Origin of the sequence: Cypionkella aquatica (assembly GCF_030161095.1) — a bacterium.
GTDB classification, from domain to species: domain Bacteria; phylum Pseudomonadota; class Alphaproteobacteria; order Rhodobacterales; family Rhodobacteraceae; genus Cypionkella; species Cypionkella aquatica.
In genome coordinates this window covers 283615-398957 of sequence record NZ_BSPP01000002.1, presented here as the reverse complement: position 1 = coordinate 398957, position 115343 = coordinate 283615, and the positions used below count along the sequence as shown (strand labels likewise).

Here is a 115343-nt window from a genome sequence, read left to right as displayed (position 1 = left end):
GGCCTCGGGTTCGGAGATTAGATCGCCCAAGGGGATGCTGAAGGGCGGGTTTTCCATCTGCGCCATGTAGTCAGGGGCGTCGTGGGCTTCGGGGGATGGGATGTAGATGGCAAAGAAGCCAGCTTTGAAGCCGCCCTTTTGCATGCGGGGCAGGTCGAGATGGCCTTTGCCTTCACCGGTCAGCCAGATTGCCTCGCGGTTTTCGGGGTGATTGTGCAGGCGCAAGAGCAGGTCGTTGTGGCCGTCAAAGGTGGGGAACATGTTAAGAGCCTATGGTTTGCTGTGCTGGCGGGCGGGGGTTTCACACCCCCGCGCCCCCGTGGGATATTTATGAACAGATGAAACTGGTAGACTTAGCCTTCGAGCATGCGGTCGGCGGAGGCTGCGAACAGGCTGCGGGCGTAGGTTGTGGTCATCTGGGCGGTGGCGAGGGCTTCACGAGAGAGTTCCTCCACCGCTTTGCCGTGCTGCATGACGAGGATGCGGTCGCACATGTGGTCGATCACGGCGAGGTCGTGGGAAACCATCAGGAAAGTGAGGCCGCGTTCCGCGCGCAAGCGCGAGAGCAGGTTGAGGGTTTCTGCTTGCACACTTGCGTCAAGCGCGGAAGTGGGCTCGTCGAGCAGCAGGATTTCGGGTTGCAGCATCAAAGCGCGGGCGATGGCGACGCGTTGGCGTTGGCCACCCGACAGTTGGTGCGGGTAGCGGAAACGGAAGTTGGGGGGCAGGCCCACGTCGGTCAGCGCCTTGGTGATCGCGGCATCGGTGACAGGGAGGCCGTGGATGGCGAGAGGTTCCGACAGCGTGCGGTCCAGCGTGTGGCGGGGGTGCAGGCTGGCGTAGGGGTCCTGGAACACCATTTGGACTTGGCGCGAGAAGGCGCGGTCGTGGGTGATCGGTTTGCCATTGATGCGGATGCTGCCGCCCGAGATTGGGGCCAAGCCGCAGATCGCGCGCAGGATGGTGGATTTGCCCGAGCCGCTTTCGCCAACGAGGCCGAAGGATTCCTGCGCTTTGACGTTAAGCGACACGCCTTCGACGGCGCGGACCTGGCGGCCTTGGGCCGTGAAGGTGACGGAGAGGTTTTCTATCTCGATGAGCATGTTCAAAGCGCCCAACTTGCGTCGCGGTCAAGGCTTGGCAGCGGCGCGCGGGAGCCGCCGATACGGGGCAGGCAATTCAGCAGGCCTTGGGTGTAGGGGTGTTTGGCTTGCATGAGATCCTTGGCCGCAAGTTCTTCGACGACCTTGCCTTTGTACATCACCAAGACCCGGTCGCAGAAGCGGGCGACGAGGCGCAGGTCGTGGGAGATGAAGATCAGGCCCATGCCGCGGGTTTTGACGAGGTTATCGAGGATCGACAGCACTTCGGCTTGCACGGTCACATCCAAGGCGCTGGTGGGTTCATCGGCGATCAAAAGGTCGGGGTTGGGGATCAGCATCATCGCGATCATCACGCGCTGGCCCATGCCGCCGGAAAGTTCGTGCGGGTAGGCTTCCATCACGCGGGCGGGGTCGCGGATTTGCACGGCGTTCAGGGCGTCGATGGCTTTGGCGTAGGCTTCGGGTTTTGAGAGGCGGTCGCGTTGGCGCAGACCTTCGGTCAGTTGCGCTCCGACCTTCATAACCGGGTTCAGCGAGTATTTCGGGTCTTGCATCACCATGGCGATGCGGGGGCCGCGCAGGGCGCGCATCTGGGTTTCCGAGGCGCGCATCAGGTCGATGCCGTCGAAGGTCATCTCATCGGCCTCGATCTTGCCCGGCGGGCGGATCAGGCGGAGCACGGACCGCCCCGTCATGGTTTTGCCAGAGCCGGACTCGCCCACGATGCCAAGGCGTTCGCGGCCAAGGTCGAACGAGACGCCGCGCACGGCTTCGACCCGGCCTGCTTCGGTGTCAAAGGTGACGCGGAGGTTTTTGACGGTCAGGAGGCTCATTTGCTGGCGCTTTTCGGATCGAGAACATCGCGGAGGCCGTCGCCCAGCAGGTTGAAGCCTAGGCTGACGATGAAGATGGCAAGGCCGGGCATGGTGGCGACCCACCATTGTTCAAACAGGAATTTGCGGCCTGCGCTGATCATCAGGCCCCATTCTGGCAAGGGCGGTTGCACGCCAAGGCCAAGGAAGCCGAGGCCAGCGGCGGTCAGGATCACGCCTGCCATATCAAGGGTGACGCGGATGATGACGGAGGGCAGGCACATCGGGATGACATGGCCCCAGATGATGCGGATGGGGCCAGCGCCTTGCAGTTTGACGGCGGCGATATAGTCGGAATTGCGCACGGTCAGGGTTTCGGCGCGGGCAACGCGGGCGTAGGGCGGCCAGCTTGTCAGAGCAATGGCCAGCACCGCGTTTTCCATGCCGGGGCCGAGGACGGCGACCAAGGCGAGCGCGAGGATAAGTTTCGGGAAGGCAAGGAAAATGTCGGTGATCCGCATCAGGATCGTATCTGTCCAGCCGCCGAAATAGCCTGCGACGGTCCCGATGATCAGGCCTACAACGGGGGCGGTCAGGATCACCAGCAGCACGATGTAGAGGGTGATGCGGCTGCCGTAGAGGATGCGCGACAGGATATCGCGGCCGAAATCATCGGTGCCAAGGATGTTGCCGGGGGTGCCGGGGGGCAGCAGGCGACGGCCGAGTTCTTGCGTGATCGGTTCGTGTGGGGCCAGCAGGGGCGCAAAGATAGCGACGAACAGCAGCGCGGCAGTGATCAAAAGGCCGATCATTGCCAAGGGGTTACGGCGCAGGCGCAGCCAGCTGAGATAGCTTTGCCCAAGGCGGGATTGCATCCGCGAGGCGGGGTTGGGGTCGCGCAGCCATGTGGTGAGTGTGCTCATACCCGTGCCCTCGGATCGACGAGGCGGTAAAGCAGGTCGGACAACATGTTCAGGCCAATATAAGCGATGCCGACAACGACAGTGCCACCCAGAACGGCGGGCATATCTGCGACCATCAGGGCATCGGTGATGTAACTGCCAAGTCCCGGCCATGCGAAGATCGTTTCGGTCAGCACAGCACCTTCCAAGAGGTAGGCGTAGCTGAGGGCGATCACGGTGATCAGGGGAACCATGACGTTTTTCAGCGCATGAACCCAGATCACCCGGCGCTCTGGCATGCCTTTGACGCGGGCGGTGGTGATGTATTCCTGACCGAGTTCATTCATCATGAAGCTTCGGGTCATGCGAGAGATATAAGCCATAGAGATATAGGCAAGAATTCCGGCGGGCAGGATGATGTGGGAAAACGCATTGGCGAACATATCCCAGCGATTGTTCAGGGCGGTATCCAGCAGGATCATGCCAGTGTATTGGGTCAGCTCAAAATCCAGCGACATCTGATAGCCTGCATCCAAGCGCCCCGGCCCACCGACCCATTCCAACTGGCCGTAAAACAGCAACAGCCCCATCAGACCCAGCCAGAACACTGGCATCGAATAGCCCATCAGGCCGATCAGCCGGGTGGATTGGTCGAAAAAGCTGCCGGGTTTGGTGGCGGCGATCACGCCAGCGGGGACGCCCAGAAGAACACCCAGAATGGTGGCGAGGGTGGCGAGCTCCAAGGTCGCAGGGAAGCGCTGGCTGACTTCTTCCAGCACAGGCTCGCGGGTGCGGATCGAGGTGCCGAGATCGCCTTGCAAGGTGTTGCCGACATAGATGCCGAATTGCTTCCACAAAGGCTCGTTCAGCCCCAGACGCTCGCGCGCTTCGGCCATCTGCGCTTCGGTCGCGCGTTCGCCCAGGATCGACAAAACCGGATCAACCGGAATGACGTTCGAGATGAAGAACGTCACCATGAGCAAGCCAAGGAATGTGACAAACAACGTGACAACCGTGCCGCCGATCTGGCGAAGCAAGGGTATCAGGCGCGACTGCGGTGCTGGGATGCTGGTCATGGGAAACGGGCGGCCCTTTGCAGGGCCGCCCAATGCCTTACTTGGTCACAAGCCAATACGCGACGGCGTCAACAGCGCCCCCGGTATAGAGGCCTTTGACGTTCGCACGCACGCCGGTCTGGCGGGCTTGCTGGAACATCACGATAAACGGTGCCGTTTCGCGGAATTTCTTCTGCAGGGCGGCATACATTTCAACGCGCTTGGCCGGGTCTTGCTCCAGCACAGCGGCTTTCGACTCTGCGGTCATCTCACCCGGATCGTAAGCGTTGCGCCAAGCCAGATAGCCCGTGTTGTTGGCGGCATCCGAGTTGTCGGGGTTTTCCGCGAAGGTCGACGAGTTGGTGTTCGGATCGGGATAATCCGGGCCCCAGGTTTGCAGGGTGCCGTCATGTTGGCGGGCGCGGTATTCTTTCAGCTGCTCGGCCCCTTCGCCGACGCTGAGTTCAACCTTGATACCGGCTTGGCCAAAGGTGTTCTGGATCGACTGCGCCACATCCATCCGGTCGGCAGCGTTGCGCACCGACAGCTTGATGCTTGGGTCTTTGATGCCGGATTCGGCGATCAGCGCCTTGGCTTTCTCGATGTCCAAAGAATAGGGGTTGTCATCCAAAGCGCCCAGATAGCCCGAGGGCAGGAAGTTCTGGTGAACAACGGCAGCGCCTTTCATGAAGGTGTCGGCCATGCCGTTGTAATCCACCGCCCAGCGCATCGCGTCGAGGAATTTGGCGTTCTTGTAGTTTTCGTTCTTCTGGTTGAACGACAGATAATAGATCTGACCGCCCACGTCTTCTTGCACAACCACGTCGGCATTGCCCGCCATGCCCGCGACATCAATCGGGGTCAGGGTGCGGGCCACGTCAATATCGCCTTTTTCCAGCTGCAAACGCTCGGTCGCGGCTTCGGGCACATGAGTCATGAAGACTTTGGCCATTTTCGCATCGCCGCGCCAATAACCGGGGCGCATTTCCAGCACATAGCCTTCATTGGGCTTGAAGTTCTTCAGCGTGTAAGCGCCCGACCCTGCCGAATGGGTCTTCAGATATTCATTGCCAAGATCCGACACACCATCGACCATGGCCTCATTCGCCTTGACCACTTCGGCATCGACGATCGAGGCCACACCTGCGGTCAGGCAGTTGTAGAGGAAGGTCGGCGCATAGGGTTTGTCGACCTTGATGGTCAGCGTATCGCCTGCACCCGTGATCATGCTGTCCACGGTTTCAGCCGTCCAGCCGAACTGGTTCAGGATGAAGGCAGGGGTTTTGTTCAACTTGACCGCACGCTGCAGCGAATAGGCGGCGGCCTCTGCCGTTACCGGATTGCCAGAGCTGAAGGTCACGCCGGCTTTCATCTTGAACGTATAGGTCAAACCGTCTTCAGCCACCGACCAGCTTTCGGCCAGACCCGGTTCGATTTCCAACGTGGCCGGGTTGATCTCGACCAGACCGTCATAGGTGTTGTTGACCACATCAAGGCCCGAGAATTCGTAGGCTTCGTGCGGGTCCAGCGACACGATGTCGTCGATGGCCCCCGCCAGCACCAAAGTATCGGCTGGGGTTTCGGCCATCAGTGCCGCGGGGGCGGTGCCCAACATCAAAGCAGCAATCGCAACAGCGCCCACGCGGCGCAGCGTCGGTTCAAGTAGCATGACAAACTCCCTGTTTTATCATCGTTTTTTCATTGCCGTGCCTGAGTCTCTTGCAGCCTCAGGGTAATTCCTGACCGATTGGGCAACTTCTATGCGGGCTTGTCAACAGCGCCATGCGCCGCGAAACTGCAGCCAACTGGCAGTTTGACGGGGGAGCGGGCGGAATGGCAGAGTTTTCGATCTTTGACGGGCATAATGATCTGCTCTCGTGTTTGTGGACAGAAAAATCCTATCATGGCGAGGCGTTCTTTAGAGGACGCGATGGCGATCTTGATCTGGAAAAATGCCGCAAAGGCGGCTTTGCGGGCGGTTTTTTTGCGGTTTGGGTGGGGGGTGTGCCGGGAACCGGGCCTGATCCGATGGCGACCTACCGGGAATTTTCGGCGATTGATCCGGTGCGCGCCATGCAGCAGACGCTGGAGCAGATCGCAATTCTGCTGCGGATGCAGGCCGCCCGCCCCGACGCAATTCGTCTGTGCCGCTCGACAGCCGAGATCGCGGCGGCGCGTGCGGCGGGTGCGATTGCCGCCATCCTGCATATCGAAGGCACCGAGGGCATTGCCGAAAATCTGGACGCCTTGCACGTTTTTCATGCAGCGGGCCTGCGCAGCCTTGGTCCGGTCTGGAGCCGCCCGAACATTTTCGGCCATGGCGTGCCGTTCAACTTCCCCGCCAGCCCCGACACCGGGGCGGGGCTGACCGAAGCCGGGATGCGGTTGGTCTGGGAATGTGATGCTTTGGGCGTGCTGGTCGATCTCAGCCATCTGAACGAGGCCGGGTTCTGGGATGTGGCGCGGATTTCAACCAAGCCGCTGGTCGCCACCCATTCCAACGCGCATGCCGTGACGGCCTCGACCCGCAACCTGACCGACCGCCAACTGGATGCGATCCGCGCCAGCGGTGGCTTGGTCGGGCTGAACTTCGGCTGCAGCTTCTTGCGCAGCGATGGGGTGAAAAATCCCGCAACCGGCCCCGAGGTCATGCTGCGCCACCTCGATCACCTGCTCGCGCATCTGGGCGAGGATGGCGTGGCACTGGGATCGGATTTCGACGGCACAATGATCCCCGATTTCATCACCGATGCCAGCGGCCTGCCCCATCTGACGGACGCGCTGAAAAGCCATTACGGCGCGGCGCTGACCGAAAAGCTGTGCTGGAACAACTGGCAAACCTTGCTGGCGCGCGTGATCGGCTGAGCCCGCTTTGGTCATCCTCTGTGCAAAAGTAGGGCGGGGGTGAGGCGGGAGGAAGCCCCCTGCCCGCCCCTTCAAACCGGCCCGCTCAAAGTCGGGTGATGTCCTCGGTCATTTCCCAGATCAACCGTCCGATCTGGGGGAAGGCTTGCGGATGGCTCTGCGCCATGCCTTGGCCTTCGGTGGTCAGCACCATGATCAGCGGTTTGCGCTGCGGGGCGGCAATGCGGATCATGTCATGCTTGAACCAGCTGGTTTTCGCATCGCCGGTCCACAGATTATGCCCGGCTTTCGACCAGATCTGCACGCCAGTGGGCAAATCGCCGCCAAGGTATTCGGACAGCTGATAGGCTGGGTTTGCTGCATCTTCGCTGTCGGGATCGCGCTGCAAAATCGCCTGCGCGCGCGCCTTCGACGGTTGTGACAGCGGCAGATCGCCCTCGAACAACTCCCACAACAGGCGCGCAGCAGCCACTGGCGTCAGGCGGTTCAGATAGCTGCCGTCCACCCCTGCAAATTGTGCCTCGCGCCCATACCTCGTGTCATCCATCAGCTTTTGCGCGATGTGGCAGCCTTGCCATTCATCCCAACCCAAGGCCCAGAAAAAACGGTTCAACCGCTCGCGCTTGTTCACCCAATCCAGATATTCCGCGCCATGCAGCAGGGTGTCGCCAGTAGTGCCGGTGATCAGATCAATCGCGTAATTGGTCGCTCCATTGGAGGACCAGCGGATCATATCGCGCAGGGCGCGGTCCATCTCGCCATGCGGGGCGATGCGGGCATCTTCAAGCAGCGCCAAAGCGTGGACAAGGTGGAAGGTCTTGACCAGCGAACAGGGATAAACCGCGGTCGCGCCGCGATGCGCAAAGCCTTCGGCCCCCGCGGCACCCCGCGTCAACAGCACCAGACCAAAGCGATCCGCCGCCAGCCCCTGTCCGCCATGCAGCTCTACCAAGGCCGAGGTGATGCGCGCGCCCAAAGCCGCCCATTCCGGGGTTTCGACAAAGACCATAGCTGCTCCTGTTTTTTGGCCAGCTTATGCGGCGGCGCGCGGAAAGAAAGCCTGCGATCACGCGATGTGGTGGCTTGATCTTGCGGGATGTGATCGGTTAGCCACAGCGGATGCACCGCTTTGCCCGCCAATTTGCCCTGAATGTGATGGCCCTGCTGTTGGCAGTGGCCCTGACCACTTTGGGCTTTGGTCACCGGATGGTGCTGCAAGATCCGGTGGATCTAAGCGCCTATGCGATGCCGGATGGCACTTTGCCTGAACTTTGCCATGACAGCGGCATGGGCGATCACAGCAGCAAGGATCAGGCGCCTTGCCCGCTGTGCCGGATCATCGCGGCGTTTGAAATCCCGGCCAGCACCGGTGTGCCAGCCGTGCACCTGGTGGCCGTGGCGCAGGTTTGGCCGCAACTGGCTGTGGCCGATGCCTCGGCCTATCCGCCAGCCACGCCACCGGCGCGCGGGCCGCCTGTCACCCAGATCTAAGCATCCCTCGGGCATTAGCCCGCCCTTTGGCTTTATCTGGAATGAAATCCCATGTCTGAGACATCAACTGCGCCTGCGGGCGTTGATAAACTTTACTTTGCGGTCTGGCGTTGGCACTTTTACGCGGGGCTTTATGTGATCCCGTTTCTGTTGATGCTGGCGATCACCGGGATTGTGATGGTGTGGTTCACCAGCATTTCACCCGAAAGCGGCGAGCGTCTGGTGCTGACCCCGCAAGCCCAAACCCAGACCATCAGCGCCCAAGAAGCCGCCGCCCTTGCCACCCACCCAAAGGGCAAGATCGGCCAATATATTGCGCCCCGCAGCCCTGTAAACCCCGCGCTGTTCCGGGTGGATCTGGCAGACAGCCGGCGCGTGATCGCCGTTGATCCCTACACGGGCGCAGTGCTGCGCGACACGCAGGACGGCGCGTCTTGGTACACGTTGGCCAATGACATTCATGGCACATTGCTGATCGGCACATTGGGCGATCGGTTGATCGAGATTGCAGCCTCGCTTGGGCTTTTGCTTGTGGTGACAGGGGTTTATCTGGTGTGGCCGCGCAATGGGGCGGGCTTGCGCAGCCTGCTTGTACCGAATCTGCGCGCGCGTGGGCGGGCGTGGTGGAAGTCTTTGCACGGCGTGCTGGGGTTCTGGATCTCGCTGGGGCTGGTGTTCTTTCTGATCTCGGGCCTGTCTTGGGCGGGGATCTGGGGCGAAAAATATGTGCAGGCCTGGGCCACTTTTCCGGCCGAAAAATGGGACAATGTGCCCTTGTCGGATGCCCGCCACAAAGACATGAACATGACCGCAGATGACACTGTGCCATGGGGGCTTGAGCAAACGCCGATGCCGATGTCAGGCTCGGATGCGGGTGTCACCGGCCTGCCGATGGGAGTGCCAGTGGTGCTTGAGAACGTGGTGGCACTGGGGCGGGCAATTGGCTTTCAGGGCCGTTTTCAGGTGGCGGTTCCCGCCGATGATGCCGGGGTCTGGACGCTAAGCCAAGACAGCAACAGCTATGACGGCCCCGACCCCACCGCGGATCGCACCGTGCATATCGACCAATTCACCGGCAAGATTTTGGCCGATGTGGGTTTTGCCGATTACGGGCTGGCGGCAAAGTCGATGGCGGTCGGCATTGCGCTGCACGAAGGCCAGTTGGGGCTGTGGAATGTGGTTCTGAACATCGGCTTTTGCCTGATCGTGGTGTTTGTCTGCGTAAGTGGTGTGGCGATGTGGTGGAAACGCCGGCCATCGGGCGCGCGACGTCTGGGCGCGCCGCCGATGCCAGCGGGGGTGCCGTTGCGCGGTGTGGCGCTGATTGCCTTGGTTTTGGGCGTGGCGTTTCCGATGCTGGGCGCGGTGCTTGTCGCCGTATTGGCGCTGGATTTCCTGCTGCTGCAGAACCTGCCTGCGATGAAGCGGACATTCAGCTGACTGAAATCGGGCGCGCGGCGGGTTTGCCGCCGCGCGCCTCTATGCAAAGCTTTCGGCTTCATGGCAGGATGGCCCCAAGAGGAGGCTTCATGTCGAAAATCATCATCTCTTGTGCAGTCACCGGGTCGATCCACACGCCGTCAATGTCAGAGTTTTTGCCGGTGACAGGGGCGCAGATCGCAAGCTCGGCCATTGAGGCGGCACAGGCGGGGGCAGCGATTTTGCATCTGCACGCGCGGGTGCCGGAAAATGGTCGCCCGTCGAGTGATCCGGCGCATTGGGCGGGGTTTTTGGGTCAGATCAAGGCAGGTTGCGACGGCGTGGTGAACATGACCACCGGTGGATCGGCGGTGATGACATTGGCGCAGCGGCTGGCAGCCCCGTTGCAGTTTCAGCCCGAGATGTGCAGCCTGAACATGGGCACGATGAATTTCGCTTTGTATCCGATGGCAGCCCGGATCAGCGCATGGAAACATGACTGGGAGCAGCCGTTCCTCGAAGGCTCGGACGATCTGGTCTTCAAGAACACTCCGCGCGATATTGGCTTTGTTTTGCATGAGATGGGCGGCTTGCGTGGCGCGCGGTTCGAGTTTGAATGTTATGACATGAGCCATTTGTATATGCTGAAGCATTTCGTGGACCGCGGTGCGGTGCAGGGGCCGTTGTTCATCCAGTTTGTGTTTGGCGTGCTGGGCGGCATGGCGGCGGACCCGGATATGCTGGTGCTGATGAAGCGCACAGCGGATCGGTTGTTTGGGGACAGCTATCAGTTTTCGGTGCTTGCGGCCGGGCGGATGCAGTTGCCGATGGCGACGATGGCGGCCACGATGGGCGGCCATGTGCGGGTCGGGCTGGAGGATAATCTTTACGCGGCCAAAGGCGTGTTGGCGCGATCAAACGCCGAGCAAGTCAGCCGCATCCGCAGCATTGTCGAGGGCTTGGGGCGCGAGATTGCCAGCCCCGCTGAAGCCCGCGCGATGCTCGGGCTGAAAGGTGTGACGCAGGTGGCATTTTGATCGGTTATCGCTTGGCCGTCGCGGCGGATGCGGCGCTGATCCATGCGCTGTTGTCCGAGATGGCAGAGGCCGAGGGCAGCACGATAGGCGGCGGGGTGGCGGCGCTGCTGCAGCACGGCTTTGGGCCAAAGCCGCAGTTTCGGGTGGTGCTGGCACAAGAGCATGGTGTGGCGCTGGGATTTTGCCTGTTTCTGCCGGAATACTCCAGCTGGCGCGGCGCTATGGGGCTGTTTGTGCAGGATATTTATCTAAGTCACGCTGCGCGCGGCAAAGGGTTAGGGCGCGGCTTGTTGGCGGCAGCTTTGGCCGAGGCGCAGGATTGGCAGCCCCAGTTCATGGCGCTGATGGTCAAGCGCAGCAACCTGCTTGCGATCGGATTTTACCAAACTTTGGGCTTCGCGTTGCGCGATGCCTCTGACCCGTTCATTCTTGAAGGAGAGGGCCTGCGCGCCCTGATGCAGCCATGATCACGGTATTTGACGACGCCCAGCGGGCGCATGATCCGCAGTTCTTTTTGTCGTCAGGCGCGCGCAAGCCCTGCCCCGAGCAGCCCGCGCGGATTGATGCCTTGTTGGGGGCGGTGCGGCGGATGGGCGGCCCGGTGGTGCAGGCACCGGATGCCGGGCTTGCGCCGATTCTGGCGGTGCATCCGGCGCGCTATGTGACGTTTCTGTCGGGCATATATGAGAGATGGATGCGGATTGACGGTGCTTCGGCAGAGGTGATCCCGAATGTGCATCCGGCCAGTCGGTTGGACGGCTATCCGTTGTCGGCCGTGGGTCAAGCCGGGTTTCACATGACGGATACCTCTTGCCCGATTTCAGCGCAGACTTGGGGCGCGGCCTATGCCTCGGCGCAAACCGCGCTGCATGCGGCTGATCTGGTGTTGGGTGGCGAGAATGCGGCTTACGCATTGTGTCGCCCGCCCGGGCATCATGCTTTTGCCGAAAGCGCCGGCGGCTTTTGTTATCTGAACAATTCGGGCATTGCCGCGCAAAGGCTGACCGATGCCGGGCGCCGGGTCGCTATTCTGGACGTGGATCTGCACCACGGCAACGGCACTCAAGGCATGTTCTACGCGCGCGGCGATGTGCTGACGGTATCGCTGCACGCACATCCCGAGCGGTTTTATCCGTTCTTCTGGGGGTATGAGGGCGAATTTGGCGAAGGCGCGGGGTTGGGCGCGAACCTGAACTTGCCGCTGCCGCGCGGTACCGGCGATGCGGGATTTTTGGATGCCTTGGCCCAAGGCATTGAAAAGGTTCAGGCTTGGGGTGCCGACACTTTGGTGCTGGCGCTTGGGCTGGATGCGTTTGAGGGCGACCCATTTGCGGGATTGAGCGTGACCACACCCGGCTTTGCCGCAATCGGGCGCGCGGTGGCGGCGATGGGGCTGCCCGTGGTGATCGTGCAAGAGGGCGGGTATCTGTGCGATCAGTTGGGCGATAATCTGGAGGCGGTTTTGCGGGCTTGGTAAGGCGCGCTTTCTGGTCTGCTGGATGCCTTGGGCGGGGATATTTGTGCAGAGAGGACGCCCAAAAACCGCGCTTCAGGCTGCGATTTCAGTGATGCTTTGGCCATCACCCAGCGCATAGAACGCGTCTTGCGGCACGGGCAGCGTGTAGCTTTCAGCCTCGGTCAGCCCGGCCCAATGTGCGCGGATCACGCGGCTGACCACGGCATGGGCGACGATGATCTTGACGGGGGTGGAGTCGGACTGGATCGCAGCCAAGGCCGCTGCCAGACGGGTGGCAAAGGTCTCGAATGTCTCGCCATCGGGCGAATGAAACCACCACGCCTCGGGCGGGACAGAGGCGCGCAGGCCGGGGTGGGCGGTGTCGATTTCAAGATCGGTGCGGCCATCCCATGATCCCATGCCGATCTCTTTCAGCCGTGGATCGAGCGTAATGGCGGGATTGCCAAGTTCGGCGGCGATCAGGCGGGCGGAATGATGGGCGCGGCCCAATGGGCTGGCAAAGATGCGAAAATCGGGCAAATGCAGTCTGGCAAGACGGCGGCCCATCGCTGTGGCCTGCGCTTGACCAAGGGCGGTGAGGTTGCTGTCAACCTGACCCTGACGGCGGCCCATCGCATTGAATTCAGTCTGGCCGTGGCGGCAAAGATAGATCATGCCCATCCCCCCAAAAGGATGTTGCGGGTGACCTGCTCAACGGCACGCTCGCGCGCGATCAGCCCTGCCACCCATTCGCAAGAGGCCGCATTGAACACCGCCCCGCGCCCCCGGCGATATTCGGCCATGCAGCCATTGCCGCGCGATGCCCGCGCGATGGTTTCGGGCGTAACACCGCCATAAAGCCTATGCGCCAGATCTTCGGCATCGCCTGCACCGATGAATTTGTCGCGGTCATGCGGGCCGGTGGAATGGGAAAGCGTGGTGGCGGGCGACAGGCCAACGATGGTCAGCTCGCCTTGCAACCCGGTATTTTCCGCGGCAAAGGGCAGACCATGCTGCATGATGTAGTCGATGCCATCAACCTCATAGGCAAAGATTTTCGCAGCGGCCCCCAGCACATCGCCATAGCCAAGCCCGCTGCCGTTCAGCGCCCAATGCTCGGGCCGGTAGATCGCAAAACCACCCGCACCATGAGCGGCGCAGCGGCTCCACCCGGCATAGACGCCCGCCGATCCAGTCAGCCCCATGGTGGCCGTGGCGGGGCGGTTGATCGCAGGATGGTCCCAATAGCTGGTCAGGCGATTGGTGGCACCCAGAGGGTCGGCGGTCTCTGCCGTGGTTTTGTAGCAGGTCTGTTCGGTCAGATCGTCTGACAGCCGCGTTTGCCAGAAGAAATTCCCCGCGAAGCGCGCAAGTTTGCCGCCCTGATCCAGCCAAGCTTCTAGATGATCGCGCATGGCCCATGTCCAATATTCGTCATGGCCCACGATCAGCACACGGTCATAGCCGTTCAGCGCAGCCGGATCGCGGTGCAGATCATGCTGGGTCGTGTAATCAAGCACGATATTCTGGCTTTCGCACCACAGGGCAAAGGGCCGCTCAAACGCCGCCCAGCCGGAAGAAGCGTATTTCTTCGACACCCCACGCGCGCGGGCATAATCCATGTGCGGATAGCGCGGTTTGGTCAGCAGAGGCGACGCATGTGGGATGCGCGGGGCATCCGCGGGCCAAGCAACAAAGCCATTCGCCCAAGGTCGCTGGGTGCTGACAATGGGTGCAAAATCACCTTGCGCGGGGCCGGTCAAACCTTGGTAATGGTTTGAACCGCCCCAATCGTTGTAGGCGCACCAAGTGCCCGTGGCCAGCAGCATCAGGATTTTTGCCTTTTGCCTCAGGGCCTTGATGACAAACATCCCTTGCGAGGCATGGCCGGGCACCGTCACCGTGACGGTGTAAACCCCGCTGTGCCAATCATCTGGGATGGTCAGGCGCAAAGCCTCGGGCCAGTTGCAGCCATGCTCTGATGCGTCAAACGGGGTTGCAGCAAAGTGGGTGGCAATCTCCGTTTGCAGCACGATCTGCGGGGTTGCCCCGTCGCGGGCGATGGTCAGTGCCGCCGTGGGCGCGTTTGACATCGCGTGCAAAACCAATGTCTCACCGGGGCTATAAGACAGCGCCGCGCTGTAAATCCAGACTTGTGGCCGGCTGGGGTCGGGGCTTGCGGTCTCGTAGTAATGGCCGGTGACCGCATCGCCATCGTCGGTGGGTCCGGCGATGAAAAAGCCGATCAAGACGCGGCCATCCGGGCGGCAATATCCAGCATCCGGTTGGAAAACCCCCATTCATTGTCATACCAGCCGAACACCCGCAGCATGCCGCCGCGCGTGACGCGGGTTTCCGGCAAAGCCATCACAATGCTTTCGGGTCGCGCCCGCAGATCGGTGGATACCAGCGCCTTGGTGGTCGCGCCGATAACGCCGCCAATGCTGCCGAGCACCGTATTCACTTCCGCCACCGTCGGCGCGGTTTCGGTCATCACCGCCAGATCCACCGCCGAGACCGAAGCCGTCGGCACCCGCACCGCCGAGCCTTCGATCCGCCCCGCGATCTGTGGCAAAACCTGATCCAGCAGCCGTTGCGCCGAGGTCGTCGTCGGCACCATCGACAAAGCGGCCGCGCGCGAGCGGGCGAAATCAGCGGCAGGCGCATCCACCGTCGGCTGGCTGCCGGTGTAGCAGTGAATGGTGGTCATCGACCCGGTGACGACGCCCCAATTCTCATGGATCAGTCGCGCCAAAGGTGCCAAAGCATTGGTGGTGCATGACGCGTTCGACACGATCTGCTGATCGGTCAGCTCAGCATCATTCGCCCCCAGCACCACCGTCAGATCAGCGGCCTTTGAGGGGCCCGAGATCAACACTTTGCGCGCGCCACCGCGCAACCCGCGCGTCGCCATCTCGCGCGCCTCTGCCCGCCCGGTACATTCCAGCACCACATCGACACCTTTCAGCGCAAGGCTGGAAATATCCGGCGTGCGGTGCAGCGGAATTGCCTGACCGTCGATCACCAAGGCATTGTCCTGCAGCCGCACCTGCCCCGGCCAAGGCCCGAAAACCGAGTCGAACTCGAACAGATAGGCGCACATCTCGGCGGCGGCGATGTCGTTTATGCCGACAATTTTCGCGCCGGGCAGCGCGCCCTTCAAGGCCGCGCGCAGCACCGAGCGGCCAATGCGACCAAAGCCGTTGATGAATAGGTGCATGTGCCGCCCTCCCCGCCGATTTGCGCCAAGTCAGATCACGGGATTGGGTGCCGATCAATGGGCTGTGCGGGTTTTGATCAAATAAACAGAGGCTATGGCGCGCGTGTGGCAGCCGCGAAGGTCGGGCGGCAGCAAACTGTGGATGCTGTGCAGCATCTGCTGGCAAAGCCACGGGATTTCAGCCAGCTTGGATTGGAAAAGGGGTGTGGATGATGGATTTCAGCGGTTACGATGTGGGCTATGACATTCCGGCCCTGCCGGGGATGGCCGAAGCTGCGGTTCAGACGCCTTGTCTGGTGCTGGATCTGGACGCCTTAGAGCGCAATATCCTCAAGATGGGCGATGCCGCGCGGGCTTTGGGGGTGCGGCACCGCGTGCATGGCAAGATGCACAAATCGGTGGATGTTGCGCTCTTGCAGATGCGGTTGGGCGGTGCATGCGGGGTGTGCTGCCAGAAGGTGTCCGAAGCCGAAGCCTTTGTGCGCGGCGGGATCATGGATGTGCTGGTTTCCAACCAAGTGACCGATCTTGCCAAGATCGACCGCTTGGCGCGGCTGGTGTTGCGGGGGGCGCGGGTGATTGTCTGCGTCGATGATCTCTCGAATGTGGCCAACCTCTCAGCGGCGGCGCTGCGGCACGGCGTGATCGTGGAATGTCTGGTCGAGATGGATGTGGGCGCGGGGCGCTGCGGGGTGCGCGGGGCGGCGGCTGTCGTGGCGCTGGCGCAGGCGATTGATGCTGCAGACGGGCTGCGGTTTGCGGGCGTGCAAGCCTATCAGGGCGCGATGCAGCATCTGACCTTGTTTGCGGATCGCAAGGCTGCCGTCGAAGTTGCGGTGATAGAGGTGCGCGCGGCGGTGGCGGCGCTGGCGGCGGTGGGATTGGCTTGCGATATCATTGGCGGCGCGGGAACGGGCAGCTATCCGCTGGAAGGCGCGTCAGGGATCTACAACGAGCTGCAATGCGGGTCTTATGCGTTCATGGATGCGGATTATGGCCGGGTGTTGGATCAGGACGGGCGGCGGTTTGATGCGGGTGTCTGGGAAAACGCGCTGTTTGTGCTGACCTCGGTGATGAGTCACGTTCGGGCAGATTGGGCAGTTTGCGATGCTGGTTTGAAAGCTTTGGCGGTAGATTCGGGGCTGCCGGTGGTGGCTGGGCGAGGGCAGCTGATCTATAAAGCTGCCTCGGACGAGCATGGTGAGATGAGCGACCCGGACGGCATTTTGCGGATCAATGACAAGCTGCGGCTGGTGCCGGGGCATTGCGACCCGACCTGCAATTTGCACGATTGGTTCGTGGGGGTCAGGGGCGGTGTGGTCGAGGTGGTCTGGCCGATTTCGGCGCGGGGCAAGGGCTATTAAGGCGCGGCGCTTGCCGCTGCCTGCAGGGTGTCCACGCGTGGACAGCTTTTCCCGCTTATCAAAATCAATGACTTAAGGCACCAGTGTTCAGACTTTGTTAACTTTTCGCTTCGCAATTTCTGCCTCGGGCAGTCGCCCCAGCCTAGGGCCGGCCACCGCCAAAATGCAAAACGCCCAAGCCAAAGCTTGGGCGTTCAAAACTCATGCAACCACCCGGAAGGGCAGAGGCAGATTAGTCCAGCGAGCCAGTGTTGGTGCCGTTGGTGCCGTCGTTGCTGTCACCGTTGGAAACCAGCGCAGCGACGACAATCGCGCCACCGATGATTGCCCACAGCGGAGTTGCCGAAGAAGAGGTGTTTTCTTCAACGACGACAGGAGCCGGCTCTACAATCGGGTCAACCATGCCGCCAGCGAAAGCGGTGGTCGAGGACAGGACGAGCGACGAGATGAGAGCGAAGGAAGCGATTTTTTTCATAAGGAATACTCCGGTTGGATACACGATCTGTCTAATCATATAGGTTCAGGGATCAAAAGAAAAGTATAAGGCAAGTGCAATCAGCCATCTTTCCGCTCAACCGCGGCATATCCGACACCTTGCGACATCCATTGGCGCGATTTGCTTATAGAACCAGCAGAATCAAACCAGAACTCGTTCCGAATCGTGCCGATATCTGCCACGCAAAGCTCTGACACATGGTTTGGGTCGGCGGGATCACGCTCAATTTTACAGCTGAACTGATGCCGCAGCGAGGTGTCCGCGCCATCAAGATCATAGTAGCTGCGTGGCTGGGCGATGCCTGCGCGCAACGACGCCGGGGTTGGCGTGGCAGCTGACATCAGATCGCGGCCAAAACCCCGCGTGCCGATCAACATGCCATTGCGCAAAAACACCTGCGAGCCGTCTTTCGAGCCATAGACATTCACGCCATCGCGCTGAGAGATCAGCGACATCGGGAACTTGATGCCGCGCCCGGTCAAGGTGAACCAGATTTGCGGCGCCCCCTCGGCTGGTTTCACCGCGGCCGAACCGGCGCTTATCCCAGCCACACGGCCAACGACTTTGTCCACCAGCGGTGCCGCGCAAGCCGTAAGGCTTAACAGGGCGGTCAGGGTCAGCATACTGCGGTGCAAAGTCATCTCCAGAACCGCCCCCAAGCGGCATCAAGGTCGGTTTCCTGATAGCTGCGCACCGTGTCATACAACCGGTTTTCCACATCCAGTCGCGCACCACCATCGCGCAAAATCGGGCGCAGCGTCAGCTTGGAGACCTTTTGGGTCGGCTGCCCGCTGAGGAACGCCAAGGGCAGCGAGATCCGAATACCCTTGTCAAAAGAGCCTTCGCCGAAATCGTCAAACGGCACATCCGTCAAAGTGGCAAAGGCACCTACTTTGATTCCATTGGCAAATTCACGGTCCAGCGACAGGGTTGCGCCGTAATCACCCGCCAGATAGCGGCCAACATCAAGCTGCGCCTGATAGCCGCCTGCAAAGCTGTAATAGCCCGAGACATGGCCAGTCACGACGCTGTAATCCTGAAAGCCCAACAGCTGATCAAAGTCGCGTTGCTTGACGTAGTTGATTTCAGCCCCAATCGCGTAGGGCTTGTTCGGCTTTTGCCACAGCACTTCACCGGAAACGCCGCCAAACATCCGCTCCAGATAGCCCACGGTGACGCGGGAATAAATCTCGGGCGCGGGCTTTGCGATCCACACCAAGGTCAAACGCTCGATCGCGGGATCGCCTTCGGTGTTGTAGATATCAGCATTGCTGCGGACCGGCGGCAGCTTGGTATTGGACTCGAACGTGCCGCGTTTGATGCCGGAATACAGCTCTTTCGTGATCGAGCCGGTTGCGAACAGACCCGGCGCGAAATCATAGCGCGCAGTGAGTCGCAGACCAAGATCGGCCTGAAATGGCTTGCCCGGATCAAACAGGCTGGTCGAGATATAGGGGCTGAGGCCCCAGTCAAAGCGCGGGTAAAGCCCGGCACCCCGGATCGCGCCCTCTGGCAGACTGGCGGCGGCGGGCAGGATCTGAACCCGCTGATCCATCGCAATATCGGCACCGGGGGCAAATTCCAACGCCTCAAGATCGGCGCGGCGGATGACCACGGTGGACAAAGGCACACCCTGCGCCACTGGCACGATTTCAAACCTATCGACCGAGGCAGGCATCACGGCAGAAAGCGCGCGGGCCGTGCGGCCAATCGCTTGCGGCGCGTTGTCGAGCTTGGTGTTGCGGATGCGCAGATGCACACGCCCGGCATTCACCGCCATGCTTTCGATGATAATGCCGTCGCGGCTCAGGATGGCTTGGGTCTGGTCGCGCATCGCGGTCAGGCTACCACGGTCATTGAACCAAGCATCGCCCCAGCTTTTGGCAGCGCGGCGGTCGGTAACGGGCAGCGGGCCGGGGCCGATGCTGCCGCCACGCGGACTTTTCTTGGGGTTCAGCGCGACTTGCGCCGAAAAACCGATCTTGGAGCCGTAAAGCGAATACAGCCCCAGCCGGATCGTGTTGCGAATGTTATACTCAACGCCGAAGTTCAGCGGGGTTTTGCGATCAAACGTGTCGCGGTCCACGGCCTCTGCGGTGTAGCCATCCGACGAATATTCGGCTTTCACCGACCATTTGTCGTTCACCTGCCACTCGACCCCAGCGAAAGGAGCGACATCGCCGCGGAACCACTGGCCGGTGCGTGGCTTGCCGCCAAGGCCGAAATCAATCTCAGGCCGCGCTCCGAACGGGGCCCCGATCGCGCCATAGCTGCCGTAGCGGCCCCAACCCAGACCCGCAGTCACTTTGACTTTGTCGCCAAAGGTCTTGGTGGCGGCAATATATTCGCCTGCCTGCACCCCGGTGCCGATGATGTCTTGCAAGCCGATGGTGACGGCGGGGATGTAGCGGCTTTCCTGCAAAATCTGGTAGCGCAGATCAAAGCTGCGGTCGAAATAGGTCGAAATGTCATCTTGCGGCGGATCAAACCAATCTTTCACCGACCCGTAGCGAAAGCTGCCGGACAGGCGCGGTGTGATCTGAAAGGTCACCGTGGTGCGGCCAATCGGACCAAACTGCGATTTGACCACCGAAAGCGTGCCGTCGAGTTGCTGATCGCCCGAAGGCATGTCGATCAACCCGGTGACGCCCGAAAAGGCAAGGCTGGGCCGCATCTCGGCCCCAGCGGGTTGCACGGCCAAAGCCAAGGCCACACAGCCACCAAACGCGCGCAAAGCCGCAAATTTCGATCTTAACATGCTGGCATGCCCTACTCTTTGCGCCATAATGCACGACGCCACGCTGTAGTCATAGGCGATATGCTTGGCTTCTGCTACCAAGCCCGCGCGAAAAAGACGCGGCTGTGGTGCAATTGCAGATTTCTTGCCGATGGCATTGGCATTGGTCGGCTGCGATGCGTGAGCCAAGGCCAGCGCGATCCGGGTTTAGCCGCGCACGATGCGCAGACGGCGGGCGTTTGCCACAGCTTCGTCCATCGCGCCGTCGATCTCGGCCTCTGGCTCCCAGAACTGATCGACGATCTCTTGTGGCGGTTGGTAGGCGGTTTGCTGCTCAATCATGATCTTGCGAATCCGCTCGATATCGTTGCGCTCGCAGGCGCGGGCAAGATCGTCGAGAGCAAGCGACAGCTCTTCGAGCGGCTGACGGCTTTCGGTCGCCGACATGATCCGGGGATGGCTGGTGGGTTTCGGCAAATTGCCGACCAGCAATTCTTCATGCAGCTTTTCACCGGGACGCAGCTTGGTGAACACAATGCCAATCTCATCCTGGTTCGGTTTTTCGCTGTCAGGATCGGTGAAGATGATCGGCTTAAGCCCATGCAAACGCGCCATTCTTGCCGCCAGTTCGGTGATCAGCACCGGATCGCCCATATCCAGCACAAACACCTCACCGCCCTGCGCCATGGCACCGGCTTGGATCACCAACTGCGCAGCCTCGGGGATGGTCATGAAGAAACGGGTGATTTCGGGATGGGTTACAGTGATCGGGCCACCAGCCTCGATCTGGCGACGAAACAACGGAATCACCGAACCGGACGAGCCCAACACATTGCCGAAGCGCACCATCGAAATCGTGGTGCCGGGATTGCGTGGCGCATCGGCAAGCGCCTGACACACCAGCTCTGCCAAGCGCTTCGAGGCACCCATGATATTGGTCGGGCGCACCGATTTATCTGATGAAATCAACACGAACGACTTCACGCCAGCCGCAATCGCAGCTTCGGCCAGCGTCGCCGTGCCAAACACGATGTTGCGCACGCCGGCGACGATGTTCTGCTCGACCAGCGGCACATGTTTGTAAGCGGCAGCGTGGAAAACCGTCTCAACCTGAAACTTGCGCAGGGTCCGATCCACCAGCCGCGCCGATTTGATACAGCCCAGCACCGGCGACAGCGCCACATTCGAGCGTATCGAAAGCTTCATCGCGGCAAGCTCTTGCTCGACCGAGTAAAGCGCAAGTTCCGAGATTTCGTAAAGAACCAGCCGCTTGGGTTTCAGACGCAGGATTTGACGGCAAAGCTCTGCCCCGATCGAGCCGCCAGCCCCCGTCACCATTACCACCTTGCCAGTGATATTCGCGCCCATAAGCTCGGGGCGGGGTGGCACAGGATCGCGGCCAAGCAGATCTTCGATGCTGATGTCATTGATCTGATCAATCCGCGCCTTACCAGTCATGATATCGTCAAGACCCGGCACGGTCTGGATCAGAAGCGGCTGATTTTCCAGCGATTTCAGAATTTCATTGCGGCGAGACTTCGTGGCCGAAGGGATCGCCAACAGCACCACATTAACGCCATTGTTGCGGATCAGCGATTCGATCTTTGATGGCGGATAAACCATCAGACCGCCCACATGGGTGCCTTGCGCCTGCACCGAATCGTCGATGAACGCCACCGGCACATAGTCACTGCGCTGATGCAGCACCTGCAGCAACTGCCGCCCCGCCGCGCCTGCACCATAAATCGCCACACGTTCCTTGCGGCGGTTTTGCGCGTAATTCACCAACTCGCGGAAACCAAAGCGCACGCCACCGACACACAGGAAGGTCAGCAACGTATAAATCAGCGGCACGGCGCGCGGCACCGGCAGGTCTGCCATCTGAACCACAAGGATCATCGTGACGCCCGACAGCACCGAGCCGAACATGATGGTGATCAGCGCCCGTCCGGCGATATAGCGCAGCACAGCGCGGTAAAACCCGAGCCGCACAAAGCTGAAGATCGTTACTGGCAAGACTGGGATCAGCACGCTCCATGCCGCTGGCACGGAAACAAAAGCAAAGCTGTCAAGCTTTATCCACATTGCCAAAGCGAACATGATTGGCAGCAGCGTCAGATCGACTGCGACCTGAAGGACCCGCTTCTTGCCACGGCTCATCGAAAGAAGCCGATATATTGCTGGGTTCATTCCAAGATCCTTGGCCCTAAGTGGCACATACTGGATAAGTCATAGGGGACCTGAAAAATTTACCTGTTACAAATCATCCTTGTGACGGGCCATAACATAGTCACGCGCAAAAAAACAGCCTGTCCGATTGGCGAATCTAAGACTGCGCTGATTATTTAGGCGATTCTTTGCCCATCGCGGGCCAATTCCGCGCAAGCCCTGAGTCGCCCACCGCGCGCTGCGCTTGGTTTGCATTAACGGTTTCTCGCTAGCTCTGAGGCCTCATGCCCGGCGGACGCAGTTTCGCCAGCGTGGATTGTTGGCATAACAAGGCGAGGTTGACGCGATGAACAAGGCAATTACCGAAGGATTGGCCCTGATGCCACCGCCGTTTTCGGCGGGTCTGGCACTGTGGTCGCGTGAGGACGGGCTGACAGGTCAAGGGTCTTACGCGGGGCAGGCAAACGCCGCCTATGTGCCCGCAGATCAGGATTTCGCGGGCTGTATGGAGCTGCAAAAGACCAGTGCCATCCAAAAGCTGCGCTGCTTTCAGTCGATCCCCTGTCAGCCGGGGATGTATTTGCGGGTAACGGCCCGCATCAAAGCCATCAGCGGCGCTTTGCCAAGCGTGCGCATTGCGGGCTGGGCAGGGTCAGGCTCGGGGACCAATGTCAGCAGTGCCGATCAGCAGGGGCCGAGTGTGGCGCTGACCAGCTATGGTTCGGTCGTCGTGGTCAGCGCGATCATCGGATCGGGAAATCGGCCCGGGGTGGATATGGTCTGGGGCACTGCCCCTGTCCTTGGCCATTTCGGTCTTGATCTGACTGGGCCAACCGGCGGCGTGGTGCGGATTGATGACATCACCATCGAGGATGTGACGGATGTGTTCCATTCCGACATGTTCGATTGGGTGGATGTGCGCGACTATGGCGCGATTGGCGACGGCGTCACCGATGATCGCGCGGCCTTTGATGCCGCCGATGCGGCGGCGGTGGGCAAGACGGTGGTGGTGTCTCCCGGCGTCTATTACATCGGCGCGCATCTGACCTTTGAAAATCCGGTGAAGTTTGAAGGCACCATCGTGATGCCCGACAACCAGCGGCTGGCCTGCACGCGCAATTACAACCTTGATACCTATGCCGCAGCCTTTGGCAGTGAACTGACCGGGTTCAAGAAAGCCTTGCAGGTGCTGTTCTATTTCACCGACCATGTGACTCTGGATCTGAACGGCCGCCGGGTCGAGATGACAGAGCCGATCAACGTCGCGGCGCTGGCTGGCATCACCAGCTTTACCACCCGGCGCGCGGTGGTGAACGGCAATCTTGTGGCGCTGCCCGGCACGGCGTGGAACACTCAGACCATGACGGCAGTGGCGACTTATGCGGTGGCCAATCCGCTGACGCTGACCGGCGTGGCCAATATCGCCGCAATTCCTGTGGGCGCGCGGATCAGCGGCACCGGCGTCGGGCGCGAGGTTTATGTGCGCGCGAAAAACCTAGGCGCGGGCACGATCACCCTCAGCCAACCCCTGTGGGCCGCCGCTGGTACCCGCACATTCACCTTTGATCGCTACGCCTATATGCTTGATTTCTCGGGCTTTGCCGAATTGACGCGGTTTCAGGTGAAAGGCGTCGAATTCAACTGTGCCGCCATCGCCAGCGGCATCAATCTGGCGCTGACCGGGGCAATTTTTGATGTGACCGAGTGTATGTTCGGGCAGGTCAAGGACCGCGCCATCACCTCAACCGGCGAAGGCTGTCAGGATCTGCACATTGATCGCTGCCAGTTTTTCTCGGCCGATCAGGGTCAGCTGGCGCAAAACCGGGTGTCGGTGGTGTTCAACGCCAATGCCAATGACATCAAGATCCGCAACAACCGCGCCTCGCGGTTCGCGCATTTTGGCGTGGTGGCGGGGTCGGCCTCGATCTTTCTGGGCAACCACTTTTTCGGCGGCGATGATGCGCCCGCCAATGGCGTGCGTCGGGCGGGGGTTGTGCTGACCTTGGCCAATTCCAAGACCTTTTTCACCGGGAACTACGTCGATAACTGCTTTATCGAACTGTCGAATGAACATGATGCCACTCCGACCTTTGGCGATGAATATTCGTTTGGCGGGCTGACCATAACCGGCAATGTGTTCATCTCGCACAACACCAATGCGTGGTTTTCCTGGATCATGGTGACGCCGCGCGGGCCGGGGCATTTCATCTCGGGGCTGACGGTGACCAGCAATGTGTTCTCAACCCGCGGCTTGGATATTGACCGGGCAGAGTCGATCGACACCAGCTATGCGACGCTGGCGATGAACTCGTTCCGCAACATCTGCTTTGATCAGAACACTTACAACGGCGTCGTGCAGCGCGCCGTCAGCCCGATGTTGGTAGAGCATACCCAGAACACCGCATCGGACACTTGGGCGGTCAACAGCAACAACCTGCTGCCGTTTGGCGGGCGCGCGCGCAATGTGACGGCTGTGGTGGCCGAGGGGGCTTTGACCAATGCAGCCGGGGCGGTGCAATTCGTCACGCCCTATGCGCAGGTCGAGCAAGGCGCAGGCGGGCAGTTTGCCAATCTGAAATGGCCCAGCGCGGTGAAAGGCCGGGTGCAGGTGACGCTGCGAGTCGACAACCCGGTCTAAGCACGCGCCACTGCCCCGGCGCAGGCCGGGGCCTCATGGTCAGCACGGGACGGCAGAGGCCCCGGATCAGGTCCGGCGCGGCGGCGCGATTGGGGCAAGGTCGGTGGGCGCAAGCCGGAACGCCTTGCCAAAGCCGCCATTCAGCAGCGCCGATTGCGGCACCAGCCGCACGAAAGCAAAATCCCCCAGATCAACATAAAGGGCTGTCTTCGGATGGCCCTTTAGCCAATGCGCGCGCAAAGCTGGCCGGGCGGGATCATCCGCCCCGACAAAGCGCGCCTCTGCCCGGATCATCAGGCGCGGATGGGTCAGCGGATCCCCCTTTGCACCCGGCTCTCCGACCATCAAAGCGCAGGCCGGATTGGCGCGCAACGCTGCGGTATGCGCGGCCAGCCCCGAGATCAGCGCCACCGGGATACCATCCTCATCCAACCCATAAGCGATGCGGCTGATGCCGGGGGTTTGGGTTTCGGGATCAGTCCAAGCCAGTGCTGCATGGTTGCTTTGCATCAGCGACAGCGCCAAAGCGCGGGCTTCATCATCGGCACTTGCCACGGGATCGGGGCGTTGTTCGGTCATATCGGGCCTTTGCACTGGAAAATGAGGCCGTCGGTGGCGGTAACAGGCTGCCGGGCGATGGCGTGGCTTATCATCCGAATCACCCCTTTGTGAACGGGATAATCCCGTTTGCTTTGCGTTCAGGCAGCGCAGACGACGCGCGCCCCACCCCTGCGCATTGCGGCGCATAATCCATATGTTGTGTGCCACCCCAAGCACAGGCCCAAGCCGGGCATGGTAGGGCACCCAACCATTTCATTGGCAATTTTCCGCCTGTTGACAAAATTCACCGCCTGATCTGTCAATTTATTTACAGGAAAACTGCATAGATAAAAAGAGTTACCATGTATTTTACAACTGCGTTATGATCAGGCTACAAACGGGGGAGCCCTGCCTTTGGCGGCAGGCCGTTGGGACGGGTCGCAAGACCTGACTGGGAACTGGGGAGAACACGATGTCCGATCACGCTGCTGCGCAGAAATATGCGGCTTCATCAGATTTTATTGCCAATGCACATGTGAACCTTGCGCAATATGACGCGATGTATGCTGCCTCGGTCGCGGATCCGGCAGCGTTTTGGGCCAAGGAAGGCCAGCGGATTGATTGGATCAAACCCTATAGCCGCGTCAAAGACACCACGTTCAAACTGGGCGAAGTGTCGATCAAATGGTTTGAAGATGGCACGCTGAACGTCTCGGCCAATTGTATCGACCGCCATATGCTGACCCGCGCCAACCAGACCGCGATCATATGGGAGCCGGACAGCCCCGAAACCCCCGCCCTGCACATCACCTATGCGCAATTGCTGGAAAACACCTGCCGCATGGCCAACGTCCTGAAAGCACAGGGCGTTGCGCGTGGTGATCGTGTGGTGATCTATCTGCCGATGATCCCCGAGGCCGCCTATGCAATGCTGGCCTGCGCGCGGATTGGAGCTATTCATTCGATCGTGTTCGCAGGCTTTTCGCCGGATGCTTTGGCCAACCGCATCAATGATTGCGACGCCAAGCTGGTGATCACCGCCGATTTTGCGCCGCGTGGTGGCAAGAAAACCGGGCTGAAAAGCAACACTGACGCGGCTTTGCTGAATTGCGATGACCGGGTGAAATGCCTTGTGGTCAAACACACCGGCGATCAGACATCTTGGGTCGATGGCCGCGATATTGACGTAAAGGCCGAGATGGCCAGCGCCAAACCCTATTGCGCCTATGTCGAGATGGGGGCGGAAGATCCGCTGTTCATCCTCTATACCTCGGGGTCGACGGGCAAACCCAAGGGCGTGGTGCATACCTCGGGCGGGTATCTGGTCTATGCCGCGATGACGCAGCAGATCACCTTTGATTACCATGACGGCGATGTGTTCTGGTGCACCGCTGACGTGGGTTGGGTGACCGGGCACAGCTATATCATCTACGGCCCGCTCGCGAATGGTGCGACGACTGTGATGTTTGAAGGCGTGCCGACCTATCCCGATGCCGGTCGCTTCTGGCAGGTTTGCGCCAAGCACAAAGTCAGCCAGTTCTACACCGCCCCCACCGCCATTCGCGCGCTGATGGGTCTGGGGCCGGATTGGCCCGCCAAGCACGATCTTTCCAGCCTCAAGCTGCTGGGTTCGGTGGGCGAGCCGATCAATCCCGAAGCCTGGAGCTGGTATAACCAGCACATCGGCCACAACCGCTGCCCGATTGTCGATACATTCTGGCAGACCGAAACCGGCGGCCATCTGATCACGCCTTTGCCGGGGGCGATTGCGCAAAAGCCCGGCTCGGCCACATTGCCGTTCTTTGGCGTGGTGCCGGTGGTGCTGGACCCTGCCACGGCCAAGGTGCAGGACGCCGTGGAAACCGATGGTGTGCTCTGCATCGCTGACAGCTGGCCGGGGCAGATGCGCACGCTTTGGGGCGATCATGCCCGCTTTGAAGAAGCCTATTTCAGCCAATACCCCGGCTATTACTTCACCGGCGACGGCTGCCGCCGCGATGTCGATGGCTACTACTGGATCACCGGGCGGGTGGATGATGTGATCAACGTCTCGGGTCACCGCATGGGCACGGCCGAGGTCGAATCGGCGCTGGTTGCTCACCCCAAAGTCGCCGAATCCGCCGTGGTCGGCTATCCGCATGACATCAAGGGCCAAGGTATCTACGCCTATGTGACGCTGATGCGCGGCGAAGAACCCTCGGATGCTTTGCGCAAAGAACTTGAGGCATGGGTGCGCAATGAAATCGGCCCGATTGCCAAGCCCGATCTGATCCAATGGGCGCCGGGCCTGCCGAAAACCCGGTCCGGCAAGATCATGCGCCGTATCCTGCGCAAGATCGCCGAGAATGATTTCGGCGCCTTGGGCGATACCTCGACCCTCGCCGATCCGTCGGTGGTGGATGAGCTGATCGCCAACCGCATGAACAAGGCGTAAGCGGATGGCCCCGGTTCTGATCCTGCTTGGTCCTCCCGGTGCTGGCAAAGGCACCCAAGCCCGCATGCTGGAACAAGACTTCGGCCTGATCCAGCTGTCCACCGGCGATCTTTTGCGCGCGGCAGTCAAAGCAGGCACGTCGGCAGGGTTGGCGGCCAAAGCGGTGATGGCGGCGGGCGGTTTGGTATCGGATGACATCGTGCTGGCGATCCTGCGCGACCGCATGGCAGCGCCCGATGTGGCAAAGGGCATCATTCTGGATGGCTTCCCGCGCACCGCTGGCCAAGCCGAAGCGCTGGATCATCTGCTGGCAGAAACTGGCCAAAAGATCACCGCTGCGATCAGCCTTGAGGTCGACGATGCCGCAATGGTGGGCCGGGTTGCGGGCCGCCACACCTGCGGCGCTTGTGGTGAAGGCTATCATGACCAATTCAAACGCCCCGCTCAGTCCGGCGTTTGTGACAAATGCGGAGGCACGGCGTTCAACCGCCGCGCCGACGACAATGCCGAAACGGTGCGCGACAGGCTGACGGCCTACCACGCCCAGACGGCTCCGTTGATTGCGTATTACGACAGCAAAGGCGTGCTGGAACGGGTAGATGCGATGGGAAAAATCGCCGAAATCCGCACAGCCCTCGGCCAGATCGTAGCAGCAATCGCGGCATGAAAGACGAGGTCCATCCCCGTTGAGGAGCGGGTATGGGGCATAAACGACAGATCAGCTGACCCAATACCGAACCCTGCCTTGGCAGGGACCGCGACAGGCATGCCGATTTGCAGGGATAGGGAAGCGGCATCGCCGCACAACAAGGGAGGCCACATCATGGCACTAGCACCCGACGCCAGCACCCGCTCGCGTCCAATGACGGCAGAAGAGCGCAAGGTTATCCTTGCCTCATCCGCCGGGACGATCTTTGAATGGTATGACTTCTACCTCTACGGCAGCTTGGCTGCCGTGATCGGCGCGCAGTTCTTCACCCCCTTCCCCGAAGCCACCCGCAACGTGTTCGCGCTGCTGGCCTTTGCGGCAGGCTTCATCGTGCGTCCGTTTGGGGCTTTGGTGTTCGGCTCGCTCGGCGATCTGATCGGGCGGAAATACACCTTCCTGATGACCATTTTGATCATGGGCTTTTCGACCTTCCTTGTTGGTCTTTTGCCAAACTACTATTCTTGGGGCATCGCAGCACCGATCATTCTGGTGGGCCTGCGGATGTTGCAGGGCCTTGCCTTGGGTGGCGAATACGGTGGCGCTGCGGTTTATGTGGCTGAACATGCACCGCAAAACCAACGCGGCTATTTCACCGCCTTTATCCAGACCACCGCCACCTTGGGCCTGCTGCTGTCGCTGATCGTCATTCTGATGGTGCAGGGCTATGTCAACGGCAACTGGCCTGATGTCCCCGCTCCGGTTGCTGAGGGTGTTGCGGCACTGATGAACCCCGACGGCACACCGATGATGATCCGGCCATTCAATGACTGGGGTTGGCGCATCCCGTTCCTTGGCTCAGCTTTCCTGCTGGCGATCTCGCTTTATATCCGCCTGCAAATGAACGAAAGCCCGGCCTTCAAAAAGATGAAGGAAGAAGGCGCTGCCTCGAAAGCCCCGCTGCGGGAAGCGTTTGGCCAATGGAAAAACGCCAAAATCGCGCTGATCGCGCTGTTTGGTCTGACGGCAGGTCAAGCCGTGGTCTGGTATTCGGGCCAGTTCTACGCGCTGTTCTTCATCCAGAACGTGGTGAAGGTCGACAGCTTTACCTCGAACGTGCTGGTGGCGTGGTCGCTGATCCTTGGCACTGCTGGCTTCTTGTTCTTCGGGTCGTTGTCTGACCGCATCGGCCGCAAGCCGATCATTCTGGCAGGGTGCCTGATTGCGGCGCTCACCTATTTCCCGGTGTTCAAAGCGCTGACCCACACCGCCAACCCGATGCTGGCCGCCGCACAGGAAACCCCTGTCGTGGTGACGGCTGATCCGGCGGATTGCTCGTTCCAGTTCAACCCAACCGGCACGTCCAAGTTCAACTCGTCTTGCGATATTGCCAAAGCCTCGCTGTCGAAACTGTCGGTGAATTCGACCACGGTGGATGCGCCTGCAGGCACCGTCACCTCGGTGAAAATCGGCGAAACCGAAGTGACGTCCTATAACGTCGCGGAAAACGCCAAGGCGATTGCTGACGCCAAAGCAGCCCTTGAAACCGCAAAGGCTGGCACCGATCAGGCCGCCACCGATGCTGCACAAAAGGCAGTTGATGACGCAAGCGGCGTGAAAACCGGGTTTGAAAAAGCCATCAACGACGCGCTGAAAGCTGCCGGCTATCCGATGGTTGCAGCGGATAACACCAGCGTTGCCAAGGCCAGCAACTTCTTCGACATCTTCACCGCGCAAAAGCTGAAAATCGTGGCGATTCTGACCTATCTGATCCTGCTGGTGACGATGGTTTATGGCCCGATCGCGGCCATGCTGGTCGAGCTGTTCCCGACCCGCATCCGCTATTCGGGTATGTCGCTGCCCTACCATATCGGCAACGGCTGGTTCGGTGGCCTGCTGCCCGCGACCGCTTTCGCGATCTCGGCACAATCGGGCAACATCTATGCAGGTCTGTGGTATGCCATCGTGATCGCCGTGATCACTGTGGTGATCGGCACGATCTTTGTGCCGAACGGCACGCATAAGAAAGACATCTTCTCGGACGCCAACAACCGCTAAGAGGTTTGTCATGACGGAAAGGGGCCGGGAGGAAACTCCCGGCCCCTTGCCATGCGGCGTTAGTATTTTAGGGCGCGGTCAGCCGCGAAAGCGCTGAAACAAGGTCCAAGCCGCCAGAATGATCGCCAAAATCACCACATTCGCCGCCACGCCGACCGCAATCAGCTGCGCCAAGGGCATGCCAGATGGATTGGGCATCGTGCTGGGCAAAATCACCGCCACAAACACCGCCCCCGCCGCCAGTGGCACCCAAACCCCCGAAGCTGCGCGCGTGCGCAGCATGGTGATGAAAAGCGCAATCAACAGCCCAATGCGGAACGGATCAGACAGCTGGGATATCAGCAATTCGGGAAGGGTCATGGCGGCTCCTGTTCTTTAGACCTTGATAGGCGAGACCGGGCTTGCGGTCCAGCAGCGCTGCGCCTGCTGACACCCCAGCGGGGGCTCGCCCCCGCACCCCGAGGATATTTTTGCAGAGAGGATGACCAAGATCGTTCACTCTATTTTAATCCGACGCGTTCAAACTCAAACAGCGGTACAGGCGGGGACGCCGATGACCGTCAGAGGGGATGATGCTCCGCGGGTTGATCCGTTCTCCTGTCGGGGCATCTGAACCACGCGGGTCAGCGCAACGGCGCGGGCAGTCCGCTACAACTGTCGCCTTTGAACATCGTCTTGCTACAGATCCGCAAACGGATCGACCGGATAGCCCACCCCGGTCATATACAGCCCATCCGGCGGGGACACTGGCCCGCAGGCGGTGCGGTCCGCAGCCTCTAGCGCCACCTTCACCTGATCGGGATGCCAAGCGCCTGCCCCGACCCTCTCTAACGTCCCGACAATCGAGCGCACCTGATTGTGCAGAAAACTGCGCGCGCGCAGGGTAAAGCGGTACTCCACCCCCGCCGGATAGGGCAGCTCGACGATGGATACCTCATCCAGACCTTTCACCGGGCTGGCTGCCTGACAATGGGTCGAGCGAAACGTGGTAAAGTCGTGCTTGCCGATCAGATGCGCCGCCCCCGCGCGCATCGCTTCCAGATCCAGCGGGCTATGCACCCGCCACACCTTGCCCAGATCATGCGTCGCGGGCGCGCGCCGCGCCACAAGACGGAACAAGTAGCGCCGTTCGTTGGCCGAGAACCTTGCGTGGAAATCCTCGCCGACCCGCACCACCGCCAGCACCGATACCGGATGTGGGCGCAGATGCGCGTTCAGCGCTGCGGCCAATCGAAATGTGTCCCAATCGCGCGTCAGATCGCAATGCGCCACCTGCCCCGTTGCATGCACGCCGGAATCCGTCCGCCCCGCCGCTGCGATCGTATGCGGCCCCGGTTCCAGCCGCGCAAGGGCTGCCTCAATCGCGCCCTGCACCGTCAACTGGCCCCCCGCCTGGCGCTGCCAGCCGTTGAACGGGCCTCCGTCATAGTCGATGAGCATGGCATATCTGGGCATCGCTTTGAATTACTGCGCGTGCGCGGCGGTGTCCATGCTTTGAGAACGGGCCATGCCTTCCAAAACGCCCCCCGCCGCCCTATGTTCACCCCAAGCAACAGGATGGGCGGCTTTGTTTTCCAGTATAACCCACGGCATTTCCCGGCAAATCGAGGCCGCAGCCACGGCTCTGACCGGCTATGAACCCGTGCTGCGCATCGGCGTCACCGGCCTCAGCCGCGCCGGCAAAACCGTGTTCATCACCAGCCTTGTCGCCAATCTGCTTGACCGCGCCCGCATGCCGCAGTTGACCGCACAGGCGCAGGGCCGCATCGAGGCGGTCTATCTGCAGCCGCAGCCCGACGACACCCTGCCGCGCTTTGCCTTTGAAGACCACCTTGCCGCGATGACGGGCGATGATCCGCGTTGGCCGCAATCCACCCGCGCGATCTCAGAGCTGCGCCTGTCGTTCCGCACCCGCACCACTGGTCTGATTGGCAGCTTTGCGGGCCCGCGCACCCTGCATGTCGATATCATCGACTACCCCGGCGAATGGCTGCTGGACCTCGCCCTGCTGGATAAATCCTACGCCGCTTGGTCGGAAGAGACCCTGAACCGCATTGCCAAGCGCCCCGAGGCGACCGAATTCATGGCCCATGCCCGCGCCGAAGATGGCAGCCTGCGCCTTGAAGAGGCCCGCGCAGCCGCGCTTGCCGCGCAGTTCACCGCCTATCTCACAGCCGCCCGCGCGGCGGGGTGGTCCGATTGCACCCCCGGTCGGTTTCTGCTGCCCGGTGATCTGGCAGGCTCGCCGGTTCTGACCTTTGCCCCGCTGCCGCCCCCCGCCCAGACGCCCCGCAACAGCCTGTGGCGCGAGATGCAGCGCCGCTACGACGCTTATAAATCCCGCGTCATCCAGCCGTTCTTCCGCGAGCATTTCGCCAAGATTGATCGCCAGATCGTGCTGGTCGATGTGCTGTCTGCCCTGCACCAAGGCCCGCAAGCCGTCGAGGATCTGCGCCGCACCATGGCCGAGGTGCTCGACGCATTCCGCCCCGGTCGCAATGGCTGGCTGACGGGCATCCTTGGCGGCAAACGGGTTGAAAAAATCCTGTTCGCCGCCACCAAAGCCGACCATTTGCACCACACCCAGCACCCGGCGCTGACCGGCATCATGCGCGCGATGCTGCGCGAGGCCGTAAGCCGCGCCGATTTCGCAGGCGCGCAGACCTCGGCGATCTCGATGGCCAGCCTGCGATCAACCGTTGAAGAAACCGTTTTGCGCCAAGGTATTAGCCTTGATGCGGTGCGCGGGCGGCTTTTGTCCAGTGGCAAGCAAGCCGTGATGTATCCCGGCCAGCTGCCCACCGACCCCAGCCGTCTGCTGTCACCCGCCCGCGAAGGCGCGGAAAAGTGGCTTGATGCCGACTATGCCCTGATGGAATTCGCCCCCGCCCGCACCACCCTGCGCCCCGGCGAAGGCCCGCCGCATATCCGGCTGGACCGCGCCGCTGAATTTCTGATCGGGGATCGTTTGTGAGCCCCGCGATCACCGATGCCACGCCAGCCGACGCACCCGCCATCGCCGCCATCTTGGGCGCGTGGAACCGCGATACCGCTTGGATGCCGAAACTGCACAGCGCCGCCGAAGACCTTGGCTTTGCGCAGCATCTGATCTCCAGCCGCACCACCCGCGTCTTGCGCGCGCCCGATGTTCTGGGCTTTCTCTCCCGCATGGGCGAACAGATCGAGGCGCTGTATCTCGCCCCCACGGCACGCGGTCGGGGCCACGGCGCGCAGCTGCTGGCCGAGGCCAAAGCCGCCTGCGCCCAGCTGACGCTTTACACCTTCCAAGCCAATCTGCCCGCACAGCGCTTTTACGCCCGCGAAGGCTTTGCCGAAATCGCCCGCAGCGATGGCGCGGATAATGACGAACACCTGCCTGACCTGCGCCTGCACTGGCGAAAGGAGCCGTAATGTCCTCGGAATTTGACGACAAGCCCCGCCTGCACGGCCCGTTGATGCAGGAATATGACGGCGATGCCGCCGATCCCGGTTTGGCCGATGCCGTGCCAGACGCGGGGGCTGCACGCGCCATTCAGACCGCCGCGGTTCTGGCACAACGCCGGGGCTCCGGCTTCACCCCTTTTGCGCTTTGGGTGTTTGGCAGCCTGTTCACGCTGGTGCTCTCGGTGTCCGCATGGAACTTCGTCACCGGATTGTTCAGCGAAAACTCTGTGCTGGGCTGGGTGGCCTTTGCGCTGTTCATCCTTGCGCTGCTCGTCGTGCTGGTGCTGGCGGTGCGCGAGGTGCTGGCGTTTTCGCGCATGGCCCGGCTGGACAAGCTGCGCATCGCCGCAGCCGAGGCCCGCCTGAACGCCGATCTGAAAGCCGCCCGCGCCATCACTGCCAGCCTGACCAGCCTGTACGCCGACCGCGCCGATACCGCATGGGGGCGCGCCCGTCTGGCCGAGCGCGCGCCCGAAATGTATGACGCCGACGCTTTGCTGTCTTTGGCCGAGGTCGAACTGATGGCCCCGCTCGACCGTGCCGCTTTGGCCGAGGTTGAGGCCGCCGCGCGTCAGGTCGCCACCGTCACCGCCTTTGTCCCCTTGGCCTTGGCCGATGTGGCAACCGCGCTTTATTCCAACCTGAAACTGATCCGCCGTCTGTCCGAAATTTACGGCGGGCGCTCGGGCAGCATGGGCAGTTTTCGCCTGATGCGCCGGGTGTTTTCGGCACTTCTGGGTGCGGGCGCGATTGCCTTGGCCGATGACCTGATCGGCTCGGTCGCCTCGGGTGGGTTGCTGGCGAAAATCTCGCGCCGCTTTGGAGAGGGCGTGGTGAACGGCGCTCTGACAGCCCGGGTCGGTCTCGCCGCGATGGAGCTGTCGCGCCCGATGCCCTTTGTGGCCCTGCCGCGACCGGGAACGAGCGCCACGACAAGCCGCGCACTGGCGGGGCTGTTCGGGCGGGCGGAAAAGGTCGAGGAAACCTAAACCCTTCCAGTCCCAACGCACGGCGTGCCAATCCTGCAAGATTTGGCCGCAGACAAATCTTGCCGCGCCTGCCTGCCCCCGGCAGGCGCGTTACCGCGCCAGCCCAGTCAGGCGCGGCAAGATTGGACACAGGGGGCTTGCTGCATCAAACCCCTTGCGCGACGGCGTTCCGCCTTCCGCACAACACGCCGGAAACCTCTGCTTCGCAGAGTTTTCTTTCGGCGCGAGGCTGGTGCGGAAACGGTGCAAAAGTTAAAAAAGTGTTAAACCGACCACATCAACCCACTGATTTAAAACACATAAAAATGGTCCCGCGTTGGGACCAGCGCTAAAACCCCACTTCGCAGCGATCCACCAATTCCGCCAACATCGCCCGACACCGCTCGATCTGCTCCACAGAAACGAACTCATCCGGCTTGTGCCCCTGCGCCATCGACCCCGGCCCGCAGATCACCGTCGGTATCCCCAGCCGCGCATCAAACAGCCCGCCCTCGGTGCCAAAAGCCACCTTGATCGTGCCATTCGCCCCCGTCAGCGATTTGACGAAATTCACCACCCCCGCATCCGAAGGCGTGCCCAACCCCGGATAATCCCACAGCCGCTCAATACGGATTTCCGCCTCGGGGAATTCCGCCCGCAGCGGCGCCAAAATCGCCTCGGCCCCGGCGCGCAGATCGGCGATCAAAGCCTCGGTATCCTCGCCCGCCAGACTGCGGATTTCAAAGTCGATCACCGCAGAATTGGGCACGATATTCACCTGCACCCCGCCATTCAACTTGCCGACATGCAGCGTCGAGTAAGGCACATCATAATCGCCATCCCGCAGACCCTCAGCCGCCACCCGCGCCTGCAAGCCGCGCACCACACCGACAAAATCCGCCGCCAGATGCAAGGCGTTCAGCGCAAGCGGAGCCAGCGCCGAATGTCCCTCACGCCCCACACAGGTCGCGCGCAACGCGATCTTGCCCTTGTGCCCGGTTGCGACCTGCATCGCCGTAGGCTCGCCAACAATACACATGCGCGGGCGGATCGGCGCGGCCTCCAGCATCTCAATCAGACTGCGCACCCCCATGCAGCCGATTTCCTCATCATAAGACAAAGCCAGATGCAGCGGCACTTTCAGCGGCCGACGCGCGGCCAGCAAAACCGCCTCGATCGCGCAGGCAGCAAAGCCCTTCATATCCGCCGCCCCCCGGCCATAATAGCGCCCGGCTTGCTCGGTCAACGCGAACGGCGGCACGGTCCAGGCCTGCCCCTCCACCGGGACCACATCGGTATGGCCCGACAGCATCACCCCCGGCACCCCCTGCGGCCCGATGGTGGCGTATAAATTCGCCTTACCGCCGCCCGCATCCGGGATCAGCACTGAGTCTATCCCCGCCTCGGCCAGCAGATCGCGCACATAGCCCATCAGCGCGATGTTGGGCTTCGAACTGACCGTATCAAAGCCCAGCAACTGTTCCAGAATATCGCGCATGATGCCTCCCGTTTTGCGGGCAAGCTAACGGCAAGCGCGCCAAGGGGGAAGCCATCCGCCGCCCTTGCTGACGCAATTTGTCATGCAAAAGTCCCTTCCCAAACGGGTATTCATTTGCCAACATCGCACGATATCGCCCGTTTGGGCCCGAACAGATTGGACAGCAGATGACATTGAAAAAGCTTATCCCCGCCCTTGCCACCACCGCCTTGGTGGCACTGACCTTGCCCGCCTTTGCCCAGACCGCAACCGAAGCGCCCGCAACCGAAGCCCCGGCAGCCGACGCGCCCGCCGCCACGACGCCAAAGGGGCCGAACGTCAAATCCTCGGCCACTGGCACCAAAGGCGCTGTGGCGACATTGGCGATGGCGCAGGATCTTTACGCCTTGGGCATGACCAACAAAGACGCGCTGACCGTGCTGACGGCGGCCAAGCTTGCCGGGTCGGTCGAGGTCAAAGAAGTCGAGCGCAAGAAAGACACCAAAGGCACCGAACTGGCTGGCGAGGCCGAGGGCAAGGATCTGCCAGTGGATGCCGCCACCATGATGGCCTCTGCTAAGGAACTCGCCGGCGAGGATGAGGTGTTGGCCGGGCTGGTAGAGGATGCGATGGTCGAAGCAGGCCGTGGCCGTGTTGGCGGCGCATCCTCCACCCTGTCACGGCTGCCTGCAGGGCAGACCGACACTTGGGAAGTGCCGTTCTATGGCGACAGCTATGCTGAACTTGCAGTGGTCGGCGATGGCGATTCAAACCTGGATGTGCTGGTCACCGACGAGTCCGGCAATACGATCTGCTACGATGTCAGCTGGTCGGATCAGGTCTACTGCGACTTTGTGCCAGCGTGGAATGGCTATTTCTATGTGACGGTGCAGAACAACGGCAGCTCACGCAACAGCTATTACCTGATGACGAACTGAGACTGGTGCAAAGCCCTGATGACGGCGCGCTGAAAGGTGCGCCGTTTTGCATTGGGGGGCACAGGCGCAGATAGCCAAACACGCGCCTGATTTTCAACGCACGCTGCTTGGCACCACCGCCCCAGCAAAACCTGCCCCAAGGGATTTGCTCTTTCTGAAATACTCCCGCCGGAGGCTTCGGTGGCCCGCCCAAAAAGCCTGCGGGTGGCATATCCGCGCCAGAAGATGACAATACTAGCTACGTTCTAGCGACCTGCGCGCGCAGCGGCGCTAGATCAACAGCCCCGCATGCCGGGCCCCCGCCAGCAGATTGTCGGCCAGATGATGCGCCCAGCGGCCTTGGCTTGGCACCACATCGGGCACTTGCACCACAAAGCACCCGGCGCGGTGCGCGGCTTCAGCGCCGGTCTCGCTGTCTTCAAACACCAGACAACGCGCGGGGGCGACGCCAAGTTTCTCGGCGGCCAGCAGATAGGGCGCGGGATCGGGTTTTGGGGCGCTGACATCATCGACGGTGATGATCAGATCGAACATCTCGGCAATGCCCGCCACCGCCAGCTTGCGATGCGCCTCGCGCCGCCCCGAAGATGTGACAAGCGCCATCGGCAACAGCCGGGCTTGCAACAGATCCAGCGCGCCCGCTTTCAGATCAAGCCCCTCTGCTTCCATCGCGGCCAGAAAGCCACCCTGCCACAGGGGTTGCAGCGCTGCGTGATCAAGGCTGGGCATCGCCGCGCGGATGATCTTGCTGCCCGTGGGCAGATCGACTCCGACCAATTGATGCAGGAATTCTTCGGTCACCGGGTGGCCAAGCTCGGCAAATGCGGCAAGGCCCGAGGCCATTGCCAGACTTTCAGTGTCGATCAACGTGCCGTCGAGATCGAAGAAGATAGCGTCAAACATGGCAAGCCCCAGTTGTGCACCGCTTTGATAGCCGATCACAGATGCAGGCGAAAGCGGCGAAAGCCCGAGGCTTGCAGCGCAAGCGGCTCTAGACGCAGATGCGGAACATCGGCCAGATGATGCACCGCGCTCGGACTTAGATCCAGCGTCACCGTCGTGTCCGGCATGGCCACAAAGCCCCAAGTCGGCGTGGCGGCTTGCGGCACGGCCCCACGGCTGAGGTAATGCAGCAGCACCTCGCGGTTGCTCTCATCGCCATCATACAGAAACTGCTCGGTGCCGGTGCCAGCAAAGCCAGTGCCCCCCGCGACGCGGTAGCTGTTGGTGGCCAGCGCAAAGTGCTGCGCGGGCAGAACGGGTTGGCCCAGATAGCGCAGATCGCGGATACGCCGCGCCGCGGCGTCAACCACCCGGCCCCGGCTGTCAAAGCGGGGCGGCGCCGCGAGGTCGATCTGATAGCTCAGGCCGTGGATGATATCGAAGTTAAAGCTGGGGAAATCCTCGTCAATCAAGGCGGCGTCAACGGCACCCGGCGCGATCTGGCGATACAGACTGACCGAGCGTTCAAGCCAATCGGCAATGTCCTGACCGCTCAGGCGCAGGCAGGCCAGACTGTTGGGGTGGATGTAAAGATCACTGACATGCCGCGCCCGCAGCGGGCCTGCGGCAATGTCGGTATAATTTTCCGGCCCGGCTCGCCCCCCCGCCTTGAACGGGGCCACCGCTGACAGCAGCGGCAAGTTCGTCAGTGCCGCTGAAGATTCGGCGGGGGCAGGTGACGTGTCGGGCGCGAAAGTGTTGGCGGGCAAGACCTTGCGCAGATGATCAGCCTGCGCCGCCGCCACCAGCATCAGCGCCGGGCTATGGGTCAGCAACGCAAAATGGCTGTGCAGCGGCACCGGGCTTTCGCCAATCACCGCATCGGCTCTTTGCATCAAGGCCTGATGCGCAGGCCGTGCAATCTCGGCAATCGCCGGATCGTCGGAAACCAAGGCCATCACTTGCCCCGATTGCGGCTCGCGGCGGGAAATCGCGCGCAGGCTGGCGCTGAACTGCGCCACCTGCCAGCCTTTGTTGGTCTGGCGCAATCGCAGATCAATCACCCCCAGATGCGAACCGAAAAACCCCGGCATCACCGCAGGTTTGCCGCCCAGATCGCGGGAAGACTCGGTCGGAAAGGTCAGATGGGTGTGGCCTGCAATGATCGCGTCAATGCCGTTCACTTCGGCCAGTGCCGAACTCGCGTTCTCTGCCCCCGGATCAAGCTCGCTGCCGATTTGCGCGGTATCAATGCCGGAATGTGACAACGCCACGATCAGATCAGCGCCCTGCGCCCGCAGCTCTGGCACCAGCAGCCGCGCCGAGGCCACGATATCATCGACCGAAACACGGCTTTTCAGATAGCGCTTTTCCCAGATCGTGGTCTGCGGCGGAATAAAGCCCAGCACGCCGATTTTCAACTGATGCGAGCGCCCGTTGCGGTCGCGCAGATGGCGATGCAGCAGCAGGCTGGGTGCTGCCAGCGGCGCGCCGCGCGTTGGCTTGAAATAGAGGTTAGAGCAGACAATCGGAAACCGCGAAGCCGCAAGCGAACGCCGCAAGAACCCCAATCCGTGGCCAAATTCGTGATTGCCCAACGCCACCGCATCATAGCGCAACAGATTCATCGCCGCGATCATCGGGTGGGCATGCAGCGGACGACCCGAGCGCAGGGTGGGGGTGATCTCGGCCATGTAATCGCCAAGGATCGTGCCGTGCAGGAAGTCGCCATTATCAAACAACAGGTTCTGCGGACATTCAAACCGTGCCGTGTGGATCAGCGTGGCGATCCGCGCCAGACCGCGCTGCGGTGCGACTTTGTCAGAATGGTAGTCCCATGCCAACAGATTGGCATGCAAATCAGACGTGGCCAGCAACCGCAGATCAATCTCGACATTGGAAAAACTGCGGCCAGCGTCAGCGCGGCTATGCGTCAGGTTGTATTGCACCGTTGATCCCTAATTCGTCGCTATTGGGTGCCTGATCTATGTCACGCTTTTCTCCCAATGGTTTAGCGTGTTACATAGAGTTATCGAAAGGAAAGTGAAAACGTAACCATTTTTACTTTTATCTCCCCTGAGTTGCAAATTTGACCGTCTGGTTTACGCAGCAAACCCATCGCAGCGAATTGCCGCCACCGCTGTTCCGTGCGAAAGCTTGGGCAAAATATGGGGATCTGTGATGCGGCTGGCGGAAACGGTGACATTTGGCGGCTCGGGTCTGGATCGGGCGGCGGCTTTGCGCAATGACCCGGCGCAGATGGCCAAATTGCTGGACTCGGGGTTTGTGTTGCCGCTGTGGCGGGGCAAGCCCTTGATCGCAGGCCAAAGCGGGCTGGCTTGGGTCCGCGCTGACAGTCCGGTATTGCTGGGCGGCACTGCGGTGTTTCTGGGCCTCGACGATGGCATCGCGCGGTTTGCGCAAGATATCTCGGCTTGGGCACCAGAGGTTTTGGCGACCGAGGCCGGCCCCGGCTTTGTCGATGCCAACCGCCAGCATCACCCCGCCCTGCCGCAGGATCAGGCCTTTGAAGATCTGCGCGGTGTGATGACCTTGCTGACCCCGCGCGAGGCGGAATTGGCAGCGATGGCGAAAGCTGTGCTGCATTGGCACGCCTCGCATGGGTTTTGTGCGACCTGCGGTGCGCCGTCGCAGATCAGCCATGCCGGCTGGCAGCGCGGCTGTGCGGCCTGCGGCGCGCAGCATTTCCCGCGCACCGATCCGGTGGTGATCATGCTGGTGGTGCGTGGCAACAAGCTGCTGTTGGGGCGCTCGGCCCCATGGCCCGAGGGGATGTATTCGCTGCTGGCGGGCTTCGTTGAACCGGGTGAGACGCTGGAAGCCGCCGTGCGGCGCGAGGTGTTTGAAGAAACCGGCATCACCACCGGCCCGGTGCGCTATCTGGCCAGCCAGCCTTGGCCATTTCCGGCATCCTTGATGTTTGGCTGCATTGCCGAGGCGACCTCGGATCAGATCACCCTTGATCCGGTCGAACTGGAAGACGCCCTGTGGGTGACCCGCGAAGAGCTGGTCGAGGTGATGGCCGGGCAGCATCCCAAGATCAAACCTGCGCGAACCGGCGCTATTGCACAGTTTCTGATGGCAAATTTCCTTGCAGAACGGCTGGACTGAAGGCTATCACTGCCAAGGTTTCGAGTGCGCTGCATGTGCCGCAGACAAGAATAAAACAGGGGTCAGCGATGCGGTTTTCAACGAAGCAGGATATTGAAGCGCCGATTGCCGATGTGTTCCGCATCCTTTCAGATTTTGAAACATGGGAGCGCGCGGCAATGCGGCGCGGCGCCGAGGTGTCGCGCACCGACAAGCTGCGCCATGTTGCGGCTGGCATGCGCTGGGCCGCGCGATTTTCCTATCGCAGCAAACCCCGCAACATGGAGCTGGAGCTGATGCAGATCGAAGCGCCAACGCTTTTGCGCTTTGCCGGGACGTCACAGGCGATTGAGGGCCTAGCCTCGGTCGAATTGATGGAGCTGGGCGGCAAACGCACACGTATGCATGTGGTGCTGGAAGTCTCGGCGCGCAGCCTGACCGCGCGGTTGTTTCTGCAATCCCTGCGGCTTGCCCGCGCGCGGATTGACCGCAAATTTGACCAGCGCGCAGCGCAATTGGCGGGCGATATCGAAGCCCGCTATCGGGCGGTGAAGAAATACTGATCAAACGGGGGGCATCCCCCCCCTCCCTGCATCAGTCGCGGCGGCGGTCTGCCGGATAGACGCCCAGAATATCAACCTGCGTGCTGAAATAGCGCAATTCCTCTAGCGCGCGCTTCACGGCGGCGTCTTCGGGATGGCCTTCGATATCGGCATAAAACTCGGTCGCGGTGAAACTGCCGCCCACCATATAGCTTTCCAGCTTGGTCATGTTGATGCCATTGGTGGCAAAGCCGCCCATCGCCTTATACAAAGCCGCCGGAATGTTGCGCACCCGGAAGGTGAAGGTGGTGATCATCAGCGTCGCGCGACGGCTATGGTCGGGGGTGCGGCTCATCACCAGAAAGCGCGTGGTGTTGTTGGCATTGTCTTCGATATGCGGGGCCAGCACATCAAGGCCATAGATCGAGGCCGCCAGTTCACTGGCCAGTGCCGCTTTGGTAATGTCGCCACCCTCGGCCACTTCGCGCGCCGCACGCGCATTGTCGGAACTGACCTTGCCCTTGATGCCATGCGCTTTCAGAAAGCCCGCGCATTGCGGCAAGATCACCACGTGGCCATGCGCCTCTTTCACATCCGAAACCTTGGCCCCGCGCACGCCCAGCAGATTGACATGCACCCGCACGAAAGCCTCGTCGACGATATGCAGACCCGCGCGCGGCAACAGCGAATGAACATCTGCCACCCGGCCAGCGGTCGAGTTTTCAACCGCGAGCATGCCCAACTCGACTTCGCCGGAACGAGTCAGCTCGACCACGTCTTCAAAGGTGGTGCAGGGAAATGCTTCCATATCCGGGCGTGCCTGCTGGCATGCCTGATGCGAATACGCCCCCAATTCGCCCTGAAACGCGATACGCCCTGACATTTCGACCACTCCGCCGTAAAAAGCCCCGCATTGGGGCGATTGGTCGCGCTACTATACCTTGAAAGAGGGCGGGGGAAGCGGGTAGTAACGCCAAATCAGGTTCCGGCTTCAACGCCGCCCCAAACACGACCCGAAGGAAGGCGCGACATGTTCGACACGATGACTTTGACCAAGGTGACCGGCGCAGTCTGTGGCTCGCTTCTGGTGTATCTGTTCATTTCTTGGGCAGGCGAGTCAATTTACGGCGGTGGCAGCGAAAGCCACGGCGGCGAAGAAGTGGCGCAAGCCTATTCGATCCCGGTAGAAGATGCAGGCGCGGGCGATGCTGCTGCAGCCGAGGGCCCACCCTTTGCTGAACTGTTCGCCGCTGCTGATCCGGTTGCTGGTGAAAAGGTATTCAAGAAATGCGCGGCATGTCACAAGGTTGACAACACCAACGGCACCGGCCCGCATTTGAACGGCGTTGTTGGCCGGGCGCGCGGCTCCGTCGAAGGCTTTGCCTATTCCGAAGCCATGGCGTCGGTGAAAGATGCCTGGACCCCGGAATCGCTGGAACTGTTCCTGTTGAACCCGAAAGCCGATGTCAAAGGCACCAAGATGGGCTTCGCTGGTCTGCCGGATGTGAAAGACCGCGCCAATGTCATCGCCTATCTGGCAAGCGTGAAGTAATCCAAAGCGCGCAATCGCCTTGCAAAAGCCGCTCTTTCGGGCGGCTTTTTCATTTTCACGGCGGCTGGCATCGCTTGCGCGGCAATGATCACACATTCGCGCCTTGTGGCGTGATCGGCTTCCGATTTAGCATGTGCAGCAACAGGGTCGCAGCAAAAGCGACAGTTTGCAGGAGGTCGGGGATGCGGCAGATCAAGTTGGGCTTTATGCTGGCGGCACTATGCGCAGGCACGACACTCGCAGGTACGGCTCTCGCAGATGGGCCGGTGATCACCGCGCATGGCATCTCGACCTTTGGCGATCTCGCCCTGCCCGCCGATTTCAAGGCGCTGCCCTATGTGAACCCCGATGCCCCCAAAGGCGGTGAGATTTCCGAATGGTTTCCCGGCACCTTTGACACCATGAACCCGTTTTCGGTGAAAGGTGTTGCGGGGGTATTGTCGTCCTTGCCGCTGGAAACCTTGCTGACCGGCACCGCAGACGAGATCGGTGCCAGCTATTGTCTGATCTGCAGCACGCTGGAATACCCCGAAGACCGCTCTTGGGTGATCTTCAACCTGCGCCCCGAGGCAAAATTCTCGGATGGCACGCCGCTGACCGCAGAAGATGTTGCCTTCAGCTTTGAGATTTTCCGCACCAAGGGCCTGTCCGACTTCCGCAAAATCTTCAACGAAGGGGTCGAGGGGGCCGAAATTCTCGACCCGCATCGCATCAAATTCACCTTCAAACCCGGCGTGCCGACCCGCGATCTGCCAGCCGATGTCGGCGGCCTGCCGATCCTGTCGAAAGCGCAGTATGAGACGCAAAAGCTGGATATGGAGGAAACCACGCTGATCCCCTATATCGGCTCTGGCCCCTATATGGTGGACAAAGTGCGCCCGCCCGAGCGGATCACCTACAAGCGCAACCCGGATTATTGGGGCAAAGACCTGCCGATCATGCGCGGCACCGCGAATTTTGACACCATTCGGATGGAATATTTCGCCGATTCCGTGCCCGCGTTTGAAGCGTTCAAAGGCGGCGCTTACACCTTCCGCAATGAGAACTCGGCCAAATCCTGGGCAACCGGCTATGACTTCCCCGGCGTCGCCGATGGCACAGTGGTGAAAGCCGAATTGCCGTCAGGCTCGAAAGCCAGCGGTCAGGCATTTCTGTTCAACCTGCGGCGCGAGAAATTCAAAGACCCCCGCGTGCGCGAGGCGATCGGCTTGATGTTCAACTTTGAATGGTCAAACCAGACACTGTTTTATGGGCTGTATACCCGCGTCAATTCGCTGTGGGAAAACAGTTGGCTTGCCGCCACCGGCACCCCCTCGCCCGAAGAAGCAGCCCTGTTGCAACCCTTGGTCGACGCGGGCGATCTGCCCGCCAGCATCCTGACCGATGAGGCCGTGATGGCGCCGGTTTCCAGCGACAAACAGCTGGATCGTGGCAACCTGCGCAAGGCGTCAAAGCTGCTCGACGAAGCCGGTTGGGAGGTTGGCACCGATGGCATCCGCCGCAATGCCAAAGGCGAAGTGCTACGGGTCGAGTTTCTGAACGACAGCCCGTCATTCGACCGGGTGATTTCGCCCTATGTCGAGAACCTGAAAGCACTGGGCGTCGATGCCGAACTGATCAATATTGACCCCGCACAGATGGAAAGCCGCACCCGCCCACCGTCTTATGACTTTGATATCATTACCGGCGCGGCGCGAACGACCTATTTTTCGGGGTCAGAGCTAAAGCAGTATTTCGGCTCGGCCACGGCAGATGATTCCGCCTTCAACCTGATGGGGCTGAAATCGCCAGCCGTCGACAAGCTGATCAATGTTTTGATGGCTGCCAAAACCAAAGACCAACTGACCGTCGCCACCAAAGCGCTGGACCGTGTGCTGCGGGCCGAGGATTTCTGGGTGCCGCAATGGTATAAAAACACCCACACCGTGGCCTATTACGATCAATATGCACATCCCGACAACCTGCCGCCCTATGCTTTGGGTGAGATGGATATCTGGTGGTTTGACCAAGCCAAGGCTGACAAACTCAAGGCTGCGGGCGTGCTGAAATAAATGCTGGCTTACATCCTTCGACGGCTGATTTTGGTGATCCCAACCCTGCTTGGCATCATGGTGCTGAACTTTGCGCTGACGCAATTTGTGCCCGGCGGGCCATTTGATCAGATCGAAGCGCGGCTGCAAAACTCGGGCGATGCGCTCAGTTCGGTCGGCGGCAGCACCGGCAATGATGCTGGCAACGATGCCGCGGGCGATGCCATGGGCGGCAAGGGCTATGTCGGCGGCCGCGGCCTGCCCCCCGAGTTTCGCGCCAAGCTGGAGGTAGAGTTCGGCTTTGCCCGCTTTGTCTGTCCCGCAGGCTACAGCGGCACACCGCTGCAACAGGCCAAAGACTGCGAAAAGCAAATGATCCCGTCTTACGAGCGGTTTTTCATCATGATGGGGAAATTCATCCGCTTTGACTTCGGCCAAAGCTATTTCCGCTCTGAAAGCGTGATGGGGCTGGTGGCCGAAAAGCTGCCGGTGTCGATCACTTTGGGGCTGTGGTCGACGCTGCTGGCCTACCTAATCTCAATTCCTTTGGGCATCCGCAAAGCTGTGCGCGACGGCTCGCGCTTTGACAGTTGGACCAGCGGCGTGATCATCGCGGCCTACGCCATCCCCGGATTGCTGGTGGCGGTGATGCTGCTGGTGTTGTTCGCGGGTGGCTCCTACTGGCGGATCTTTCCGCTGCGGGGCCTGACATCCGAGAATTTTGAGCAACTTTCCCTGCTTGGCAAAGTCGGCGATTATCTGTGGCACATCACTTTGCCCGTGGTGGCCAGCACGATTTCGTCCTTTGCCACGCTGACCTTGCTCACCAAAAACAGCTTTCTGGATGAGATCAAAAAGCAATATGTGATGACCGCGCGGGCCAAGGGTCTGTCTGAAACCCGCGTGCTTTATGGCCATGTGTTCCGCAATGCCATGCTGATCGTCATTGCCAGCTTTCCGGCCCTGTTCATCGGGGTGTTTTTTGGCGGCAGTCTGATCATCGAGAACATCTTCAGCCTGGATGGTCTGGGCCAGCTCGGCTTCAAATCGGCGGTCGAGCGGGATTATCCGGTGATTTTCGGCACTTTGTTCGCCTTTGGCCTGATGGGGCTGATCGTCGGCATCATCTCGGATCTGATGTATGTCTGGGTTGATCCCCGCATTGACTTTGAGCGGAGGGGCTGATGGCTTTGTCCCCGTTGAACCAGCGGCGTTGGCGCAACTTCAAGGCCAACCGGCGCGCGTTCTGGTCGCTTTGGCTGTTTGCCGCGCTGTTTGGGCTGTCGCTGTTTGCCGAGGTTCTGGCGAATGACCGGCCCTTGCTGGTCGATTATCGCGGCGAATGGCGGATGCCGTTTTTGAAGTTTTATGCCGAAACCGACTACGGCGGCGATTTCCGCACCGAAGCAAATTACAAAGCACCCGAGGTGCAATGCCTGATCCTGACAGGCGGTGTCGTCGATTGCTTTGATGCCCCCGAAGACATCTTGGCGCAGGTCGCAGCTGGCTCCTATCAGGCCGAAGGATTTGAAAAAGGCCGCATCATCTGGCCACTGATCCCGTTTTCCTACAACACGATCAACGATCTGGGCGGCAAGGCCGCACCGTCTGCCCCCGATGCCGAACATTGGCTGGGCACCGATGACACCAGCCGCGACGTGCTGGCGCGCGTGATCTATGGCTTCCGCTTGTCGGTGGCCTTCGCGCTGATCGTGACGCTGCTGACCTCGATACTTGGCATCGCGGCAGGTGCGGTGCAGGGCTATTTTGGCGGTAAGGTTGATCTGATCTTTCAACGTCTGCTGGAAATCTGGGGCGGCACGCCGGATCTTTACGTCATCATCATCGTGTTCTCGGTCTGGCAACGCAGCTTCTGGATCTTGATCGGCCTGATGATCGCCTTTGGCTGGACAAGGCTGATTGGCATCGTCCGCGCTGAATTCCTGCGGGCGCGGAATTTTGAATATGTGCGCGCGGCCAAGGCCTTGGGCGTGTCTGATTTCGTGATCATCTTCCGGCATGTGCTGCCGAATGCGATGGTGGCGACGCTGACGATGCTGCCGTTTGTGGTCGCGGGGGCAATCGGTTCGCTGGCAGCGCTGGATTATCTGGGTTTCGGTCTGCCTGCCTCGCTGCCAAGTCTGGGCCAATTGTCCCGGCAGGCGCAGCAGAATTTGCAAATGCCCTCGCTGGCCTTCACCGCCTTCTTCACCTTCGCCATCATGTTGTCGCTGCTTGTCTTCATCTTTGAAGGCATCCGCGATGCGTTTGACCCCAGAAAGACGTTCCAATGACCACGGTGCTGGAGGTTTCCGGGCTGACCATCGCGTTCCGCCAAGATGGCCGCGACTTTGCCGCCGTGCGCGATGTCAGCTTCAGCGTCGGCAAAGGTGAAACCGTGGCTCTGGTGGGCGAGTCCGGCTCGGGCAAGTCGGTGACAGCTTTGTCCACGGTGGGGTTGCTGCCTGACAGCGCCAAGGTAACGGGCTCGGTGCGCTATCTCGGGCAGGAAATGGTTGGCGCCTCGCAGGCAACGCTGCGGGCCGTGCGCGGCAATGACATCAGTTTCATCTTCCAAGAACCGATGACCAGCCTGAACCCGTTGCACACGATTGAACGCCAGCTTGCGGAAAGTTTGTCGCTGCATCAGGGGCTCAGCGGTGCCCCCGCCCGCGCCCGCAGTCTGGAGCTTTTGAACAAGGTCGGCATCCGCGAGGCCGAAAGCCGTCTCACCGCCTATCCGCATCAGTTGTCGGGCGGGCAGCGCCAGCGGGTGATGATCGCGATGGCGCTGGCGAACGGTCCCGAATTGCTGATCGCAGACGAGCCGACAACCGCGCTGGATGTCACCATCCAAGCGCAGATTCTGGCGCTGCTGGCCGATCTGAAAAAGACCGAAGGCCTCAGCCTGCTGTTCATTACCCATGATCTGGGCATCGTGCGCCGCATCGCCGACCGGGTCTGCGTGATGCAGGGTGGCGTGATTGTTGAACAGGGGCCGACGGCGGAAATCTTTGCCAACCCGCAACACCCCTACACGCAAAAGCTGCTGGCCGCCGAACCGCAGGGCCGCCCCGATCCGGTCGCAGACACTGCGCCCGTGGTGGCAGAGGTTGAAAATCTGCGGGTCTGGTTTCCGATCCAATCCGGCTTCATGCGCAAGGTCGTCGGCCATGTGAAAGCTGTCAATGACGCCAGCCTGACCGTCCGCGCGGGCGAGACCTTGGGCATCGTCGGCGAAAGCGGCTCGGGCAAGACCACTCTGGCGCTGGCAATCTTGCGGCTGATCGACAGCACCGGGCGCATTGCGGTGCTGGGCCGCGATCTTCAGGGCCTTGCTCCGAAAGCCATGCGGGCGCATCGGCGCGACATGCAGATCGTGTTTCAAGACCCCTATGGCAGTCTGTCGCCGCGCATGACCGTGGCCGAGATCATCGCCGAGGGCCTCGGCGTGCATGGGTTAGAGCCGGGGCGCAACCGCGCTGAAATGGTCGCCGCGATCATGGCCGAGGTCGGCCTCGACCCTGCCACGTCGGCCCGCTATCCGCATGAATTTTCCGGCGGGCAAAAGCAGCGCATCGCCATCGCCCGCGCGATGATCCTGCGCCCGAAACTTGTGCTGCTGGACGAGCCCACCTCGGCCTTGGATATGACCGTGCAGGTGCAAATCGTCGATCTTCTGCGCGATTTGCAGCGCAAATGGGGGCTGGCCTATATCTTCATCAGCCACGATCTGCGGGTGATCCGCGCGCTGGCGCATCAGGTGATGGTGATGAAAGACGGCAATGTGGTCGAGGCTGGCGCAGGCGCCGATCTGTTCGCCAACCCCAAAACCGACTACACCCGCGCCTTGATGGCAGCCGCATTTGGCGACAATTTGCGGCCATGAAGATCCTGTTCGTGCACCAGAATTTCCCCGGCCAGTTCCTGCATCTGGCCCCGGAACTCGCCGCGCGCGGACATGATTGCACGGCCCTGACCGATGCCAAGAACAACCGCGCCTCACCGATCCCGGTGGCGAAATACAAGCATGTCGCGGAAACCGTCGATCCCGCCGCCACCCGTCTTGGCCGCAACTACACCACGATGAGCGACCGCGGCGTGACGGTCGCCCGCGCCGCCCAAGCCATGCGTGCCAAAGGCTATATCCCGGATGTGATCTTTGGCCATTCCGGCTGGGGCGAGACCTTGTTTTTGAAAGAGGTCTGGCCCGAAGCCAAGCTGATCGTCTATGCCGAATTCTATTACAAAGGCCGGGGTGCCGATGTCGGCTTTGACGCCGAATTTGCCACGCCAAACTTTGATCAGGTATTGATCGCGCAGGGCCGCGCCGCCTATCTCGGGCAGGCTTTGACACATGCAGATGCAGGACTGTCCCCGACCGAATGGCAGGCCTCGACCTATCCCGAACCGCTGCGCCGCATGATCACGGTCATTCATGATGGCGTCGATACCAGCGGCATGGCACCCGATCCGCAGGCGCGCTTTACCCTGCCGAATGGCACCATTGTCACCCCCGACGACGAGGTTCTTACCTTTGTGAACCGCAATCTTGAACCCTATCGCGGCTACCACACCTTTATGCGCGCGCTGCCTGCGGTGATGGCCGCGCGCCCAAGCGCTCAGGTGGTGATCGTTGGCGGCGACGAAGTGTCCTACGGTGCCGCGCCAAAGGGCGAAAAGGGCTGGAAGCAACACTTCCTGTCCGAAGTGCAGGATCAACTGGACCTCAGCCGCGTGCATTTCATGGGCAAGGTCGCCTACCCCGATTTCGTGGCGCTGATGAAGGTCAGCCGCGCACATGCCTATCTCAGCTATCCGTTCGTGCTGTCATGGTCGATGATCGAGGCGATGGCAGCGGGCTGTCATATCATCGCCTCCGCCACCGCCCCGGTGATCGAAGCGCTCGAGGATGGCAAGACTGGCACTTTGGTGGATTTCTTTGACGTGCCGGGCTGGTCTGCCGCGATGATCGAAGGCTTGGCGCATCCTGAACGCTTCGTCGATATGCGCGCAGCGGCACGCAAAGTGGCGCTGGACCGCTACGATCTGCGCGGTAACTGCTTGCCTCGCATGGTGCAATTTGTCGAAAGTTTTGGCCCAAACTCCTGACATACCACTATATGTTGTGGATTTATCGGCGCAATTCCCCAAAAACCACAAGTCTGTCCCCGCTGGGACAAAATCACTGCTACACCGCCGCCGAATGTTGTGCCGTGGTCTGATCATAGGCATCAAACACCCGCGCCACCATCCGCGTCAGCGGACGCGCTGCAGGCGGGATCGACAAACCGCTGTCATCCAGCACCAGCATCTCTGGAAATGCCCTGACGGCCTGCAGGAAAAGCGCCTCAATCACCGCTGGCGCTACCCGGAAATCGCGTTGGATTTCCGCCCTGTTCACCTGAAAATCGCACATCAGCGCCTCGATGATCCGCCCGCGCAAACGGTCATCGCCGACAAAGACATGGCCGCGCTCGGTGGCAAATTTCCCGGCACGGATCGCCTTTGTATAGGCCCCCGTCGCCGCCGCATTTTGCGCATAGCCTTGCGGAAACCGTGAGATCGACGACGCCCCCAGCCCGATCAGATAGGGCGATGGATCATCGGTATAGCCCTGAAAATTACGCCGCAACTGCCCCATGCGCGCAGCTTTGGCCATGCTGTCCGTCGGTCGCGCAAAATGGTCGATGCCGATTTCGGCATAGCCAGCCGCCCCAAACGCCGCTTGCGCCGTCTCGAACAGGGCCAACCTGTCTTGTGGCGCGGGCATCGACTCGGCTGGGATCATCTGCTGGCGACGGCTCATCCACGGCACATGTGCATAGCCATACAGCGCCACCCGGTCGGGCGCGAATGTCAGCAATTTCTGCACTGAATCGCTGATCCGCGCCGGGGTTTGGTGCGGAAGCCCGTAAAGAATGTCCGCGTTCAAACTGGCAACGCCTTCGGCACGGATCATCTTGGCCACCGCCAAAGTTGTCTCATAGGGCTGCACGCGGCCAATCGTGGCCTGAATGTGCGGGTCAAAATCTTGCACCCCGATCGAGGCCCTGTTCATCCCCGCCGCCACCAAAGCGCTCAAACGTGGCGCGTCAATTTCCATCGGATCGATCTCAACCGAGAACACGCCTTCAGCGGCCAAGGGGGCCAGCGCGAAAATCTCCGCCGCCAAGCTGCGGATCAGATCCGGCGCCAGAATCGTCGGGGTGCCCCCGCCCCAATGCAGCCGCGACAGCTGCACACCTGGCGGCAGATGCGCGCGCAAAAGGCTTATTTCGGCGCGCACAGTCTCAACATAGGCCCGCACCGGATCATCAGATTGCGTGCCTTGCGTGCGGCAGGCGCAGAACCAGCACAGGCGGCGGCAGAACGGGATATGCAGATACAGCGAAATCTCGGCCCCCGGCGGGATCGCCGAAATCCAGCGCGCAAAGCTGTCCGGTCCCACGCCCGGCTTGAATTGCGGGGTGGTCGGATAGCTGGTATAGCGGGGCACGCGCGCGTCAAATAGTCCGAGCTGCGTCAGTTGCGCATAATCTGTCATCTGGCTAGTTTGCCAGCAGCGCCGCTGGGCTGCCTTGACCCAGATCAACCATGCCAGAAAGCCGGAAATGTCGCAGCATGATCTTAAACTCAACGATCTGACCTGCGGCACATGCCCGATCCGCCACCGTGCCGTCTGCGCGCGCTGCGAGGCGGATGAGCTGGAGCAGTTGGGCGCGATCAAATACTATCGCAGCTATCAGGCGGGGCAGCCGGTGATCTGGTCGGGCGATCAGATGGAATTTGTGGCCTCGGTCGTCACCGGCATCGCCACCCTGACCCAGACGATGGAGGACGGGCGGCGGCAGATGGTTGGCTTGCTGTTGCCATCGGATTTCATGGGCCGTCCGGGCCGCGCCAATGCGGCCTATGATGTGACCGCGACCACCGATCTGGTAATCTGCTGTTTTCGCAAGAAACCGTTTGAAGCGCTGATGGCCTCGACTCCGCATATCGGGCAGCGCTTGCTGGAAATGACGCTGGATGAATTGGATGCGGCGCGGGAATGGATGCTGCTTCTGGGGCGCAAGACGGCGCGGGAAAAGATCGCGTCTTTGCTGGCGATCATTGCACGGCGGAACGCCTCGTTGCGGCTGACCGAAGATGGCGCGGCGCGGTTTGATCTGCCGCTGACCCGCGAGCAGATGGCGGATTATCTGGGCCTGACATTGGAGACGGTCAGCCGTCAGATCTCGGCCCTGAAGCGCGAGGGCGTGATCGCGCTGGAAGGCAAGCGGCACATCATGGTTCCAGACCTTGACCGTCTGCTGGCCGAGACTGGCGACGATTCAGATGGGGGCATGCCAAGTTAGGGTCTCAACGCGGGACCTTTTTTTGTTGTTTTGAAGCAATGTTTTGACCTGGTCCATCTAACTGTTTGTTAATATCTGACCCCGCCACTGCCCGCACAGGAGCCAAAATGCCGCAAAAGCCAGACCCCGAACAACCCTCTGGAGAATTGACCCTGCGCACGCTGACCATGCCGCGCGATGTCAACAACAACGGCGATATTTTCGGCGGTTGGGTGCTCAGCCAGATGGACATGGCGGCGGGAATTGTCGCAGCTGCGCGGGCGCATGGCCGGGTGGCAACCGTGGCGATTGACGCGATGCAATTCATCCGCCCGGTGCGGGTCGGTGATGTTTTGTGCATCTATGTGAAAATCGCGCGCGAGGGGCGAACCTCGATGGGGTTGCAGATTGAGGCTTGGGTGCTGCGCAACCGTCAGGCCAACCGCGAAAAGGTCACGCATGGCATGTTCACCTTTGTCGCCATCGACGAAGACGGCAAACCCCGGCCATTGCCAGAAGCTTAGTCAACGGCCTTACAACTGCGCGATGGCAGGACAGGCCGCGTTCCTATCGCATTTTATGCGTTTAACCGCAGCGTCAGGCTTTAAGCGATATCCGTTTTCTGTCCGACTGATCCCGCAGCGTAGGCAAAAGCGCTTTCGCCTAGGGTCCAACGTCGTTGATCGCCAAAGCCAGACGATGACAGTTGCGGCGAGGGCAACGCCATGGGCGGCAAATGGCGTGCAGTCAAAGCATAAAGATCTGGTCGCATCTTGTACCTTGAAAAACAAACAGCCGAGGGCGCACCCTCGGCTGTTTGTTTGATTGAGTTGGCTGCCAGAGGTATTAAAAAATACCCGTCACATACAGCAAAATGATCACAACAACCGGGATCCCGAGGAAGTAAGCGGCGATACCTTTCATGGCAGTCTCCTTTGTTTCTGCGTAGGTCTTGTTAGGTCTTGCCACTCAAACGCCGCTGATACGGATTGGTTCCACGAAATTGTGAAGGATTGTGTTTGGCTTTGCGGCGATCAAACCGCAGCGGCCTATGCGGTGCATTTGGGCAGGCTGAATGTTGGCCCAGACGGAACCGTTTGCTGCATGATGCGTTTGATTTTCAGACGGCAACAGCTGCTGTGACCTTGATGGGTCTGGGTTGGTGTCGCGGCGCAGAACTGCGTCAAACCCTTATATTTGCAGGAGCATATCATGGACAAAGATCGGATCGTAGGCTCGGCCAAAGTGGTTGCGGGTAAGGCGAAAGCAGCAGTTGGTTCGGTGATTGGCGATGCCAAGATGGAAGCCGAAGGCAAGGCCGAGCAGGTCGAAGGCCGGGTTCAGAACGCGGTTGGTTCGGCAAAAGACAAGGTGCGCGAAGTGGTCAAGGGCAAATAAGCCCTTCGCCATCCCCTTGCCACTCTGACCCTTGCTTTGGGCCAGAGCTATAGTTTGGGCCAGACCTTTAGTTAGCAAGCTTAGCCGATTGGTCTGGCCCCCACCTTAAAATGGAGAACCCTGATGTCGCTTGGAACAATTCTGCTGATCGTGTTGATCATCTTCCTGCTGGGCGGCTTTAGTGGCCGCTTTGGCGGGTACGGCTATGGTTATGGTCACGGCGGCGTCGGGGTCATTGGGGTGGTTGTGATTATTGTGATCGTGTTGATGCTGACGGGTCGCGTTTAGGAACGGGAAACGTCAAAGGCACAAACTAAAACGGCCGGGAGCAATCCCGGCCGTTTCAGTTTGGATAAAAGCCTGATTAACGGCTGAAGCGCTTATATTTCGCGCGCTTTGGCTCCAACGCATCCGGGCCAAGACGGCGGATCTTGTCCTGCTCGTAGGCTTCAAAGTTGCCCTCGAACCATTCGACATGCGCGTCGCCTTCAAAGGCCAGCATATGGGTGCAGAGGCGGTCGAGGAAGAAGCGGTCGTGGCTGATGATAATGGCGCAGCCTGCGAAATCTTCGATCGCCGATTCAAGCGCTTGCAGCGTTTCCACGTCCAAGTCGTTGGTCGGTTCATCGAGCAGCAGCACGTTGCCACCAGAGCGCAGCAGTTTCGCCATGTGAACGCGGTTGCGCTCGCCCCCCGACAGCAGGCCGACTTTCTTCTGTTGGTCGGTGCCTTTGAAGTTGAAGGCCCCGGTGTAAACCCGGCTGTTCATCGTCATATCGCCCAGCTGGATCACTTCCGAGCCGCCCGAGACTTCTTCCCAGACGTTCTTGTTCGGGTCCAACGCATCGCGCGATTGGTCCACATAAGAAAGCTGCACGGTATTGCCCAGAACGATGGTGCCTTCGTCGGGTTGTTCCTGCCCCGAAATCATGCGGAACAGCGTCGATTTACCAGCGCCGTTCGGGCCGATCACGCCCACAATCGCACCCGGCGGGATGGTGAAGGACAGATCCTCGATCAACTGCTTGTCGCCCATATGCTTTTTCAGCCCGGTGACTTCGATCACCTTAGAGCCCAGACGTTCACCGTTCGGAATGATGATCTGCGCCGACGATGCGCGTTCCAGCACGGTCTGGCCAGCCATCTCGTTATAGCGCGCCAAACGGGCCTTGCCCTTGGATTGGCGGGCTTTGGCACCCGAGCGGATCCATTCCAGTTCTTTTTCCAGCGCTTTCTGCTTGGACTTATCCTCGCGCGCCTCTTGGCTCATCCGTTTGGCTTTCTGGTCCAGCCAAGCCGAATAGTTGCCCTCGTAGGGAATACCGCGGCCCCGGTCGAGTTCCAGAATCCAGCTTGTGATGTCGTCAAGGAAATAACGGTCGTGAGTGACGATCAGGATGGTGCCGCGATAGGCGATCAGGTGCTTTTGCAGCCAAGCGATGGATTCGGCGTCCAAGTGGTTGGTCGGTTCATCCAGCAGCAGCATATCGGGGGCTTCGAGCAGCAGTTTGCACAAAGCCACGCGGCGGCGCTCCCCACCGGACAAGGATTCAACATCGGCATCATCGGGCGGGCAACGCAGCGCGTCCATCGCGACACCGACCGAAGCTTCCAGCTCCCACAGGTTGCCCGCGTCGATCTGGTCTTGCAGGGCGGCCATCTCGTCGGCCGTCTCGTCCGAGTAGTTCATCGCCAGTTCGTTGTAACGCTCAAGGATCGCGGTCTGCTTGGCGACGCCAAGCATGACATTGCCTTTCACGTCCAAGGACGGGTCCAGATAAGGCTCCTGCGCCAGATAGCCGACTTTGGCACCTTTGGCGGCCCAAGCTTCGCCCTTAAAATCGGTGTCCATGCCAGCCATGATCTTCAGCAGGGTGGACTTACCCGAGCCGTTGACGCCGACCACACCGATTTTCACGCCGGGCAGAAAGTTCAGGTGGATATTCTCAAAGCATTTCTTGCCACCGGGATAGGTCTTGGAGACGCCTTCCATGTGGTAAACATATTGATACGAGGCCATCGGGGTGCTCCATCTTGGGTTGGCGCTTATGTAGTGAATGTTGGGGCGAAGGGCAACGTGGCTGCGCGGCCTATGGTGCAGGAAGCGCGCGGGGCCCGAAAGCTTAGAGCGCCTTGCCAAACCAATGCGTGGCAGGAAAGTCGGTGTAGGGCGGGATCGGCGTCCAGCCGGTGGTGTGATAAAGCGCGATGGCTTCGGGCAGGGCTTGGTTGGTGTCAAGGATCAGGCTGGTATAGCCGAGGGCTTTGGCGCGGGTTTCGATGGTGTGCATCAGGCGACGGGCCAGGCCATGGCCACGGGCAGAGCTATCGACCCACAGGCGTTTGACCTCGGCGGTGGTGGGTGCATGCGGTCGGACAGAAACGCAGCCAACGGGCAGATCGTCGCTGTAGGCGATCACAAAAGCACCGCGCGGGGCCACGTAATTCTGCGGATCAGACAGCGGCAGCGTCAGCATATCGGGGGTGATGCCGTCGATCTTTTGCGCCAGCACATCGTAGTAGGATTGCAGGCAGGCCAGCGCCTCTGGGGCATTTGGATCCGCGTCGCGCAGGCTGAGTTGATCTTGCAGCAGCGTGGTGGCGATAAGGTCCATCGCGTCGATCAGCGCCTGTTGGTTTTTCCCGGCGCGGGCGAGGGTGTCGGCGGCACGCGCGTGGCCTATGGTGTCATAGGCGGCCATCTCGGTCTGGCCTTGGGGCGTCAGGTGCGCTGTGCGGCGGCGGCGATCGGTTGGGTCGGTGGCAAGGCTGATCAGATGCTCGGCCTGAAGGCTGCGCAGCAAGCGGCTGAGCAGGCCCGAATCCAGCGCCAGTTTGACGCGGATTTCGGCAATATCGGTGCCTTGCGGCGTCACCAGTTGCAGCACGCGCGCAGCCCCAAGCGGACGGCCCCGGCCAAGGTAGGAATGATCAAGCGCACCGGTTTCGCGGGTAACCGCACGGTTGAAACGGCGCAGGCGGGCGATGGCATCAAGCATTTGGGGCCTTTTATGGCAAGGGCAGAGACTGGGTTTTGGGCGGGGCGGGGTTTGAGGCGAGGCGCGGATTTCAGACCCCCGCGCTAGGTTGTGCCAAACCCGGTCCCCGGTGGGATATCTCGGCACAAAGGATGACAGTTTCAGACAAATTTGCGCTGTTCTGGCGATGCACAGCAGATACCTGACTTAGATCAGCTATTATTGGGCGTCAAGTCCGCGGCTTTGCGTGGTTTTCGGTTTGACATGCTTTGCATCTGCGCTAGCCATAGCGCGTGGCGGCCGGGTGGGGGCAACGATGCTGAAACGGCTGATTTCACGGCGCAGCTTTCTACAAGCGGGCTCTGGCGCGATGCTGGCGGCCTGCGCCACGCCGATCAAACTGGCCGAGCCGCCGACGCTGTACAGAGTTGGCGCGACCTTTCCACAAGCCGATGTGCCCGCAGCCTTGCGCACGGTTGCGCCCGAGATTTTCTATGTCACCGATCGCGCGCCCCTCATGCAGGCGGGGCAGCTTGCGGGGTATAGCCATAAACGCTCGTCCTCGATGGCGTTTGGCGCGGCTCGGGTGCGGTTTGGCAATATCGCAAGCTGGGCCGAACTGGTCAGCCGCAGCGAAGCGGGGGCGCGGCAGCGTCAGGTGATGACGGCGGAAAGCTACCGCGAAATCGTGCGCTTTCCCGCCACGCCCTTGCCTTTTGTGCAAGGGGCGAGCGGGCGGATCGTGGCGGAACCGGCGGCACTTGCCCGCTATGGCGCCGATGTGGCGACGCTGCAGGCGGGGTTTCGTGCGGCGCTGCGGGGAGCCGCGCGCAAGGAAGCGCTGATTTTCGTGCATGGTTTCAACAATGAAATGGACGATGGGCTGACCACCACCGCCAGCCTGTGGCATTACGCCGGGCGGATTGGCGTGCCGGTCAGCTATTCTTGGCCTGCGGGCAACAAGGGGCTGACGGCCTATTTCAAGGATCGCGAATCCGGCGAATTTTCCACCTATCATCTCAAGGAATTTCTGCGCGCGCTGGCGGCGATCCCCGAGTTGGAAAAAATCAACATCGTCGCCCATTCGCGGGGGGCGGATGTGCTGGCCTCGGCCTTGCGGGAAATGGTGATTTTTGAGATGGGCGCGGGGCGCGATGCCCGGCGCAGCCTGAAGATCGACACGCTTATTCTGGCCGCGCCGGATCTTGATTTCGGGGTGGTGCAGCAGCGCTTGGCCGCCGAAGGCACCGCCGCCGCCGTGCGGCAGATCACGGTTTATCTGAACCCGCGCGACGGCGCTTTGGGCTTGGCGCAGGCTTTGGCCACCGGCCAGCGGGTGGGTCGATTGTCGCCGGACAAGCTGACCGAGTCGGATTGGACCCAATTGAACGAGTTGCGCAACGTGTATTTCATCGACGTGGAAAATGCCGGCAACAAGCTGGGCCATGCCTATTTCCGCGACAATCCGGCGGTGCTGTCAGATGTGATTCTGACGTTGCGCACCGGGGCTTTGCCGGGTGGCACGGATCGGCCGCTAGAGCAGATTCGCGGCAATTTCTGGCGGATGCATGCCAATTACCCCGGCCCGCGTGTGGTGGTCGAGTTGAAGCGGAACAGTGGTCAGTAAGATGATGCAAGGCGCGGATGACAAAATCCCGGCGCAGGGGTTCGGCGGCAAACCGATTGCGACCAAGGGCATGGTGATCGGCCTCTTGGGTGGCTCTTTTGATCCCGCACATGAGGGGCACGCCCATATCACCCGAGAGGCTCTCAAGCGGATGGGGCTGGATCGGGTGTGGTGGCTGGTGACGCCCGGCAATCCGTTGAAGGCGCGCCAGCCCGCACCGATGCCCGAGCGGCTGGCACGCGCCCGCGCTGTGATGGATGATCCGCGCGTGGTGATCACCGATCTTGAGGCCCGTCTGGGCACGCGGGCCACTGCCGATACGATCAAGCGCTTGCGGGCGATCTATCCGGGGGTGCATTTCGTCTGGCTGATGGGGGCTGACAATCTGGTGCAGTTTCACCGCTGGAACCGCTGGCGCGATATTTTGCGCAGCGTGCCGATTGGGGTTTTGGCGCGGCCGGGGTCCGGGGTGGCGGCGCGCACATCGGTGGCGGCGCGGGCGTTTCGGGTCAATCAGGTGGATCGCGGCGAGAATTTGCGCGGGCGCAAGGCTCCGGCATGGTGCTTTGTGAACATGCCGATGAACGCGGCCTCGTCCAGCGCGATCCGGGCGCGGGGCGAATGGAAGCGGTGAATTCGCTGTGATCGTGGCGCGCAGGCGGTTGCATCGCTGGCTTTGGCGCGGCTATTTGCGACAGAGGATGACCAAGCCGGTCTGGGAGATTCTGGGATGATGGTTGCGCGCAGATGGGTGTTGGGCGGGCTTTTGGCCGGGGCGGCGCTGCCGCTGTGGGCCGAGGCGCCTGCTGTCTCGCTGCGCCCAAAGCCACGCACCATCAAGGGCTCGGAAGCCAAGGTCGCAGATGCCGGGGCGGGCGCGCTGGTTGCCGCCGCCAAGCTGACCGGGGTGGTGGGATATTGCGTGGCCGATCTGGCGACGGGGCGGGTGCTGGAGGCATCTGGCGAAGCCACAGCCATGCCGCCTGCCAGTGTGACCAAGGCGGTGACCACGGCATTTGCGTTGGAAAAGCTGGGGGTGGATCACCGCTTTGTCACGCGGGTGATGCGAACCGGCACGGTGACCAACGGGCGGCTTGACGGCGATCTGATCCTTGCGGGCGGCGGCGATCCGACCTTTGACACCGATAAGATGGGCGATCTGGTGGCAGCACTTGCAGCCTCGGGTCTGCGCGAAGTGACGGGGCGGTTCATCGCCTATGCAGGCGCGCTGCCAGAGCGCGCCGAGATCGCCACCGATCAGCCGGATTTCGTTGGCTATAATCCGGCAATCTCGGGGCTGATGCTGAATTTCAACCGGGTGAATTTCGTCTGGAAAGCGGTGAATGACGGTTACGCTCTGTCGATGAACGCCGAGGGCGCGCGGTTTGTGCCGCCTGTCAGCATGGCCAGCGTGCAGGTGGTGGACCGCGATGTGCCGGTCTTCGCCTACGTGGCCGGGACAGCGCAGGATCGCTGGACCGTGGCGCGCGGGGCTTTGGGGCGTGAAGGCTCGCGCTGGCTGCCCGTGCGTCATCCCGCGACCTATGTGGCCGAGGTGTTTCAGACCATGGCTGCGGCGCAGGGCATCAAGCTGACCAAGGCAGAGGTGGTCTATGACTTGCCCGCCGGGGCCGAAATCGTGCGGCATGAATCCGAGGCGTTGCCGGACCTTTTGCGCAAAATGCTGCGCTTTTCGACCAATATCACCGCCGAGGCGGTCGGGCTTGCCGCGTCTGGGGCGGGGTCACTCGAAGGCTCGGCTGCGGTGATGACATCTTGGGCGCGGCGGCGGTTTGGGGTCGATGCGGTGTTTGGAGATCACTCGGGTTTGGGGCCGAAAACCCGGATCAGCCCCGCCGCGATGGTGCAGGTGATGATCAAGGCGCGGCAGGATAAGCGCTTGGCGCAGCTGCATGATCTGCTGAAAACCGTTGATCTGCCCAGCACGGATGGCAAACCAGTCGCCAAAGCGGCAAAGGCAGGCACCGCCACGCGGGTTGCGGCGAAAAGTGGCACGATGAATTTCGTCTCAAACCTGTCGGGCTATGTCGATGCCCCGGGTGGGCGGTCGCTGGCCTTTGCGATTTTCACCGCCGATGTGCCGCGCCGCGAAGCCGTGCCGCAATGGAACCGAGAGCAGCCCGAGGGCGACAAGGCTTGGGTCAGGCGCGCGCATCGCTTGCAGGGCCAACTGCTGAACCGCTGGGGCAAATCGTTTTTGTAGCGGATGAGACAGACCCCAGCGGCGGCGTTATTTTGCACTGCCCCCCTGACCCCTGCCCCCTGACCAAGGGTCGCGCGCAAAGCCTCCGCACCCAAGCCTTTGGCGGGGGGCGGCTGGGCACGACAAGCGGGTTGCCTGCCCCAGCCTGAGGCAAGGATTGCTCAGGCTTCCTGCCAGCGCCGCAACACCAGAGAGGCATTGACGCCGCCAAAACCGAACCCGTTTGAAATCGCATAATCGGTGGCGATGGGCCGCGCCGTCGGGCCGACCAGATCAAGCCCCGCTGCGGCCGGATCAGGATGGCTCAGATTGCGGGTCGGCGGTGCGATCTGATCGCGCAATGCAAGAGCGGTGAAAATCGCCTCAAGCCCGCCCGCAGCGCCCAGCAGATGGCCGGTCGCTGATTTGGTGGCGCTGATCGCCGGGCCATGCTGGCCCGCAAACAGGTGGCGGATTGCGGCCAATTCGCCCAGATCACCCACCGGAGTCGAAGTGGCATGGGCGTTCAGATGACCAATCTCAGACGCCGATACCTCGGCTTGGCGCAGCGCAATCTGCATCGCGCGCCGCGCCCCAGAGCCATCTTCCGGCCCGGCGGTGATGTGCCAGGCATCGGCGGTGGTGCCATAGCCCGCCACCTCGGCAATCGGCTGCGCGCCCCGCGCCAGCGCATGGTCCAGCGATTCGATCACCAGCAGGCCAGCGCCCTCGCCCATCACAAAGCCATCGCGCCCGGTATCAAATGGCCGCGAGGCCTGTTCTGGGTTGTCATTCCAGCCGCTCGACAGCGCCCGCGCCGCCGCAAAGCCGCCCAGCGCGGTGCGCGTGATGCAGGCCTCGGCCCCGCCACACAGCGCCACGTCGATCTCGCCCGCGCGGATCATCCGGGCGGCATCGCCAATCGCCTGCACCCCGGCGGCACAGGCAGTCACCGGCGCCCCCAGCGGGCCGCGAAAGCCATAGCGGATCGAAACCTGCCCCGCCGCAAGGTTGGCCAGAAATGAGGGCACGGTAAAAGGCGACAGCCGCCGCGGCCCGCGCTGATCAATGGTTCTGACCGCATCTTCGATGGCGTGAAAGCCGCCGATGCCGGTGGCGATGATGGTGGCGGTGCGCTCGCGTTGCTGATCGGTGCTGGGGGTCCAGCCTGCTTGCGCCAACGCCTCATCCGCCGCCGCCATGGCGAACAGGATAAAGCGATCCATCTTGCGCTGATCCTTGGCCGACACCGTCCGCTCGGGATCAAAGCCGCCTTCGGGGTCGTCGGCCAGTGTCGGCACCTGTGCCGCAATGCTGCAGGGCAAATCCTGCACCACGGCTGCGGGCAGCGCGCGCACGCCGGTCTGGCCCTGCAACAGGCGCTGCCAATTCAGTGCTACGCCTGCGCCCAAGGGGCTGACGGCACCCATTCCGGTTATGACGACTCGTTGCATGGCATCACCTTTCAAGAGATTGATTGGATTGGCTATTTCACGGCATAGCGCGCAGCGGGGGCAGAGGTTTGCGCAGACCCCAACAGACCAAGGCTTGCTGCATCAAAAGCCGCAAGCAAATCTGCGGGCGCTGCGACCGAAGGCAAGGTGACAGCCTCGCCCAGATCAAGCCCTGCCATCGCGGCATCAACCAGATCATCGACGCGCATCACCGTCGCGGGATCAAGCGCGCTTAATGGCACGCCCGAAAGCTCCCATATATCGGTCGCGGTCGCGGCGGGCGACAGCAGCTGCACCTTCACCGAACTGCCCGCAACTTCGTCTTGCAGGCTGCGGGTAAACATGGTGACGAAAGCTTTGCTGGCGCTGTAAATCGCGCTGTTGGGCAGCGCTTTGAAGCCTAGGATCGAGCCTACGTTGATCAAAGTGCCAGCGTCGCGCGTCTTGAACGCCAGCAGGGCCGCGCGCGACAGATGCACCAGCGCCGTGATGTTCACATCCAGCATGGCCGCCACCGAAGCGGTCGAAATCGCAACCACCGGGCCAGAGGTAGAGGCCCCTGCGTTGTTAATCAGCACAGAGATTCGCGCATCCGCCGCAATCAGATCTGCCACGCGGGTAATGTCGGCGATATTGCCCAGATCGGCAGGCACGCCGCTGACACTCACGCCGTAACGCGCGCTCAGATCCTTGGCGATAGCGGCCAAAAGATCACCGCGCCGGGCAATCAGGATCAGATCATAGCCGCGCCGCGCAAAGCGATCCGCATAGGCCTTGCCGATCCCCGCCGAGGCCCCGGTGATCACGACGGTGCCCAACGGGGACGCGGGCTTTGGGCCAGTGCTGGTGGCAGAATTCAGAACGCTCATCTCGACATCCTTTAGAAATGCACCGCAACGCGGCGGCGTTTAGGGGGCGGCCGATGGACCGCTGGCTCCACAAGCATGATGATCGTCATGTTTGCGGATTTGATACATGATGACTATACTGCAATAAGTCAATCACCCGATTTGCGAAAAGGACGGCGCATGCGATATCCCGAAGCCGAGACTGCCGAGAAACATCAGCGCATCGTCGAAGCCGCCGCCGCATTGTTCCGCGCGCGCGGTCTTAGCGGGGTGTCGGTCAGCGAGGTGATGAAGGCGGCGGGGCTGACGCATGGCGCGTTCTACAACCACTTTGCCTCAAAGGATGCGCTGATTGCCGAAGCCATTGCCGAGACGACCAAGCAATTCCTTGATGGGCTTGCCGCAGTCTCTGCCGACCGCGCGGGGCTTGAAGCCTATGTGACAACCTATCTGTCACGCGCGCATCTGGATGCGCCGGGCAAGGGCTGCGTGATGGCGGCTTTGGCGACCGAAATCGCGCATGACCCGGCCGCAAAACCGTCTTTCACCAAACATTTCAATATCTTGCTAACAGCGTTCCTGTCACGCTTTCCGGGCAAATCCGCAGCAGCCACGCGCAAAGACAGTATTCAAACCGTCTCGACAATGGTGGGCGCGATGGTGCTGGCCCGCGCCACAGACGATCCGGCACTGGCCGAGGAAATTCTGGCGACGGTCAAACATGGCCTGACGACTGCAAACTAATCGGCGGCAAACGCATCAGGTCCGAACCAACCGGGCAAGCGGTCCGCCGCATCGGCATCAGATCCGATGCGACCGCCCTGCCCCGCTCAGGGCCGCATATGCCGCACCCGCGCGCCCCATTCGATCGCAGCGGCATGCAGGCGGTCGATGTTCAACTCTTCGCGCACCTCTTCCAACATGCGCAACTCAACCTCGCGCAGACTGCCATCGGCGGTGGCCACGTCGCAGGCCAAAGCATAGGCGGTTTCATTCAGGCGTTCCGGCAACGCATCGCGGATCAGGCCGAACAGGGCCTCTAGCCCGTCTTCCTCCTCGAACAGATCAAACACCGTCTGCGCCACCACCCGCATCCGGTCAGCGTCGTAATTGGCGAACACCGGCATGTGGTTCACCGTGCGTTGGATTGCCACCAATTCGGCGGTGCGCATGTTCTCGTCCGAGGCGGATACCGCGATCATCACGGCCAAAAGCGCATCTTGGGGCGACAGCGAAGGGGGGGTATCGGGCAATCTGCTCTCCTATTCATTACCGTGCAGAATATTGACCTGCGGGCGTGGCGGCAATAGAGGACAGGGGCCTGCGGCAACATGGGGTTGCTGCGGCTAGGAGATGCCGCGATGTCCGCTTTGCGCGATGCTGGGATGAAATCGAAAGCTTGGCCCTTTGAAGAGGCCCGCGCGCTGCTGAAACGCTATGAGAAAAAGGCACCCGAAAAGGGCTATGTGCTGTTCGAGACCGGCTATGGCCCGTCAGGTCTGCCGCATATCGGCACCTTTGGCGAGGTTGCCCGCACCACAATGATCCGCCGCGCGTTTGAGGCGATTTCCGACATTCCCACCCGCCTGATCTGTTTCTCGGATGACGTGGACGGGATGCGCAAAGTGCCCGAGAACGTGCCGCAGCAGGAAATGCTGCGCCAGCACATGCAGCAGCCGCTGACCACGGTGCCCGATCCCTACGGCCTTTACGACAGCTTTGGCGCGCATAACAACGCCATGCTGCGGCGTTTCCTTGATACCTTTGGCTTTGAGTACGAGTTCATTTCGGCCACCGAATTCTACGCCTCAGGCCAGTTCGATGACACGTTGAAACTGGCGACCGAACGCTATGACGCCATCATGAAGATCATGCTGGCCTCGCTGCGCGAAGAACGCCAGCAGACCTATTCCTGCTTCCTGCCGATCCATCCCGAAACCAAGCGGGTGATGTATGTGCCGATGAAGAACGTCGATCCGGTCAACCAAACCATCACATTTGATGATGAAGATGGCCGCGAATGGACGCTTCCCGTCACGGGCGGCAATGTCAAACTGCAATGGAAGCCCGATTTCGGCGCACGCTGGGCGGCGCTGGATGTCGATTTTGAGATGTATGGCAAAGACCACTCCACCAACACCCCGATCTATGACGGCATTTGCGAGGTGCTGGGCGGGCGCAAGCCGAACCATATGTCGTATGAATTGTTCCTCGATGATCAGGGCCAGAAGATTTCCAAATCGAAAGGCAATGGCCTGACGATTGACGAATGGCTGTCCTATGCCTCGTCGGAAAGCCTGTCGTATTTCATGTATCAAAAGCCCAAAACCGCGAAGCGGATGCATTTCGATGTGATCCCGCGCGCGATGGACGAATATCACCAACAGTTGCGGGCCTACCCGACCCAAGACATCGACCAACAGGTCAACAATCCGGTCTGGCATATTCACAAGGGCAACCCGCCGGAATCGAAAATGGTGGTGCCGTTCTCCATGCTGCTGAACCTTGCCAGCGTGTCCGGCGCCAAGGATGCACGCGGCCTCTGGGGCTTTATCAAACGCTACGCCCCCGCAGCCTCGCCCGAGGGCAACCCCGATCTGGATGCGGCGGCAGGCTATGCCTTGCGCTATTTCGCCGACCGCATCGCGCCGACCCGCGTGTTCCGACTGCCATCGGATCAAGAGCGCGGCGCGATGCTGGATCTGCGCGCCCGTCTGGTCGCTTGGGAGGGTGGCTTGGACGACGAGGCCCTGCAAAGCATGGTGTTCGCGGTCGGCAAGGACCATGCGTTCGAGCCTTTGCGCGACTGGTTCAAGGCTTTGTATGAAGTGCTTTTGGGCGCTTCGGACGGCCCGCGCTTTGGCGGCTTTATCGCGCTGTATGGCGTCGAGGAAACCATCGCCCTGCTGGATCGCGGCCTGAACGGCGATCTCGTCGCCTAAGCTGCTGAAAATTTACGCCCCCGGCCCAGGTTTACCGCTTGGGCCGGGGGTTTTCATTTGACGAAACCCCGCGCTGCTTTACCATTGTTGTTGGGGACGGTGGTGAAAGGGGTTGCGATGCGACTTTACCTTTACGGGGCGGTTTTGGCCGCCATAGCCTTGCCTGCCGCGGCGCAAGAAGCGCCGATACAACAGACCATCGCATCGCAGCTAGAGGCATTTAACGCCGAGGATGTGCCAAAGGCATGGACCTATGCCTCGCCGACGATCAAAGGCATTTTCGGCACCCCGGACCAGTTTGGCGTGATGGTGCAAAAGCTTTATCCGATGGTCTGGCGCCACGATGCGGTGCGCATGCTCGAGTTGCGCACAGTGGCGGGGAATCTGTGGCAAAGGGTGATGATCACCGATGCGGGTGGGCGGACCTATCTGCTGGATTACATGATGATTGAAACCGCCGACGGCTGGCAAATCAACGCGGTGCAGCTGTTGCCCCAGCAGGGTGTCGGGGCGTAAAGGCGCGGACAGACACAAGATGTTGTGGAAAATGCCATAAACTGCGACGTTAACCACAAGTGTGTCCCCGCTGGGACAGATTTGCGCCCGTCCCCGCGGGGACAGCGATGCACGTCACGCCTTTGGGCGATGCGCCTTGATGATCGCGGGGTCGGTTTCAATCCTGCCCGCGCCGATCAGATCAAGGCAATAGGGCACCGCGGCGAAAATCGCCTCTAGACTGGTGGCGATGGCGTTCGGGCTGCCGGGCAAGGTGATGATCAAGGTCTTGCCACGCACCCCCGCCGATTGCCGCGACAGGATGGCGGTGGCCACGACGCGGCCATTGGCCACCCGCATCGCCTCGCCAAAACCCGGCAGGTCCATCTTGATCACATCGGCCATCGCCTCGGGCGTTTGGTCGCGCGGACTGGGGCCAGTGCCACCAGTGGCAAGGATCAGATCAGCGTGCCAAGTGTCGGCGAGATCGCAAAGTTCCGCCGCCACCTCGGCCCGCCCATCCGGGGTGATGCGGCGCAGGATTTCGACGGGCGAGGTGATCACCCGCCGCAGCCAGTCTTCGGCAGCCGGGCCACCACGATCCTCGTATTCCCCCTTTGACGCCCGGTCAGACACGGTCAGGATGGCAATGCGGGCGGGGAGTGTGGTGGACATGGGCGCTCCGGGGGTTTTGCCCGCAACCTGCGGCTTTGCGCAGACAGGTGCAAGCCCCGGCTTGCTGCACTGCGTCGGGCGGCGTAAGGTTCGCGGGCCTGATCTGGCGTAAAAGGATGCCATTTGCCTGATTTCTCTCTGCCCGCGCTTGGCTGGTCTGACCATTTCTCAGAACAATTGACCGACGAGGATGCAGCCCTTGTGCCTGCGCGGCTAAGCTCTTTGCACCGCGACCGGGTGCTGGCGTTGACCGCCACGGGCGCTGTGGAACTGCTGTGCCCGCCGACGCTGTCGGTGGCGGCGATGGCGGTCGGCGATTGGGTGTTGGCCGATGGCCCGCGCGTGGGCCGCGTGCTGGACCGCATCAGCCTGCTGCAACGCCGCGCGGCAGGCACTGGCACGGTCGCACAGCTGATCGCCGCCAATGTCGATACGATGTTCGTGGTCACATCCTGCAATGCTGATTTCAACGAGGCCCGGTTAGAGCGTTATCTGGTCCTCGCCCATTCCGCCGGGATCACCCCGGTTCTGGTGCTAACCAAAGCCGATATGGCCGAAGCCGCCCCTTATATCGCCCGCGCCGAAGGTCTGTCGGCAGGCATGGCCGTGGTGGCGCTGAACGCCAAATCCGGCGATCTGGGCGTGCTGGATCCATGGTGCCGCGCGGGGCAGACCGTGGTGCTGCTGGGCTCCTCCGGGGTGGGGAAATCCACGCTGGCCAACAGCTTGACCGGCGGCGCTCTGGAAACCGGTGCGGTGCGCGAAGACGACGCCAAGGGCCGCCACACCACCACCTCGCGCTATCTTTTGGCGCTGCCCACGGGCGGCTGGCTGATCGACACGCCCGGCGTGCGCGAGTTGCAGCTGACCGATGTGGCGGATGGCATCGACGTGCTGTTTTCCGATCTGATTGATCTGGCGGCCGGCTGCCGTTTCCGCGATTGCAAGCACACGGTCGAGCCGGGCTGCGCGGTGCAGGCGGCGATCAAGGCCGGTGTCGTCGATGCGCGCCGCTTGGAAAGCTGGCGCAAACTGGGCGCGGAAGAGCGCGCCAATTCCTCTGCCATGCAGGTGTCGAAAGTGCGCGCGGCGGGGAAATATACCAAGAAATCAGCAGCAAAGCGGCGTCCCGGTGGGTAAGGTTGGCTGGGGAAGGTCATGTTGATTGGGGGCCAGCCCCCAAACCCCCGGGATATTTATGAACAGATGAAAGCAGATTTTAGCTAATTTTGATCCAGTGCCAGTGGCACCTGTTCCTCTTTGGTTTACGTTTGCCTGCCCAAGCCGTAGTCTGGCGCAACTCGAATCCGCTGAGGCATGATGACCGAAACCACGCCGCAAACCTATCAGGTTCTGGCCCGCAAATACCGCCCCGCGACCTTTGCCGATCTGGTCGGGCAAGAGGCGATGGTGCGCACGCTGAAAAATGCCTTTGCGGCGGACCGGATTGCGCATGCGTTCATGATGACAGGCATCCGCGGCACCGGCAAAACCACGACAGCGCGGATCATCGCCAAGGGGCTGAACTGTGTTGGCCCCGATGGTGCGGGCGGGCCTACCACCGAACCTTGTGGGGTGTGTGAGCCTTGCGTGGCGATTGCCGAGGGCCGCCATGTCGACGTGATGGAGATGGATGCGGCCTCCCGCACCGGCGTCAACGACATGCGCGAAGTCATTGACTCTGTGCATTATCGGGCGGCATCGGCGCGCTACAAGATCTATATCATCGACGAAGTGCATATGCTGTCGAACGCGGCCTTCAACGCGCTGCTGAAAACGCTGGAAGAACCGCCAGCGCATGTGAAGTTCATCTTTGCCACCACGGAAATCCGCAAGGTTCCGGTGACGGTTCTGTCGCGATGTCAGCGCTTTGATCTGAAACGGATCGAGCCAGAGGTGCAGATGGCGCTGATGCGCAAGATTGCAGATGCGGAAGGCGCGCAGATCACCGATGGCGCTTTGGCGCTGATCGCGCGGGCGGCAGAAGGCTCGGCCCGCGATGCGACCTCGCTGCTGGATCAGTCGATTTCCAATGGCGCGGGCGAAACCACCGCCGATCAGGTGCGCGCCATGCTGGGGCTGGCGGATCGTGGCCGGGTGCTTGATCTGTTTGATTTGATCATGAAAGGCGATGCGGCCGGGGCGCTGGCAGAGTTGTCTGGCCAATATGCCGATGGGGCTGATCCGATGGCGGTGTTGCGCGATCTGGCCGAGATCACCCATTGGATTTCGGTGATCAAGATCACCCCCGAAGCCGCCGAAGACCCGACCACCCCGCAGGACGAGCGTGAACGCGGGCTGGCGATGGCCGCCGTTCTGCCCATGCGGGTGCTGACGCGGATGTGGCAGATGCTGTTGAAAGCGTTAGAAGAAGTGGCGCTTGCCCCCAATGCGATGATGGCTGCCGAGATGGCGGTGATCCGGCTGACCCATGTGGCCGATCTGCCAGACCCCGAAACTTTGGTGAAAAAGCTGATGTCGCAATCGGCCCCGGCGCGGCCTACGGGTGGCGCCCCGGCAGGCGGCGGCGGTGGGGGCGGCATGGTGCATGGCGCATTGCGGATGGCCCCTGCGGCCCCGATGCGCGGCCCGGTCATGCAGGGCGGTCAGGCCTTGGCGGTCGCGGAAAATCAGCTGGTCGTCTATGCCAGCTTTGCGCAAGTGGTTGAGTTGATCCGCGAAAAGCGCGACATGCGGCTGCTGGTTGAGGTCGAAGAAGGCGTCAAGCTGGTGAAATACGCACCGGGGCGGATCGAGTTTGAACCGGCTCCGGGTGCGAAATCTGACCTTGCCGCGCGCCTTTCGCAGCGCTTGCAGGGCTGGACCGGCGCGCGTTGGGGTGTGTCGGTGGTAAGCACCGGCGGCGCTGCCACCTTGGCCGAAGAGCGCGATGCGGCACAGAACGCACAGCGCGCCGAGGCGATGGAAAATCCCTTGGTGCAAGCGGTGATGCTGGCGTTTCCGGGCGCTGCGATCACCGAAATCAGAACGGCAGAGGCGATGGCCGCGACTGCGGCGATCGAGGCTTTGCCCGAAGTCGAAGACGAATGGGATCCGTTTGAGGATGACTAAGGAGAGAACATGCTAAAAGGTTTGGGCGGCATTGGCGATATGGCCAAAATGATGAAAGCCGCGCAGGAAATGCAGGGCAAGATGGCCGAACTGCAGGAAGAAATGGCGCGCACTGTGGTCGTCGGTGAATCGGGCGGCGGCTTGGTCAAGGCGCGTGCAACCTGCAAGGGCGAAGTCACCGGGCTGGATATCGACCCGTCGATTCTGGTCGCTTCGGAAAAGGAAGTCGTCGAAGATCTGATCATCGCCGCAATCAAGGATGCACAGGTCAAGGGCCATGCCCGCAATGTGGCCGAGATGCAGAAGATGACGCAAGCGCTTGGTTTGCCCGCCGATTTCAAACTGCCGATCTAAGCTGCCAGCCAGATGGAGCAATCGCGCGATATTGAAACGCTGATCGAGTTGATGGCGCGGCTGCCGGGGCTAGGGCCTCGGTCGGCGCGTCGGGCTGTGCTGGCACTGCTGAAAAAACGCGGCCCGCTGATGGCTCCGTTGGCGCAAGCGATGGCAACTGTGGCTTTGACGGCAAAGGATTGCACGATCTGCGGCAATATCGGCACCGCCGAGATTTGCCCGATCTGCGCCGACGACGCCCGCGCGAATGGTGAGATTTGCGTGGTCGAGGATGTCTCGGACCTGTGGGCGATGGAACGCGGTGGGGCGTTCAAGGGTCGCTATCATGTGCTGGGCGGTACGCTTTCGGCGCTGGATGCGATCGGGCCGGATCAGCTTGGCATCCCGCGGCTGGTGGATCGTGCCCGCGATGCGACCGAGGTTATTCTGGCGCTGAACGCCACCGTCGATGGCCAGACCACCGCGCATTATATCGCGGATGCGCTGGCGGGCCTTGGCGTTCAGATCACCTCTTTGGCGCAGGGTGTGCCGATTGGTGGCGAGTTGAATTATCTGGATGATGGCACCATCGGCGCGGCCCTGCGTGCGCGGCGCCAGTTCTAAGCGGCCTTTGCGCAACCGATCCACCGCTGCCTTAACGCTGTTCACAACCATACCGCGCTTTGGCCGTATTCCCGCCTTATTCTGCGGCTTATCTCGGTCTCACCAAGAACTGGAGGGCAGGATGGCCATTGTCTCAATGATTGCAGGCGGAATGCTCGGCTTCATTTCGGCCATGTTCAGCCTTGTCGCCTTGCAGGTCAGCTGGATGACAGCCCTGGGGTTGTGGAGTGGCATCGGCTGCGCAGCGGCAATCCTGTTGCTTGGCTATGCGATGCTGCCCCGGCGCAAAGCGAAAGCGCCGCACCGCGCAGAACACGCCTGAGCGGCAATTTTTTCTTGATCTGTGGTCAGAACAGCCCATATCAAAGGGTGCGACGGTAATTCTATGCGATCTCTGTCTCCGTTCTCGGCCACAGCATTCGACGTAGCTGACTGCGCCAAGCCGCCGCAATCTCGCGGGCGGCACTGCTAAAGGAGACATCACGATGGCTAAGGGCACCGTGAAATGGTTTAACGAAACCAAAGGCTTCGGCTTTATTGCCCCGGAAGGCGGCAAAAAGGATGTGTTCGTCCACATCTCGGCACTCGAGCGTGCAGGTTTGCGTTCGCTGAAAGATGGCCAGCCGGTCACGTTTGACATCGAAGCAGGCCGTGATGGCCGCGAATCGGCGACCAATCTGGCACTGGCCTAACGCTGAGCGATCTGAAGCGACTTGGCCTGACGCGAGCTGGCCTGAAGCCGTAATGATGTATCTGAAGGGGGCGCTTCTGGGCGCCCTTTTTTATTTGGCAACTTCCTGATCAGCGCCCCGAACGGAGGCGTATCAGATCATCCGCGCCGCCAGCCGATCCCGCAAAGCATGTTCAAACCCGACCCGCAACGACAGACCCGATGCCGGGCCGCGCAGCACCACCGCTTGGCCACGCTCTTCCGGAAATTCCTGCACCGAACATTCCGACGAAATCAGGATGATCGGCACCCGCCGCACCACATCGACCATCAACCCCTGCGCCCGACGGCCTGCATCAATGCCGCCAATCGCATCGCAATCAATCACGAAAAGCCCATATCCGGCGGGATCGTCAATCACCGCTTCCAATCCGACGAACAGATCTTCGGCCATTTCAACTTTGCCACCCAGACCAGCAAGCCTGCGCGGCAACACGCTTGCGTCGTTGCCTTGGGTGACAAGCATCACCCGGATGCCAAGCCCAACCGGGGTGGCATCAATTTGTTCTAGTGACCGAATGACTTGCACGATTGTTCCCCATAAACATGGCAGGCGTTCTGCGTCTGTGAGGTTAACTCTAGGCGGCGCTTGCGGCGGAATTTGGAATGTAATCGGGCATTTTCAGATGAATTGTGGCGACGGTTAGACGTTGAAACTGCCGGTTTTGCCCGCCATGATCAGGTCGATAGCACCGGGGTCGTTCTCATCATGCCAGAGCCAGATTACCAAATTCTTATCGACGCCGCGACGTGGCAGTTCATCCAAAAGACCGAGGCCAGCTATCCCGCCGATACCGCCAGCCTGACCATCGCGGATCAGCGCCGGATCTATGATACGATGTGCGCGCAGTTTCACCGGGGTTATCCGCCCGGCGTGACAGCGCAGGGCCGCAGCATCGCCGGGGTGGCTTGCCGGGTTTATGACGGGGCAGGCCCAAGCGTGGTCTATGTTCATGGCGGCGGCTTTGTGGTCGGGGGCTTGCACAGCCATGATGACGTTTGCGCCGATCTTTGTGCGACAACAGGCCTACAGGTGGTCGCTGTCGATTACCGATTGTCACCCGAGCATCAGCATCCCGCCGCCTTCGCGGACGTCTGCGCCGTGGTCCGAGCACTGCCGGGGCCACTGGTCTTGGCGGGCGATTCGGCAGGCGGCAATCTTTGCGCCGCCGCAGCGCATGCCCTGCGCAGCAGCGCGCGGATTTTGGGCCAAGTGCTGATCTATCCCGGACTTGGCGGCGATCGGAGCAAGGGCAGCTATCTGACCCATGCTTTTGCGCCGATGCTGACTTTGGCGGATGTCGAGTTTTACGCAGGCATCCGCAATGGCGGCGCAGAGGTGCGGGGCGATCCCACGCTGGCGCCACTGCAGGCCATCGATTTCAGCGGCTTGCCGCCCACGGTCGCCATCGCCGCCGAATGTGATCCGCTTGCCGATGACGCACATGCCTATGCAACCGCGATCCGCGCAGCAGGCGGGAAAGCTGCAGCGTTCACCGCCCCCGGCATGGTGCATGGCTATCTGCGCGCGCGCGGATCAGTGCCGCGCGCAGCCACGTCCTTCACCGAAATATGCAATGCAATCAGCGCCCTGTCGAAAGGCGACTGGCCTTATGGAGACTTCACATGAACGCACATGCCAATATCACCCACTGGGCCGAGCGCGTCGATATGGCCGCAGCCTTTCGCTGGAGCGTCAAGCTGAACCTGCATGAGGCGGTCTCGAACCACTTCAGCCTTGCGGTGAACGCTGATGGCAGCAAATTTCTGATGAACCCGAATATGCGGCATTTCAGCCGGATCACCGCATCGAGCCTGCTGGAAATCGACGCCAACGACCCCTCGACCATGAACCGCCCCGATGCGCCGGACCCGACGGCCTGGGGCCTGCATGGTTCCATCCACCGCGCTTTGCCGCATGCGCGCTGCGTGATGCATGTTCATTCGATCCATGCCACGGTTTTGGCCAGCTTGGCCGACAGCTATCTGCCCCCGATCGACCAGAACTCGGCGATGTTCTTCGGGCGGCAAGTGGTGGATGCCGATTACGGCGGTATGGCGTTTGAAGAAGAAGCCGCGCGCTGTGTGCAGCTTTTGGCCGACCCCAAAATCACCACAATGATCATGGGCAACCACGGCGTGCTGATCATCGGCCAATCGGTCGCCGATGCCTTCAACCGGCTGACCTATTTTGAACGCGCCGCTGAAACCTATATCCGCGCCTTGCAAACCGGCAAGCCGCTGCGGATTCTGTCGGATGCGGTCGCCGAGAAAACCGCCGGCGAATGGGACAGCTACCCCGGCTACGCCGACGCCCATCTGCGCGAGATCAAGGCATTGCTGGACGACGAAGGTGCGACCTACGCCAGCTAAGGTCGGAATTCGCGCGAATTCCGTACACGATTTTCGCGCGAAAATCGCCCTATGCGGTGAAGAACGGCTTTACTTTCATGCTGTCCGGCACCGGCACGCCCATGCGCGTCAGAATTGACGGCGCGAGCGCCAACTGATCCAGCACCACATCTGGGCCGGGCATTTCGGACTCGCCAAAGTAGTAGAACGCAAATTCCTGCTGCAACTCTCCGGTGCCGCCGTGGTGGCCGCGTTCGTCCTGACCATGATCCGCTGTCACGATCACCTCATACCCCGCCGCGCGCCAACGGTGCAGGAATGGTGCCAGCATCGCATCCATCACATAGCAGGCATGGTCCATTTCCTCGCAATCGTGGAAAAACCGATGTCCCATGCTATCCAGCGTGCAGGTGTGCAGGATGCCGTAATCGATCCCCTTCACCTCGGCCAACCGCGTGAGCGTGGCAAACAGGTCAACGTCCGACGGCGTCATCTGGTTGATGTTGCCATAGCCGGTCATGGTGTGAAAACGGCCATGCGTGATCGGGCCTTCGGGTTCATCATATTCAATATCGCGCACCACATCGAAGGGTGCACGGTTGAACAATTCCGACCAGAAGCTGTGGGTGACGGCCCCGGTCTTGCGCCCCGCTTTGGATAGTTCCGAGAAGATATCCGGTTGTTCCAGCCGGTACACCGCCTCATTGCCCCAGACCCGGTGTTGTTGCGGCGGAACCCCGGTATGGATTGAGGCATAGCAAGACGCCGAAGTTGATGGCAGCGTCGCCCGCATCCGCCAGACCCGTGCTTCGCCTTGCGCAACAAAGCCTTCAAGGTTGCCGAACAGGCGGCGCCAGTTGCGGTAGGGCACGCCGTCGAGGATGATCAGCAGCAGTTTACGCATCGCAGTCTCCGTGTCCGACCGAAGGAGCCTCCGGCGGGGATATTTAAGAACAGATGAAATTGCACGTCAGAGGCTTAATTGCCGCCGCTTTCCATTTTGCGAGAGGCGAGGACACTTTCCAGCCAGCCGAGTTTCATCTCGGGCACCGAGGACAACAACAGGTCGGTGTAATCGTCGAATGGCGGGGTCAGCACGTCGGTCTTGCTGCCGTAACGCACGACCTGGCCGCGATACATCACCGCGATCTTGTCGGCGATGGCTTTGACGGTGGCAAGATCGTGGGTGATGAACAGATAGGCGACACCTTCGCGTTCTTGCAGGGCCAGCAGCAGCTTCAGGATGCCGTCTGCGACCAAAGGATCAAGTGCCGAGGTGACTTCATCGCAGATGATCAGCTTGGGTTTGGCGGCCAAAGCGCGGGCGATGCAGACACGCTGTTTCTGGCCGCCCGAAAGCTCGGCCGGGTAGCGGTCGATAAAGCCCGCGCCCATTTCGATTTCTTCCAGCAGTTCCTGAATCCGGGCGCGTTTGGCGGCACCTTTCAGGCCGAAGTAGAACTCCAGTGGCCGTCCGATGATGGTGCCAACGGTCTGGCGCGGGTTCATCGCGGTGTCGGCCATTTGGTAGATCATCTGCAACTCGCGCAGATCATCCTTGGTGCGGCTGGCAAGGTCAGCCGACAGCGTGCGACCTGCGAAGGTGATACGACCTTGGGAGGCAGGCAACAGCCCGGTGATCACCCGCGCCAGAGTGGACTTGCCCGAGCCGCTTTCGCCCACCACGGCGAGGGTCTGGCCTGCCGACAGATCAACGGTGACGTTCTTCAGCACGTCAAAGTTTGTGCCTTTGTAGCGCGCGGTGATATTGGCGACCGACAGCACCGGGGCGCTATCGGGTTTCTCGGCGTGGTCAATCGAGCGCACCGACACCAGCGCCTGTGTATAGGCCTGCTGCGGAGAATTGATGATCTGATCGGTGGTGCCGTATTCCACCTTCTTGCCGCCGCGCAGCACAAGGATATCGTCAGCCACCTGTGCCACTACGGCCAGATCGTGGGTGATATACAAAGCCGCCACACCGGTATCGCGGATCGCCGCTTTGATCGCCACCAACACGTCGATTTGCGTGGTCACATCCAGCGCAGTCGTCGGTTCGTCGAACACCACGAGGTCAGGCCTTGGGCAGAGCGCCATCGCAGTCATCGCGCGCTGCAACTGCCCGCCCGAGACTTGGTGCGGGTAGCGCGACCCGAAGGTTTCCGGGTTGGGCAGGCCGAGTTTTCGGAACAGATCCACCGCGCGGGCCTCGGCCTCGGCCCGGGGCATCAGTTTGTGGTGCAGACTGGTTTCGATCACCTGCTCCATCAGCCGTTTTGCGGGGTTGAAGGCGGCAGCCGCGGATTGCGCGACATAGGTGACCTCGCGGCCACGCAAACCGCGCAGCTCGCCAGCACCAGCCTCGCGGATATCGCGGCCGTTCAGCAGGATCTGCCCGCCCGCCAGCCGCGCGCCACCACGGGCGAACGACATTGCCGACAGCCCGATGGTAGATTTGCCCGCCCCGGATTCGCCGATCAGCCCAAGCACGCGGCCTTGCTGCACCGACACCGACACATCATCGACCAGCACGACTTTGCGCGGCGCTTCACCCGGCGGATAGGACGTTGCCTCTATCCGCAGGTTCTTGATTTCCAACAGATTGGTTTTCACTTGATCAAGCACCGCGACCGCCTTTCAGGCTGGTGGTGCGTGACAGCACCCAATCCGCCACCAAGTTTACCGAGATCGCCAAAGCCGCAATCGCAATCGCCGGGGCCAAAGCAGCCGGGATACCATAGACCAGACCCGCCGAGTTCTCTTTCACCAAGCCGCCCCAATCCGCCAAGGGCGGTTGCACGCCAAGGCCAAGGAACGACAGGGTCGAGATGAACAGCACCGCAAAGATAAACCGCAGGCCAAGTTCGGCCACCAGTGGCGACAAAGCATTGGGCAGGATTTCCGAAAAGATTATCCAGCCGCGCCCCTCGCCGCGCAGACGTGCGGCCTCAACATAATCCATCACCGTGATATCGACGGCGACCGCACGCGACAGCCGGAACACCCGTGTCGCATCCAGAAAACCCATCACGAGGATCAGGTTTATCGTGGTCACATCCACCGCCGTCAGGATCACCAGCGACAGGATCAGCGTCGGAATGGCCATCAGCAGATCGACAAAGCGCGACAAAGCCTGATCCAGCCAACCGCCCGCCGTAGCCGCCAGAAATCCCAGCACCGAGCCGGTGACAAAGCTTAGGATCGTCGCACAGGTTGCGACGAAAATCGTCACCTGCGCGCCGTAGATCATCCGCGTCAGCAGATCGCGGCCAATGGAATCGGTGCCCAGCCAATGCGCGGCAGAGACCGGATCCCACACGCCACCGACCAGTTCATCCATCTTGTAGGGCGCGATCAGTTGCGCAAAGATGGCGACGAAAAAGAACCCCCCGGTCAGGATCAGACCGATCAGGGCGGACAGCGGAATACGCCTCATTTCGGGTGCCTCAATCTTGGGTTCGCTAGGATAGACACCACATCGGCCAAAATATTCAGCCCGATGTAAACGGCGGCAAAGATCATCCCGCAGGCCTGCACCACTGGCAGATCGCGTTTGGTGACGTGATCGACCAGATATTGCCCCATGCCGGGATAGACGAAAACCACCTCGACCACGACGACGCCAACCACCAGATAGGCCAGGTTCAGCATCACCACATTGACCACAGGCGCAATCGCATTCGGAAACGCGTGCCGCCAGATCACTGTCAGCGGCGACAGACCCTTAAGCTCCGCCGTCTCGATATAGGCCGATTGCATCACGTTCAGAATAGCCGCCCGCGTCATCCGCATCATATGCGCCAAGACCACCATCACCAGCACGATGACCGGCAGGATGATCGCGCTGAGCCGTTCAAACACCCCCATGCCGGGGAACACCATCGACATGGCGGGGAACAGTTGCAGCTTTACGGCAAGGAAATACAGCACCAGATAGCCCGCCACAAATTCCGGCAAAGAGATCGTCGCCAAAGTGACGCCCGAGATCAGCCGATCCGGCCAGCGCCCATTGTAGCGCGCCGCAAGCAACCCCAGCAGAATTGCCAAAGGCACCGAGATCAGCGCCGCCCAAAAAGCAAGGAACAGCGTGTTGCCAAGCCGGCCACCGACCGATTTCGCAATATCTTCACCATTGGTCAGGGCAACGCCCATATCCCCGGTCAAAAACCCGTACAGCCAATGACCATAGCGCCAGAGCACCGGCTCATTCAGGCCCATTTTCTCACGCAGGTTGGCCAAAGCCTCGGGCGTGGCTGATTGGCCCAGCATGGCTTGCGCGGTATCGCCAGGCAGCGCCTCGACGCCGAAAAAGATCAGCGCCGACACTGCCAGCATCAACAGCAGACCCAGCGCCAAACGCTGGGTCACGAGTTTTACAACCGGATGCATATCGGCGATCAGGTGTTCAGCCAGCACTTGGCAAGTGCGCGGCCATTCATCAACTCACCATTCGGATCGGGCTGCCAGCCGCCCACTTCATCGCGCTTGGCCTCGACGAAATCGTTGAACATCGGGCAGATCAGACCGCCGTTGTCGCGCAGATTGTTCGCCAGTTCGGAATATTCTGCCTTGCGCTTGACCGGATCAAGTTCGGCCCGCGCCGCGATCAGGGTTTCGTCAAACTTCGGATCCTTGAACTTGGTGTCGTTCCAGTCGGCTGTCGAAAGGTAAGCCGTGGAATACATCTGGTCCTGCACCGGACGCCCGCCCCAATAGGATGCGCAGAACGGTGCGACGTTCCAGACGTTCGACCAATAGCCATCATCAGGCTCGCGCTTGACTTCCAGCGGGATACCGGCGGCATTGGCCGATTGCTGGAACAACTGTGCCGCTTCGATCGCACCGGGGAAAGCACCCGCTGCCACTTGCAGCACGATGGGCGAGCCGTCATGGCCGGATTTCTTATAGGCTTCCGCCGCCGCTGCCGCATCATATTCCCGCTGCGGAATGGTGTCGTCAAACAGCGGATAGGCCGCGTTGATCGGGAAGTCGTTGCCGCGCGACCCCAAGCCGCCCAAGATCTTGTCGACCATTTCCTGACGGTTGACCGACAGTTTCAGCGCCATCCGCAGGTCGTTGTTGTCAAACGGTGCCTTGTCGCAATGCATGATAAAGACGTAGTGACCACGGCCAGCCACCGCTTGAATAGAGATGCCCGGCGCACCTTTCAGCAACCCGACGATCTTCGGGTCAACCCGGTTCATCATGTGGATCTGGCCCGCTTGCAGCGCCGAGGTGCGGGCAGTGTTGTCGTTGATGACGATAATTTCAGTCTGATCAGCATGCCCCATCGTGCTGTCGAAATAGTTGGCATGCTTCTCGAAGGTGTGGCGGATACCCGGCTCGTTGGCGACGATCTTGTAGGGGCCAGCGCCGATGCCTGCGGTCGGATTTTCAATGCCGCCACCCGGTTGGATGATCAGGTGATAATCGCCCATCAGGAACGGCAAGTCAGCGTTGCCCGAGGCCAGCTTCAGTGTGACCATGTCACCTTCGGCTTTCATGTCGATGATATCCTTGACGATACCCAAAGCGCCCGACTGCGATTTCTCATCGGTGTGGCGCTTCAGCGTGGCGACCACGTCATCGGCGGTGACAGTGCTGCCGTCATGGTATTCCACGCCCTTGCGGATTTTGAACTTCCACTCGGTTGCATCCGGGCTAGAGGAGATTTCTTCGGCAATGCGGTAGTCGATCTCGCCCTTGGCGTTCACGTCCACCAGCATTTCGCCCCACATCATGTTGACCGCAAACGGCACTTCCGATGCGGCCAGCGCCGGGTCAAGCGAGTTGGTAGACTCGCCGCCTGCCATGCCCGAGCGCAGCAGACCGCCCTTTTTCGGCTCTTCCGCGCGTGCAGCCGAAGCCAGCAGCGTCGAGGCCAGCGCAGCCGAGACGCCCAAAGCGCCCGCACGGCCAACGAATTCGCGGCGGCTCATCAGGCCTTTGGCAGCGCGCGCAAGCAGATAGTTCAGTTGTTCCGACATTTTAGTCTCCCTGACTGGCCCCCATTTGCGGGCCGTTTTTTGTTGATTACCCAATCAGTAACCCGTGAATTTCCGGTATGGCAACGATTCTTGCACAATCGGGCCTAGACAAATTTTCGACTCACCTCGTCGTCGAAGTGACGTTCAAAGATCTTGGTGTCGCCTTCCCAAGCCGTCAGGCTGGCCTTCAGCCGCAGATGCGTGGCCGTTGCGGTCATCTCTGCCCAAGCATTTGTTCTTACAGACCAATCGCCCCGCGACTGCCGCTGCTCCCATGTATGAACGGCGCGGGCTGACAGCGGATCATCAGGGTGAATTTCCCACAATTCGGTCATGGATTCCCCGGTGCAAAGCCCATGCACAAGGTTCTCGACATCACCCAGATCATCGCTGATCACCAAAGCGGTGGTGCCCGAAATCATATCGGTTTCAATTTTGCGGCTGGTCTTGCCCGGGCGCAGAACCTTATGCGCCCAAGGTGTCGCGCCCTCTGGTTCTGGCGGCGTCCATTCATTCTCGCTGCCCTGATGCACGGGCAGATCAAGGCTGCCCACCGTCACCGTCAGCGTCGCGGGCCGGGGCGACGGCCACAGGAACGGCCAGTATGTGGTTGAGAGCGCCAACCGCAGATGATGCCCCGCAGCCAAGCGATAGGCCATCTGGTCAATGTTGAACGCCACATCCACCGCTTGCCCCACCGGCATCGGCGCAGGCGCTTCCATGCTGTCGCGGTGACACAGATTCAACATGCCATGCGCGATGCGCACAGAGGATCCGTCAGGTGCCACATCACACAACCGCGCGACGACAAAGCTCAAAGGCTGATCGCTGGCCAGCGTCAAAGACAGCCGCGCCGCGCCAAGCAGATCCAACGGCTCGGCCAGAACCGCGCCGTCAAAACACACTGAAAGCGCATCATCGCTGGCCTGATCGCCCGGCATTTCCGCGTTCAGCCCCATCGGGAAGAACTCACCCGTATGCATCCCCAGATGCTGCGGCGTGTTGATGCGGACCGGCTTATGTAGCGCAACATTAGCACCCAAAGCACGGGTGGTGGGGACTGGGGAGGGCTGGCCCTCCCCAGACCTCTCCCCCAGCGCCAATATCTGCCGCCCCACACGCGGGCTTGGCCAAGCGCTTTCGGCCACCCAATGCCCCTTGCGGTGCTTTGCACTCGCATCCGGCGCCTCCGAGTGGATCATATAGGCGCGGTAAGCCGGGTCATTCTCGGCCCCATTGTCGATGCCCTTCAACCAGCGATCCCACCAGCGCAGCGCAACTTGCAGAAAGCCAATCGCAGGCCCCGGCACCGCAGTATGCGGATATTGGTGCACCCAAGGCCCAACGATGCCCTGCACGGGTGCCGGCACATTCTCAACCAGATGCGCCACCGTGTTCATGTAATTGTCCGCCCAGCCGCCCCAAGACAGCACCGGCACCGTCATGCGGGCGTAATCCTCTGAGACAGAGCCATGCTTCCAGTAATCGTTCTTCTCCTGCATCTCGGCCCAGCGCGGTGCCAGCCAAGGCTCGTTCTCCAACCGCGTCAGCCAATCGGCCCGCCAATCCGGCCGCAACAGCGGGTCGGCTGGCCGGCTGGAATAAGACAGCATCACCGCCCCCCAGCCGAAATTCTCGCCCAGCAAACAGCCGCCCTTATAGTGAATATCATCGGCAAAACGATCTGTGGTCGAACAGACCGACACCACCGCCTTCAACGCAGGCGGCTGTAGGAAAGCCGTCTGCAGGCAGTTAAACCCGCCCCAGCTTTTGCCCATCATCCCGACCGAGCCGTTGCACCAGTCCTGCGCCGCCAGCCATTCAATCACCTCGCAGGCGTCGGCCAATTCCTGAATGGTGTATTCATCGCTCATCAGGCCTTCGCTGTCGCCATTGCCGCGCATATCCACCCGCACGCAGGCATAGCCATGGCCCGCGACATAGGCATGCATCATCTCATCGCGCGGCAAGGTGCCATCGCGCTTGCGGTAGGGGATGTATTCCAGCACCGCAGGCACCGGCCCCGCGCCCTCGGCTCGCCACACCCGCGCTGACAAGCGGCAGCCATCCGAAAGCACAATGCCCATGTCCTCCTGCTCGGTGATCGAGAAGGGGAATTCAGTGACGATTTTCATGGTCCAGGCCCTTGGCTTATTATGTCACCATCAGGCGATGCCAAGCCTCTGAATTCCGTCTCTTTTGCGGCGTTTCGCACCCCGTTTGCGACGTTACGTCACATTCCCGGAAAATCCCCCCTTGAAACGCAAACACAAGCGCGGCACCACATTCGCACAACGCCAAACTGCAAAGGATGCGCCATGACCACCCGCCCGAATATCCTGATTGTCATGGTGGATCAGTTGACCGGAACCCTGTTCGACGATGGCCCCGCCGCCTTCCTGCACGCCCCAAACCTGCGTCGCTTGGCCGAACACTCGGTGCGCTTTGCCAATGCCTACACCGCCTCGCCACTCTGCGCACCCGCGCGTGCCGCCTTCATGTCAGGCGCGCTGCCCCGCCGCACGCGGGTCTATGACAACGCCGCCGAGTTCGCGTCAGATATCCCGACCTACGCCCACCACCTGCGCCGCGCGGGCTATTACACCTGCCTGTCCGGCAAGATGCACTTCGTCGGCCCCGACCAGATGCACGGCTTTGAAGACCGTCTNGGCAAGATGCACTTCGTCGGCCCCGACCAGATGCACTTTTTTAATGATACGGCGACCACCGAGATCTACACCGCCGATTTCGGCTGGACGCCAGACTATCGCAAACCCGGCGAGCGCATCGACTGGTGGTATCACAACTTAGGCAGCGTGACGGGCGCAGGCGTGGCCGAGATCACCAACCAGCTCGAATATGATGATGACGTCTGCCACCAAGCCGTGCAGAAAATCTATGACCTGTCGCGTGGCCTTGATCCGCGCCCTTGGTGCCTGACCGCCAGTTTCACCCACCCGCACGACCCCTTCGTGGCGCGGCGCAAATACTGGGATCTTTACAACGACGCCCCCGAACTGGAGCCGCCAGCCCCCCTCGCCTATGAAGAAATGGACCCCCACTCGCAACGCCTGATGGACGCTTGCGACTGGCGCGGGCTGGAAGTCACCCCAGACCATATCCGCCGCGCCCGCCAAGGCTATTTCGCCAACATCTCCTACGTCGATGCCAAAATCGGTGAGATTTTTGAGGCCCTAGAGGCCACGCGCCAAGAAGCCATCGTGATCTTCGTCTCGGATCACGGAGAAATGCTGGGCCGTAAAGGCCTATGGTTCAAGATGAACTTCTTCGAGGGCGCATCCCGCGTCCCCCTGATGATCTCCGCCCCCGGCCTTGAGCCGAAACGCATCGACACGGCTGTCTCGACCATCGACCTCACACCCACTCTCTGCGATCTGGCAGGCATTTCGATGGACGAAGTCATGCCCTGGACTGACGGCGAAAGCCTGCTGCCCCTGGCAACAGGCACCCCTCGGACCAGCCCCGTCGCCATGGAATACGCCGCTGAAGGCACCATCACGCCAATGGTCGCGCTGCGCATGGGCGCGTGGAAATATATCCACTGCCCCGCCGACCCTGATCAGCTTTACGACCTCGCCGCCGACCCCGAGGAAAACCACAACCTCGCCGCCGACCCGCGCGCCGCCGAAGTCCTCGCCCACTTCCAGACCATGACACAAGACCGCTGGGACATCCCCGCATACGACGCCGAGGTCCGCCAATCCCAAGCCCGCCGCTGGGTGGTCTACGAGGCGCTTCGCAACGGCGCCTACTATCCTTGGGATCACCAACCCCTACGCGCCGCGTCCGAGCGCTACATGCGCAACCACATGGATCTGAACGTGCTGGAAGACAACAAACGCTTCCCGCGCGGCGAATAACCAAGACGAATTTCAAAGAAAGGCGAAATTCGGGCGCGCGGCACGGTTTGCACGCTTTCTGACAAGCAAAGCGCGCGGACCCGCCCGAAGCCTCCGGCGGGAGTATTTCAAAAAGAGCAAATCCCTAAGCAATTGCTCTTTTTGAAATACTCCCCGCGGAGCGTCCAACCGATCCGCCAAGACAACATCTCAGATCGGCTCCCGGCAGCGCCGCCGAGAGGGGGCTCGATGCCCCCCGAGGCGGCACCTTGGCTTGACTCACCGCGCGTCCGCGAGCACCCGAGCAGCCCCGATCCAGCCCATCAGCATGGCGGGCGCGTTGGTGTTGCCCGCGATCAGATTTGGAAAGGCGCTGGCGTCAATCACGCGCAGGCCTTGCACGCCATGCACCCGGCAGCCCGCATCTACCACCGACGTTTCCGCATCCGGCCCCATCCGCGCGGTGCAGCTGGGGTGATAGACCGTGCCAGAGCGTTGGCGAAAATCCGTGATCAGATCGGCGTCGCTTTGCACGCCCACACCCGGGCGCAGTTCTTCGGCGATCAGGCTGGCCAAGGCGGGCTGTGCTGCAATATGGCGCAGGTATTTCACCGCCGCCAGCATCTCGGCCACGTCATGCTCGGTCGAGAACGCATTGGCGGTGATCACCGGATGCGCCAACGGATCGGGTGTGTTGATATAGATATGCCCGCGCGAGGTCGGGCGGCAGTTCGACAGGCCAATCGACAGGCCGGGGAACGGATCGGGTGTCAGCAAAGGCCGCTCGCCAGCTTTCGGCAGCAGGGTCGAGAACGCTTGCAGATAGAGCTGCATGTTGGGGCGTTCCAGATCGGCGCTGGTCTTGAAAAACCCACCTGCATGGTTGATCGACTTTGCCAGCGGACCGCCACCGGTCAGGAAATACTGCATGCCTGCGAACAGCTTCCCCCACCACGGCCGCAAGAGGTCGTTATAGGTCGCAACTTTCATCCGCCATGTATAGTTGATGCCCTGATGATCGCTCAGGTGATTGCCGACATTCGGGTTATCCAGCACCACCGGCAGACCCAGCCCAGACAGCAGCGCCCCCGGCCCCACTCCCGACAATTGCAGCAGTTGGGGCGAGTTGATCGCACCGCCCGACAGGATCACCTCGGCATTGCAGCGCAACTCTTGCCGCACACCTCCCCGCAGATACTCGACCCCCACTGCGCGCTTGCCCTCAAACAGCACCCGCGTCACCTGTGCGCCAGTGATCACGCTCAGGTTCGCCCGCTTCATCGCCGGACGCAGAAACGCCCGCGCCGCCGAGTTCCGCCGCGCGTTTTTGATCGTCATCTGATAGGTGCCGGCGCCCTCTTGCTCGGCGCCGTTGAAATCGCGGTTATAGGCCAGACCGCCCTGCCCGCAGGCCTTGATGTAATCCTCGACCAGCCAATGCAGGCCCTTGCGGTTCTCGCTGATAAACAACGGCCCACCCTTGCCCCGCCACGCATCGCCGCCCGCCTCGGTATCCTCCATCGCCTTATAGGCGCTCAGGCAGTCGTCCCAGCCCCAGCCCGGACTATCCGCCCCCCATTCGTCATAATCCGCCTTGTGGCCGCGAATATACACCATCGCATTGATGCTGGACGACCCGCCCAGCAGCTTGCCGCGCGGCCAATGATCGCGCTGCCCGTTCAGCCCCGGATCGGGTTCGGTCTGATACATCCAGTTCACCGCCGGATCGTAAAACAGCTTGCCGTACCCCAACGGCAGCTGCACATAAAACCGCCGATCCGACCCGCCCGCCTCCAGCACCACGACCTTGTGCTTGCCACTTGCGCTCAGCCGATCGGCCAGCACCGACCCCGCCGAGCCTGACCCCACAATGATGTAATCCGCGTCTTGCATATCCGGCCCCTTGCGCCCCGGTGGCAACCGGGCTTCGCGTTTGTAACGACCCAGTGACGCCGCACCTTGCGAGCATACGACAAAATATGTCGGTTTTGCCCAAACCGCACCGCTTGCACAGCGGCGATGCCCGCTTCATACTCTGCGGGCGCAGGACGGCCTGCGGCATCACGCACCGCTCCGGGACGGCCCGGTTTGTTGATGAGGGCCAAATGGCTTGGATTTACCTGATTATCGCCGGACTCCTCGAAGTCGTCTGGGCTTATTCGATGAAGAAGTCCGAAGGCTTCACCCTGCTCACCCCCAGCTTGATCACGCTGGTCACCATGGCCGCCAGCTTTGGCCTGTTGGCCTTGGCGATGCGCAGCCTGCCTTTGGGCACCGCCTATACGATCTGGACGGGCATCGGCGCGGTCGGGGCCTTCTTCCTTGGCATCACCATGTTGGGTGAGGCCGCGACCCCGATGCGCCTGATCGCCGCCGCCCTGATCGTCAGCGGCTTGGTGCTGATGAAACTCGCCAGCCCGCATTGAGGCCAAGCGTTTTCGGTAAACTACGCTAGTCTGATCCTGCCCCGCAGCAAGGAGACATCAGATGCGCGTCATGGTGATTGTCAAATCCACAACGGACAGCGAAGCAGGCCTGATGCCCTCACCCGAAGCTTGGGCCGCGATGGAGGCTTTCAATACCGAGCTGGCCGCCGCAGGCATCACCCGCGCCATGGGTGGATTAAAGCCGTCCAGCCTTGGCAAACGCGTGCGTTTTGATGGCACGGGACGCACCATTTCCGATGGCCCCTTCGCCGCGACCAACGAGGTCATCGCAGGCTTCTGGATCTGGCAGGTCAAGGATATGGCCGAGGCAGTGGATTGGGTCACCCGTTGCCCCAATCCGATGCCCGGCCCGTCTGAAATCGAAATCCGCCCGATGTATGAGGATGCAGATTTTGCAGATAAATAGCCGAATGTTGTCGCTGTAGCGGTGCCGAATAGCAGCCTTGCACTACATCCTGCTATCACTTTTTACAAACCTACCACCTACAGAAATTTGTCTCAGCGGGGACACATTCTCGGGGCCTAGCGCCCCTTCCACACCGGATCACGCTTTTCGGCAAAAGCCTTTGCGCCCTCTAGCTGATCCTCAGAGGAATACAGCTTATCCACCGTTGGCAGCAGCCGCTTGGACACCCGGTTCAGCGCGTCTTGAAAGCGCATGTTCTCGGCTTCGCGCACCACTTCCTTGATCGCGGCATAGACCAGCGGCGGGCCAGATTCGAGCAGCCGCGCCAGATCCCAAGCCTTGGGCAGCAGCTCTTCGGACGTGGTGATTTCCTTCACGATCCCCCAGCGCAGCGCTTCTTCGGCGTCAAACCAGCGGCCCGTCAGCAGCAAATCCATCGCAACATGATAGGGAATACGCTTGGGCAGCTTGATGCTGGCCGCATCGGCCACGGTGCCCGACCGGATCTCTGGCAGCGCAAAAGTGGCGTTAGCCGAACACAGGATCAGATCGGCGGAGAGCGCCAATTCCAACCCGCCACCACAGCAGATGCCATTCACCGCCGCGATCACCGGCTTGTTCAGGTTCGGCAATTCCTGCAAGCCGCCAAAGCCGCCCACGCCGTAATCGCCATCCACCGCATCGCCATCCGCCGCCGCCTTCAAATCCCAACCGGGGCAGAAGAACTTCTCACCCGCCGCGCGCAGGATACACACCCGCAGGCTGTCATCATCGCGGAAATCGCGGAACACTTCGCCCATCACCCGGCTGGTTTTCAGGCTGATCGCATTGGCCTTGGGCGCGTCGAGCGTCACTTCAAGGATAGCGCCCTCACGGCGGGTTTTGATCGGGCCTTCGCTGCGCATTTCCATCGCTTACACCTTCCTGATTAGGGCATCGACCGCCACGGCACCGCTTTGGCGCACAAGGATCGGATTGATCTCAATTTCCTCAAGGCTTTGGTCGGCCAGCATCAGATTGCCCAAAGTGACGGCAATATCCGCCACCGCCGCCATGTCGGCGCGCGGGCGGCCCCGGTAGCCATCCAGCAACGGCCACAGCCGCAAGCCCCGCATCGCCTGCAGAATCTGCGCCTGCGTGGCGGGCAAGATCAGCGTCACGGTATCGGCCAGAACCTCAGCCGTCACTCCGCCCATCCCCAGCGTCAGACTGACGCCATAAATCGGGTCACGCCGCAACCCCAGCAGGATTTCGCCCACCGTGCCCGTCACCATTTCCTCAACCAGATAGCCCGTCGCCCCCGGCATCTCGGCTTGCCCCGCAAGGCTGGTCAGCCCCAGACGCACCGCGCCCGCTTCGGTCTTATGCGCAAACCCCAAGCCTTTCAGGGCAAACGGCGCGGTCAGTCCCGCAGCCCCCGCGACCACCTCGGCAAAGATCCCAGACACCGCACGCGGCACAGCCACACCGGCTGTCGCCAGCAAAGCCTTGCCCTCGGCCTCGGACAGCATCGCACTGTCGCGCGGCGGCAAAGCCCGCGCCGGACGCCAACCCGCCACTCCCGGCGCCAGTTGCGCCGCCTTCACCGCAGCCAGCGCCGTCTCCAACCCCATCAGCGTTACGACACCCTGATCCATCAAGGCAATCGCCGCAGCCTCATCGAAGTTTTCGGGCATCGAGGCGACAGGCAAAGCGATCTTGCCGCTGACCTTCTGCGCAGACACGATGGCATCCAGCGCAGGCTGATACCCTGCCGGATCACAGCGGTCGCCTCTCGGCGGGTCGATGATGTAAAGCCCCGCGTCATAAGCCTCGAGCATCGCGGTGAAAACCTCGGTGGTTTTCGGCCCATCACCCCAAATAAAAGTATGGTAATCCAGCGGATTGGAAATCGTCGGAATCTCGCCCAGCACGTTGAACAAGCGATCATGCGTGGCCTGCGGCACCGGCGGGAAATCAATCCCATAAGGTGCCGCCAAATCTGCCACCAACCCCGCCTCACCGCCCGAACACGACAGGCTACAAATGCGCGTGCCAATCTGCGGGCCGTGGGTGTGGAAAATCTTCAGCGTCTCAATCAGCTCCGACGGCGTGTTCACCTCTGCCACACCGATCTGGCGCAGAAACGCCGAAGACGCCGCCCCGCCGCCCGCCAAGGATGCGGTATGGCTGGCAGCTGCCGTCCGGCTCAACTCGGTCTTGCCCGACTTGATACAGACAACGCCCTTGCCCATCGCCCGCGCGCGTTCCGCCAAAGCCGCAAAGGCAACGGCGTCGTCGATGCCTTCAATATACATGCCCAAAGCCGTCACGCGCGGATCATCCAGCAAAGCGCCCGCCAGATCAGCAAGCCCCACCACCGCCGCATTGCCCAAGCACGCCACATAGGCCACCGGCAAAGCCCGCTTCTGCATGCCAAGATTGATCACGATGTTCGAGGATTGGCTGACCAAAGCCACACCCTTTGTCACCGGAATCCCGCCATGCTGATCCGGCCACAACAGCGCCCCGTCAAGGTAATTGATCACCCCATAACAATTCGGCCCAAGGATCGGCATATCCCCCGCCGCCGCCACCAGCTTGGCCTGCAAATCAGGCGCACCCGCTTCCGTCCAACCCGAGGCAAAACAAATCGCGCCACCCGCCCCCATCGCCGCCAGTTCCCCCACCACCTCAATCGTCGCAAAGCGATTGACGCCGATAAAGGTCGCATCCGGCGCGCTTGGCAGGTCGGCAAGGCTGGCATAGGCGCGCAACCCGCCAATCTCAGCCTTGGTCGGGTGCACAGGCCAGATATCTCCGGCAAAGCCCATCTTGCGGCATTGCTCGATGACATTCAGCGCCCAACCAGCCCCCAGCACGGCAATGGATTTCGGGCGCAACAGACGGTCGAGGTTCTTCATGCCCAACCTCCGCACCCTGCATCCGCGACCGGGGCGCTGCCCCGGCCCCCGGGATATTTAGAAACGGATGAAAGGCAAAGTGGGCGCCTCCCTGCCAACACGGACAGGGAGGTTTCACCCGTTACCGTCATCGGCGTCCCCGCCTGTTCGGTGATGTGATTCTGACGCAAAGAGCTTAACATCGCGTTACTTTCATCTGTTCCTAAATATCCCGGGGTCCGGGGCAGCGCCCCGGGGCTGGCGGCAGGCGCTAGCCCTGATCTTTTGTCGCCCTGTCGATATGCCCCAGATCACGCTCTGGCCACACCCGATCCCGCACCATTTGCTTCAGCACCTTCACATCAGGAAAGCCGCCCTTTTCCTTGCGATCCCAGATCACTTCGCCATCCAGCGTGATCTGAAACAGCCCCCCCGTCGCCGGGATCAGCGTGACAGAGGCGATGTCTTGCCCAAAAGTCGACAGCAATTCCTGCGCCATCCAAGCCGTGCGCAAAAGCCAGTTGCATTGGGTGCAATAGCTTAACGTGATCACCGGACGCGGTGTTTCCGTCATGTTCAAGGCCTTTCACTAGGCGCCAAAGGGCCGCAACAACTCGCGGCTGATGATGTGGCGCTGGATTTCCGAAGTCCCTTCCCAGATACGCTCCACCCGCGCATCGCGCCAGATGCGTTCCAGCGGCAATTCGTCCATCAACCCCATGCCGCCGTGGATCTGGATTGCCTCATCCGCGATCATCGCCAGCACTTCGGTCGCTTTCAGCTTGGCCATCGACATATCGGCCTCGGTCACCGTGTTCTGATCGTATTTCCAAGCGGCCTCGCGTGTCAGCAATTCCGCAGCCTTCAACTCCATCGCCATATCGGCCAGTTTGAAGCTGATGCCTTGGAATTTGCCGATTTGCTGGCCGAACTGCTTGCGCTCGGCAGCATAGCTGATCGCATGGCCCAGCGCGCGCTCTGCCCGCCCAAGGCAGGTTGACGCCACTTGCAACCGCGTCGCCCCCAGCCATTTGCCGGCGACCTCAAAGCCCTTATGCACCTCGCCGAGGATCTGGCTGGCAGGCAGTCGGCAATCGTCAAACTCCAGAATCATGTTGTTGTAGCCACGGTGCGACACGTTGCGATAACCCTCGCGCACGGTGAAACCCGGCGTACCTTTATCGACCAGAAACGCCGTGATCAGCTTTTTCGGGCCGCGCGGCGTGTCTTCCTCGCCCGTCGCCACCCAGACAATCGCGAAATCGGCCACGTCCGCGTGGCTGATGAAATGCTTGGTGCCATTCAGGACATAATCGTCGCCATCTGCCTTCGCGAAAGCCTTCATCGAGCGCAGATCAGAGCCTGATCCCGGTTCGGTCATCGCCTGACAGTCGTGCTTTTCCGCCCGAATACAGGGGAACAGATACTTCTCGCGCTGCTCTGGTGTGCAGGCCAGAAGGATGTTGGAAGGCCGTGCCACGCAGTTCCAGTGCAGCGCATAGTTGGCTTTGCCAAGTTCCTTTTCGTAAAGCAACCACGTCAGGGTGTCGAGGCCAGCGCCGCCGACCTCTTCGGGCATATTGGCGGCGTAAAGCCCGGCCTCCACCGCCTTTTTCGAGATTTCCTTCAACAGTTCGCGGCGCAGAACCCCGGTGCGTTCGACCTCGGCCTCATGCGGGAACAACTCGTTCTCCACAAAGGCGCGGGTGGTGTCCACGATCATCTGTTGTTCTTCAGACAGACCAAAATTCATCTTACTTTTCCTTACGGATCAACATTATACGTCATGCCATCGACAGCCAGCGCCTGACCCGACACCATGCGCGCGCCGTCAGAGGCCAGATACAGCGCCATCGCTGCCACATCTTCGGGGTCGCTTAGCCGTTTTAGCGCCGTGCCCGCCGCATAGCCTTGGCGCACCGCATCGGGCGTCATGCCCTTGGCCTGCGCCTCCGCCTCAATCACCCGGTCGATGCGCGGGCCATTGACCGAGCCGGGGCAGATCGCGTTGGCGCGGATGCCATGCGGCCCCAGCTCCATCGCCACGGTTTTCATCAGCCCAATGACGCCCCATTTCGCCGCCACATAGGGCGCGCGGAACGGTGTGCCATAGAGGCCCGAGGTGGACGAGATGAAAATCATCACGCCCGATTTCGCCGGTTTCATCAGCCTTGCGGCGTGCTTCGCGGCCAGCATCGCGCCATCGAGATTAACCGCCAGACACTGATGCCAACCGTCAAGCGGCATATCCTCAATGCCCGCCGTCGGCCCTTTGATCCCGGCATTGGCGCAAAGCACATCCAGCCCGCCCCAGTCGCGCGCCACGTCGGCAAACAGCGCCTGCATCGCGGGTTCCTGACTGGCATCGCAGACCGAGCCACGGATTCCTGCGGGCAAAGCGCTCACCATGCCCGCATCCACATCCGTCACCCACACGCGATAGCCCGCCCCGGCAAAGGCTTGCGCCATCACCAGACCAATGCCAGTCGCGCCTGCGGTGATCAGAACGCGTTTCACTTTTTCTGCCCCACAGCACGGCCCGCACCTTCGGGCAACGGCAGCGCGGCGTGACCATCAGCGATGGCTTTCAGCTTGCCCCAAACCTCTGCCGAAGCGGGGGCGGATTTGCCCGTGGCCATGTTCACATGCAAGCAAAGCTGCTCAATCGTGGCGACGCAATCGTCGCCCTTCATGATCCGCACGAAGGAACGAAAGCGCTTTTCATCGGCGCTGATGATCTGGATCGTGCCGGTCAGCTTGTCGCCCAGCTTGGCCTCGCCCAGATGGCGGATATGGGTTTCGGCCGAGTAGAACGAATTCCCCGCCGCCACATAATCCATCCCCGCCCCAATCAGCCGCAGGAAGGCGTCGACGGTTTCGGAATTGGCGAAGTAATAGCGGCTTTCGGTCATGTGGCCGTTGTAGTCGATCCACACCGGCAGCACCTGCATATGCGCCAATACCAAAGGCTCGGCTTTCGGTGCGGTGTCGATTTCAGCATGGAAAGCAACAGCGCGGGCCGCGTCATGCTCGCGCAGGACCTTGCCCGCGCCCCAGTTGCGATCCTTCAGCGCGCGCAGGAAGCCGATCAGGTTGCTGTCGCGGATCCGCTCCAACTCGCGGATGGTGTGGTGGCCCGATTGCGCATCGGATTGGCCCGCGATCAGGTCCACGAGTTCGTCGTTGAACTCGGGCACGTCCATCAGCTTGGTCCAGGGCCAGGTCAGGCAGGGGCCGAACTGCGCCATGAAATGCTTCATCCCGGCCTCGCCGCCCGCGACGCGATAGGTTTCAAACAGCCCCATCTGACCCCAGCGCAGACCAAAGCCCATGCGGATCGCTTCGTCGATTTCCTCGGTGGTGGCGATGCCATCCTTCACCAGCCAAAGCGCCTCGCGCCAGACGGCTTCCAGGAAACGGTCGGCGATATGGGCGTCGATTTCCTTGCGCACATGCAGCGGGAACATGCCGATTTCGCGCAGGATTGTCTTGGCGTTCTCGATCACCGCCGGGTCGGATTTCGGCGAGGGCACAACCTCGGCCAGTGGCAAAAGGTAAACCGGGTTGAACGGGTGGGCGACAAAGATCGTCGCCGGGTTCGCGGCATTCTCCTGCAACTCGGATGGCTTGAAGCCAGAGGTTGATGAACCAATCGGCGTGCCCAATTCCGCCGATTGTTGGATCTGTGCAAACACGCGATGCTTCAGATCCAGCCGTTCAGAAACGCTTTCCTGAATGTAATGCGCGCCTTCGACGGCTTCGGTGATGGTCTGTGCGAAGGACAGCACGCCCTCGGCACACATCGGCACATCACTCAGCGCCGGCAAAGCCGCCCGCGCATTGGCCATCACTTCGCTGATCTTGCGTTCCGCCTGCGGGTCCGGGTCGAACACCGACACGTTCCAGCCGTTGAGCAAAAACCGCGCCGCCCAGCCGCCGCCGATTACACCGCCACCAATGATTGCTGCTTTTCTGGTCATCGTTCCATCCGTTTCATATCGTTTGCTTGCCCATTGATTTATCTCAATCGGCACAAAGCACATTGATAGTCTCGCCTCGCTCCAAGATCGGCTCGCAGTAGGATCGGTTGACAACCGGCGCGCAGGTTTTGGTCGCGGCGAGGCAAGTTTGAGTTTCGCATTGGCTACCGTCAGAGCAGGATTTCCCCGCATCCTTTGCAGGTTGCTCCGGCTTTTTGCAGTAAGTCATTTGCGCGGCGATTCCGGTCCGTGCGAACTGCCCACCTTCCGCCTGACAGCTTGCGGCCATCGCCTTCTCGTCGCTGGTCTTTGGCGGCCGCTCATATCCGTCCACGCAAGAAACCAGAAACATCACAGCGAAGACCAGAAATGCGGGCTTCAACATGGGCCTCATTTCGCCAACGGCGCCCGCTTCTCCAGCTTCAGCTTCGCCCGCACCTCGGCAGGCGTAATCACCCGCGCGCCAAGGTTCGAGATGATGGTCACCGCCCGCTCGACCAGTTGCGCGTTGGTCGCCAGCACGCCCTTGTCCAGCCACAGGTTATCTTCCAACCCGACCCGCACGTTCCCCCCGGCCAAGACAGAAGCCGCGACATAGGGCATCTGGTTGCGGCCAATCGCAAAAGCGCTCCAATGCCAGTCGGCTGGCACATTGTTGACCATCGCAAGGAAGGTGTTCAAATCGTCCGGCGCACCCCATGGCACGCCCATGCACAGCTGCACCAAGGTCGGCGCCGGGATCACGCCTTCGCGCGCCAACTCTTTCGCCAACCACAGATGCCCGGTGTCAAACGCCTCAATCTCGATCCGCACGTCCGCCGCTGTCATGCGTTTGGCCATATCCCGCAACATGCCGGGGGTGTTGACCATCACATAATCGGCCTCGTTGAAATTCATCGTGCCGCAATCAAGCGTGCAAATCTCGGGCCGACATTCCAGCACATGCGCCACCCGCGCCGTAGCCCCGGCCATGTCGGAATGGCCCGCCATCTGACCCATCTTTTCGGTGCCATCGAACATCAGATCGCCGCCCATGCCCGCAGTCAGGTTCAGCACAACATCGGTGCCAGAGTCGCGCACGCGCTCGGTCAATTCGCGATACAAAGCCAGATCACGCGAAGGCTTCCCCGTCTCCGGATCGCGCACATGGCAATGCACCACCGCCGCCCCCGCCTTCGCCGCATCAATCGCCGATTTCGCAATCTGTTCGGGCGAGCGCGGCACATGCGGGCTGCGGTCCTGCGTGCCGCCCGATCCGGTGACAGCAGCGGTGATGAAAACTTCGCGGTTCATGGCCAAGGGCATGGGAATCCTCCAATTCGGTTGCCCACACCATAGCGGCCTTGCAACGCCGCGCTTGACGATTTACGCAACATTCATGGCAAAACCCGCAAAAATCTTCACAGGCCCAATCTTCAGCGCCGCCACAGCGCCCTTGACGCTGGCCCTGCTGGTGCTGCCGCAGTCGTCAATCCTCGAAGTCGCCTCAACCCTCGACCCGCTCCGCTCGGCCAACCGCCATATCGGACACGAGGCCTACCGCTGGCGCGTCGTCTCGCCTGATGGCCGCCCGGTGCCGTTGACCTGCGGGATAGAGCTGCCCTCGAACGGCCCGCTGACCGCCGCCGAGGGTGCCGATGCGCTGGTGGTGATCGCTGGTTTTCAGCAATGGCAGGCCGCACCGCAACCCTTGATCCGCGACCTTGCCCGCAATGCACCGCGTTTTGCGGCCATGGGGGGCATCGACGCAGGCGCTTGGGTTCTGGCCCGCGCGGGACTGCTCAACGGCTATAAAGCCACCGTGCATTGGGAGGATCTTGAGGATTTCGCCAGCCAACATCCGCAGATCGACGTCGCCCCCGACCGCTTTGTCATCGACCGCAACCGCTTTACCGCAGGTGGCGCCGCCCCGGCCTGCGATCTGATGCTGCACCTGATCCGCGCCCGCCATGGCCCGGCTTTGGCGCTGCAAGTCGCCGCCAGCTTCATCACCACCGCCCGCGATGGAGCCGAGCCGCAGATGGCCGCGACCAAACCCGACCCCCGCCTTGATACCCGCGTCGCCAGCGCCATCGCCCGGATGGAGGCGCGGCTGGATGCGCCCGAAACCACAGCCGAGATCGCCGCCGCCATTGGGCTTTCGCCGCGCCGGTTAGAGCAGATTTTCTATGAAAATCTGGGTCTGACCCCCGCCGCCCATGCGCTTGGCCTGCGCCTTGCCGCCGCGCGCCGGATGATCAATGACACCCGCCACCCCTTGGCCGAAGTGGCTTTGCGCTGCGGCTTTTCCTCAGCTTCCAGCCTGTCCCGCGCCTTCCGCGCCCAATTCGGCATCCCGCCCAGCACCCTGCGGCACTGACATATCCCGCGTTGCCTCTTTCAGCGGCGACAGGATCCGCAGCGCCACATAGGTCACCACGCTCAAAATCACCGCAATATCAACCAAACCATAGCCGACCGCCGCGCCCAAGGCCCCGGTCGCCCACAGGCTCGCCGCCGTCGCCGTGCCCCGCGCCTGCGCGCCTTGCTTCAGGATCGCACCGCCACCGATAAAGCCAACCCCGGTGATCAAGCCCTCCAACACCTTGGCCTGCTCGGGGCTGTCCTTGCCCAAAACCCCAATCGCAATGATCGCAAACCCACAAGCCGCCATCGCCACCAGCGGAAACGTCCTGATCCCCGCACTGCGCTCTTCCCGCTCGCGGTTCCACCCGATTGGCAATGCCAAAAGATAAGCCAGCACCAGCTTGATCAGATGCGACGCGGTTTCCTGCGCATCAAACGTCAGGTCAAAATAATTCATCATCGCCGCGCGAACTCCAAAATACTGCGCGGCGATAACGCCTTGATCTTGCGTTGGTTCCTAGACTTCTTCCAACAAACCGCGGCCCTTCAACAATGGCTCCACCCCCGGCATCCGCCCGCGGAATTTGGTGTAGAGCACATCCGGCTCTTCCGACCCACCCGCCGACAGAATAAACTGCTCCAGCCGCGCCGCCGTCGCGGGGTCAAACGCATCCCCCGCCTCTTCAAACGCCGCAAACGCATCGGCGTCCATCACCTCAGACCACATGTAGGAATAGTAGCCGCTGGAATAGCCGTCACCCGAGAAGATATGCGCGAAATGCGGCGTCGCATGCCGCATCCTGATCGCGCGCGGCATGCCCAAAGCTTCCAACACCTCGGCCTGCTTTTGCATCGGATCAGCGGGTGCCGCCCCCTCGTGAAACGCCAGATCGACCAAGGCCGAGGAAATAAACTCCACTGTCGAGAACCCCTGATCATAGGTCCCGGCATCCAGCAAGCGCTTGATCAGATCGGCAGGCATCGCCGCCCCCGTCTGCCAATGCCGCGCGTGCTTCTCCAACACCTCCGGCACTTCCATCCAATGCTCGTAAAGCTGGCTCGGCAATTCGACAAAATCGCGCGCCACCGATGTGCCGCTGATAAACCCATAAGTCACATTCGACAGCATCTGATGCAACGCATGGCCAAATTCATGAAACAGCGTGCGCGCATCGTCATAAGACAACAGCGCCGGATCACCCTTGGCGAAATTGCACACATTCACCACGATGGGCCGCTGATCACCACCCAATTTGCGCTGCGACCGCATCGCCGAACACCAAGCCCCCGAGCGTTTCGATCCCCGCGCAAAGTAATCGCCAATGAACACCGCAATATGCACACCATTCCGCGTCACCTCCCAAGCCCTTGCATCGGCATGATAAAGCGGGATGTCCAAGGCCCGGAACTCCAAGCCAAACAGCCGATTGGCACAATCGAACTGCGCCGCGAGCATTGCCTCCAGCCCCAGATACGGCTTCAACACTGCCTCATCCAGATCATGCTCTGCCACCCGCCGCTTCTCGGAATAATAGCGCCAATCCCAAGGCTCAAGCGGCCCGGCAATGCCATCGGCGTGCAAGCGTGCCTCCAAAACCGCCGCATCCTCCAAAGCCTTCGCCTTGGCCGGCGCCCAAACCCGCATCAACAAATCCCGCACCGCCGCAGGCGTTTTCGCCATTTCCGGCTCCAGCTTGTAATCGGCGAAACTGGCATAGCCGAGCAACGCCGCCCGCTCGGCCCGCAAAGCCAAAATCTCTGCCGCCACCGCGCGATTGTCGGTCGCGCCGCCATTCGCCCCGCGCAGCCCCCAAGCTTCATAAGCCTTCTGCCGCAACGCCCGTCGCGGTGAAAACTGCAAAAACGGCACGATCAATGACCGCGACAGAGTCACAACCGGCCCAGACGCACCCTTTTCAAGCCCCGCCGCCCGCGCCGAAGCCACCACAAAATCCGGCAACCCCTCAAGATCAGCCTCAGCCAATTCCATGAACCAAGACCGCTCATCCGCCAGCAAGTTCTGGCTGAACGTGGTGCCCAATACCGCCAGCCGAGATTTCACCGCCGTCAACCGCGCGGCCTCATCCCCGGCCAACAACGCCCCCGATCGCACAAACATCTGCCGATACAGCGTCAAAACCCGCAGTTGCTCCGCCGAAAGACCCAAGCCATCACGCCGCTGCCACAAATCTTCCACCCGGCCAAACAGCGCGGCGTTGTTGGTCACTTCTGACGCGAAAGCTGACATCTTCGGCGCAAGCTCCATTTGCAACGCCTCACGCGCCGCGGTCGAATCTGCACCAGCAAGGTTGTAAAACACCCCGCCCACCCGGTCCAACGCTCCTTCGGCCAGTTCCATCGCCTCAATCGTATTGGCAAACGTCACCTCCGCCTGCGCTGTGATCGCCGCAATATTCGCCCGCGCTTCCGCCAAAGCTGCATCAAAAGCCGGTGCAAAATCCGCGTCTTCAATCACCGCAAACGGCGGCAGCCCAAATTCCCCGTCCCAAGCGCCCAACAAAACATTCATCGCAAATCTCCTTTGCGCCAAAGCTAGGCACGCCACCACCCAAGGTCCAGCCTCAGCATTGCTCTTTTTGAAATACTCCCGCCGGAGGCATCGCCCCACGCGTAAAGCGCAGCCCCACAAGCCAAAACCGCGCGGCGCACCAAGCACCCACCGCGCGCCAGCGCTCAAAAAACTTGCGCGGCACGCGCGCCTTCAGATCAGCGCTGATCACGCGCCTTCAACCGCGCCTCTAGCCGCCGCAGCACCAAAGACAGGCCCACCGTCATCGTCAAATACAGCAAAGCCACCAGATTATAGGTCTCAAAGTACCGAAAATTGCCCGCCGCCGTAACCTTGCCCAGTTGCGTGATATCCGCGACGCCCAGCACCGACACCAAGGACGAATCCTTCACCATCGCCACAAAGTCATTGCCCAAGGGCGGCAAAATCATCCGAAACGCCTGCGGAAAGACCACAAACCGAAACCGCTGCCAGCCCGACAGCCCCAAAGCCTGCGCGGCCTCAATCTGCCCCTTATCCACCGCTTGCAAACCTGCCCGAAACACCTCGGCCAAAAACGCCGAATAGGCCAAGGTCAATGCCAGAACCGCCCGCCCCAACAGTGGAAAATCGCGCGTCCGCAACGGCTCGAACCCCAGCGGGCCGGTCAACCAGTTCCAACCATAGATCACCCCCGGCGCCAACACGAAGGCCACGTACAGCAGCAACACCATGATCGGTACGCCGCGCACGACCTCAATGTAAAACCGCGCCACCTGCCGCACCGCGCGAAACCGCGACATGCCCGCCACTGCAAGCAGCAGCCCCAGCACGCAGGCCATCGCAAACGCCACCACGGTCACAAAAACCGTCAGCCAGATCCCCTTGGCCAGCAATCGCATCGCCGAGGAATAAACCTCGCTCGCCCAGATCTGATAAAACAGCACAAGGCCAATGCCGCCAAGCGCCACCAGCCACCACGGAAAATCAGGGTCTTTCAATGCCTTCATGGGAAAAGGCCCCGGGTTTTGCCGGGGCCGCTGACTTCATTCGGCCTTGTATTCGACGAACCATTTCTGATTCAGCGCATCCAACGTGCCATCCGCCTTCAGTGCCGCAATCCCGGCATTGATCGGCGCTTCCCACTCGGAACCTTTCGGAAAGATAAAGCCAAAATCCTCGCTGGCCAGCGGCCCGCCGATCAGCTTCAACTTGCCGTCCGAGGCCGCAACATAGCTTTGCGCCGCCGTCGAATCCGACAAGGTCAGATCGACATCGCCCGTTTTCAGGGCCTCAAGACCTGCGCCAAAGGTTTCAAACTTGACCACGCGCGGGTTCTCTTCATTGCCATCCAACACGTTGTAAATCGCCGCATAAAACGGCGAGGTGCCGGGTTGGGCCGAAACCAGCAGATCCGGCATCGCCGCAAAACTTGCGGCATCAGTGAACCGAGTCTCATCGCCGCGCACGATCATCAGCATTTCCGAGCGCAGATAAGGCTCCGAGAAATCCACCTTGCCCTTACGCTCATCCGTGATGGTGATGCCGGTCATCCCCATATCATACTGACCGTCCGACACCGCTGGGATCATCGCATCCCAAGAGGTATTCTCGTATTTCACCTTGAAATTCATCCGCTTCGCCATTTCGGCGATTGCGTCATATTCCCAGCCGACCGCAGCGCCCGATTTGTCGACGAATTGCAGCGGCGGATAGGCGTTCTCGGTGACAATGGTGATCTCTTTGCCAGCCATATCCGGCAAATCCTCTGCAAAAACGGCAGAAACGCTCATCGCAGCAAAGGCAAGCCCGGCAAGGGCGGCAGAAATCTTCATATGTGAACTCCCTGTCACAGAGTGGATGCAAGAGTATGACCGGGATTGCATACCGGGGGCAAGGGGGCGCAAATCGGCCCACTGCACCAGTTGCAAGATAAACCACCTGCGCCATCGCATCCACATTGCAAGCCAACTCATGAGTTCAAACCTTGTAACCTCCTGATTCGTCCAGCTTGCCCGAGAAAGATTAACGCAAGCCAAACGGCAAGAGATATGGCCGCTTTCCGTATCGTTCCTGTATCTTTTCCATATCGTTAATTTTTCAGAAACCAGAAAATTAACAAAGCACCCTCAATGGCTTACACCACAAACTGCGCAATCTTCCCGCCGCTTCACAACGATCACCCGCGTCTCAGCATAAAGCGCATCATAGATCAGCAACCGCCCCCGCAGCGGCGCGCCCGCCCCGGTGATCAGCTTGATCGCCTCCATTGCCATCATCGACCCGACCACCCCCGGCAAGGCTGCAGCGACCCCGGCCTCCGCGCAACTGGACACCATGCCGGGCGCGGGCCGCACCGGAAAAACACATTCATAACAAGGGCTTTCCTGCGCCGCGTCATAGATCGAAAGCTGCCCTTCCCATTGCGTAATTGCGCCCGCAATCAACGGCTTGCCAGCCTGCACGCACAGCCGGTTGACCAGATAGCGGGTGTCGAAATTGTCCGAGCCATCCAGCACAAGATCATGCGCCGCCACCATCGTAGCCGAGGATTCATCCAAGCGCAGCCTATGGGGTGTCACGGTGACAAACGGGTTAAGCGCACGCATCGCAATTTCCGCAGATTGCACCTTAGTCATGCCAATATGCTGATCTCTATGAATAATCTGGCGCTGCAAATTGCTGGTATCGACCCTGTCATCGTCGATCACCGTAATTTCCCCCACCCCGGCCGCCGCCAGATACAGCAGCACCGGCGAGCCAAGCCCGCCAGCCCCCACCACCAAAACCCGCGCCGCTTTCAACTTGCGCTGTCCCGGGCCGCCAATCTCGCGCAGCAAGATATGACGGGCATATCGCGCCACTTCGCCGTCGGAAAAAGCGGCTGGCGCCTCTGCCGGGCTGGTCAGTTTAATACTATTTTTCAGATAGTTAAGGATGTACCGATACCCCAAGATCACCCCTAGGGCCAAAGCTGCCACGCCCCAAACCCGCGCGTCTCCGCCCGTCGCTGTGCGCACAGGATGCCCCAAAGGCAGCGCCAGATTGGCCAAGATCACTGCCACCCAGAGCGCGGCAATCGCCCCCCATCGGACCCGCTTTGGCGTGCCCATCACCCAGCCCAGACACCACAATCCAAGCATAAGCCACAAAACCAGCATCAGCGCAGCCCTGTGGAGCCGAAACCGCCCTGACCGCGTCCGGTTTCATCCAATATATCAACCACTTGAAAGCTTGCTTGCACGACGGGCGCAATCACGCTTTGCGCAATCCGGTCGCCGTGCTGCACCGTGTAGGGTGACGTGCCCAGATTGATCAAGGCCACCCCCAAAGGCCCGCGATAGTCACTGTCGATCGTGCCCGGCGTGTTTGGCAATGTGATGCCGAATTTCAGCGCCAAGCCAGACCGGGGCCGCAGTTGCATCTCATAGCCCATTGGAATCGCAACACGAATTCCAGTCGGCACCACAACCCGTGCCATCGGCGCGATGACGATTCCGCCCGCCCGGTCGGCGAAGGCCAAGTTGGCGCAGACATCCGCCCCCGCCGATCCGGCGGTCTGATAGCTGGGCAGCGGCACCGCGCGGTCCGCCCAATCTTCCCACATCACTTGCACCAAGGTCATCACCGTCCCCTTTGCGATCCTCTTGCTGCCAAAACGGCGACGGCCCGGCAGTTACAAGATCACGCTCTATCGAAATCCATCAAGCCTAATCCAATGAATCTATGTTGCTTTTCCTTAGGCCAAGGAGGCCGCAATCCGGGCCGCCAAGGCCCGCGCCACTGCATCCTTGCCCATGCGCGGCCAAACCTCGGCGCCCGCTTCGGTGATCAGCGTCACCGCATTTTCAGTTCCGCCCATGATGCCCGTCTGCGGCGATACATCATTGGCGACAATCCAGTCGCAGCCCTTGCGCAAGCGTTTGGCGGCGGCATATTCCGCGACGCGCTCGGTTTCGGCAGCGAAGCCTACGACCAGTTTGGGTCGCATCAGCCCCTTGGAAACGCTGGATAAAATATCCGGGTTTTCGGCAAACTCCAAGCTTGGCACTTGCCCTGATCCGTGCTTTTTCATCTTTTGACCGCTGGCATTCGCCACCCGCCAATCGGCGACCGCAGCCGCCATGACCGCCGCGTCGGCGGGCAAAGCGGCCTCGACAGCCGCCAGCATTTGCGCCGCAGTCTCTACCCGCACCACCGCCACTCCATTGGGGGCGGGCACCGCTGCGGGCCCGGTCACAAACGTCACTGTCGCCCCCAGATCGCGCAGCGCCACCGCAATCGCCGTGCCCTGCGCCCCCGATGATCTGTTGGCAATATATCTCACTGGATCAATAGGTTCGTGCGTCGGCCCCGATGTCACCAGCACATGCCGGCCGACCAATGGCCCCACCGCCAAAGCCGCCTCAATCGCTGCGACAATCTCTTCCGGTTCGGCCATCCGCCCCGGCCCAAATTCGCCGCAAGCCATGTCGCCGTCATTGGGGCCGACAAACCGCACGCCATCCTCGCGCAGTTGCGCCAGACTGCGCTGCGTCGCCGCGTGCTGCCACATCCGCACGTTCATTGCAGGCGCCGCCAGCACCGCGGTATCTGTCGCAAGCAGCAGGGTCGAAGCCAGATCATCCGCCCGCCCACCCGCCATTTTCGCCATCAAATCAGCAGTTGCCGGGGCCACCACGATCAGATCAGCGACGCGGGACAATTGAATATGGCCCATCTCGGCTTCGTCGGTCAAATCGAACAGCGCAGAGTAAACCTTCTCACCGGCCAAGGCGCTGACCGACAACGGCGTTACAAACTCCGCTCCTGCGCGGGTCAGAACCGGCGTCACCGCAGCCCCGGATTTTTTCAAAAGTCTGATCAATGCCAAAGACTTATAGGCCGCAATGCCGCCGCCAATGATCAGCAGAATTCGCTTGTTCGCCAGCATCACATGCTCCCATAACCTTGCATAGGTGTAGGGGGCCGTCCGCGCAAATTCAACGACCTAAAGCAAGGCAATCACTTCGGGCGACTGCGCCTCAAGCGCGCGGCGCAGCTTGCCGTAGGCTGCGGCCTCAAGCTGCCGGATCCGCTCTTTCGACAGACCCAACTCGACGCCCAGCGATTCCAGCGTGCGCGGTTCCTCACGCAAACGGCGCTCGGCCACGATATGCCGCTCGCGCGCGCTCAGGCCCTGCATCGCCGCAACCAACCATCCCCGCAGCCGCGCCTGATCGTGCAAAATCTCAACCCGCTCGGCGGCTTGCGGCGCGTCATCCTCCAGCACATCAATCCATTCGCGGCCGTCGTCATCCGCCGCCTGCGTAGCGTTCAGCGATGCGTCCGAGCCGGAAAGCCTGCCCTCCATCATCTCAACTTCCGCCACCCGCACACCGATTTCATGCGCGACCTTCTCGCGCAGCTGATAGCGGTCCAGCACCAAACCTTCGGCGGCAGCTTCGCGCTCCATCTTGGCCTGAACGCGCTTCATATTGAAAAACAAAGACTTTTGAGCAGAAGTGCTGCCCGTCCGCACCATCGACCAATTCCGCATCACATAGTCCTGGATGCTGGCCTTGATCCACCACACTGCATAGGTCGAAAACCGCACGCCCCGATCCGGGTCAAATTTCTCTGCGGCTTTCATCAAGCCCAAGGACGCCTCTTGGATCAAATCATTCATCGGCGCACCGTAGCGGCGAAACTTCGCAGCCATCGAAATCGCCAGCCGCATATAGGCGGTGATCAACCGATGCAGCGCCGCCTCGTCGCGGTGATCGCGCCACGCATAGGCCAGTTGCAATTCAGTTTCGGCATCCAGCAATTCTGCAGCGCGCGCTTGGCGCGACAAGACTTGCTGATAGGGTGCGTCAAGTGCCATCTGATCCCCCAATCGTCGGATGTCCCGTGTGCCGGGTGTACAGGTGATACGCCGCCCGACCCGGTTTGGATCCATGAGCCGCGCAAAAGCCGCAAATAATCTTCGCTCCATCAATTCGCGTGATGGACTCGCGCACAAAATAGCACTTTCCATATGACAAACGCATGACTTACCCTGCCCTCACCCTAAATCGGAGCGTCCAATGTCCCCCTACGATCTTGTCATCGGCGACCGCGCCTATTCCAGTTGGTCCTTGCGGGGCTGGTTGCTGTTTGATGCGTTCAACCTTCCGGTCAAGCTGCACACCGCGCGGCTTTATACGGATGAGCTTTCCAATCTTCTCAAAGACTTCTTCCCTGCCAAAACCGCGCCCACCATGCGCACGCCCGAGGGCGTTGTCGTGCCCGAAACCATCGCCATCGCCGAAGAACTGGCCTCGCGCCACGCCGAGGCTGGTATCTGGCCCGCTAACCCAGCCGCCCGCGCCATCGCCCGTGTGCTTGCCGCCGAAATGCACGCCGGATTTGTCGCCTTGCGCAGCCATTGCCCGATGAATTTGCGCGTCAGCTATACCGACTGCGCGCGCCCCGACGAAGTGCTGGCCGATCTCAAGCGTCTGGAAGTGCTCTGGCAATGGGCACAATCGCAAACAGGATCAACGACTTGGCTGTGCGGTGATTATTCCGCCGCAGATGCCTTCTTTGCCCCGGTCGCCGCCCGCATCGCTGGCTATAATCTGCCGGTTTCGGCCAAAGTGATGGCATATGTTCAGGCGCATCTGGCGCATCCTTCCTTCCGGCGCTGGCGTGCGATGGGGATGATTGACGGCGCGGATCAAGAGTTTTACCGCCGCAGCTACCCTGGCAGGCCCTGGCCCGGCCCGGTCCCACTTGCCGCCCGGCCCGTCGACGGCACCACTGCCGAGAACACCGCCTGCCCCTATTCTGGCAAGCCCGTCAGCCATGTGCTTGAAATTGCAGGCCGTCGCATTGGTTTCTGCAATGCCTTTTGCCGCGACAAGACCGTGGCCGATCCCGAGGCATGGCCGAAATTCATGGCAATTTATCAACCCTGACGCCGCATCTTTACCATTCGTAAACCATTGCACCCTAGCCGTTAATCAAACTTAACGCGGAGGATGCAATGGTTGCACGGGCCTATACGGTCGCCTTTGAGGGCGTCGAGGCGCGTATCGTCGAGGTGCAATGCGCGGTTGCCCCCGGCATGCCCTATTTCGGCATCGTAGGCTTGGCTGACAAAGCGGTATCCGAGGCGAAAGAGCGCGTGCGTGCCGCGATGGCGGCCATGTCGATCGCGCTGCCGTCCAAGCGCATCATGGTCAACCTCTCCCCCGCCGATCTGCCGAAAGAGGGCTCGCATTTCGATCTGCCCATTGCGCTGGCACTGCTGGCGGCGCTCGACATCATTCCGAAAGACGCCGCCGAAAGCACGGTCGCCCTTGGGGAACTGTCGCTGGATGGTCGCCTGATCGCCGTGCTTGGCGCCCTGCCCGCCGCCATGGCCGCCGCCGAAGCGGACCGCATCCTGCTTTGCCCCAAAGCCTGCGGGGCCGAAGCGGCTTGGGTGGGGGCCACGCAAGTGCTGGCTGCCGCCACGCTGAACGATGTGGTGCGCCACTACACCGGGCAGATTCCAATCACCCCGGCCGAAGCAGGAGAGGTCGCAGCCGAATCCACGGGCCGCGATTTCCGTGATGTCAAAGGCCAGGAACGCGCGAAACGAGCATTGGAAATCGCTGCCTCGGGCCGCCACCACGCGCTGATGGTGGGCACACCGGGGTCGGGGAAATCCATGCTTGCGGCGCGCTTGCCGGGAATCCTGCCGCCACTTTCCGCACAAGAGGCACTTGAAACCTCGATGATCCATTCGCTGGCCGGGCTGTTGTCCGAAGGCGGCATCTCGCGCGCCCGGCCGTTCCGCGAACCGCATCACACTGCCTCGATGGCGGCCATCGTCGGCGGGGGCAAAGGTGCCAAGCCCGGCGAAATCAGCCTTGCGCATAATGGCGTACTGTTCATGGACGAGTTTCCCGAATTTCCCCGTGCCGTGCTGGAAACCCTGCGCCAACCGATTGAGACGGGCGAGATCATGGTCGCCCGCGCCAATGCCCATATCCGCTATCCCTGCCGCTTTCTGCTGATCGCCGCCGCAAACCCTTGTAAATGCGGCTATATGTCAGATCCCGCCCGTGCCTGCGCCAAAGTGCCGATCTGTGGCGAGGATTATCTGGGCCGCATTTCTGGGCCGTTGATGGATCGCTTTGATCTGCGCGTCGAAGTGCCACCGGTCGCCTACACCGACCTTGATTTGCCATCCTCGGGCGACAGCTCCGCCACGGTCGCGGCCCGCGTGCAAGCCGCCCGCGCGCTGCAAACCGCGCGCTTTAGATCCACCCCGAACACCCGCGTCAACGCCGATATGGAAGGCAGCCTGCTGGAACAAGTGGCAAGCCCCGATCCTGAAGGCCGGGATTTGCTGGCCAAAGTCGCCGAACGGTTCGGCCTGTCAGCGCGAGGCTATCACCGCGTGCTGCGCGTCGCCCGCACGATTGCCGATCTGGATGCCTCGCCGACGGTGCGCCTGCCGCATATCGCCGAGGCCGTCAGCTATCGTTTGGCCGTAGGTGCGAAAAACTAAGCGCGCTTGGCCTCGATCACCTGCCAGATCCGCTCGGCAGTGTTGGTGCCATCAAACCGCTCCAACTCTTGAATCCCGGTCGGCGAGGTCACGTTGATCTCTGTCAGATAATCGCCAATCACGTCAATGCCGACGAAAATCTGGCCATGCTCACGAAGGGTCGGCCCAATCGCCGCGCAAATCTCCAGATCGCGCGGCGTCAAACCGACCTTCTCTGGCCGCCCGCCCGCATGCATGTTCGACCGGGTTTCCCCAGCCTGCGGCACCCGGTTGATCGCGCCCACCGGTTCGCCATCGACCAGAATCACCCGCTTGTCGCCCTTGGACACGTCAGGCAGGAACTTCTGCACGATCAAAGGCTCGCGGTTGATACCGGTGAACATCTCATGCAGCGACGCGAGGTTTTTGTCATTCGCATCCAGCCGGAACACCCCAGCCCCGCCATTGCCATAAAGCGGCTTCAGAATGATGTCGCCATGCCGCGCCTTAAAGTCACGAATGGTCTGCAAATCCCGCGCGATGGCGGTCGGCGGCGTCAGATCAGGAAACCGCAGCACCAGCAGTTTTTCAGGATAATTGCGCACCCAGAACGGATCATTCACCACCAAAGTCTTTGGGTGGATCATATCCAGCAGATGCGTGGTGGTGATATAGCCCATATCAAACGGCGGGTCCTGCCGCAGCCAGACCACGTCAAACTCGCTGAGATCCACCTCAGCCTCTGGCCCATAGCTGACATGATTGCCGATTTCCCGCCGTAACGTGATCGGAAATCCGCGCGCCATCACCCGGCCTTCCACAAAGGCCAACTTGTCGGCCGTGTAGAAAAACAGCGAATGTCCCCGCGCCTGCGCTTCAAGCGCAATGCGGAACGTACTGTCAGCGTTGATATTGACCGACCCGATCGGGTCCATCTGCAGGGCGACCTTAAGCGACATAAGACTCTCCGGGGCTTCGTTGCCCACTTGATGCCGCAAGCCTCGGCCAGATGCAATCAGGCGGCGTAAGCGTTTTCCAACACTTCGATCCGCCCCAAAGCATCGACCAAGGCCACGTCAAAGCGCACATCAGTCATCTGGCCCGAAGGTTCGCCCGCCAAAAACTCTGACGCCGCGCCATAAATCCGCGCCATTTGCCGCGGGGTCAGGTGTTCGGCGGCCATCGCATGCGTCTTGCTTTGCTTGACCTCAATAAAAATCACTTCGGCACCGTCGCGGGCAATCAGATCGATTTCCCCGGCAGATCCGCGCCAACGCCGCGCACAGACCGCCCGGCCCGAACGATCATAAAACTGCGCCACCTGATCTTCGGCGGCAAATCCTGCGTGATAAGACCGTGCCCCGCTCATGCGCCTGCCCTTTTCAATGCCAATTGATACACATCGCGCCGCGCCAAACCATAAGCCTGCGCCACCGCCGCCGCCGCATCCTTCATCGTCATATGCGTCAAAGCCTGATCCAATGCCTGTTCCACCGTTGCCGCATCCGCCGCCTGTTCGGGCGCACGATCAATCAACACCACAATTTCGCCCTTTACGGCCCGCCCGTCAAACGCTGCCGCCAATTCGCCCAACGTGCCGCGTGAGATTTCCTCGAATCGCTTGGTGAGTTCGCGGCACACCACAGATTTACGCCCTTCTCCCAGACCCTGCACCAAATCATCTAATAATTGCTTAACGCGTTTTGGCGATTCATACAGAATGACCGTCGCCTGTACCTGCGCCAGTTCGCGGATAAATGTCTCGCGCGCGCCTTTTGCTGCGGGTGGAAATCCTGCAAACATGAACCGATCTGACGGCAGCCCTGACACTGTCAGCGCGCACAGCACCGCAGACGCGCCGGGGGCAGACAGCACCGGATAGCCATCGGCAATCGCGGCCCGGCCCAGCTGAAAACCGGGATCCGAGATCAGCGGCGTGCCGGCCTCGGACGCATAGGCCACCGATTTGCCCTCGGCAATCGCGCGCATCAGCCGTGGCAGGGCGGCATCGTTGTTATGCTCGTGATAGGCGACCAGCGGGCGATCGCCCAGACTAACCCCATGAATCTCCATCAGATGCCGCAAGGTCCTTGTGTCTTCTGCCGCCAGCACGTCGGCCGAGGCCAGAATATCCAGCGCCCGAAGCGTGATATCGCGCGCCGCCCCAATCGGGGTCGCGATAAAATACAGGCCTGCCGCAAGGCGTTGCATCTGTGGCGTGGCTTTGGTCATCGTCACGCCTATGGCCTCCCTGACAAGTTTACTTCCCCGCCCAATGCGCTTAACCTGAAGGCCGATCCGCCAAGGGTGAGGGAGTTCCATGTTGTCCGTTTTGATGCGGGCCCGCAAGTCGCTGGGCCAAATTCTTGTTGCCGCCTCTGCGGTTGTCTTGGCCGCTTGCGTGCCTGCAGCTGGGCCCACGCCGGGCGCAGGCAATGCCTCGGGCAAGATTCAGGTGGCTTTGCTGGTGCCTGCAGGGTCAGGTCAGGCCAGTGACGAGCTGCTGGCGCGGTCGTTGCAAAACGCAGCCCGGATGGCGATTTCCGATCTGGGCGGCTCGGCGCAGGTCGATCTGCGGGTGTATAGCACCGCAGGCAGCCCCGCGACTGCCGCTGCAATGGCGACCAAAGCCGTTGCCGAAGGCGCGCAGGTCATCCTTGGCCCGGTGTTCGCGCAAGAGGCCAATGCCGCTGGCGTCGCCGTGGCCGCTTCGGGCGTCAACGTGCTGGCGTTCTCGAACAACCCCGATATCGCGGGCAACAACGTCTTCGTGTTGGGCCCAACCTTTGGTAATACCGCCAGCCGCCTTGCATCCTATGCCGTGCGGCAAGGCAAATCCAAGGTAATGATCGTCAATGACCGCAACAGCGCAGGCGAGATCGGCCGCGCAGCCATCGCGCAGGCGGTGTCTGCTTCGGGCGGCACCGTTGTCGCAAGCGGCAATTACGAATTCTCGCAAAACGGCGTTATGGCCGCCGCCCCCGGCATCGCGGCTTCGGCCAGGGCCGCTGGCGCGCAGGCGGTGTTTTTGACCGCCGATACCGCTGGGGCCCTGCCTTTGATCAGCCAGCTTTTGGCCGACAACGGCCTGTCCTCGGCCTCGGCACAGTTCATCGGCCTGACCCGTTGGGACATCCCGGCCGCAACTCTGGGTCTGCCCGGCGTGCAAGGTGGTTGGTTTGCGCTGCCCGATCCTGCCCTTTATGCGCAATACCAAAGCCGCTACCAATCTACCTTCAACGAGCCGCCGCATCCGATTTCGGGCCTTGCTTATGACGGCATCGCAGCCATAGGCGCTTTGATGAAAAAGGCCGGCCCCGGCCCGCTGTCAAAGCAAGCGCTGACCCAAAGTGCGGGCTTCGTCGGCGTCAACGGCGTGTTCCGCCTGCGCGGCGATGGCACCAATGAGCGCGGGCTTGCCATTGCGCAAATCCTAAACGGCCGCGCCGTTGTGATCGACCCTGCTCCGCGCAGCTTTGGCGGCTTTGGCTCTTAAGCTGCCCAAGGTATCGCCATGAAAAACGCCGTGGCACCTGCGCCCAACCCCAGCGCAGCCCCAAATCTGCTGATCCCCGCCGCCGAGTTGATCGACGGCGGGGCTTTGCTGGCAGCCATCACCGCCGAGCTGCCCGCCACCGATGCCCGCGCCGGGCGTGCCATCGCCGTGCGCCACATGGTTCTGGCGAAAAACCGCGCCAACGAGGCGCTCGAAGCCGCCTTCCGCCAACACCCTTTGAACGCCCGCGCGCTGGTCTCGGCGCAGTCGCATCTGACCGATGTTCTGGTCACAACCGCGCTGTTGATCGCCCGCGACCATCTCCACCGCGCCCAGTCCCCCACCACGGCCGAGCGTCTGACCGTGCTGGCCGTCGGTGGCTTTGGCCGCGCTGAAATGGCCCCCCATTCCGATGTCGATCTGTTGTTCCTGACCCCGTGGAAGATCACACCTTGGGCGGAATCCGTCATCGAATCCATGCTTTACATGCTGTGGGATCTAAAGCTGAAGGTCGGCCATTCCAGTCGCACCGTGGCCGATTGCATCCGTTTGGGGCGTGAAGACATCACCATCCGCACCGCACTTCTGGAACACCGCTTCATCGCAGGCGACGCCTCGCTTGCGGCAGAGCTGAACGAACGCCTGTGGACCGATCTTTTCCGCAACTCTGGCCCCGAATTCATCGAGGCCAAACTCGCCGAACGGGCCGAACGCCACAAGCGCCAAGGCGGTCAGCGCTATGTGCTGGAACCCAATGTCAAAGAGGCCAAGGGCGGCCTGCGCGATCTGCAAACGCTGTATTGGATCGGGAAATACCTGCTGCGGGTGTCCTCTTCGGCGGGGCTGGTTGCCGCTGGCCTGTTGAACCGCGAAGAATACGATAAGTTTGAACGCGCCGAAAATTTCCTCTGGGCCGCGCGCTGCCATCTGCATTACATCACCCACCGCGCCGTCGATCAACTAACCTTTGATGCTCAGGTGGATGTGGCCGAACGCATGGGCTACCATGACAGCGCAGGCCGCCGCGCGGTCGAGTTGTTCATGCAAGACTACTTCCGCCACGCCACCCATGTTGGCGAGCTGACCCGGATTTTCCTGACCGAACTCGAAGCCCGCCACGCCAAACCCGAATCCCGCCTGCTGGGCGTGTTCAACCGCAAACGCATCAAACCGCCCTACAAGCTGCTGCAAAACCGCATCGACGTGCTTGATCAGGCGCAATTCCTGTCAGATCCGCTGAACCTGCTCCGCGCCTTTGAAGAGGCTTTGCGCTCGCGCCATCTGCTGCACCCCAATATCATGCGGGTGATTGCGGCCAATCTGGCGCTGATCGACGATGATCTGCGCGACAACCCCGAAGCCCAGCGCATCTTTCTGGATCTGATGCTGAAACACGGCAACCCGGAACGCGCCCTGCGCCGGATGAACGAATTGGGCGTGCTGTCCGCGTTTATCCCCGAGTTTGAAAACATCGTCGCCATGATGCAATTCAACGTCTACCACCACTACACGGTGGACGAACATATCATCCAGACCATCAGTATTCTGGCGCAAATCGAACGCGGAGAGCTGGTCGAAGATCTGCCGCTGTCCTCTAAAATCCTGAAATCAGGCGTCAACCGCCGCGTGCTTTATGTCGCCCTCTTGCTGCATGACATCGGCAAAGGCCGCCCGGAAGATCACTCGATCATCGGCGCGCAAATGGCCCGCCGCATCGCACCCCGTCTGGGGTTGGATGCCGAGGAAACCGAAACCGTCGAATGGCTGGTCCGCTATCATCTTCTGATGTCCGACATGGCGCAGAAACGCGACATCGGCGATCCGCGCACGGTGCGCGACTTTGCCAAGGCGGTGAAGACACGCAAACGGCTTGATCTGTTGACCGTGCTGACCGTCTGCGACATTCGCGGCGTCGGTCCGACCACATGGAACAACTGGAAGGCCATGCTGCTGCGGCAATTGCACAGCCTGACCGCCGAAGCCCTGCAAGGCGGTTTGGAAACCATCAACCGCGACAAACGCGAGGACGAGGCCAAAGCCGCGCTCCGCCTGCGCCTGCATGACTGGTCCGAAGCCGAGATCAGAACCGAGAAAGCCCGCCACTACGCCCCTTACTGGCAGGGCCTGTCTACCGACACGCAAGAGGTGTTCGCCCGCCTGCTGCGCGGCCTTGGTGATCATGAAATCCGCATAGATCTGCACCCCGAACCCGCCCGCGACGCCACCCGCGCCTGCTTTGCATTGGGCGATCACCCCGGCATCTTCTCGCGGCTTGCCGGGGCCTTGGCCTTGGTTGGGGCCAACGTGGTCGATGCCCGCACCTATACGTCGAAAGACGGCTACGCGACCCCGGTGTTCTGGATTCAAGACGCCGATGGCAAACCCTATGACATCGAACGCCTGCCCCGCCTGCGCGGCATGATCGAGAAAACCCTGAAGGGCGAAGTGCTGCCGCGCGAGGCCCTCGCTGGCCGCGATAAGGTGAAAAAGCGCGAACGCGAGTTCCGCTTTCCCACTCATATCACCTTCGACAACGAAGGCTCGGAAATCTACACGATCATCGAGGTCGACACCCGCGACCGCCCCGGACTGCTCTACGATCTGACCCGGACCTTGGCCGCGAACAACATCTATATCGCAAGCGCCGTAATCGCCACCTACGGCGCACAAGTCGTCGATGCCTTCTATGTCAAAGACATGTTCGGCCTGAAACTTTACACCAAAAGCAAACAAGAAGCCTTGGACCGCAAACTTCGCCAAGCCATCGCCGAAGGGGCCGAGCGCGCGCAGAACGCGGGGTAGGCCTCACGCTGCAGCGCTCCCAAAGCAACGCCCCGGCGCAGTTCACATTGGCTTAAATATTCCACGGGGGTCTGGGGGTGTGAAACCCCCAGCCTTACCCCGCCAACCATCTGGTGCAGGCGGACTGGCGGTTAGTAACCCCCTGCCGCCCAAACCTTACTTCACAGTAGCGCGCAGCATCCAGGCCGCCTGCTCGTGGAACGCAGCCCGGCGCGTTGCCAGATCGGAGGTCACCGGGTCGCGGTTCTCTTCGGCCAGCTTGAACAGATCATGGAACCCCGACGCCACTGCCTCATGATCCTTGGCCAGATCCTCGATCATTTCTTGCGTGGTCGGCAAGGTGTCGAGATCCTTGATCACCGACATCTTCATCACCTCGGCAAAGGAATGGGGTGCCAGTTGCCCCAACGACCGGATACGCTCGGCCAACTCATCCGCCGCCGGGAACATCTCATTATACTGCGCATCCGTCATGTTGTGGACTGAGTAGAACAGCGGCCCCTCGACATTCCAGTGATAGGCATGGGTCTTGAAGATCAAGCGGTAGGTATCTGCCACCGCCCGGCTGAGCGCTTCGGCCAAGGCCTTGGCGTCCTTCACCCCGGTGTGAACCCGCTCGGCCTTCGGGACGACATTCATTTGGTCCGATTTCTTTTGCTGGGTCACTTTTACTTGCTCGGTCATCTGGATTCCCTTTCTGATCCGGCAGACAGCTTGCATCTGCATCATAGATTAAACGCCCCCCAAGCCGATCCGGTTCCACCCGCGTCGCGCAGCGCCTCCCCCAACACCCCAACACTTTGTCAATTCACCCTGCCCGCAATCCCCTGTAAGCCTTGCCCCAAACCAAAAGGCCAAGCCCATGAAACCGATCAGCCTGCTGCGCTCTATCCTCACCGTCGGCGGCTGGACGCTGCTGTCGCGCGGCGCAGGTTTTGCCCGCGACATGATGATGGCCGCCTACCTTGGCGCAGGCCCCATCGCCGATGCGTTCAACGTCGCCTTCAGCCTGCCCAACATGTTCCGCCGCTTTTTCGCCGAGGGCGCGTTCAACATGGCCTTCGTGCCAATGTTCGCCAAAAAGCTAGAGGGCGGCGAGGATGCCAACGGCTTTGCCCGCGACGCGTTCAACGGTCTTGCCGCCATCCTGATCGTATTCTCGATCATAGGCACTTTGGCGATGCCGTGGCTGGTCTGGGCGATGGCCTCTGGCTTTGCGGGGGATCAACGCTTTGATCTGGCGGTGCTTTATGGCCAGATTGGCTTTAACTACATCCTGTTCATCAGCCTTGTCGCCCTGCTGTCGGGCGTCTTGAACGCTTATGGCCACTTCACCGAGGCAGGCTTTGTCCCGGTGCTGATGAACTTGATCTTCATTGCCATGATGTTCATGGCCGCAAAATTCGGCTGGGATATGGGCCTGACCCTCGCTTGGGCCGTCCCCATAACTGGCATCGCGCAACTTGGCTTCACTTGGTATTCCGCCGCCAAGCTCGGCCTGACCTTCGCGCCGCGTTGGCCGAAAATCACCCCCGAGCTGAAACGCCTTGCCATCATCGCGGGCCCGGCGATCCTGTCGGGCGGCGTCGTGCAAATCAACATGCTCGTCGG

General features: G+C 61.1%; 105 protein-coding genes (2 of these 105 only partly in view). 49 read left to right on the top strand and 56 right to left on the bottom strand.

The genetic code is table 11. The annotated features are described in order from the left end of the window. From QQJ98_RS02585 to QQJ98_RS02560, 6 genes are all read right to left on the bottom strand, one after another. A protein-coding gene (locus tag QQJ98_RS02585; RefSeq protein ID WP_284323749.1) for a dipeptidase crosses the window boundary here: on the bottom strand, positions 1–261 show its start. It extends 795 nt beyond the left edge of the window; only the first 261 of its 1056 coding nucleotides appear in the window; its start codon is at positions 259–261; its stop codon lies off the left edge, out of view. Positions 262–353: 92 nt separating this feature from the next. Further along, positions 354–1103 carry an ABC transporter ATP-binding protein gene (locus QQJ98_RS02580; RefSeq protein ID WP_284323748.1) on the bottom strand — a complete coding sequence of 250 codons (750 nt, stop codon included), beginning with the start codon at positions 1101–1103 and terminating at the stop codon, positions 354–356. Between the two features lie 2 nt (positions 1104–1105). Then, on the bottom strand, positions 1106–1936 hold the full coding sequence (locus QQJ98_RS02575) for an ABC transporter ATP-binding protein (RefSeq protein ID WP_284323747.1): 831 nt from the start codon (positions 1934–1936) through the stop codon (positions 1106–1108). Then, positions 1933–2838, bottom strand: a complete 906-nt coding sequence (locus QQJ98_RS02570) for an ABC transporter permease (RefSeq protein WP_284323746.1) — start codon at positions 2836–2838, stop codon at positions 1933–1935. The genes QQJ98_RS02575 and QQJ98_RS02570 overlap by 4 nt, the downstream gene beginning before the upstream one ends. Further along, positions 2835–3893: an ABC transporter permease gene (locus QQJ98_RS02565; protein WP_284323745.1), complete on the bottom strand. Its 1059-nt coding sequence runs from the start codon at positions 3891–3893 to the stop codon at positions 2835–2837. The genes QQJ98_RS02570 and QQJ98_RS02565 overlap by 4 nt, the downstream gene beginning before the upstream one ends. Before the next feature lie 37 nt (positions 3894–3930). Continuing rightward, positions 3931–5541, bottom strand: coding sequence for an ABC transporter substrate-binding protein (locus QQJ98_RS02560; RefSeq protein ID WP_284323744.1), 1611 nt, complete (start codon positions 5539–5541; stop codon positions 3931–3933). Positions 5542–5705: 164 nt separating this feature from the next. Here QQJ98_RS02560 and QQJ98_RS02555 point away from each other — a divergent pair, with 164 nt between their 5' ends. Beyond that, on the top strand, positions 5706–6737 hold the full coding sequence (locus tag QQJ98_RS02555; RefSeq protein WP_284323743.1) for a dipeptidase: 1032 nt from the start codon (positions 5706–5708) through the stop codon (positions 6735–6737). An 85-nt stretch (positions 6738–6822) separates the two neighbouring features. Here the strand turns inward: QQJ98_RS02555 and QQJ98_RS02550 are convergent, their stop codons facing one another. Beyond that, a complete protein-coding gene (locus QQJ98_RS02550) occupies positions 6823–7746 on the bottom strand; it encodes a serine hydrolase (protein WP_284323742.1) in 924 nt (307 codons plus the stop codon). Between the two features lie 110 nt (positions 7747–7856). On the opposite strand from QQJ98_RS02550, the gene QQJ98_RS02545 reads away from it, so the two are divergent. The 5 genes from QQJ98_RS02545 to QQJ98_RS02525 all read left to right on the top strand — a co-directional run bounded on the left by QQJ98_RS02545 (position 7857) and on the right by QQJ98_RS02525 (position 12161). Then, a complete protein-coding gene (locus QQJ98_RS02545; RefSeq protein WP_284323741.1) occupies positions 7857–8228 on the top strand; it encodes a hypothetical protein in 372 nt (123 codons plus the stop codon). Positions 8229–8279: 51 nt separating this feature from the next. After that, positions 8280–9668 carry a PepSY-associated TM helix domain-containing protein gene (locus tag QQJ98_RS02540; protein ID WP_284323740.1) on the top strand — a complete coding sequence of 463 codons (1389 nt, stop codon included), beginning with the start codon at positions 8280–8282 and terminating at the stop codon, positions 9666–9668. 89 nt (positions 9669–9757) lie between these two features. Further along, positions 9758–10684: a 3,5-dioxohexanoate:acetyl-CoA acetone transferase gene (gene kce / locus QQJ98_RS02535; RefSeq protein WP_284323739.1), complete on the top strand. Its 927-nt coding sequence runs from the start codon at positions 9758–9760 to the stop codon at positions 10682–10684. Further along, complete coding sequence (locus QQJ98_RS02530) at positions 10681–11151, top strand: GNAT family N-acetyltransferase (RefSeq protein WP_284323738.1); 471 nt, start codon at positions 10681–10683, stop codon at positions 11149–11151. The genes kce and QQJ98_RS02530 overlap by 4 nt, the downstream gene beginning before the upstream one ends. Next, positions 11148–12161, top strand: a complete 1014-nt coding sequence (locus QQJ98_RS02525) for a histone deacetylase family protein (RefSeq protein WP_284323737.1) — start codon at positions 11148–11150, stop codon at positions 12159–12161. Before QQJ98_RS02530 ends, QQJ98_RS02525 begins: the two co-directional genes overlap by 4 nt. Positions 12162–12233: 72 nt before the next feature. On the opposite strand, the gene QQJ98_RS02520 is transcribed toward QQJ98_RS02525, so the two are convergent. The 3 genes from QQJ98_RS02520 to QQJ98_RS02510 are packed head-to-tail and all read right to left on the bottom strand — an operon-like array spanning position 12234 to position 15360. Further along, on the bottom strand, positions 12234–12815 hold the full coding sequence (locus QQJ98_RS02520) for a histidine phosphatase family protein (RefSeq protein WP_284323736.1): 582 nt from the start codon (positions 12813–12815) through the stop codon (positions 12234–12236). After that, positions 12812–14440 carry a N,N-dimethylformamidase beta subunit family domain-containing protein gene (locus tag QQJ98_RS02515; RefSeq protein WP_284323735.1) on the bottom strand — a complete coding sequence of 543 codons (1629 nt, stop codon included), beginning with the start codon at positions 14438–14440 and terminating at the stop codon, positions 12812–12814. The genes QQJ98_RS02520 and QQJ98_RS02515 overlap by 4 nt, the downstream gene beginning before the upstream one ends. Further along, entirely contained in the window at positions 14386–15360 is a 975-nt protein-coding gene (locus QQJ98_RS02510; RefSeq protein ID WP_284323734.1) for a type I glyceraldehyde-3-phosphate dehydrogenase, read from the bottom strand. Before QQJ98_RS02510 ends, QQJ98_RS02515 begins: the two co-directional genes overlap by 55 nt. A gap of 209 nt (positions 15361–15569) precedes the next feature. On the opposite strand from QQJ98_RS02510, the gene QQJ98_RS02505 reads away from it, so the two are divergent. Then, positions 15570–16724: a DSD1 family PLP-dependent enzyme gene (locus tag QQJ98_RS02505; protein WP_431307779.1), complete on the top strand. Its 1155-nt coding sequence runs from the start codon at positions 15570–15572 to the stop codon at positions 16722–16724. A 232-nt stretch (positions 16725–16956) separates the two neighbouring features. Here QQJ98_RS02505 and QQJ98_RS02500 read toward each other — a convergent pair whose 3' ends face one another. The 4 genes from QQJ98_RS02500 to QQJ98_RS02485 form a co-directional block, all read right to left on the bottom strand. Continuing rightward, positions 16957–17199, bottom strand: a complete 243-nt coding sequence (locus QQJ98_RS02500) for a hypothetical protein (protein WP_284323733.1) — start codon at positions 17197–17199, stop codon at positions 16957–16959. An 80-nt stretch (positions 17200–17279) separates the two neighbouring features. Continuing rightward, positions 17280–17855: a YjbF family lipoprotein gene (locus QQJ98_RS02495; protein ID WP_284323732.1), complete on the bottom strand. Its 576-nt coding sequence runs from the start codon at positions 17853–17855 to the stop codon at positions 17280–17282. A gap of 2 nt (positions 17856–17857) precedes the next feature. Then, complete coding sequence (locus tag QQJ98_RS02490; RefSeq protein WP_284323731.1) at positions 17858–19978, bottom strand: YjbH domain-containing protein; 2121 nt, start codon at positions 19976–19978, stop codon at positions 17858–17860. Positions 19979–20164: 186 nt separating this feature from the next. Further along, complete coding sequence (locus QQJ98_RS02485) at positions 20165–22147, bottom strand: polysaccharide biosynthesis protein (protein WP_284323730.1); 1983 nt, start codon at positions 22145–22147, stop codon at positions 20165–20167. Positions 22148–22472: 325 nt separating this feature from the next. Between QQJ98_RS02485 and QQJ98_RS02480 the strand changes: the two genes are divergently transcribed. Next, complete coding sequence (locus QQJ98_RS02480; RefSeq protein ID WP_284323729.1) at positions 22473–24764, top strand: glycosyl hydrolase family 28-related protein; 2292 nt, start codon at positions 22473–22475, stop codon at positions 24762–24764. 66 nt (positions 24765–24830) lie between these two features. Here QQJ98_RS02480 and QQJ98_RS02475 read toward each other — a convergent pair whose 3' ends face one another. Further along, entirely contained in the window at positions 24831–25343 is a 513-nt protein-coding gene (locus QQJ98_RS02475; RefSeq protein WP_284323728.1) for a HugZ family pyridoxamine 5'-phosphate oxidase, read from the bottom strand. Positions 25344–25776: 433 nt separating this feature from the next. Between QQJ98_RS02475 and acs the strand changes: the two genes are divergently transcribed. The 3 genes from acs to QQJ98_RS02460 all read left to right on the top strand — a co-directional run bounded on the left by acs (position 25777) and on the right by QQJ98_RS02460 (position 30442). After that, positions 25777–27738 carry an acetate--CoA ligase gene (gene acs, locus QQJ98_RS02470; RefSeq protein ID WP_284323727.1) on the top strand — a complete coding sequence of 654 codons (1962 nt, stop codon included), beginning with the start codon at positions 25777–25779 and terminating at the stop codon, positions 27736–27738. A 4-nt stretch (positions 27739–27742) separates the two neighbouring features. After that, positions 27743–28405: an adenylate kinase gene (locus tag QQJ98_RS02465; RefSeq protein ID WP_284323726.1), complete on the top strand. Its 663-nt coding sequence runs from the start codon at positions 27743–27745 to the stop codon at positions 28403–28405. A gap of 156 nt (positions 28406–28561) precedes the next feature. After that, positions 28562–30442, top strand: coding sequence for an MFS transporter (locus QQJ98_RS02460; protein WP_284323725.1), 1881 nt, complete (start codon positions 28562–28564; stop codon positions 30440–30442). Between the two features lie 78 nt (positions 30443–30520). Here the strand turns inward: QQJ98_RS02460 and QQJ98_RS02455 are convergent, their stop codons facing one another. Both QQJ98_RS02455 and truA read right to left on the bottom strand, forming a co-directional pair. Next, positions 30521–30802: a hypothetical protein gene (locus tag QQJ98_RS02455; protein WP_284323724.1), complete on the bottom strand. Its 282-nt coding sequence runs from the start codon at positions 30800–30802 to the stop codon at positions 30521–30523. A 318-nt stretch (positions 30803–31120) separates the two neighbouring features. After that, positions 31121–31897 (bottom strand): tRNA pseudouridine(38-40) synthase TruA, encoded by a 777-nt coding sequence (gene truA, locus QQJ98_RS02450; protein ID WP_284323723.1) that lies wholly within the window; start codon positions 31895–31897, stop codon positions 31121–31123. A gap of 52 nt (positions 31898–31949) precedes the next feature. Between truA and QQJ98_RS02445 the strand changes: the two genes are divergently transcribed. The 3 genes from QQJ98_RS02445 to QQJ98_RS02435 are packed head-to-tail and all read left to right on the top strand — an operon-like array spanning position 31950 to position 34875. Continuing rightward, positions 31950–33416 carry a YcjX family GTP-binding protein gene (locus QQJ98_RS02445; RefSeq protein ID WP_284323722.1) on the top strand — a complete coding sequence of 489 codons (1467 nt, stop codon included), beginning with the start codon at positions 31950–31952 and terminating at the stop codon, positions 33414–33416. Further along, a complete protein-coding gene (locus QQJ98_RS02440; RefSeq protein ID WP_284323721.1) occupies positions 33413–33853 on the top strand; it encodes a GNAT family N-acetyltransferase in 441 nt (146 codons plus the stop codon). The genes QQJ98_RS02445 and QQJ98_RS02440 overlap by 4 nt, the downstream gene beginning before the upstream one ends. After that, positions 33853–34875, top strand: a complete 1023-nt coding sequence (locus tag QQJ98_RS02435; RefSeq protein ID WP_284323720.1) for a YcjF family protein — start codon at positions 33853–33855, stop codon at positions 34873–34875. The genes QQJ98_RS02440 and QQJ98_RS02435 overlap by 1 nt, the downstream gene beginning before the upstream one ends. Positions 34876–35203: 328 nt before the next feature. Here QQJ98_RS02435 and argE read toward each other — a convergent pair whose 3' ends face one another. Next, entirely contained in the window at positions 35204–36352 is a 1149-nt protein-coding gene (argE, locus tag QQJ98_RS02430; protein ID WP_284323719.1) for an acetylornithine deacetylase, read from the bottom strand. Between the two features lie 167 nt (positions 36353–36519). Here argE and QQJ98_RS02425 point away from each other — a divergent pair, with 167 nt between their 5' ends. Further along, positions 36520–37269 carry a hypothetical protein gene (locus QQJ98_RS02425; protein WP_284323718.1) on the top strand — a complete coding sequence of 250 codons (750 nt, stop codon included), beginning with the start codon at positions 36520–36522 and terminating at the stop codon, positions 37267–37269. Between the two features lie 270 nt (positions 37270–37539). On the opposite strand, the gene QQJ98_RS02420 is transcribed toward QQJ98_RS02425, so the two are convergent. After that, entirely contained in the window at positions 37540–38172 is a 633-nt protein-coding gene (locus QQJ98_RS02420) for an HAD family hydrolase (RefSeq protein WP_284323717.1), read from the bottom strand. Positions 38173–38207: 35 nt separating this feature from the next. Next, a complete protein-coding gene (locus QQJ98_RS02415) occupies positions 38208–40160 on the bottom strand; it encodes a bifunctional 2',3'-cyclic-nucleotide 2'-phosphodiesterase/3'-nucleotidase (RefSeq protein WP_284323716.1) in 1953 nt (650 codons plus the stop codon). A 232-nt stretch (positions 40161–40392) separates the two neighbouring features. On the opposite strand from QQJ98_RS02415, the gene nudC reads away from it, so the two are divergent. After that, positions 40393–41343, top strand: coding sequence for an NAD(+) diphosphatase (gene nudC / locus QQJ98_RS02410; RefSeq protein WP_284323715.1), 951 nt, complete (start codon positions 40393–40395; stop codon positions 41341–41343). A gap of 68 nt (positions 41344–41411) precedes the next feature. Beyond that, entirely contained in the window at positions 41412–41885 is a 474-nt protein-coding gene (locus QQJ98_RS02405) for an SRPBCC family protein (protein WP_284323714.1), read from the top strand. Between the two features lie 31 nt (positions 41886–41916). Here the strand turns inward: QQJ98_RS02405 and QQJ98_RS02400 are convergent, their stop codons facing one another. Continuing rightward, entirely contained in the window at positions 41917–42747 is an 831-nt protein-coding gene (locus QQJ98_RS02400) for a prephenate dehydratase (protein ID WP_284323713.1), read from the bottom strand. Positions 42748–42894: 147 nt separating this feature from the next. Between QQJ98_RS02400 and QQJ98_RS02395 the strand changes: the two genes are divergently transcribed. From QQJ98_RS02395 to QQJ98_RS02370, 6 genes are all read left to right on the top strand, one after another. Next, on the top strand, positions 42895–43416 hold the full coding sequence (locus QQJ98_RS02395) for a c-type cytochrome (protein WP_284323712.1): 522 nt from the start codon (positions 42895–42897) through the stop codon (positions 43414–43416). 182 nt (positions 43417–43598) lie between these two features. Then, positions 43599–45467 (top strand): extracellular solute-binding protein, encoded by a 1869-nt coding sequence (locus tag QQJ98_RS02390; protein WP_284323711.1) that lies wholly within the window; start codon positions 43599–43601, stop codon positions 45465–45467. Next, entirely contained in the window at positions 45468–46631 is a 1164-nt protein-coding gene (locus QQJ98_RS02385; protein ID WP_284323710.1) for a microcin C ABC transporter permease YejB, read from the top strand. Then, positions 46631–47740, top strand: a complete 1110-nt coding sequence (locus tag QQJ98_RS02380; protein ID WP_284323709.1) for an ABC transporter permease — start codon at positions 46631–46633, stop codon at positions 47738–47740. Before QQJ98_RS02385 ends, QQJ98_RS02380 begins: the two co-directional genes overlap by 1 nt. Next, entirely contained in the window at positions 47737–49335 is a 1599-nt protein-coding gene (locus QQJ98_RS02375; protein WP_284323708.1) for an ABC transporter ATP-binding protein, read from the top strand. The genes QQJ98_RS02380 and QQJ98_RS02375 overlap by 4 nt, the downstream gene beginning before the upstream one ends. Next, complete coding sequence (locus QQJ98_RS02370; protein WP_284323707.1) at positions 49332–50558, top strand: glycosyltransferase; 1227 nt, start codon at positions 49332–49334, stop codon at positions 50556–50558. The genes QQJ98_RS02375 and QQJ98_RS02370 overlap by 4 nt, the downstream gene beginning before the upstream one ends. 79 nt (positions 50559–50637) lie before the next feature. Here the strand turns inward: QQJ98_RS02370 and hemN are convergent, their stop codons facing one another. Next, positions 50638–51993: an oxygen-independent coproporphyrinogen III oxidase gene (gene hemN / locus QQJ98_RS02365; RefSeq protein ID WP_284323706.1), complete on the bottom strand. Its 1356-nt coding sequence runs from the start codon at positions 51991–51993 to the stop codon at positions 50638–50640. A 67-nt stretch (positions 51994–52060) separates the two neighbouring features. On the opposite strand from hemN, the gene fnrL reads away from it, so the two are divergent. The 4 genes from fnrL to QQJ98_RS02345 all read left to right on the top strand — a co-directional run bounded on the left by fnrL (position 52061) and on the right by QQJ98_RS02345 (position 54469). Next, the gene (gene fnrL / locus QQJ98_RS02360) at positions 52061–52804 is read left to right on the top strand and encodes a transcriptional regulator FnrL (RefSeq protein ID WP_284323705.1); all 744 of its coding nucleotides are present in this window, start codon (positions 52061–52063) and stop codon (positions 52802–52804) included. 107 nt (positions 52805–52911) lie between these two features. Next, positions 52912–53307: an acyl-CoA thioesterase gene (locus QQJ98_RS02355; protein ID WP_284323704.1), complete on the top strand. Its 396-nt coding sequence runs from the start codon at positions 52912–52914 to the stop codon at positions 53305–53307. A gap of 688 nt (positions 53308–53995) precedes the next feature. Continuing rightward, on the top strand, positions 53996–54181 hold the full coding sequence (locus QQJ98_RS02350; protein WP_284323703.1) for a CsbD family protein: 186 nt from the start codon (positions 53996–53998) through the stop codon (positions 54179–54181). A gap of 123 nt (positions 54182–54304) precedes the next feature. Continuing rightward, the gene (locus tag QQJ98_RS02345) at positions 54305–54469 is read left to right on the top strand and encodes a DUF3309 family protein (protein ID WP_284323702.1); all 165 of its coding nucleotides are present in this window, start codon (positions 54305–54307) and stop codon (positions 54467–54469) included. Positions 54470–54545: 76 nt separating this feature from the next. On the opposite strand, the gene ettA is transcribed toward QQJ98_RS02345, so the two are convergent. Both ettA and QQJ98_RS02335 read right to left on the bottom strand, forming a co-directional pair. After that, the gene (ettA, locus tag QQJ98_RS02340) at positions 54546–56201 is read right to left on the bottom strand and encodes an energy-dependent translational throttle protein EttA (RefSeq protein ID WP_284323701.1); all 1656 of its coding nucleotides are present in this window, start codon (positions 56199–56201) and stop codon (positions 54546–54548) included. 103 nt (positions 56202–56304) lie between these two features. Further along, a complete protein-coding gene (locus tag QQJ98_RS02335) occupies positions 56305–57180 on the bottom strand; it encodes a GNAT family N-acetyltransferase (RefSeq protein WP_284323700.1) in 876 nt (291 codons plus the stop codon). A gap of 295 nt (positions 57181–57475) precedes the next feature. Between QQJ98_RS02335 and QQJ98_RS02330 the strand changes: the two genes are divergently transcribed. The 3 genes from QQJ98_RS02330 (at position 57476) to dacB (ending at position 61010) form a co-directional block, all read left to right on the top strand. Then, positions 57476–58786, top strand: a complete 1311-nt coding sequence (locus QQJ98_RS02330) for an alpha/beta hydrolase (protein ID WP_284323699.1) — start codon at positions 57476–57478, stop codon at positions 58784–58786. Positions 58787–58790: 4 nt separating this feature from the next. Next, positions 58791–59420 (top strand): nicotinate-nucleotide adenylyltransferase, encoded by a 630-nt coding sequence (locus tag QQJ98_RS02325; RefSeq protein ID WP_431307782.1) that lies wholly within the window; start codon positions 58791–58793, stop codon positions 59418–59420. Between the two features lie 96 nt (positions 59421–59516). Beyond that, the gene (gene dacB, locus QQJ98_RS02320) at positions 59517–61010 is read left to right on the top strand and encodes a D-alanyl-D-alanine carboxypeptidase/D-alanyl-D-alanine endopeptidase (RefSeq protein ID WP_284323697.1); all 1494 of its coding nucleotides are present in this window, start codon (positions 59517–59519) and stop codon (positions 61008–61010) included. A 161-nt stretch (positions 61011–61171) separates the two neighbouring features. On the opposite strand, the gene fabF is transcribed toward dacB, so the two are convergent. Next, positions 61172–62443 (bottom strand): beta-ketoacyl-ACP synthase II, encoded by a 1272-nt coding sequence (gene fabF, locus QQJ98_RS02315; protein WP_284323696.1) that lies wholly within the window; start codon positions 62441–62443, stop codon positions 61172–61174. A gap of 32 nt (positions 62444–62475) precedes the next feature. Next, entirely contained in the window at positions 62476–63312 is an 837-nt protein-coding gene (locus tag QQJ98_RS02310; protein ID WP_284323695.1) for an SDR family NAD(P)-dependent oxidoreductase, read from the bottom strand. 159 nt (positions 63313–63471) lie between these two features. Between QQJ98_RS02310 and QQJ98_RS02305 the strand changes: the two genes are divergently transcribed. Continuing rightward, positions 63472–64035, top strand: coding sequence for a TetR/AcrR family transcriptional regulator (locus QQJ98_RS02305; protein ID WP_284323694.1), 564 nt, complete (start codon positions 63472–63474; stop codon positions 64033–64035). An 86-nt stretch (positions 64036–64121) separates the two neighbouring features. Here QQJ98_RS02305 and QQJ98_RS02300 read toward each other — a convergent pair whose 3' ends face one another. Then, positions 64122–64544 (bottom strand): tellurite resistance TerB family protein, encoded by a 423-nt coding sequence (locus QQJ98_RS02300; protein ID WP_284323693.1) that lies wholly within the window; start codon positions 64542–64544, stop codon positions 64122–64124. A gap of 108 nt (positions 64545–64652) precedes the next feature. Here QQJ98_RS02300 and QQJ98_RS02295 point away from each other — a divergent pair, with 108 nt between their 5' ends. Together QQJ98_RS02295 and QQJ98_RS02290 are read left to right on the top strand one after the other, a co-directional pair. Then, positions 64653–66233, top strand: a complete 1581-nt coding sequence (locus QQJ98_RS02295; RefSeq protein ID WP_284323692.1) for a lysine--tRNA ligase — start codon at positions 64653–64655, stop codon at positions 66231–66233. A 117-nt stretch (positions 66234–66350) separates the two neighbouring features. Next, on the top strand, positions 66351–66749 hold the full coding sequence (locus QQJ98_RS02290; protein ID WP_284323691.1) for a DUF4864 domain-containing protein: 399 nt from the start codon (positions 66351–66353) through the stop codon (positions 66747–66749). Positions 66750–66863: 114 nt separating this feature from the next. Here QQJ98_RS02290 and mog read toward each other — a convergent pair whose 3' ends face one another. Then, positions 66864–67403, bottom strand: a complete 540-nt coding sequence (gene mog / locus QQJ98_RS02285) for a molybdopterin adenylyltransferase (protein ID WP_284323690.1) — start codon at positions 67401–67403, stop codon at positions 66864–66866. 123 nt (positions 67404–67526) lie between these two features. On the opposite strand from mog, the gene rsgA reads away from it, so the two are divergent. The 6 genes from rsgA (at position 67527) to QQJ98_RS02255 (ending at position 72124) form a co-directional block, all read left to right on the top strand. After that, positions 67527–68543, top strand: a complete 1017-nt coding sequence (gene rsgA, locus QQJ98_RS02280) for a ribosome small subunit-dependent GTPase A (protein WP_284323689.1) — start codon at positions 67527–67529, stop codon at positions 68541–68543. A gap of 180 nt (positions 68544–68723) precedes the next feature. Then, the gene (locus QQJ98_RS02275; RefSeq protein ID WP_284323688.1) at positions 68724–70475 is read left to right on the top strand and encodes a DNA polymerase III subunit gamma/tau; all 1752 of its coding nucleotides are present in this window, start codon (positions 68724–68726) and stop codon (positions 70473–70475) included. A 9-nt stretch (positions 70476–70484) separates the two neighbouring features. Beyond that, positions 70485–70829: a YbaB/EbfC family nucleoid-associated protein gene (locus QQJ98_RS02270; protein ID WP_284323687.1), complete on the top strand. Its 345-nt coding sequence runs from the start codon at positions 70485–70487 to the stop codon at positions 70827–70829. 12 nt (positions 70830–70841) lie between these two features. Beyond that, on the top strand, positions 70842–71432 hold the full coding sequence (gene recR / locus QQJ98_RS02265; RefSeq protein WP_284323686.1) for a recombination mediator RecR: 591 nt from the start codon (positions 70842–70844) through the stop codon (positions 71430–71432). A 121-nt stretch (positions 71433–71553) separates the two neighbouring features. Continuing rightward, complete coding sequence (locus QQJ98_RS02260) at positions 71554–71754, top strand: hypothetical protein (protein ID WP_284323685.1); 201 nt, start codon at positions 71554–71556, stop codon at positions 71752–71754. A 163-nt stretch (positions 71755–71917) separates the two neighbouring features. Further along, on the top strand, positions 71918–72124 hold the full coding sequence (locus QQJ98_RS02255) for a cold-shock protein (RefSeq protein WP_054005237.1): 207 nt from the start codon (positions 71918–71920) through the stop codon (positions 72122–72124). A 132-nt stretch (positions 72125–72256) separates the two neighbouring features. Here the strand turns inward: QQJ98_RS02255 and QQJ98_RS02250 are convergent, their stop codons facing one another. Beyond that, a complete protein-coding gene (locus tag QQJ98_RS02250; RefSeq protein WP_284323684.1) occupies positions 72257–72691 on the bottom strand; it encodes a hypothetical protein in 435 nt (144 codons plus the stop codon). A gap of 180 nt (positions 72692–72871) precedes the next feature. On the opposite strand from QQJ98_RS02250, the gene QQJ98_RS02245 reads away from it, so the two are divergent. Both QQJ98_RS02245 and QQJ98_RS02240 read left to right on the top strand, forming a co-directional pair. After that, entirely contained in the window at positions 72872–73792 is a 921-nt protein-coding gene (locus QQJ98_RS02245) for an alpha/beta hydrolase (protein ID WP_284323683.1), read from the top strand. After that, positions 73789–74535, top strand: coding sequence for a class II aldolase and adducin N-terminal domain-containing protein (locus QQJ98_RS02240; protein ID WP_284323682.1), 747 nt, complete (start codon positions 73789–73791; stop codon positions 74533–74535). The genes QQJ98_RS02245 and QQJ98_RS02240 overlap by 4 nt, the downstream gene beginning before the upstream one ends. A 49-nt stretch (positions 74536–74584) precedes the next feature. Here QQJ98_RS02240 and QQJ98_RS02235 read toward each other — a convergent pair whose 3' ends face one another. The 7 genes from QQJ98_RS02235 to QQJ98_RS02200 all read right to left on the bottom strand — a co-directional run bounded on the left by QQJ98_RS02235 (position 74585) and on the right by QQJ98_RS02200 (position 86254). Continuing rightward, the gene (locus QQJ98_RS02235; protein WP_284323681.1) at positions 74585–75418 is read right to left on the bottom strand and encodes an alkaline phosphatase family protein; all 834 of its coding nucleotides are present in this window, start codon (positions 75416–75418) and stop codon (positions 74585–74587) included. Between the two features lie 74 nt (positions 75419–75492). Then, positions 75493–77127: an ABC transporter ATP-binding protein gene (locus QQJ98_RS02230; RefSeq protein ID WP_284323798.1), complete on the bottom strand. Its 1635-nt coding sequence runs from the start codon at positions 77125–77127 to the stop codon at positions 75493–75495. Positions 77128–77131: 4 nt separating this feature from the next. Then, a complete protein-coding gene (locus QQJ98_RS02225; RefSeq protein ID WP_284323680.1) occupies positions 77132–77950 on the bottom strand; it encodes an ABC transporter permease in 819 nt (272 codons plus the stop codon). Continuing rightward, positions 77947–78903 (bottom strand): ABC transporter permease, encoded by a 957-nt coding sequence (locus QQJ98_RS02220; RefSeq protein WP_284323797.1) that lies wholly within the window; start codon positions 78901–78903, stop codon positions 77947–77949. The genes QQJ98_RS02225 and QQJ98_RS02220 overlap by 4 nt, the downstream gene beginning before the upstream one ends. An 8-nt stretch (positions 78904–78911) precedes the next feature. After that, positions 78912–80501 carry an ABC transporter substrate-binding protein gene (locus tag QQJ98_RS02215; protein ID WP_284323679.1) on the bottom strand — a complete coding sequence of 530 codons (1590 nt, stop codon included), beginning with the start codon at positions 80499–80501 and terminating at the stop codon, positions 78912–78914. A gap of 104 nt (positions 80502–80605) precedes the next feature. Then, complete coding sequence (locus QQJ98_RS02210) at positions 80606–82636, bottom strand: CocE/NonD family hydrolase (RefSeq protein ID WP_284323678.1); 2031 nt, start codon at positions 82634–82636, stop codon at positions 80606–80608. Positions 82637–84640: 2004 nt separating this feature from the next. Further along, positions 84641–86254: a GMC family oxidoreductase gene (locus QQJ98_RS02200; RefSeq protein ID WP_284323676.1), complete on the bottom strand. Its 1614-nt coding sequence runs from the start codon at positions 86252–86254 to the stop codon at positions 84641–84643. A gap of 212 nt (positions 86255–86466) precedes the next feature. Here QQJ98_RS02200 and sugE point away from each other — a divergent pair, with 212 nt between their 5' ends. Both sugE and QQJ98_RS02190 read left to right on the top strand, forming a co-directional pair. Continuing rightward, on the top strand, positions 86467–86787 hold the full coding sequence (sugE, locus tag QQJ98_RS02195) for a quaternary ammonium compound efflux SMR transporter SugE (RefSeq protein ID WP_284323675.1): 321 nt from the start codon (positions 86467–86469) through the stop codon (positions 86785–86787). A gap of 61 nt (positions 86788–86848) precedes the next feature. Next, positions 86849–87214 carry a YciI family protein gene (locus QQJ98_RS02190; RefSeq protein ID WP_284323674.1) on the top strand — a complete coding sequence of 122 codons (366 nt, stop codon included), beginning with the start codon at positions 86849–86851 and terminating at the stop codon, positions 87212–87214. Positions 87215–87330: 116 nt separating this feature from the next. On the opposite strand, the gene QQJ98_RS02185 is transcribed toward QQJ98_RS02190, so the two are convergent. From QQJ98_RS02185 to bcoG, 8 genes are all read right to left on the bottom strand, one after another. Further along, positions 87331–88125: a carnitinyl-CoA dehydratase gene (locus QQJ98_RS02185; RefSeq protein WP_284323673.1), complete on the bottom strand. Its 795-nt coding sequence runs from the start codon at positions 88123–88125 to the stop codon at positions 87331–87333. 3 nt (positions 88126–88128) lie between these two features. Next, positions 88129–90117, bottom strand: a complete 1989-nt coding sequence (locus tag QQJ98_RS02180; protein ID WP_284323672.1) for an acetate--CoA ligase family protein — start codon at positions 90115–90117, stop codon at positions 88129–88131. A 250-nt stretch (positions 90118–90367) separates the two neighbouring features. Continuing rightward, positions 90368–90670, bottom strand: a complete 303-nt coding sequence (locus QQJ98_RS02175; RefSeq protein ID WP_284323671.1) for an Rdx family protein — start codon at positions 90668–90670, stop codon at positions 90368–90370. 15 nt (positions 90671–90685) lie between these two features. Then, positions 90686–91849 carry an acyl-CoA dehydrogenase family protein gene (locus tag QQJ98_RS02170; protein ID WP_284323670.1) on the bottom strand — a complete coding sequence of 388 codons (1164 nt, stop codon included), beginning with the start codon at positions 91847–91849 and terminating at the stop codon, positions 90686–90688. Positions 91850–91860: 11 nt separating this feature from the next. After that, positions 91861–92613, bottom strand: a complete 753-nt coding sequence (locus QQJ98_RS02165; protein ID WP_284323669.1) for an SDR family oxidoreductase — start codon at positions 92611–92613, stop codon at positions 91861–91863. After that, positions 92610–94076 (bottom strand): carnitine 3-dehydrogenase, encoded by a 1467-nt coding sequence (locus tag QQJ98_RS02160; protein ID WP_284323668.1) that lies wholly within the window; start codon positions 94074–94076, stop codon positions 92610–92612. Before QQJ98_RS02160 ends, QQJ98_RS02165 begins: the two co-directional genes overlap by 4 nt. A 43-nt stretch (positions 94077–94119) precedes the next feature. Further along, complete coding sequence (locus QQJ98_RS02155; protein ID WP_284323667.1) at positions 94120–94458, bottom strand: hypothetical protein; 339 nt, start codon at positions 94456–94458, stop codon at positions 94120–94122. 8 nt (positions 94459–94466) lie between these two features. Further along, on the bottom strand, positions 94467–95381 hold the full coding sequence (gene bcoG, locus QQJ98_RS02150; protein ID WP_284323666.1) for a 3-dehydrocarnitine:acetyl-CoA trimethylamine transferase BcoG: 915 nt from the start codon (positions 95379–95381) through the stop codon (positions 94467–94469). A gap of 73 nt (positions 95382–95454) precedes the next feature. On the opposite strand from bcoG, the gene QQJ98_RS02145 reads away from it, so the two are divergent. Next, positions 95455–96435, top strand: a complete 981-nt coding sequence (locus QQJ98_RS02145; protein ID WP_284323665.1) for a GlxA family transcriptional regulator — start codon at positions 95455–95457, stop codon at positions 96433–96435. Here QQJ98_RS02145 and QQJ98_RS02140 read toward each other — a convergent pair. The 8 genes from QQJ98_RS02140 to QQJ98_RS02105 form a co-directional block, all read right to left on the bottom strand. Next, positions 96367–96882, bottom strand: a complete 516-nt coding sequence (locus QQJ98_RS02140; RefSeq protein WP_284323664.1) for an MgtC/SapB family protein — start codon at positions 96880–96882, stop codon at positions 96367–96369. The two genes, QQJ98_RS02145 and QQJ98_RS02140, sit on opposite strands and share 69 nt — an antisense overlap. A 57-nt stretch (positions 96883–96939) precedes the next feature. Beyond that, on the bottom strand, positions 96940–98952 hold the full coding sequence (locus QQJ98_RS02135; protein ID WP_284323663.1) for a M3 family metallopeptidase: 2013 nt from the start codon (positions 98950–98952) through the stop codon (positions 96940–96942). 197 nt (positions 98953–99149) lie between these two features. After that, entirely contained in the window at positions 99150–99941 is a 792-nt protein-coding gene (locus tag QQJ98_RS02130; protein ID WP_284323662.1) for an amino acid ABC transporter permease, read from the bottom strand. Between the two features lie 36 nt (positions 99942–99977). Then, a complete protein-coding gene (locus tag QQJ98_RS02125) occupies positions 99978–100766 on the bottom strand; it encodes a transporter substrate-binding domain-containing protein (RefSeq protein WP_284323661.1) in 789 nt (262 codons plus the stop codon). Positions 100767–101060: 294 nt separating this feature from the next. Beyond that, positions 101061–102095: a HesA/MoeB/ThiF family protein gene (locus QQJ98_RS02120; protein ID WP_284323796.1), complete on the bottom strand. Its 1035-nt coding sequence runs from the start codon at positions 102093–102095 to the stop codon at positions 101061–101063. Then, a complete protein-coding gene (gene dut, locus QQJ98_RS02115; protein ID WP_431307778.1) occupies positions 102092–102556 on the bottom strand; it encodes a dUTP diphosphatase in 465 nt (154 codons plus the stop codon). Before dut ends, QQJ98_RS02120 begins: the two co-directional genes overlap by 4 nt. Before the next feature lie 114 nt (positions 102557–102670). After that, the gene (gene coaBC / locus QQJ98_RS02110; RefSeq protein ID WP_284323659.1) at positions 102671–103864 is read right to left on the bottom strand and encodes a bifunctional phosphopantothenoylcysteine decarboxylase/phosphopantothenate--cysteine ligase CoaBC; all 1194 of its coding nucleotides are present in this window, start codon (positions 103862–103864) and stop codon (positions 102671–102673) included. Between the two features lie 57 nt (positions 103865–103921). Next, the gene (locus QQJ98_RS02105; protein ID WP_284323658.1) at positions 103922–104797 is read right to left on the bottom strand and encodes an RNA polymerase factor sigma-32; all 876 of its coding nucleotides are present in this window, start codon (positions 104795–104797) and stop codon (positions 103922–103924) included. 202 nt (positions 104798–104999) lie between these two features. Between QQJ98_RS02105 and QQJ98_RS02100 the strand changes: the two genes are divergently transcribed. Further along, entirely contained in the window at positions 105000–105872 is an 873-nt protein-coding gene (locus QQJ98_RS02100; protein ID WP_284323657.1) for a glutathione S-transferase, read from the top strand. Between the two features lie 68 nt (positions 105873–105940). Further along, positions 105941–107455: a YifB family Mg chelatase-like AAA ATPase gene (locus QQJ98_RS02095; RefSeq protein ID WP_284323656.1), complete on the top strand. Its 1515-nt coding sequence runs from the start codon at positions 105941–105943 to the stop codon at positions 107453–107455. Here the strand turns inward: QQJ98_RS02095 and gshB are convergent. From gshB to rsmI, 3 genes are read right to left on the bottom strand one after another with little or no spacing between them, the layout of a single operon-like run. Continuing rightward, on the bottom strand, positions 107452–108393 hold the full coding sequence (gene gshB / locus QQJ98_RS02090) for a glutathione synthase (protein ID WP_284323655.1): 942 nt from the start codon (positions 108391–108393) through the stop codon (positions 107452–107454). The two genes, QQJ98_RS02095 and gshB, sit on opposite strands and share 4 nt — an antisense overlap. Before the next feature lie 56 nt (positions 108394–108449). Beyond that, positions 108450–108803 carry a YraN family protein gene (locus QQJ98_RS02085; protein WP_284323654.1) on the bottom strand — a complete coding sequence of 118 codons (354 nt, stop codon included), beginning with the start codon at positions 108801–108803 and terminating at the stop codon, positions 108450–108452. Then, a complete protein-coding gene (rsmI, locus tag QQJ98_RS02080; protein WP_431307777.1) occupies positions 108800–109672 on the bottom strand; it encodes a 16S rRNA (cytidine(1402)-2'-O)-methyltransferase in 873 nt (290 codons plus the stop codon). Before rsmI ends, QQJ98_RS02085 begins: the two co-directional genes overlap by 4 nt. 82 nt (positions 109673–109754) lie before the next feature. Between rsmI and QQJ98_RS02075 the strand changes: the two genes are divergently transcribed. Both QQJ98_RS02075 and QQJ98_RS02070 read left to right on the top strand, forming a co-directional pair. Continuing rightward, positions 109755–110930, top strand: coding sequence for a penicillin-binding protein activator (locus QQJ98_RS02075; protein ID WP_284323653.1), 1176 nt, complete (start codon positions 109755–109757; stop codon positions 110928–110930). Between the two features lie 18 nt (positions 110931–110948). After that, positions 110949–113732, top strand: a complete 2784-nt coding sequence (locus QQJ98_RS02070; protein ID WP_284323652.1) for a [protein-PII] uridylyltransferase — start codon at positions 110949–110951, stop codon at positions 113730–113732. 156 nt (positions 113733–113888) lie between these two features. Here the strand turns inward: QQJ98_RS02070 and QQJ98_RS02065 are convergent, their stop codons facing one another. After that, positions 113889–114416 (bottom strand): Dps family protein, encoded by a 528-nt coding sequence (locus tag QQJ98_RS02065; RefSeq protein ID WP_284323651.1) that lies wholly within the window; start codon positions 114414–114416, stop codon positions 113889–113891. 178 nt (positions 114417–114594) lie between these two features. On the opposite strand from QQJ98_RS02065, the gene murJ reads away from it, so the two are divergent. Further along, positions 114595–115343 carry the start of a murein biosynthesis integral membrane protein MurJ gene (gene murJ, locus QQJ98_RS02060; RefSeq protein ID WP_284323650.1) on the top strand. The gene runs 793 nt beyond the window's last position, so the window shows 749 of its 1542 coding nt (coding positions 1–749); it begins with the start codon at positions 114595–114597; the stop codon falls past the right edge of the window.

Bases quoted from the DNA above. Each gene is read 5' to 3' on its own strand.
- QQJ98_RS02425 (WP_284323718.1), top strand. From the start codon at position 36,520: ATGACATTGAAAAAGCTTATCCCCGCCCTTGCCACCACCGCCTTGGTG.
- QQJ98_RS02565 (WP_284323745.1), bottom strand. From the start codon at position 3,893: ATGACCAGCATCCCAGCACCGCAGTCGCGCCTGATACCCTTGCTTCGC.
- QQJ98_RS02135 (WP_284323663.1), bottom strand. From the start codon at position 98,952: ATGAATGTTTTGTTGGGCGCTTGGGACGGGGAATTTGGGCTGCCGCCG.
- kce (WP_284323739.1), top strand. From the start codon at position 9,758: ATGTCGAAAATCATCATCTCTTGTGCAGTCACCGGGTCGATCCACACG.
- QQJ98_RS02465 (WP_284323726.1), top strand. From the start codon at position 27,743: ATGGCCCCGGTTCTGATCCTGCTTGGTCCTCCCGGTGCTGGCAAAGGC.
- QQJ98_RS02305 (WP_284323694.1), top strand. From the start codon at position 63,472: ATGCGATATCCCGAAGCCGAGACTGCCGAGAAACATCAGCGCATCGTC.
- acs (WP_284323727.1), top strand. From the start codon at position 25,777: ATGTCCGATCACGCTGCTGCGCAGAAATATGCGGCTTCATCAGATTTT.
- argE (WP_284323719.1), bottom strand. From the start codon at position 36,352: ATGCGCGATATTCTGGAACAGTTGCTGGGCTTTGATACGGTCAGTTCG.
- QQJ98_RS02105 (WP_284323658.1), bottom strand. From the start codon at position 104,797: ATGGCACTTGACGCACCCTATCAGCAAGTCTTGTCGCGCCAAGCGCGC.
- QQJ98_RS02245 (WP_284323683.1), top strand. From the start codon at position 72,872: ATGCCAGAGCCAGATTACCAAATTCTTATCGACGCCGCGACGTGGCAG.
- QQJ98_RS02175 (WP_284323671.1), bottom strand. From the start codon at position 90,670: ATGACGGAAACACCGCGTCCGGTGATCACGTTAAGCTATTGCACCCAA.
- QQJ98_RS02480 (WP_284323729.1), top strand. From the start codon at position 22,473: ATGAACAAGGCAATTACCGAAGGATTGGCCCTGATGCCACCGCCGTTT.
- QQJ98_RS02200 (WP_284323676.1), bottom strand. From the start codon at position 86,254: ATGCAAGACGCGGATTACATCATTGTGGGGTCAGGCTCGGCGGGGTCG.
- QQJ98_RS02325 (WP_431307782.1), top strand. From the start codon at position 58,791: ATGCAAGGCGCGGATGACAAAATCCCGGCGCAGGGGTTCGGCGGCAAA.
- fnrL (WP_284323705.1), top strand. From the start codon at position 52,061: ATGTCGCAGCATGATCTTAAACTCAACGATCTGACCTGCGGCACATGC.
- QQJ98_RS02185 (WP_284323673.1), bottom strand. From the start codon at position 88,125: ATGGAAATGCGCAGCGAAGGCCCGATCAAAACCCGCCGTGAGGGCGCT.
- QQJ98_RS02215 (WP_284323679.1), bottom strand. From the start codon at position 80,501: ATGTCGGAACAACTGAACTATCTGCTTGCGCGCGCTGCCAAAGGCCTG.
- QQJ98_RS02240 (WP_284323682.1), top strand. From the start codon at position 73,789: ATGAACGCACATGCCAATATCACCCACTGGGCCGAGCGCGTCGATATG.
- QQJ98_RS02575 (WP_284323747.1), bottom strand. From the start codon at position 1,936: ATGAGCCTCCTGACCGTCAAAAACCTCCGCGTCACCTTTGACACCGAA.
- QQJ98_RS02180 (WP_284323672.1), bottom strand. From the start codon at position 90,117: ATGAAGAACCTCGACCGTCTGTTGCGCCCGAAATCCATTGCCGTGCTG.
- QQJ98_RS02350 (WP_284323703.1), top strand. From the start codon at position 53,996: ATGGACAAAGATCGGATCGTAGGCTCGGCCAAAGTGGTTGCGGGTAAG.
- hemN (WP_284323706.1), bottom strand. From the start codon at position 51,993: ATGACAGATTATGCGCAACTGACGCAGCTCGGACTATTTGACGCGCGC.
- QQJ98_RS02085 (WP_284323654.1), bottom strand. From the start codon at position 108,803: ATGAGCGGGGCACGGTCTTATCACGCAGGATTTGCCGCCGAAGATCAG.
- QQJ98_RS02580 (WP_284323748.1), bottom strand. From the start codon at position 1,103: ATGCTCATCGAGATAGAAAACCTCTCCGTCACCTTCACGGCCCAAGGC.
- QQJ98_RS02545 (WP_284323741.1), top strand. From the start codon at position 7,857: ATGCACCGCTTTGCCCGCCAATTTGCCCTGAATGTGATGGCCCTGCTG.
- mog (WP_284323690.1), bottom strand. From the start codon at position 67,403: ATGTCCACCACACTCCCCGCCCGCATTGCCATCCTGACCGTGTCTGAC.
- QQJ98_RS02380 (WP_284323709.1), top strand. From the start codon at position 46,631: ATGGCTTTGTCCCCGTTGAACCAGCGGCGTTGGCGCAACTTCAAGGCC.
- truA (WP_284323723.1), bottom strand. From the start codon at position 31,897: ATGCCCAGATATGCCATGCTCATCGACTATGACGGAGGCCCGTTCAAC.
- QQJ98_RS02260 (WP_284323685.1), top strand. From the start codon at position 71,554: ATGGCCATTGTCTCAATGATTGCAGGCGGAATGCTCGGCTTCATTTCG.
- QQJ98_RS02190 (WP_284323674.1), top strand. From the start codon at position 86,849: ATGCGCGTCATGGTGATTGTCAAATCCACAACGGACAGCGAAGCAGGC.
- ettA (WP_284323701.1), bottom strand. From the start codon at position 56,201: ATGGCCTCGTATCAATATGTTTACCACATGGAAGGCGTCTCCAAGACC.
- QQJ98_RS02330 (WP_284323699.1), top strand. From the start codon at position 57,476: ATGCTGAAACGGCTGATTTCACGGCGCAGCTTTCTACAAGCGGGCTCT.
- QQJ98_RS02335 (WP_284323700.1), bottom strand. From the start codon at position 57,180: ATGCTTGATGCCATCGCCCGCCTGCGCCGTTTCAACCGTGCGGTTACC.
- QQJ98_RS02370 (WP_284323707.1), top strand. From the start codon at position 49,332: ATGAAGATCCTGTTCGTGCACCAGAATTTCCCCGGCCAGTTCCTGCAT.
- dacB (WP_284323697.1), top strand. From the start codon at position 59,517: ATGATGGTTGCGCGCAGATGGGTGTTGGGCGGGCTTTTGGCCGGGGCG.
- QQJ98_RS02310 (WP_284323695.1), bottom strand. From the start codon at position 63,312: ATGAGCGTTCTGAATTCTGCCACCAGCACTGGCCCAAAGCCCGCGTCC.
- QQJ98_RS02375 (WP_284323708.1), top strand. From the start codon at position 47,737: ATGACCACGGTGCTGGAGGTTTCCGGGCTGACCATCGCGTTCCGCCAA.
- QQJ98_RS02400 (WP_284323713.1), bottom strand. From the start codon at position 42,747: ATGTCAGGGCGTATCGCGTTTCAGGGCGAATTGGGGGCGTATTCGCAT.
- recR (WP_284323686.1), top strand. From the start codon at position 70,842: ATGGAGCAATCGCGCGATATTGAAACGCTGATCGAGTTGATGGCGCGG.
- QQJ98_RS02255 (WP_054005237.1), top strand. From the start codon at position 71,918: ATGGCTAAGGGCACCGTGAAATGGTTTAACGAAACCAAAGGCTTCGGC.
- QQJ98_RS02290 (WP_284323691.1), top strand. From the start codon at position 66,351: ATGCGACTTTACCTTTACGGGGCGGTTTTGGCCGCCATAGCCTTGCCT.
- QQJ98_RS02475 (WP_284323728.1), bottom strand. From the start codon at position 25,343: ATGACCGAACAACGCCCCGATCCCGTGGCAAGTGCCGATGATGAAGCC.
- QQJ98_RS02140 (WP_284323664.1), bottom strand. From the start codon at position 96,882: ATGATGAATTATTTTGACCTGACGTTTGATGCGCAGGAAACCGCGTCG.
- QQJ98_RS02520 (WP_284323736.1), bottom strand. From the start codon at position 12,815: ATGATCTATCTTTGCCGCCACGGCCAGACTGAATTCAATGCGATGGGC.
- QQJ98_RS02125 (WP_284323661.1), bottom strand. From the start codon at position 100,766: ATGAAGATTTCTGCCGCCCTTGCCGGGCTTGCCTTTGCTGCGATGAGC.
- gshB (WP_284323655.1), bottom strand. From the start codon at position 108,393: ATGTCGCTTAAGGTCGCCCTGCAGATGGACCCGATCGGGTCGGTCAAT.
- QQJ98_RS02130 (WP_284323662.1), bottom strand. From the start codon at position 99,941: ATGAAGGCATTGAAAGACCCTGATTTTCCGTGGTGGCTGGTGGCGCTT.
- QQJ98_RS02220 (WP_284323797.1), bottom strand. From the start codon at position 78,903: ATGCATCCGGTTGTAAAACTCGTGACCCAGCGTTTGGCGCTGGGTCTG.
- QQJ98_RS02385 (WP_284323710.1), top strand. From the start codon at position 45,468: ATGCTGGCTTACATCCTTCGACGGCTGATTTTGGTGATCCCAACCCTG.
- QQJ98_RS02510 (WP_284323734.1), bottom strand. From the start codon at position 15,360: ATGCACCTATTCATCAACGGCTTTGGTCGCATTGGCCGCTCGGTGCTG.
- QQJ98_RS02490 (WP_284323731.1), bottom strand. From the start codon at position 19,978: ATGTTAAGATCGAAATTTGCGGCTTTGCGCGCGTTTGGTGGCTGTGTG.
- QQJ98_RS02160 (WP_284323668.1), bottom strand. From the start codon at position 94,076: ATGACCAGAAAAGCAGCAATCATTGGTGGCGGTGTAATCGGCGGCGGC.
- QQJ98_RS02390 (WP_284323711.1), top strand. From the start codon at position 43,599: ATGCGGCAGATCAAGTTGGGCTTTATGCTGGCGGCACTATGCGCAGGC.
- QQJ98_RS02170 (WP_284323670.1), bottom strand. From the start codon at position 91,849: ATGAATTTTGGTCTGTCTGAAGAACAACAGATGATCGTGGACACCACC.
- coaBC (WP_284323659.1), bottom strand. From the start codon at position 103,864: ATGCTGGCGAACAAGCGAATTCTGCTGATCATTGGCGGCGGCATTGCG.
- fabF (WP_284323696.1), bottom strand. From the start codon at position 62,443: ATGCAACGAGTCGTCATAACCGGAATGGGTGCCGTCAGCCCCTTGGGC.
- QQJ98_RS02235 (WP_284323681.1), bottom strand. From the start codon at position 75,418: ATGCGTAAACTGCTGCTGATCATCCTCGACGGCGTGCCCTACCGCAAC.
- dut (WP_431307778.1), bottom strand. From the start codon at position 102,556: ATGACCTTGGTGCAAGTGATGTGGGAAGATTGGGCGGACCGCGCGGTG.
- QQJ98_RS02445 (WP_284323722.1), top strand. From the start codon at position 31,950: ATGCCTTCCAAAACGCCCCCCGCCGCCCTATGTTCACCCCAAGCAACA.
- QQJ98_RS02485 (WP_284323730.1), bottom strand. From the start codon at position 22,147: ATGAACCCAGCAATATATCGGCTTCTTTCGATGAGCCGTGGCAAGAAG.
- QQJ98_RS02270 (WP_284323687.1), top strand. From the start codon at position 70,485: ATGCTAAAAGGTTTGGGCGGCATTGGCGATATGGCCAAAATGATGAAA.
- bcoG (WP_284323666.1), bottom strand. From the start codon at position 95,381: ATGCCCTTGGCCATGAACCGCGAAGTTTTCATCACCGCTGCTGTCACC.
- QQJ98_RS02515 (WP_284323735.1), bottom strand. From the start codon at position 14,440: ATGGGGGTTTTCCAACCGGATGCTGGATATTGCCGCCCGGATGGCCGC.
- QQJ98_RS02145 (WP_284323665.1), top strand. From the start codon at position 95,455: ATGGCAAAACCCGCAAAAATCTTCACAGGCCCAATCTTCAGCGCCGCC.
- nudC (WP_284323715.1), top strand. From the start codon at position 40,393: ATGCGGCTGGCGGAAACGGTGACATTTGGCGGCTCGGGTCTGGATCGG.
- QQJ98_RS02460 (WP_284323725.1), top strand. From the start codon at position 28,562: ATGGCACTAGCACCCGACGCCAGCACCCGCTCGCGTCCAATGACGGCA.
- QQJ98_RS02395 (WP_284323712.1), top strand. From the start codon at position 42,895: ATGTTCGACACGATGACTTTGACCAAGGTGACCGGCGCAGTCTGTGGC.
- QQJ98_RS02405 (WP_284323714.1), top strand. From the start codon at position 41,412: ATGCGGTTTTCAACGAAGCAGGATATTGAAGCGCCGATTGCCGATGTG.
- QQJ98_RS02065 (WP_284323651.1), bottom strand. From the start codon at position 114,416: ATGACCGAGCAAGTAAAAGTGACCCAGCAAAAGAAATCGGACCAAATG.
- QQJ98_RS02555 (WP_284323743.1), top strand. From the start codon at position 5,706: ATGGCAGAGTTTTCGATCTTTGACGGGCATAATGATCTGCTCTCGTGT.
- QQJ98_RS02095 (WP_284323656.1), top strand. From the start codon at position 105,941: ATGGTTGCACGGGCCTATACGGTCGCCTTTGAGGGCGTCGAGGCGCGT.
- QQJ98_RS02550 (WP_284323742.1), bottom strand. From the start codon at position 7,746: ATGGTCTTTGTCGAAACCCCGGAATGGGCGGCTTTGGGCGCGCGCATC.
- sugE (WP_284323675.1), top strand. From the start codon at position 86,467: ATGGCTTGGATTTACCTGATTATCGCCGGACTCCTCGAAGTCGTCTGG.
- QQJ98_RS02435 (WP_284323720.1), top strand. From the start codon at position 33,853: ATGTCCTCGGAATTTGACGACAAGCCCCGCCTGCACGGCCCGTTGATG.
- QQJ98_RS02455 (WP_284323724.1), bottom strand. From the start codon at position 30,802: ATGACCCTTCCCGAATTGCTGATATCCCAGCTGTCTGATCCGTTCCGC.
- QQJ98_RS02525 (WP_284323737.1), top strand. From the start codon at position 11,148: ATGATCACGGTATTTGACGACGCCCAGCGGGCGCATGATCCGCAGTTC.
- QQJ98_RS02100 (WP_284323657.1), top strand. From the start codon at position 105,000: ATGTCCCCCTACGATCTTGTCATCGGCGACCGCGCCTATTCCAGTTGG.
- QQJ98_RS02070 (WP_284323652.1), top strand. From the start codon at position 110,949: ATGAAAAACGCCGTGGCACCTGCGCCCAACCCCAGCGCAGCCCCAAAT.
- QQJ98_RS02500 (WP_284323733.1), bottom strand. From the start codon at position 17,199: ATGAAAAAAATCGCTTCCTTCGCTCTCATCTCGTCGCTCGTCCTGTCC.
- QQJ98_RS02560 (WP_284323744.1), bottom strand. From the start codon at position 5,541: ATGCTACTTGAACCGACGCTGCGCCGCGTGGGCGCTGTTGCGATTGCT.
- QQJ98_RS02075 (WP_284323653.1), top strand. From the start codon at position 109,755: ATGTTGTCCGTTTTGATGCGGGCCCGCAAGTCGCTGGGCCAAATTCTT.
- QQJ98_RS02275 (WP_284323688.1), top strand. From the start codon at position 68,724: ATGACCGAAACCACGCCGCAAACCTATCAGGTTCTGGCCCGCAAATAC.
- QQJ98_RS02420 (WP_284323717.1), bottom strand. From the start codon at position 38,172: ATGTTTGACGCTATCTTCTTCGATCTCGACGGCACGTTGATCGACACT.
- QQJ98_RS02210 (WP_284323678.1), bottom strand. From the start codon at position 82,636: ATGAAAATCGTCACTGAATTCCCCTTCTCGATCACCGAGCAGGAGGAC.
- QQJ98_RS02540 (WP_284323740.1), top strand. From the start codon at position 8,280: ATGTCTGAGACATCAACTGCGCCTGCGGGCGTTGATAAACTTTACTTT.
- QQJ98_RS02570 (WP_284323746.1), bottom strand. From the start codon at position 2,838: ATGAGCACACTCACCACATGGCTGCGCGACCCCAACCCCGCCTCGCGG.
- QQJ98_RS02225 (WP_284323680.1), bottom strand. From the start codon at position 77,950: ATGAGGCGTATTCCGCTGTCCGCCCTGATCGGTCTGATCCTGACCGGG.
- QQJ98_RS02345 (WP_284323702.1), top strand. From the start codon at position 54,305: ATGTCGCTTGGAACAATTCTGCTGATCGTGTTGATCATCTTCCTGCTG.
- QQJ98_RS02355 (WP_284323704.1), top strand. From the start codon at position 52,912: ATGCCGCAAAAGCCAGACCCCGAACAACCCTCTGGAGAATTGACCCTG.
- QQJ98_RS02505 (WP_431307779.1), top strand. From the start codon at position 15,570: ATGATGGATTTCAGCGGTTACGATGTGGGCTATGACATTCCGGCCCTG.
- QQJ98_RS02295 (WP_284323692.1), top strand. From the start codon at position 64,653: ATGTCCGCTTTGCGCGATGCTGGGATGAAATCGAAAGCTTGGCCCTTT.